Genomic DNA, 115,343 nt, shown 5'->3' on the forward strand with positions numbered 1-115,343 from the left:
CCCGTCCGCCGCTAACATCCGGGAGCAAGCTCCCTTCTGTTCGCTCGACTTGCATGTATTAGGCACGCCGCCAGCGTTCGTCCTGAGCCAGGATCAAACTCTCCGAAAAAGTACAAAACCGAAGTTTTGTTTTTCGCCAGTTTGACTGACTACCTATGATGTTTCATAGGATTTTTTTATAAAAACTCGAATTAACAGGTACGTTTTGTCTTGTTTAGTTTTCAAAGATCATGTTCGTTATCGCTCAGAGGCGACTTTCTTAATATAACATTTGAGCACCTTGTGCGTCAAGTGTTTTTTAGAATTTCTTTTTGTCAGCTTTTCTTTCAAAGCAACTCGGTTGCTCATTAGCGACGTTTAATAATATACCATCATAATATTCATGCGTCAATATCTTTTTTCACAAAATATCCTCGATGATAGATTTTTTGTCCCTTTGTCTCAATTGGCTCCACTTGAACAATTCCTTTTTCCACAAAGAAATCAATCATGACGCTAAGGTCAGGCGTGAAATGCTTAAGGTCAGGATGTGCAAGAAGCTCGCCAAAAAGCCAAATATCCTGCTGCTCCATGACATGACGTAAATGAGCGGCACCAATTTCTGCTTTTGAATGGATCAAAAAATCATTCGCTAAAAATAACAGTTCTAAACGTTTATGCAGACTTTCGTGGCTTTCAATCAGTTCTGAATAAAGTTTATACACTTCAGGCTCCATATGACGCACTTGGTTCCAAACCGTCACTTCTGGGTGGAAGCCTTTATCAATCACTTCAATACGTGCCAGATGATGCAGGGCATGCACAATGGAATTATATGCATCAAGGAATTGATTTGATTCAAAAAATGCTTTTCCTTCTATATATCTACGAATGAGCTTACCATATTCTAAACCGATTTTGAGCTTACGGTGTGAGAACGGGAATGTACTCAGTTCATCAATCAAGTTGAAAATATATTCATTACGATCAAATAGGACTTTTCCATTCAAAATCCAATCAATGATTCGGCGGTTAGTGCCGAGGGTAATCCATTCCTTCAACTGATCATCTGTGACAACATTTAAAGAAGCTGTTTGGTGATCGGATTCATAGTGTTTGATAAATAATGGCTCTTCCGCTTCTTTTACAATGACAAGAAGTGCTGCATCAAAGTTATCCGTCTCAGAAGATACTTTATGTCTTCTTTCTACTATAATCACAGCTAATGTATCTGGATGGCTTGCTCTCTCTTGATAAATAGGACGGAGAAGATTTTCCATAGTGATTCCTCCAATACTCGGGTGTAGGGTTCTTCTCTAATGCTATGTATTTCTCCTCATAGAATCAAAATTCCTTCAATACATGAAAAAAGATCATTGAATCATTATAAGCAATTTATTCACAAAACTCTATAACTAATTCAAACGGAAAGGTAAAATGTGCTATATTGGAGATAAGGGGGGCTAGGGATGGCGAAATACTCCAGTAAGATTAATAAAATCAGAACATTTGCACTTAGCTTGGTTTTTGTCGGCTTTCTGATCATGTATATCGGTGTGTTCTTTAAGGAATCGATCTGGCTGTCGACTTTTTTTATGCTGCTTGGCGTCTTATCGATCGGATTAAGTACAGCCGTTTACTTTTGGATTGGCATGCTTTCTACGAAGGCGGTACGAGTTGTTTGTCCAAGCTGTGAGAAGGAAACAAAGGTGCTCGGACGAGTGGATATGTGCATGCATTGCAGAGAGCCGCTTACTCTCGATCCAGCATTAGAGGGTAAAGAGTTTGATGAATCCTACAATCGAAAAAAGTCATAAAAATAAGCTGACCATTCAAATGGTCAGCTTTTTCATTAATGATTTTCTTTTTTCGCACATTCTTGACAAGTTCCATAGATCTCCAAGCGATGATGACTGACTTTAAAGCCCGTCACATGGGATGCAAGCTGTTCAACTTCATCAAGGCCAGGATAGTGAAAGTCAACGATTTTTCCGCAATTTTCACAAATCGCATGGTAATGGTCAGATGTCGCAAAATCAAATCGGCTTGAGGAATCACCATACGTTAATTCCTTTACTAATCCAGATTCCCTGAAGACTCGTAAATTGTTGTAAACCGTTGCTACACTCATATTTGGAAATTTCCCTTCAAGTGCTTTATATATATCGTCCGCGGTTGGGTGAGTCATAGAATTTACGAGAAACTCCAAGATGGCATGGCGCTGCGGAGTAATTCGAACACCGGTTTCTTTTAGAGCATCTAAAGCGTCTTTTAGTTCGTGAGCAGCCATTTCATCATGCACCTCTCTTCAAAAATATTCTTATATTATAATCTTTATAAATAGTGTACCCCCAGAGCCGAAACTTTGTCAATTACAATCCTCTTTTTTACCTATTCTTCTTTACAAAAAAGATCGGCATGTCTGCCGATCTCATCCTGTGATGTGATTAAGCGTGAGCTTTCAATTCCTCTAACGCTTCTTCTACGTGGTCTTTCACCTTTACTTTTCGCCATTCTTTCACAAGCGTTCCTTCTTTATTAATAAGAAACGTTGATCGTTCGATTCCCATGTATTCTTTGCCAAAGTTCTTTTTCAACTTCCATACCCCGAAGGCTTCAGACAATTTCTGTTCATTGTCTACAAGAAGCAGGAAAGGTAAATCATGTTTTTCTTTAAACTTTTGATGCTTGTCCTGACTGTCTGGGCTTACGCCAATTATGACGGCATCTAATTCTGCAAAGCTTTGATGACGGTCGCGGAAATCGCATGCTTCTGTTGTACAGCCTGGTGTCATATCTTTTGGATAGAAATAAAGGACAATGTGTTTTCCTTTAAAATCAGAAAGCTTTATTTTCTCCCCATTGTCACCGGTTAATTCAATATCAGGTACTTGCTGCCCCACTTCGATTGTCATGACACAATCCCTCCTACCTATTTTTTAATTAGCCTATCCAATTTCGATAAGATATTCAACTAAGGACGCTTGCATCGGCATGTTAAAATAATGATAGACGACGTGATACGTTGAGATAGGAGGCTATTTATGAAATTCACAGAATCAGAAAAATTACATCAAGAGGCGCTGGAACATATTGTAGGAGGGGTTAACAGCCCATCTCGTTCATATAAGGCAGTAGGCGGCGGATCACCCGTTGCAATGGAAAGAGGAGAAGGCGCATATTTTTGGGATGTTGACGGAAATCGATATATCGACTATCTGGCAGCATACGGACCAATTATTACAGGCCATGCTCATCCTCATATTACAAAAGCCATCACGAAAGCGGCTGAAAGTGGTGTCCTTTATGGAACCCCAACGAAGCATGAAGTCACATTTGCGAAAATGCTGAAGGAAGCTATGCCTGCTTTGGATAAAGTTCGTTTTGTCAATTCAGGTACGGAAGCTGTGATGACCACGATTCGTGTAGCTCGCGCTTATACAGGCAGAACAAAGATCATTAAATTTGCCGGGTGCTACCACGGTCACTCTGATCTTGTGCTAGTGGCAGCTGGCTCTGGTCCTTCCACTTTAGGAACGCCTGATTCAGCGGGCGTACCAAAGAGCATCGCCAACGAAGTCATTACCGTTCCATTTAATGATATTGACAGCTACAAAGAAGCATTAGATCGCTGGGGCGATGAAGTAGCGGCTGTCCTTGTTGAGCCAATTGTCGGTAACTTTGGGATTGTGGAGCCTAAGGATGGTTTCTTGCAGCAGGTCAATGACCTCACTCATGAAAAAGGCGCACTGGTGATCTATGATGAAGTGATTACAGCTTTCCGCTTTATGTATGGCGGTGCACAGGACTTGCTTCAAGTAAAACCTGACCTCACTGCCTTAGGTAAAATTATTGGCGGCGGCCTTCCCATCGGCGCTTACGGCGGAAAAAAAGAAATTATGGAGCAAGTCGCCCCTCTTGGACCAGCCTATCAAGCTGGCACGATGGCAGGAAATCCTGCGTCCATTCTTTCTGGTATTGCATGCTTGGAATTGTTAAAAGAAGACGGAGTCTACGAGCGTCTTGATCAGCTTGGCGCTATGTTAGAAGAAGGAATTTTAGCCCATGCCAAAAAACATCAAGTAGATATTACAGTGAATCGTTTAAAGGGTGCGCTCACGATTTATTTTACAAAAGAAACAATTGTGAACTACGAGCAGGCTGAAAATACGGATGGCGAGATGTTCGCGCGCTTCTTCAAATTGATGCTCACGCAAGGTATTAACCTTGCCCCTTCTAAATATGAAGCTTGGTTCTTAACCATCTCACATACTGAAAAAGATATTTCTGAGACATTACAAGCGGTAGATCATGCGTTTGAACAGCTGAAAAAATCATAATCGAGTCAAAAACAGACGTAAATCCATGCGTCTGTTTTTTTATTGATCAGCTCTTGATTGTCAAAAGCGAGTGAATCTGTTACATTTTTTCTCAATACCTTCTTTTGATGTTTTCATGAACTTTCAAAAATCACTTGAATATTTCGGAAGACCGCTGTATATTACTTAGTTGTTTCATCAAAATATTTATAATAAATGACAAGTGATCATCTATTATCAAAAAGAAAGGAATGCAGGGACAAAACCAATGAAACTTGGAGCCCGTATTTTAAAAACCGGTATTGCCATTGTACTCGCGCTTTACCTGGCAACATGGCTTGGGTTGCCAACGCCCGTCTTCGCGGGAATTGCAGCTGTATTTGCTATCCAGCCATCTATTTATCGATCATTTTTAACGATTGTTGATCAAGTGCAAGCGAATATTATTGGAGCAGCACTTGCCATTACGTTCGGTCTGCTTTTCGGCACAGGACCCGTCATTATCGGTTTAACCGCCGTCATGGTCATCGCCATTAATTTAAAGCTGAAGATTGAACACACGATTCCGATTGCACTTGTAACCGTCATCGCGATTTTAGAAAGTGCGGGGGATCATTTCCTTTCCTTTGCCTTAATTCGAACAGCTACTGTGGTGCTAGGGGTTCTTTCTTCATTTTTAGTGAATTTAATCTTCCTGCCGCCAAAGTATGAAACAAAGTTGGTTCATCACATTATGGAGAATACGGAGGAGATTTTAAAATGGATCCGTCTGAGCTCCAGACAGTCTACTGATCATTCCACTTTAAAGGATGACATCGATCAAATAAAAGAACGTATGATCAAATTAGATCACATTTACTTGTTATACAAAGAGGAACGAAGCTATTTAAAGAAAACCACGTATGTAAAATCAAGAAAGCTGGTTTTGTTCAGACAGGCGATTATGACGTCGAATCGAGCTCTGTACTTACTGAAAAAGCTTCATAAATTAGAAAATGAAATTCATTTGATGCCAGAGCATTTCAGGGAAAGCTTAACTGATGAAATTGATTATTTACTCTATTGGCACGAGCGCACCTTGATGAAGTTTGTCGGAAAAATGAAGCCGCAGGACGATGACTTTCAAAATGAATGCTCGCTTCGCCTTGAAACATTAACGAAATCATTTATTCAGCATCAGCAAAACCAAGAAAACGACTTGCTCGATTACAATATGCTGAATGTGATGTCCAGCATCATCGAATACCGTGATGAATTGCAGCATTTAGATACATTGATTACAAGCTTCCAGACGTATCACCCAAAAGACAGTGAAATCGAGACAGAAGAAAAAGAAGCATAAATAGAAACGACCGATTCCTAGAATCGGTCTTAGATTGTTGACAAAGGGCTAAAATGATCTTGATTTTAGCCCTTTGTCTTCTTTTCAGCGTGATAGAAAACCTTTGCAGTCTAGGAAGGGCGAGTACCGGCGCGGAGCGAATTTGACATTCGTGAGCACCGGAGCAGAGACCTGACAACGAATGCGAGGGTTTGTCCGCGCGCTGAGACCGATTCCCTAGAATCGGTCTTATTTTATTTTCTTCATTTTAGGATCGAGTGTGTCTCTTAATCCATCTCCCATCAGATTAAAGCCAAGAACCGTCAGCATGATGGCGATCCCTGGGAAGAATAAAGTCCATGGGGCTTGAACGAGATAAGGCCTTGCATCGGCGAGCATTTTCCCCCACTCGGGACTTGGCGCCTGTGCACCCAATCCTAAAAAGCCTAAAGCTGCCGCTTCGATAATCGCCGTTCCGATCGCAAGCGTCGCCTGTACGATGACCGGCACCATACTATTTGGCAGGATGTGACGCAGCACGATGCGGCGTTGGGACATCCCAACTGCCTTGGCTGCTAGCACATATTCTTCTTGTTTAATGCTTAGCACCTTTGAACGAACCAGCCGCCCAAAAGTCGGGACGTTAATAATCGCTATGGCAATAAGGGCATTTTGTAAGGAAGGGCCTAAGATGGAGACGATAGCAATGGCTAATAGAATGCTAGGAAAGGCGAGTAAAATATCAAATAGTCTCGAGATTACAGCATCCAGCACTCTTCCCCCATAACCTGCCATCAATCCAAGCAATGTGCCTAAAATGACTGATCCGAGCACCGAGAAGAAACCAACCCATAATGAAATCCGTGCTCCATGCACAACTCTTGAAAATATATCTCTGCCGAAATCATCCGTACCAAACCAGTGCGCGGCTGAAGGTGCACTAAATCGCTCACCGAGTGATTGTTCGTTGATTCCATAAGGAGCAATGAGCGGTGCGAAGATCGCTAGGATGAGAAATAAAAAGACAATCACACTGCCAATGACCGCCAGTTTGTGCTGAAAGAACTGCTTCGTCGATTCAAGAATCAGTGATTGAGAGCGTTCTTTTTTTAGCTGAGGTGCATGAAACTCTTTTTGCGCTTCCATGTTGTCACTCTCCCTTCTCTAGTATTTAATTCTTGGATCAATGACCGCATACAATATGTCCACAATGAAATTGATGAGCACAAATATGAGCGCAACAACAAGAATGCCAGTTTGAATGACAGGGTAATCACGATAGCTGATCGCATCGTATATATACCGCCCAATTCCCGGCCAAGCAAAAATGGTTTCGGTTAAAATCGCTCCGCCAAGCAAAAGACCTGTCTGAAGACCAATAATCGTCAAAATTGGAATGAGCGCATTTTTCAGCCCATGCTGATAAATGATGAAAAACGAACGGACACCTTTTGCTTTTGCCGTTCGAATAAAATCGGAATGAAGCACTTCCAGCATACTTGCCCTCGTAATCCTAGCAATTATCGCAGCAGGAATGGTTGCAAGAGCTGTACTTGGTAAAATCAAATGTTTGATGCTGTCAATGAATTGATCAAACCGGCCTTGCAAAAGCGTATCTAGCGTATGAATATACGTAATCGACTCCACTGGATTCCTGACGTTTTCTCGGCCTGTTGTCGGCAAAATACCTAATTCGATCGAGAACAGCCACTGCCCCATTAAACCTAACCAGAAGATAGGCATGGACACCCCAATGAGAGCAATAAACATCGCGACATAATCAAAGAAAGAATGTTTAAACCAAGCACTAATGATTCCAGCATTCACTCCCACGAAAATCGCCAGCACCATTGCAAAAAATGTCAGTTCTAACGTCGCAAATAAGTAAGGTTTCATTTCCTGGGCAATAGCCGCTCCTGTTCGAATGGAAGTCCCTAAATCACCTTTTAAAAGGCCCAGCATGTAATGGCCGTATTGAACGTACCACGGCTGATTCAAACCAAGCTGGATCGTTAATTGCTCTACTGCTTCTTTTGTTGCCCGCTGCCCTAAGATGACCTGCGCTGGATTCCCCGGTATAAACCGAATAATCGAAAACACGACCAATGTCATTCCGATCAGTACTGGGATGAGCATCCCTGCTCGTTTCATACAATAAGCAAACAAACAGCTTTCACCGCCTTTTGATTTGTTTGAATAAGGGGGATAAAATTCTCCCCCTTATTTGCTTATTCGAAATACACGTCAGTCAAAGCTTCTGAACCAGTTGGGTGCGGCTGGTATCCTTTTAAATCACTAGTTGCTGCGAGCATTGGAATTGAATGCACCAATGGAATCCAAGGCGCTTCGTCATGAATGATCTCTTGAGCTTTTTTATACAGTTCATTTCGTTTCTTTTGATCTGTGTCTGTTTGCGCTTCAATTAAAATGTCATGCATTTTATCATTTTGAAAGAATGTATAGTTGTTGCCGCCGATGCTGTCTTCGTCCAGTAGTGTGTAGATGAAGTTATCAGGATCGCCATTGTCTCCTGTCCAGCCTAACAAGAACACATCCGCTTCCCCTTTACTTGCTTTATCTAAATAAGTCGCCCAGTCATATGTCACAATTTCTGCTTTGACGCCAACCTTTTCAAAGTTTGACTGAATGACTTCTGCTACCTTCATCCCGTCAGGCATATATGGACGCGGCACAGGCATTGCCCAAAGCTTGATGCGAAAGCCGTCAGGGAAGCCTGCTTCTTTCAATAGCTCTTTCGCTTTTTCTGGATCATATGGATATGGCTCTATGTCGTCATTGTAGCCTTCTAAAGAGGGCGGAAGCGGATTTTTCGCTGATTCAGCAAGTCCGCCATAAAATGACTCAATGATGGATTCTTTATCGACCGCATAATTGAGCGCCTGACGAACCAGCTTGTTATCAAGCGGCTTTCTCGTCACTGTCAGTCCGATATAGCCTACGTTCATCGATGGTCTTTCAATGAGCTGGAGCGCTTTGTCGGTTTTAATGCCATCTAAATCTGACGGATTCACGCCATCCATTAAATCGATTTCTCCTGTTTTCAGCGCATTTAAACGGGCTGAGTTTTCAGGAATGGAGCGGAAGATGATTTGATTAAGTTTTGGTTTATCCTTTTGCCAGTAATTTTCGTTCTTTTCTAAGACAATGCGGTCGTTTTGCTTCCACTCTTTAAACTTGAATGGTCCTGTACCAACTGGATTTTCTCTAAATGAATCGCCACTTTTTTCAACAGCCGCAGGACTTGCGATCCCGAATGGAGACATGGCAATGTTTTTCAGAAACGTTGCCTGCGGGCGCTTTAGTTGAAATTCAATCTCATGCTCACCTTTGACGATGATGTCTTTAATGACATGTCCCTTATCTTTTTTATAGCCGCCAAACATGCCGTAGTAAGGAAATTTCTCTGCATCGCCATTCATCCAGCGGTCAAAGTTGAATTTGACTGCTTCTGCGTTAAAGTTTGTGCCATCGTGAAATTTCACACCTTCTCTTAAGTAGAACGTGTACGATTTTCCGTCCTTTGCAACATCCCATTCTGTAGCTAGGCCAGGATGGATGGTCGTGTCTTTCTCACCGTAATTCAGCAGCTTTTCAAACATATTCTCGGTGACCTTGAAAGTTTCACCTTCTGTCGTTGTAATCGGATCAAGTGAAGTGGAGTCTCCTCCTCTACCAAATACGAGGGTGTCTTTTGTTGCCTTTTCTTCTGATGTTGGTGCGGACGAACATCCTCCTAAAAATAACGCAAGTGCCAGCACAAAAATGAAACTACTGAATAACCTTGTCTTCTTCATTGTGTTCCTCCTTTTGATATAAATAGCAGGCAGCTGCGTGTCCAGTTTCCTCCTCATACAAAGAAGGAACAGCTTGCAGGCATTGCGCCCATCTTTTCGGACACCTTTTGTAGAAAGGACAGCCACCTTCTACCGCCATAGTGGACTCTTCAGCTGCCACATCTTGCGACTCTAGCACGTGATCCATATGTGGAATGGATTTCAGAAGCAGCGAGGTATAGGGATGGAGCGGCTTGTGAAATACGGCTTCCGCAGGACCCATCTCTACAATTCGGCCGGCATACATCACGGCAATCCGGTCACTCATATACCTGACAACGCCAAGATCATGGGAAATAAACAAATACGTCAGAGAAAGCGTCTTTTGCAATTCGAGCATCAAATTCAAAATTTGCGCTTGAACGGATACATCTAAAGCCGAGACTGGTTCATCGGCAATCACAAGGCTTGGATGAGTGATGAGTGCTCTGGCAATACCGATACGCTGCCTCTGGCCGCCGCTGAATTGGTGCGCATAACGGTCTCCATAGGATGGATCAAACCCAACAATGTGCAGCATCTCTTTTACCCGCTTCTGCCTTTCTGCTTTCGTCCCGTGTTTATGAACAAGAAGCGGTTCCTCTAAAATATCTTTGATTTTCATACGTGGATTTAAGGAAGCGTATGGATCTTGAAAGATCATTTGAATGTCTTTTCTTAAGGAACGCATGTCTCGTTCTTTCAGAAGTGTCACTTCTTGCCCTTTCAGTTGAATAGAGCCTGAAGTCGGTTCAGTCAATCTCATTAAGCTTTTGCCAAGCGTTGATTTTCCGCAGCCAGATTCGCCAACAATGCCAAGCGTTTCCCCTTCCTTCAAATGAAAGGACACTTGATTTAACGCCAAGGTCGTGTGTTTATTTTTAGAAAAAAAAGCTGATGTCTCATAACGTTTTGTCAGCTGATTCACTTGCAAGAGTGGGTGACTCAGTGTCTTCTCCTCCTTCCATTAGAAAACATGCCACGCGATGATTCTGTTCAATGGATTGTAAGGCTGGGGTTTTTTCTAGACATTGCGGCATTTGATATGGACAGCGTGGTGCAAATTGACAGCCGGACTGGATGGCCCCGGGCTTAGGTACGTGACCCGCTATAGAAATGAGCTTTTCTTTTTTCTCTTTAAATGATGGAACAGAGGCGAAAAGGCCTTTTGTGTAGGGATGCAGAGGTTTTTGAAAAATACGGTCAACGGTTCCTTCTTCTACGATTCGACCGGCATACATAATCATGACACGCTGGCATATTTGTCGCACGACACCTAGATCGTGGGTAATAAATAAAATAGCGGTGTCCATCTCTTCGTTTAACTTTTTGAGCAAACGAAGAATTTGTGCTTGGATGGTGACATCAAGTGCAGTCGTCGGTTCATCTGCAATCATGAGCTTTGGGTGACAAAGCATGGCCATCGCAATCATCACACGCTGGCGCATGCCGCCTGATAATTCATGTGGATATTTTTTGAGTAACGATTCTGCTTGTTTCAATCCAACCGTCTGAAGTAGATTGACCGCCTTGACTTTTGCTTCTTTTTGGCCGATTGCTTGATGCGTGAAAAGAGCTTCGGTCATTTGCTTGCCAATGGTCATTAATGGATTCAAAGAGGTCATTGGCTCCTGGAAAATCATCGAAATGTCATTTCCCCTCACCTCTCGCCACTGTTTCTCCGAAAGTGACAGCAGGTTTTGACCTTCGAATTGAATCTCACCCGTTGTTTCTGTTTGCTGATTCAATCCCATTAATGACATCGACGTGATACTTTTCCCGCAACCAGATTCGCCAACAATGCCTAAGGTTTCTCCTTTTTGAATCGAGAACGATATGTGATGGACGATCGGGACTCTCTGCTTTTTTTGCTGAAACGCAATGGATAGCTGTTTGACATCTAGCAATACGTCTTGTTCTTTCACATATTCACCACCCCGTCATACTTTTTAAAATTGTATTGAGACAAGCTGGGAAATATGTCATGTTTTTGACAAGCATAAAAAAGCCTATCCGCTAGAATCGGATAGGCTTCTACTAATTTAATGTTTGAATGGTAAATAGATGGCGATAGTGACTGTCTCGGTTCATTAATTCTTCGTGTGTTCCTTTTTCCACAATTTCACCTTGTTCCATGACGACAATTTGGTCGGCATGGGTAATGGTCGTTAAGCGGTGCGCGACAATAAAGGTTGTACGGTCCTTAGCTAGCTTTTGCATCGCTTCTTGAATATAATGCTCACTTTCTAAATCAAGTGCAGACGTCGCTTCGTCTAAAATGAGGAGCGGCGGATTTTTGAGAAAAACCCTTGCAATCGAAATCCTTTGTTTTTGACCGCCTGACAGCTTCACGCCCCGTTCTCCTACCTTTGTGTCATACCCTTCAGGAAGAGACATGATAAATTCATGGGCATTTGCCGCTTTGGCAGCCGATACGATTTTTTCAAAAGACGCTTCCGGGTCTCCAACAGCAATATTTTCTTTAATCGTGTCGCTGAATAAGAATGTATCCTGCAGCACCATTCCGACTTGGTTTCGAAGGCTTCTCGCTCGGTACTCTTTTATATCAATGCCGTCAATTTCAAGTGACCCGTTTGTGACATCATAAAATCTTGGAATTAAGCTGACGAGCGTTGACTTCCCTCCACCGCTCATTCCTACAAGCGCAATCGTTTGTCCTTTTTCTACTTTTAAGGAGATATTATGTAAAATCTCTTCCTGTGTATGTTCATAGCGAAACGACACATTTTTAAATTCTACCTCTCCTTTTAAATCGTTGGCTTCTTTTGCATTTGGCCGATCTGTTACCTCATAAGGCTCATCGATAAACTCAAAAATACGATCCATTGACGCAACCGACTGGGTTAAAGTCGTCGATGAGTTAATGAGACGGCGAATTGGATTATACATCCGGTCAATGTAGCCGACAAAGGCAATCATTGTCCCAATCGAAAGCGATCCATTAATTACCGTATAACCTGCAAAAGCAATGATGAGCAGCGGTGCAATGTCTGTGATGGTATTGACGACTGCAAATGTTTTGGCATTCCAATTTGTGTGATTGATTGCTTTGTTTAAGAAATTCTTGTTTTCACCGTGAAAATTCTCTTGTTCATACTCTTCAATCGCAAAGCTGCGAATAACAGGCATTCCTTGTACTCGTTCATGGAGATGTCCTTGCACTTCAGCCAGTGCCTGTGACCGCTCTTTTGTCAGCTTGCGAAGCCGTCCATAAAAATACTTCACAGCTATCGCATAAAGCGGAAAAATAATGACAGATACGATGGTGAGCTTGATATCCAGTGTACACATAATGGCAATGACAATAAGGACTGTCATCAAATCAAGCCAAATGTTCATCAATCCTGTAATGACAAATTCCTTCGTCTGCTCAACATCGTTGATCACTCTTGAAATAATTTCGCCTGTTCTCGTGTTGGCATAATAACGAAGGCTTAGCTTTTGAATATGCGAGAACAGCTTTTCACGAATATCAAACAATACCTTACTGCCAGTCCACTGTGCATAATATTGTCTATAGTATTCGACAGGCGGCCTCATGACTAAAAATATAACGAGCATGATGCCCATAATGATGAGTAGAGATGATGTCTTTTCTTCAGGCGACCCCGAGCCTTGGATGACATCATCAATGACATACTTTAAAAGCAGAGGCAAGGTTAAGGGAATCGAGAACTTGATCATTCCGATGACCATTGTCAATGCAATCTGTTTTTTATACGGTGTAACAAAAGCCATGTAGCGTTTAATGACCCCCATGTAAATCTCCTTCCCAATCTATCAGCGCCTCTTATCCGTACGCAGTCAAAAACCTGTTAGCTTATGTAAAGCCAAACAGGTTTTTGCTGCTCTTGCTTATTTTGTATAATGTAAAAAACGTTCATACCACATATCCACAAATTCAGGAGCAAACGGACCTTTCCGCTGGTGAATCCAATGCAGTAATGTATTCAAATGCTCTCTTAAGATACTATCGATTTCTTTTGGATAATTCATTTGCCTCTTGTGGTCTGCATATTCATCCTCATCCAAAATATTGTACGTCATGTCTGGAAAGACTTTGACATCTAAATCGTAATCAATATACTTAATTGCCTCTTCGTCTGTCGCAAAAGGAGAGCTAATGTTGCAGTAATAATATACCCCATCATCTCTAAGCATCCCAATTACATTAAACCATTGTTTTGCATGAAAATAGCAAATAGCCGGTTCTCTCGTCATCCATGTCCGGCCATCGGATTCAGTCACCATTGTACGATCGTTTGCACCAATGATACACAATTCCGTTGCTTTCAGAATGGTGGTTTCATTCCAAATCCTGTGGATCAAGCCATTATGTTTATAGCTTTGAATTTGGATGGTTTCTCCTTCCTTGGGATAGCCCATATTTTCTCCCCTACTTTCTATAACAAACAAACCTAACAGTCCAAAGACCTAATTTCCCAACTAAACATGTCTCTATTATATTATACCGTTACATAGTAAAAAAATGAAATGAAAAAGCCATTCAACCCAATTGAACGGCACACTTCATTACATCAAGGTTGAACTCTGTTCCATCTGTTTATATGACTTAATCACCTGTTCTGTCTGTTTTGTAAATAATGTTTGGACTCTTTTCAGTTCTTCCCGTTTCTGTTTGATTTGATGATGAAGCCTATGCCACTCTTCCTTTTTTTCATCCTGCAGCAATCGTTTCTCTGTCTCTAAGCACATATCGAGCTCCCCTTGTACATCAAGCAGCTGATCCATGAGCTGCATTTGTTCTCTCACAAGCTGATCAAAATCAGACATCTAACTCCTCCCTTTCAATCGGATCCACTTTTTGTATCTATACCATTTCTTGAAAGAATGAAGAAGTCCTTTGACTGTTTATGTAGAGGTTTTACAGGTTTTGTCGGATGGTGGTGACAGGCAAAAAGAAAAGCACTTCATTCGTAGATGAAGTGCCTTCCTCTGTTTCAGTGATTAGCTGTTTTGTTGTTTGTTTTGCTCAGCTTTTTGGTTATATTTTTTTACTTGCTGTGCGTCAGTCTCGCTAGCAAATTCAGTACCATATTGACCTTGAGCAGTAGCTTGGTTTTGTTTTTTCACTTGTTGTGCGTTTGTTTTGTTTTGTTGTTTATCCATCATTATCACCTCCACGCACATTAATTTGTGCAGAAGGTGTACTTCCTATTCATGATTTTTTAAACAAGCAAAGAACGTCCGCCATCTACAATGATGGTTTGTCCTCTAATCATGTCTGCCTTGCCTGATACAAGGAATTCCACGCTGTCGACCATGTCTTTAATTTCTACCATTCGGCCAGCAGGAGTGTTTTTCTTCGCGTCTTCTAAAAGTTCTTCCCGGTTCGGGAAATGTTTGAGTGCATCTGTGTCGATCGCGCCGCCTGATACTGCGTTCACGACAATATTTTTTTGTGACAGCTCCACAGATAGATAACGCGTCAATGCTTCTAATGCTGCTTTTGATACGCCGACTACTGTGTAATTTTCAAGATAGCGAATGGAACCTAATGAGCTAATGCTGACGATATGCCCGCCGCCGTTTTTCTCCATTAATTTGGCTGCTTCTTGTCCGCAGAATAACAAGGCTTTCGCATTGATATTCATCGTCCAGTCCCAATGATTTTCTTCAAGGTCCATGATTGGACGCTGAACACCTGATGCCGCATTGTTGACAAATATATCTAAACGGCCAAAGGTTTCGTCGATTTGCTGAAACATATCTTTTATTTTCTCTGGCTGACCTACGTTGGCTTTGACAACCAATGTTTTAACACCCATCGCTTCAATTTCTTCCGCTGTTTCAAGTGCGGCTTTTTTGCTTCTCGCATAGTTAATGACAATGTCATATCCTTTTTCAGCTAGGCGAAGGGCTACTTCTTTCCCTACACCTCTGCTGCTACCTGTAATTAATGCACATTTACGTTGACTCATTAAGGTTCATCTCCTGATTTGAATAGTTTTCGTCCATTCGCTTCACACTAATAGGAAAGTTCCTATTAGGAGGTTACATTCATGTATGTCGGACGCGATTTAAGCCAGCTTGGCATGATGTCCAAGGATCAATGGAAAGATACTGAACTTGCTTACTTTCATCATGCTTTCCAACAAATTTTACCTTATTTAAACGAAGAAGGGCAATCTAAGTATCGAGAAATCATTTCTGAAATCGAAAACCGCGGGGGTCTGCACCGAAATGAAGCCGATTATACCCACGGTACAACGGTTAAATATGACTAGGCTGTTCAAGTGCCATCTTCCATATTTTTTGATGTGAGACTGGCAAAGCATATGCCTCAAATTCTTCTGTTGTGACTTTTTTCAGCATCGTGTCATCAGATACAGAGGTCACACGTCCAAAGAAAACAGAAATATTCCAGATGAGGTGGGTAAATACATGCTGAATGGTGCCTTCTAAATCACCAAGCTCGGCCTGTACACCCGCCTCCTCTTTTAAGAAATCCATTAGCTGCTCTTTTTCCGTTTTTCTTCCCTTCATCGTTTCCAAGTTAGGGAATTCCCATAAATTCGCAAGAAGGCCTGTACTTGGCCGCTTATGAATATAGAGGTTGCCTGCGTCATCAAATAACACCGCTGCTGCCATTGATTTTGCAGTCGGTTTTTTCTTTTTACTTTTCACTGGGAGCTCATGTTGAACGCCTTCTTCGAGTGCCGAGCAATGCATGTTTACAGGGCAAATGAGACATGCAGGGGATGTTGGGGTGCAAATGAGCGCACCTAACTCCATCAGCCCTTGATTAAATTCTGACGGCTTTTCCCGGGAAATGAGCTGATCGACCGCAAATTCGAAAATGTTTCTCGTTTTGGGTTTTGCAATGTCATCCCATATGGATAAGATCCGAGAAATGACCCTCATGACGTTACCGTCTACCGCAGGGTACGGCTTGTTATAGGCGATACTCAGTACTGCGCCGCTCGTATACGGTCCTACACCTTTGAGCTTTGAAAATTGTTCTTTCGTATCAGGGACAACGCCCCCATAGGATTCATAGACTTCTTTCACAGCTGCCTGTAAATTACGCACTCGTGAGTAGTAGCCAAGACCTTCCCATGCTTTCATGACCTTTTCTTCATCAGCTAAAGCAAGATCTTTCACCGTCGGGAATTGCTCCATAAACCGGTTGAAGTACGGAATCACCGTATCCACCCTCGTTTGCTGAAGCATCACTTCTGATACCCAGACGCGGTATGGATCTTGATTTTCACGCCACGGAAGTGTTCGTTGTTCTTTTTCATACCAATCAATTAAATCATGCTGAAAACCCGCAATATCTTTGCGGTCCAGCTTTTCTTGAATGTCTTTCATCTTTATACTCCTTCTCATTGAACCAAGGGCTAACGTTCTGAAAAGAACCTTATTTGTTGTATACTGTTTGTAGATACGTTAACATGTTACATTAAATCAAGACAAAGCAAAAGTGATTTTGCACATAGTCTTGAATGAAGACGTATACTTTGTATGATTGTTCCTAAGCATGACAACTAGGAGGTAATCAATTGGATACTGGTACTCATGTAGTAATGGGCATTTCACTTGGGGGACTTGCACTTTTAGATCCAGCCGTCAGCGCAGATCCACACATGGCACATGCCGTGATGATCGCGACCATTGCCGGCTCCCAGGCACCAGACATTGATACTGTGCTAAAACTAAAAAATAATGCGGTTTATATAAGAAATCACCGAGGATTTACTCATTCCATTCCGGCTGTACTGTTCTGGTCATTGCTGATTCCGGCTGTGCTTTTCCCGTTTGTACCGGGGGCGAATTTACTTCATCTTTGGTTATGGACACTGTTAGCCGTCGTGCTCCATGTATTTGTCGATATTTTCAATGCATACGGTACGCAGGCCATTCGTCCATTTTCAAAGAAGTGGGTAGCACTTGGGATCATTAACACGTTTGATCCATTCATCTTTTTTACACACCTTGTCGCCATTGTCGTATGGGCGATTGGCGGTCATCCCGGCTATACGTTCATTACGCTATATGCCGTGATTTTCTGTTACTATATCGTCAGGGTCATCATGCAGCTTCAGATTAAACGTCAGCTGCGTGCACGATTCGATGAGATTGAAGAGATTATTATTTCACCTACAATGAAGTTCAGACAATGGCGCATTGCCGTGAAATGTAAATCCTCTTTCCATGTTGGGCGCAGCATGAATGGAGAGGTCGTCATTTTAGACACCTTTAACCGTGTGCCGGTCCCAGATACTGAAATTATGAAAATTGCCAAGCAAGATGAAAACATTTCAGCCTTTCTCTCGTTCTCCCCTGTCTACCGGTGGGAAGTAGATAAATACAAGGATCATTATGAGGTGCGGTTCATTGATTTGCGCTACCGCAGCAAAGGTCACTATCCTTTTGTCGCGATCTGCCATATCGACATGGACCACCAAATCAAAAATTCCTATACCGGCTGGATTTTCAGTGAAGAAAAACTGCAAAAAAAATTAAGACTCGGCTCTGTGTGAGCGAGTCTTTTTTTGCGCTTAAACACTCATAGTGAAATGCACGGCGGCTTCATACCCATTATTCGCACCTCCAATCTCTCCTTACAACTTCGTCATATATTCCACAATAAACTCCCAAAAGCCAGGTCCCTCTTGGTAAATCAGCCAGTCTACTTTTTCGATGAGTTTGATATAGAGTTCTTGTTCGAGGTCTTCTCTTTCTTGATATGCCGTGTTTTGTAGTTTCTTTTTGATCATGGGTGTGAAGGTTTCAATGAGTTCTTCCATTTCTCCATTGGTCATTTTTTCTTCGTTCACGGACATCTCCCCCTGTTTCTTCTTTTAGTTTGTTAAGTGCTTTTTTGTGAATGTTTGAGATGTTTTGTCTCGTTTCGCCTAGCCGGTCGGCTATTTCCTTCATTGTTTGTCCTTCGACATAGATTTGGGTTAAGACCATTTTTTGTTTGTCTGTGAGCTGCTGGTAGGCCTTGTACAACGCTTGATCTTGCAGGTGCTCCCCTAAGTCTTGCTGGTTGAAGAGCATGGCTTCATACGTATCTGTTTGAACAGGGTCTTTCACTTCTTGCGTATCAGGATGATCGAGTATGAGCGGAAAACGCTGCTGCTTCTTTTTCACTCGTTTGTCAAAGTCGACTGAAAAGATGCGGATCATTGTGGAAATATACTTGATGATGCGGATTTTTTGATAGAACTGTTTGAACTCAGAATCTAGTTTTTTCGCATTTTCTTCGTTTGGCTCTTCCATGACTTGCCGAAGCAGCTGCTGGTTTTTAGGATTGCTTAAAAATTGCTGAATGAGCGGGTGATCAATGATTTCCTTCCATTTTGCTTTCAATAACAGCCGATAATCCATGTGCATCCTCCCCTTTGTTCTCTCTACTTGCATTAAGTGGACAAAAGTTAAAAAAAGTAAACTTTGTGAAACGGGTCTAATGGTTCATTTTCTCTCCCTTTGATTTCCTATTTCTTCTTTCATACCACTTATAAAGAAGACGAGCATCCGCTGGGAGGTGAGACACATGGAGAGCTTTTTTTCAGAGGAATGGCTGAAGCAGCTTGGTCAGGCGGGCTTCCCTGCCATTTTAACGGTTTACTTGCTGACACGCTTTGAACGAAAGTTTGATGAATTAAGCAAGCTCATCCAACGATTAGTCGCTGCTCAAAAAAATGATGAATCAGATTGACATCTGCTTGATTCGTTTCACCTTATGAAAACGAGGGCGAAATGAAAGGCCTTTTGTCACCTCACACAATACGATGTTGAAAGGGGATTTTATCATGAGTGAAAAGCAAAATGGGGTACCACAGCCGATCCGAGGAGAAAAAGGAGCAACAGTCAAAATTCCACGTAATCTCGAGCGAGACAGACAAAACCCAGATATGCTCACGCCGCCGGAAACCGATCATGGAACGGTCTCCAACATGAAATATTCTTTTTCTGATACGCACAACCGTTTAGAAAAAGGCGGCTATGCCCGTGAAGTAACGGTTCGCGAATTGCCGATCTCTAAAAGTCTTGCCTCTGTGAACATGCGGCTAAAGCCTGGTGCGATTCGCGAGTTGCACTGGCATAAGGAAGCGGAATGGGCGTACATGATTTACGGGGAGGCCCGGATTACATCAGTTGATGCAGAGGGACGTAATTTTACAGAGGATGTGACCGAGGGGGATTTGTGGTACTTCCCTTCAGGCTTGCCGCATTCTATTCAAGCACTTGAACCGGGAGCTGAATTCTTGCTTGTGTTTGATGATGGGTCTTTCTCTGAAAATAGTACGTTCCAAGTGACCGATTGGCTTGCCCATACGCCAGAGGAAGTTGTGCTCCAAAACTTTGGAATGACAAAGGAGCAATTTAACAAGCTGCTAGAGAAAGAGAAGTATATTTTCCAAAAAGGAATTCCTGGTTCCCTTGAATGTGACAAGGTGAAAACAGAGCAAGGAGAAGTCCCGAATTCCTTTAAATACGAACTGTTAAAACAAGAGCCGATTACATCAAGCGGCGGACAAGTGTGGATTGCGGATTCTACCAATTTCAAAGCGTCTAAAACGATTGCCTCTGCTCTTGTGAAAGTCGATCCAGGCGCCATTCGTGAGCTACACTGGCATCCAAATACAGATGAATGGCAATATTTCATTTCTGGAAAAGCTCGAATGACGGTCTTTGCTTCTGATGGACATGCGAGAACCTTCAACTATCAGGCGGGAGACGTTGGCTATGTGCCATTTGCGATGGGACATTATGTAGAGAATACAGGCGACGAACCGCTTTATTTTTTAGAAATCTTTAAGAGCGATCATTATGCTGATATCTCACTCAATCAGTGGCTTGCGGTCACACCTAAACAGCTTGTTCTTGATCATTTAGATCAAGGTGAAGAATTCTTGAAATTGCTTGATACTGAAAAACACCCTGTCATCGCTGCACCTAAAAAAGAGGATTAATTCCAACCTTCCTGCAAAAAGGCTATCCTTTTTGCAGGTATCTTCATGTAAAGGAGTGTTGTTTACTTATGCAGCAATCTGTTCACATTTTATGGAAAGGGCTGAAATGGCTGATGGCGGCGTCGGCTGTCTGTTACATATTTTTGTTGTTTTGTGTGCTGTTCTTTCATTTGACGGGTGCTTTTTATCAATCGCTTTTATCGCTGCTACTGTTTATGGGCATCTACGTTGTACTCGGGATCTCTTTTGAACATCTGGAACACGTGCTCATGCGGTTTGTTCGCAAGTGCCGATCCAAAAAACGATCCATCGTTTTCTATGCCGTTTTATTTCACCTTTTGTTTATTTGGGGTGCTGTCTATGTATCAGACGAATTGGTTGACGGCATTTTGCTGACTACTTCTGAAGAAATTCTTTTTGCGATAAGTCTTTGGCTATTTCATTTTTTGTTTGATTATGCGACGTTTCCATTCGAGAAAGAAGCTTCGTGACACTCTATCGTCTTTCTGTAGAGAGCGCTTGTTTGACCTGCTTCATATGATGAAGATCATGCTTAATCAAACCTTGAAAATAACTTGATAACGTCAGCTCAGTTTGACCGATCAGAAAGGGTGTAGTCCAGCGAGATGCTTCGATTTTCTTCATTTCTCTAAGCAATTCTGTTCTGACAGCAATAAATCGCCCGATCGTCTCGCTTCTCTCTTCGTGTTTTGCCCTTTCGGCTGACTGTCGATTCATTTCATGCACTTCAGGTGCCTTACATAACGCCTGATCGTTCCAAAATTCCTTTAGGCGATCGTGTAAAATAAATTCATCCCACGGAACAAAATGTGCGATGATCTCAGCAATGCTCCACTTTCCATCAGCGATGGCGCTACGCCATTCTTCTTCTGTTACTTCCGCTAGTGACTGTACCCATTCAAGGGTGTGTTCATAATGATCAATCACCGTTTCTTTGTTTAACGTCAAATGGTTTCCCCCATTCTCATGCTTTTATGTTGATTGTATCAATTTTGAGAAAGATAAAAAAACACCACTTATGATGAAAAGTGGTGTTTCTTGTGTTTTCTCCGTGCGTATAGGATCGCACCAATCAAACTGATGAGTGAAATCAATGCGAGAATTCTGATATAAGGCGGATAGTAGGTTAGCACAATCTCGTTTTTGCCTTTTTCTATTGGAAAACCAATAAAAGTGTAGTTGGCTTGTTCAATATCTGTTTGCTGTCCGTTCACCGTGAGCTCCCAGCCTTTTTCATATGGAACAGGCAGAATCATGTAATCATCGCCGCGCTTGTTATCATATGAAATCGTAAAGCGGTTATTTTTAAGCTTTACTTGCTGGCTGCCATCATCCTGTTTTTCTTTTTCATATGCTTTCTCTAGAACGCGGTAAGGTTCATGATACAGCTTCAGTTGATTGAGCTCATATGTCCCTTTTGGTACTCGAATGGAGAGGATCTTTTCCGCAGGGACCCGAATCGTCACTTCATTTACGCCAGTTTTGTAGATCGATGTATTGCTTTTTCGTGAGGTGACGTAGTCGTCAACGGACAACTGAAACCCTTCGTTACGGTCTGTCCGCTTCACATAAAAGCTCACATACACATCGCCGGCACGGGCCATATCATCTGGAAGGGTGATATTCAGCCCACCCGTTTCTCCATATACATCAAGCACGCTATTTTCGTATACTGCTTGTTCGGTATGAATATTTGTATCCTTTACTCGATCTGGCGAGTGCTCGATTTCAGCGTTTCCTTTTTTGTCTAAAATCACGCCTTGCAGCATCGCATGCTCTCTATCAAGTGCTGACGCATGCTCTAGGGACGCTTCTGAATAGACGGTACTCGTTGTTCTTGCAAATGGGAGCGGACGTGTATTTTCATACACCGCATAATGCTCACTTTCCAATATTGGCTTGAAATAGGCTGGCGGTGAGTAAGACATCAATTTGTCTCTCATATAATACTTTCCGTAGGTCAGGCTGTATAAATTCGCCCTGTCCCCCATTGTCGCATAACGGCTGACACTTTCTCGTCCCATATCGATTTGCAGGTCATTCCAGTAAAAATTGAGTAAATGCTTATTTAATATACTTGAATATACACTCATGCCTTGGAAGCCTTCAAATAACGGGGTGTTGTTACGCACACCATTCATCCAATCAATACGAGCAAGGGGGTCTTCTTTTGAGCGGTTTTGAATCTGCTGAATGAGCTTCATTTGCTCATGTCCAGCATATGCCTCACTATTCAGATACGTATCTGATACGCTCTTAATATTGCTTCTTTCAGATAAGTATCCCTGCTGATACACGCCTGCTGTCAGTAGGCTAACGACAATGAGCACAGCTGAAAAGAGACGAAGGTGCTGGCGTTTTTCGGCATGCATCCATAGGAAGAACAAGCTGATCACAACCAGTCCTATGCCTGTAAACACAACGACATCCATATTTCCCTTTGCTCTTTCTGAAAGGACGATAGCGAGAAGGAACACGATCCAAGCGCCTAAGACCGCACGCTTTTTCCACTTCCACTCGATTTGTGAGAAATGCTTGATCGTGATGGCAACGACCGCTCCAACTGTAAAGGCAAGAATGTATTCAAACCTGTACTGCGGTGCTGAAAAACCATTAAACACACTCGCCATCTTTGGGCTAAAGTGAAAAACAATGAGCAGAATACTGATGGATGTGAACATGAAAAACCATCTGTTCCGATAAAGTGGAACGAGGAACAAACAAATGAGAAAGATCACCGGTAATAAATACACCCTGCTTGTAAACAGCAGATGATCATGCAATTCAAACCAAGGAATCGACTGTTCATAAGGCGGTCTTATATTATTGAGAAAGCCGTAAACAGATGGGATAAAAAAGGCGGCACTGATCCCAAAGGATAACAGCGTAGAGATCGCAAGCGTCCAAAACACCTTCCACCCGTGCTCCTCGCTTCGAAGCTTGATGATATATCTGAAAACAAGATACATCGCCAAAAAGATAAAATGAATATAAGCGAAGTAAAAGTTGTTGATCAGCATCAGGCTGCAACCCGCAATAAACCAAGCCGGCTTCCCTGTTTTGAATATCCGTTCAACCCCAAGCACAAGCAGCGGGAGCCACATCATGCTGTCGGTAAAAAACTCCCAAAACGTTTCGTGTCGAAAATACACAATAGACAGCCCATAGATCCCGGCACCAGTCAGTGCGCCAAGTCTATTTTGAACCAGCGAAAAAAGAACGCGATAGGCAATACAAAGAATCAACGTCAGCTTGATCACGCTAATCCAAATCACGGCATTTGCCCAGAAATGAATGTCTGTTGACTGTATGAGATGAAGCGCATTCAACAGCCAGACGACAGCGACTGTGACCATAAAGACAGTCGACGTTGTAAAATAATAACCTAATTGCGTATATGTACCGCCGCCTAGACCAAATTGGTAGGAATAAAAGAAGTTCCCTTTTACATATTCGTCGTAAAGCAGCTTTTTAAATGGGAGCATTTGTGAGATGCCGTCCCCATCTCCTGTCATGTACCGGCCTTGCGTATATTCATATAAGAAAAAGGAGTGTCCTAATAAAGCGAGAATGAGGCACATTCCTATGATTATCCATCTACGTTTCATCATCTAAATCCTTTCCACAAAAGATCCACTGTTCTTTGAAACAAAACAACCCAGCAAGCGATTCTTGCTTGCCGGTTATTTGACTCCACGTTATTTAAATAACTGCGTTAACACTCGGTTTTGTTCTTTTGAGCTTGTCTCTTGCTCCATGACATTTGATTCTTGGATCAAATAATGCGGCCTCTTTTTCGTTTCATAATAAATGCGGCCAATATATTCTCCAATCACACCTAGACTCAAAAGCTGGACACCTCCGAGGAATAGCACAGCCGATATTAAAGTGAAATAACCAGGTACCATCACGCCCGTTCTGACGATTTGAATAAAGGTGGCCACGATGTAAATCAAAGAGAGGAATAAGATCAGTATACCAGTATAAAAACAAATACGCAGTGGGCGGTTGTTAAAGGAAATGACACCATCAATGCCATAGTTAAATAATTTCTTCAGAGACCACTTTGTATCACCATGCTGTCTTTCTACATTTTCATAATAGATGACCTTTTCTTCAAACCCAATCCAGCAAAAAAGTCCTTTCGAAAAACGATTGCCCTCTTTCAGCTCTAGCAATGCGTCGATCGCTTGGCGTGAAATTAAACGGAAGTCTCCTACGCCATCACGCAAGTCCACTTCAACCACCTTATTCATGATTTTATAGTACATCGATGATAGGTAAGAGCGAAGTTTGCTGTCTCCCTTACGGTTCCGTTTGGCAATGACTTGATGATAGCCTTCTTCATACCCTCTGACAAAATCCTGAATCAAATGGGTCGGATGCTGCAGATCGGCGTCCATAATGATCGCAGCTGCTCCCTTTGCATGTTCAAGACCTGCCAAAATAGCGGCTTCCTTTCCGAAGTTACGCGAAAAGGAAATGTATTTGACCTTGGCACTTTTGTGAGAGAGCTCTCTCATGTATTGAAGCGTATTGTCTTTGCTTCCATCATTAATAAAGATGATTTCAAAGTCATAATGAAAATCGCGAAACTCTTCCTCGAGTGCCTCAAAGATTCGTCTGATGTTTTCACCTTCATTGTAAGAAGGAATTATAACAGAGAGCAATTCTCGTTCCATATCGCACCTTCTCTTCACTTTTTTCATATAGTCTGTTATGTTCATTATTCCTTTTTTGTTAGAAAACGAAACCCTTTTTTATTATCCATAAATTACATGCTTCTTTAATCGTTTCATTATATCAAAGTTTTATTTCCAGTGATTTTCAGCAAGATGAATTTAATGTAATTTTAAGTTTATCCATTGTAAAAAGCCTGTAATTTTGATCACAGACTGGGTATTGTTTCATAAAATTGTTTGAACACTTATATATTTTCCTATTTTTTCAAAAAGATGAATAAGAATGAAAAGGGCAATCCCTTTAGTGGAGCAGCCCTTTGTTGTTATTTTGCAGATGCTCGTTTGCCTTTGATTGTTTATTTTGAAATAAATGCAGCTGAGCGCCGTAGCTCTCAATCCATTCTTGGACAATCCGTTCGGTTGTTTCCTGTCCTTTATATTTGCGGCCAGCCTTTGCATAGGTCGTTTCAAAATCACTCCAAAGCAGCTCTACCCATGTACGTGCTTCTTCATAGGTCAGCATATTGTTTTTTTCCATGAGTTGTTCTGTTAATCGCTCAAAGTATTGTTCCATGTTCGTTCCTCCTTCATCTAGCAGAAAGTGCCTTTTTAAAAAAACCTCTTTTTTCATATACTACCCTTACGTCTTCAAAAGACGCAAATGATTTGTATTGTTTGGAGGGAATCGATATGCGCAATAAAGCAAAGGGCTTTCCAAATCAAGTGAATCACAAGTTTGAAGGCGAACCAGGCGCCACAGACGCTTATGCATCTAAAAGGCCAAATGGTGAGACGAATACACGTCCACAGGAACGTATGAGGGCATCAGGGAAACGCTAATTTTTCCAAAGGGAGTGCTTGAGATATGAGTTCAAATGGGAAATCGTATATGGATGATTTTGTTCAATTAAGGACAACCGCTTACCCTCAACCATGGGCGAATGCAAAGCATTCTGCCTCTCAGGTCAACGGAGAAACGCAGCAAACGCAGCACGACATCGTACTTCAGAACAACGTCCGTAAACAGCGTTCGAAGTAAAGAAAAGGACTGATCTCTAGGATCAGTCCTTTTGCGTAAGCATTGAAATCGGCAGGGCATCTTCTTTATTTGGAGCCGACACTCTGTACCCCCAAGCAAACACCCCATTTAAATATTCCACGTAAAATTGCTCATCTGTGTCTTTGATTTGATAGGTCGTCTTGGTCTGAATCAAAGCTGGATCTAATAAATAGGCTTTGGCCATATCAATTTTTCGCTCTAAGACGGCATATTCATTCACAATGCCTAGCTGCTCAGCCTTTCTAGCTTTTTCAGAAAGGGCGGCAATCTCCTGCTTTAATTCGTATTCTGTCATCTCACTATAGCGTTTTTCCATCTGTTATTCCCCTTTGTTTAAAACGTGATCAATTGTATCGAGATCAAAGCCTTTTCGGTATAGAAATTGCTTCACTTTCATCTTCTTTTCAAATGATCCGTCATATCCTACCTTGCGCTTTGCCTTCTCTAGCATATACAGGAGGGCTTCTTCTTCCTTTTCCTCTTCTTGTCCATCATAGGCTTCTTGAAGGGCTTTATCAATGATCGCAAATGAAAATCCCTTTCGCTGAAGCTGAAGCTTGATGCGCTGTTCGATCTCTTTTGCAGAACGATTCTTTTCTTTTCTCACCAGCTTGAGAACCTGATTGACGGCTTCCTCCAGCTGTAAGTCATCAGGATATTGCGATAGCGCTTGTTCAATGGTGTCATCGTCTATGCCTTTTAGCTTTAACTCTTTTTTCAGGACGGAAGGCCCTTTGCTGTTCGTTTTTCGGTGGGTGTTCACATATGCTTCTGCAAATTCAAGATCATTTACATACTTATAATGCTTTAATTTGTGTATAATTTCACTAATAGCAGGTGCTGGTATTTCTTTTTTCGTCAAATAATCGGTGACTTCTTTTACTGATCTCATGCGATAAGATAAATAATCGACAGCCTGCTGAAATCCCTTTTTGACGGAATCGCCGAATTGAATCTCAATGATCTCTGCTTCGTCCAGCTCTTTCCCTTTTTTCAAATCGTGCTGAACGAGCACATCTAGATCAACGCTAAAGGCGTACTTTTCATCAAGGAAGATGTTGACGCGCTCTGTATTGTTTTTCTGAGCAGAAATTTTTGTAATATAAGGCATCCTGTAATCACTCCTTTTCTAAAACAGTCAGGATGTTTCTTCTGATTCAAAATTGTGAAAGATATAGGTATGTATATGAGAGGAGAGATGTCAATTGAATATCGCCATTACCGGAGGAACCGGTTTTATCGGCCAGCATGTCACAAAAGTGCTCGCAGCTGAAGGACATCATCTATATATTTTAACAAGAAACCCAAAGGAATCCGAACAAAATCATTTACATTATGTGCAGTGGCTGACAGAAGGTGCCGCCCCTGAGCATGAATTGCCTGCTATCGATGTATGGATTAACCTAGCTGGAAAATCTATTTTCACACGCTGGACAGACAAGGCAAAAGAAGGCATCCTCTCTAGCCGTCTACAATCAACGCAAGAAGTGAGACGCATCATCGAAGCGCAGGAATCGAAACCGTCTGTGCTTATTCAAGCCAGTGCTGTCGGTATTTATGGCACTTCTAAGACCGAGGATTTTACGGAGGAAGCCCCTCCAGCCGATACAGATTTCTTAAGTCATACGTCAAAGCTTTGGGAAGCTGAAGGTCAAAAAATTGAGGCTCTCGGCATTCGAACTGTTTATACACGCTTTGGGGTTGTGTTAGGAGAAAAAGGAACACTTCCACTCATGACCTTGCCATACAAGCTGTTTGCCGGTGGAACCATTGGCCCCGGGTCACAATGGGTATCATGGGTTCATGTGGAGGATGTGGCACATCTCATTGCCTTTGCCATCCGTCATGACGCGGTATCGGGTCCACTTAATGTCACGTCTCCGAATCCTGTTCAAATGAAGCAGCTCGGACAAGCCATCGCCTCCGCCCTTCACCGCCCCCACTGGTTGAAGGTGCCAGCCTTTGTTATCAAAACGGCACTTGGCGAAATGTCATTACTTGTTTTAGAAGGCCAGCGTGCCCTACCGAAAAAGGCCCTGCTTTCTTCTTATGAATTTTTGCACCCTGAATTAAAAGAAGCAATTTTACATTCAAAGGAATAAAGTTTGTCAAAAACACCCATCCTATGTAGAAACGATATGAGGGGGCCATTTTGATGAAGAAAAAAGAACACCAGCCAACTTCAAAGCTGAAGAAAACCCAGGAAGTCCTGTATCAGCAGGAATTCAAAAAAGCGGAAAGAGCAGCAGAAAAAAGAAGCAAATAAGACGGATATTCCACTCCAACAAGCACATAACTAAAGTGATCTTGTAAAGGAGGAGAAGGCTTTGAATAAAGACCAACACAAGAAATCTGTCCAACAAATTGCGGCTCAAGAGACAGATGGCGAATATGTTGAATTTTCCAAAGAACTTGCAGATCCAAATGACGTAAAAGCAATGGCACGTATGAAAGCAGCCGATCAGCGCGCCAAAAAACAATAAGTAAAAAAGCAGACCCTTTTAAACGGTCTGCTTTCTTTTATTTAATTTCAGTAAGCAGGCTTGATGCCTTTTGACGTGATTTTTCCTCAGGTACCTCTTCTGGATATCCGATATGAAGGATGGCAGCAAAACGCTCGTTTTCCTTTAATCCCATGTCCTGTTGAAAGCCTTTGTCGTATAAAATGCGGCCGCTCTTCCATACCATACCGATCCCTTGATCCCAAGCGAGCAGCTGGAAATTTTGAATCAAAGCGCTCACCGCGGCAAAATCATCATTTCTCACCACTGGGTTCTCGTCTTCCTTTAATACGACAAATAAAAGCGCTGGAACTTTTGAAAAGTAGTCTCTGTATTGATTGATTTTCTCTTCTTTTGCATCTGGGTTGTTGCGTTTAAAGAAAGCAATGAATCGCTCAACAAATGTCGCTTTTGCTTCATCGGTCGTTGCATATAGAAAGCGCCATGGCTCAGTGATTTTATGATTCGGTGCATAGACCGCATCCTCTAATAATGGCTGAAGCTGCTCAATGGTCACTACCGTTTCTTTGAATTTTCGAATCGATCGTCTATATCTGACAGCGTCTCGAACCGTTAACGCTTCTGTTTGTTGTTTCATTTCTGGCATATATGTCATCCTTTCAATCAATTTTAATTGAAATTGATTCTCATTCACATTATAAACATCATTTCGTGTTGTTGCAAATAGAGTATCCCTCCCCATCTGCTAAAAAGTTGTTTGACTTTTTCAAGTAATGTTACAATCATATTACGTTTTAAACAAATTTTGAGAAATCAGCCAAGATGATGAAATGATATCAGGTATTCCCATTTCATCTGATTCGGCCATTTTTTAAAACAGCTTTCAACCCATGATTGGAAGGGAGGCTTCTGGATGGAATGAAAATCAATATTGGGCAAATCATTAAGCTCTATCGTTATAAACAAAATATGACCCAATCTGAATTGGCAGAAGGGATTTGTTCTGTCTCTCATTTAAGTAAAATTGAAAATGGCTCAAAGGAGGCCAATCAAGATACGATCAATCTGCTGCTTGAAAAGCTTGGCATCAGTCAAGAATCGCTGTCGCAAAAGGCGCGTCACCTGCTGTCATTGCTAGATGAATTTCAAATGAACATGTATTTCTATGCACTCGATCAGGCTGAACAAAATGCAGAAATGATCATTCATCACGAAGAGCAGTTCTTTTCGCTAGATTTAGGGATTCAGTATCATTTGTCCTTATTTCAATTTTATTTATTAACGAAAAAACAGCCGCTTGCCTTAAAAACACACCGCGTGCTCAAAAAGTTTGAAAAAACCTTTATTAAAAGGGAAAAAGAAATTTTCGAATATCTAGATGGCATTCATCAAATTAAAAATGGTCAGCTCGAAGAAGGACTGAAAAAGCTTGAAAGCTGCTTTTCTTATGCTTCTGTTGAACAGAGCGACCTGTATTATCACTATGCAAAAGCGCTTGGCAACATGGGACATCTTGGTGATGCGCTTGAAGCCACACATCAAGCAATGGATTTATATAGACAAAAGAACAATTTCAAGCGGATTATTCATTGTACACTCATTCATGGCGTGATCTCACTGGAACTAAAAGCCTTTCAAACCGCTAAAAAATATTTAAAAGAAGTGATTTTGCACACTTCTCTTCACCCTGATGCCTATATTAAAATGACGGCTTATTTTTATTATGGGGTGCTCTTAAAACGTGAAGGTGATTTCTCTTCTGCTGTGCCTTATTTACTAGATTCACTCAATTACTTTAATCAAGAACAGATAGAAGATCGTTACTGTGAAACGCTATATGAAATTGCAACATTATATGCTGAATATGACCGCAAAAAGGCCCTTCCCTACATACACGAGCTGTTAAAACAGCCTCGTATTCAGCCAAACTGTTTATATATGATCAAAATCTATAAATTGATGATTGAGGAGAATCCTCATGATTTGAAAACTTATTTAGTCGAAGCAGCCATTCCCTACTTTGAACAAAATCAGCTGCACAGTGAGTACTTGTTTGCTCTTAGAACCTTGCTTTCCTATGCAGCTTCTCAGCTTGACGAACGTGCGTATATGTCCTACACGGGGAAGCTGCTTGATCACCTAGCGTCATATATTCCCTATTACAAAAAAGCATGACCTTCTGCCGATCGAAGGTCATGCTTTTTCTTTTCATTAAATGGTTTTTTGTTGATCTGTATCTGGACGGGTGACTTGTTCGACAGAATGAATATACCGTTTTCTCGCAAAATAATCATACGCATGCTGTCCAAATCCTAGCCAAATGCTGAGCACAATGAATGGGACCGTTCCCCATAATGCTGGGATGTTATAAGCAATACGTAGCAAAGTATAGATCCCTGAATTTTTCTGATTTTTGGCTAAGGAAATAGACACGATTCGTTTTTCTGCCTTCTCTTCACTTATTTTATTGAGCCTAAGCAGCTGTGAATGTCTAAATGATTCAAAGTGAATACGGTTCTTCCAATCGAGTGATTTTAGCAGGTCAATCGCTTTTGCACATGTAGGACTTTGTCCATCATAAAACACAAGCAGCCTGAGTGATTTGATGGAACGCTGTTCTCTTTTTTTTGATTCAGCAAGCTTCTTCTTTTCTTGGTCGAGATAAATGATTTTTTTCATAGATTGATCGCCAGCCCTTTTCCGTCATTTGTTTTTTTAGTTCGTTCAAAGGAGATTACAATTAGATTACTATAGTTGCTGGGCCTCTTGTATTGGGAAAAAGCAAACCAACGTGCGTTATATGAGCCTTTAGATAAGGGCAAAATTGATGATTTTATGGCATATATGAGGTTATTCAACTAAAAGTGGTTGGGAAAATCGTGGTGCTTTGCGGTTTTCTGCGGTATTTGATAGAAATCTGCGGTTTTTCTACAACTTTATGCGGTGTTTTGTAGGTAAAACGCAAAAACAAGATAAAAAAAGACTACTTCCCATTGCGGCGAAGTAGTCTTTTGGTTTATATTTTTTCCAGAACTTCTACTATTTCTTTCTCAATATCTTTCCATAAGAAACGATCTGTCGTATAGTGATGTGCGGCTTCTTTCGCAAATACCTTAAAAGCTTCTTCAAAATCAGGTGCATCTTTGTCTGGTTTTTTCTCGTCGACAAAGCGCTGTGCTTCTGCTGAGCGAGGTCCCCATTTCCCCACTTCATTCCCGTCCTGATCAATGATGACGATAATCGGAATCGATCTTGCGGTCCCGTTCGTTAAATACTGATCCATCAGGTCTAGATGCTCGTCCCGAATGAAATAGCGCGCATCAATGAGTGCTTCACTCGCAATACGCATGAAAATCGGTACATTGACCATCGCATCCCCGCACCAATCCGCTGTGATGACAAGCGCTCGGAGCTTTTTCTTTTGCAGCCGTTGAAACAGCTCTTTTTCTTTTTGATGAATTGCGTACTGATTGTACACCGTAAGTAGATTTTCACGGTTTTTCTCCATGTTGTGTACATATGTACGTTCAGCTAATCCCTTTGTAAACCATTCATTCAATGTCATTTTAACATCCCCTTTACCCTTCAACTTTACCACTTTTTCTGTTCTTTTGTCTAAAAAAACCTTCACCTAGTGAAAGGTAAAGGCTTTATGACTTATTGACGCCGTTTCCGATTTGGATCCATTCCGATCAGCTTGGTGACAAGCACCATGGTAACAGCTAGTGACGTATTCTTTTTATACGCTAAATATTTTCCGTGCCATTCGGGTTTATATTTCTGTTTAAACGAACGTAATCCGCTGAAACTATACATATATCTGACGTTATTGAAGATGACACTCGCCAAACGTTCTGTGAGGAACGACTGATGGAACGTGCCTACATTTGATAAAGGTGCCATTCCCATGTTAAAGGATTTGTAGCCTTTTTCTTTCCCCCATTGAAAAAGGTGAATAAACAGCGCATCCATCATTCCGTTCGGAGCATCATGCATATGGCGCATCAAGTCGATGGATATCTCTCCTTTTTGGTACATCGGCATTAATGACACAAAGGAAATGATCTGCCCTTGTTCATCTTTTAAGAGCGCAATCGGTGCTTTTTGAAGGTAGTCTTCATGAAAGTAGCCGAGAGAAAATCCTTTTTCTTTTTTCTTTCCAAGCCAGCTGTCAGAGATCTGTTTTAAGGTAGAGATCAATTCATCTGAAAAGGGTGGTTCCACCATCTCAAAGGTATAGCCTTCTCGTTCAAACTTATTAGCGACAGCTCGTAAATTCGATTTTTTCTTACCTGATAGAGAAAACGTTTCTAAGTCGACCATGGCTTCTTCCCCAAGCTTAAAAAAGTGAAAGCCTAAGTCATGATAGAGAGCCATCCCTTCTCGTTCTACTTGGTAAAAAGCGACGCGATAGCCTGCTTTTTCGGTCTGCTGCAAAAACTCTTCAAGTACAAGCGGATAAGACGCTTTACGTCCAGAAGGATCTCCGAGCACAATGACGCAGCGGCCAATTCGGCCAAACTGTAGCATCGCCTCTCCATCACTTGAGAAAAACAGCTTTTTGTCTCCTAAAAAGCCAAGATGACTGAGGGCATTTCCTCCCTTTTCTTCTAAAAACGCTTTTAATTTTTCTTCATCTGCTTCTTCCCCAATTGGAAATGCTTTTTTATTAAAAATCAGTTTGCTAATGAAGAAGAAAAGCGGTACACCAATTAAAGCAATCATACTTGTCATCGTGATGTGCCGTTCATTATGCACCAAGTAGTCCTTACTCAGAAAATGCCCGATTTTCGTCCAAATAAAGTTGCCAATGACATTATAGTTAAACAAAACGAGTAAATATCCCGCGGCAGCCGCCACAAACTGATATAAGGAATACGGCGCCTGCTGCTTCACAAATTGATTTCGAAGAGAGAAAAACACCGCCATGATGACTGGCAAAATAAAGATTAGACTCAGGTTAAACCCTTTTAACAAAGTAAACACAAAACCGCCAGCTAAGGCAATCATCGTCAGCACGTAAGATCTTTTTGTTCTTTTATACACTTCAATGGACAAAATCATTAAAATGATTCCGAACATTAAAGAAAGACCATTAAACCCCGATAACAGAAAGCGTGGAATGCTGGTAATTACGCCTAAACGATCAACAGGAAGCACAACAGAAGCCATAATGAGCAGGCCACTTCCAAACGTTAAAATGGATATAGACCCGTACAATAAACGGATTAATAGGGCGCGGTGTAAGATAATTAAGACGTTCGTTGTTTCAATGGCAGGTGCCATCCTTGGGTTGCCTTCAAGACGTCTAAGCGTCGTTCCGGTTAAATCATATGCAGCAAGACATAGCCCAAGAATAAACGGGAAGATCGAGTATACGAAACGGTACAATACTAGCGCCGTCAGCACCATCTCTTTGTCAAAACCAATGTATTGCATGCTGAGTAAAAAGATCAAATCAAATGAACCAAACCCGCCTGGAACCATACTGATTAAACCGCCGATTGATGCAATGGCAAACACACCTAATACAATACGGACATCGACGTTCATCCCCATTGAGACGACAGCCATGTACATGACAAGACCTGCTGCCAGCCATTCTAAAAACGATGCGCCAATATAAGCGTAGATCGGGTGCTTCAGTCCATTTTCACCGCTCTCAATCGAACTTTTTCGAACCGAGGCCATGATGATGTAAATTGGTACAATACAGGCAAAGATAATGACAAATGCCCATAGCCACGGCTCCTGACTAATAATACTTTCAACAGGCAGAACCCTGACCAAGATCAAATCACTGAAAATAGATAGACCCAAAAGGACAGAGGATGTCAAAAGGGCAATGCCTTTCAGCAGTTTTTTCGTATCTGTTATGTACTCCTTGTATAGAAGTGTTCTGAGCCCTGCTCCCGATAAGCCGCCGAAACCAAGTACACTATTAAAGGAGTTCGCAATCCAAGAAATACGAATCGTTTTCCAGCCGCTGATTGGCATATTAAGGCTTTTTCTTAAAATAAAATCATATAAGGACATCGATAAAACCGCGACAAGTCCAAGAAAGACAAGAATAAACAAGTCCATTCGATTCAAGCTGTCAATAATATAAAAAGTCTTTTTAATGGAAAGGCCGCTGAGCTCCTGCTTGGCGACAAAAATTAAGACAAGGATAATCACGATCGGAAAAAGCATTTTCAAGACCGTCATACCCGTTTTTTTGTTCCACATGTTTTCCCAACTTTCTAGGTTGCTTCATTTATTTCAACTGATCATTATTATACAACAAATACCACTTGATTCATGCAGTTTAACATTCAAAAGCTTGATGATACTTTCAATTAGAAGTAAAAATCAGTAATATAAAGAAAAGAGCCGCTTAAAGGAAGTGAACAAGCGTGGAATATAATATTCATGACACCACCGTATTAAAAGAAGAAATTCTATCTCCAGAGGAAAAAAAGACATGGGTGCTTTATATGAAAGTGCTTACTGCTGCAGGTCTTGGAGATGTTTCTGAATGGATGAAGCTTGATATGAGTATGCCTCAAATGAAGGTACTCATGCTGCTCAATAACCATGGCTCTCTTAAGGTATCCGAAATTGCTGAAAAAATGGGGGCTTCTTTGTCCAATATGACAGGCTTGCTTGACCGTTTAGAACAGTCTAACTTTGTCGAGCGAAAGCACTCTGAGCGTGACCGGCGAATCATTGTCGTAGAACTGACAGAGGAAGCCAAAAATATTTTCAGAAGTATTTATCAAAAAGGACACGAAAAAATTAAAAATTCCCTGCAACGGCTCAATGATGAGGAAAAAGAAAAAGTCAATGAAGGGCTAGCCATCTTAGAAAAAGCACTGCGCCCTGAACGTGGCTAAAAATGAAAAGGGAAAAAGACGGTCACTTGAGGTCCGTCTTTTTTGTTTCTTCTTGTACTTGTCGATCTGGAGTGAAGAGAAATTTACGAATGACTTCCCTATCATCCCATAAGAGATAACCTACACCGATGATAAGAAAAATGATGCTGATCCACGTCCCGCCAGGCAGCAGATGTTCAAGTTCCTCAATCGTTCTTTCTGAGCCTAAGCTGTTACTATAGCGTATCTCAAACAGAACGTATTTCGCTATATAAAACAAGGCCGCCATACAGATAAACATGGCGCCGACAATTCTTCTACCAGACATGTGTCTACTCCTTTAATTCCACTGATTTCTTTTGATTAATTCCGTCACATGGGCAAGGTGGTGCTGTGAATGCCAGACATACTTGCCTGTTGCATCATATAAGGACACCGTTTGTTGATCGGCTGAGTGATAATATGCAGCGCTAAAGTCTTCCTCTGACATCCCGCGAAGCAAGGTGACCCACCTGCGATGCAGACTGTTGATCAAGGGCAGTGATAGACTGATGGGTGCCTCGCTATCTGGAAGGGAGGCAAATGCCTCCTGATCATATGGACGTATGTGTGGTGTATCTTCTGTGAGAGCGAGTTTGAATCGCAAGTAAGCATTCAGATGGCTGTCCGCTACGTGATGAATGAGCTGACGGACAGTCCACCCTCCCGGCCGATACGGTGTATCCAGCTGAGCATCTGTCAACTGTGCAGTCACTTCTTCATACCGTTGAGGGATCGCTGCCAACTGATCAATCCATGCCTCAAGCTGTTCTTTCGTTTGTGTTCCAACTGGTTTATATAAGCCAATCGGATATTGTAATGACGTCATATGCTTCCCCCCTAAAACCCTTCTAGCACAAATTTACCAATCATCTTCCCTTGCTCAAGCGTTTGATGTGCCTGCTTCAAATGGACAGCATTGATCGGGCTGAGAACCTTTGTTAAGGTATGTGTTAATTTCCCCTGTTCAAATAACTCACTCGCTTCAGTTAAAAGCTCGTGCTGCTTGATCATATCTGCTGTTTCGTACATAGGCCTTGTGAACATGAATTCCCATACAAATGCAGCACTTTTATTTTTGAGCAATTGAATGTCTAAATGATGTTGATTTTCAACAATCGTACAGATCGTACCTTGGGGTTTAATCGCTTCTGCCATTCCTTTAAAATGCCCATCTGTATCATTTAAGCATAAAATGAAATCCACTTCGCCAATCCCTTTTTCCTGAAGCTGCGTGAAGAGCGGCTGATGATGGTCAATGATATGATCGGCACCTAATGACAGACACCACTTCTTTGTTTCCGGTCTTGATGCGGTAGCGATCACAGTTGCCTTCGCTAATTTGGCCAGTTGAATGGCAATCGAACCCACCCCGCCTGCACCACCGATGATCAGCAGTGTCGAGCCTTCTGCATTCTGCTTCATATGCATCCGGTCAAATAACGCTTCATATGCCGTAATGGTCGTAAGAGGCATCGCAGCTGCTTCTGCAAAAGAAAGATTTGCAGGCTTTTTCGCGACAATTCTCTCATCCACAAGCTGGTATTCACTATTTGAGCCCTGACGCGTAATATCTCCTGCATAGTACACGTGGTCTCCAGGCTGAAACAACGTACAATCTTCGCCTACTTCAACAACCGTGCCGCTTGCATCGTAGCCAAGAATTTTCAATTCTTCTTCCTTCTGATCCTTCGGTGACCTCACCTTTGTATCCACTGGATTCACCGACACAGCCTCTACCTTCACCAGTATATCTCTGCCAGCTGCTTTAGGCTTTTTTACCTCCTGATCCATCAGGCTTTGCTCATTATCAATCGGCAAGTACTCAAATAGTCCAACTGCCTTCACTCGCTCGCACTCCCTTTCTCCATGCTTCTTTTCCACATTTTATCATAATTTTCTGATGTTTATAGGTGGATCAACGGAGCGATGGCACATTTATGACCGCTTCAAAGCCTTTCGCTCCCTCGCAATGTAAGAAGGACGAGCCTTTTTCAAAGAAGGAACATAAGTGAACCAGCTCTTTGATTTAAAGAATAGCTGAACGTAATAAAACTGAACGTGCTGCAGGAAAACGATGATCAATAGAAAAATAGTGAATGAGAGGGTAAAGTTATCTGCCCCTCCACGTATCCATTCGCTGATAAAGAAAATCACAAAAACGATCATGATGAGCTGTTCGAGCCTTTGCACAAGCTGAACAAAGACATACCCCCGTTTGGATATATCGCCGGACTGGCGCTTCCTGATCTTTCTCGATTTGTAAAACCAAATGATACTTTCTGCTAAGTTATGAGTCATAAAAAGAGCGATGATGGCTATCAATAAAGGAGATGGGGTGTAAAGGACTTGGATGACAAACGGAAACACTAAAAAATATAATGCGGTAAATGCGTGTCTAACAAATAAGAGAAATAGTTCTTTTTCTATGTATGCTTTCATGTGTTTCACCTCCCTAAGTACTACGTCTCATTTTTTTAAAAGTTCCCTCCGCCTATCAAAAAAGGATGCCCTGAAAAAGGCATCCTTCATGAATAAAACTTAAAATGCAGCACTTAGTACGACAGGACCTTGCGGAAGCTGGTTATCCTTTTTTGGTTCAAGGGTGACAGCCACGGTATCCCATGATTCGCTTGCTTCTTTTTCAGATAACGCATAGGTGACGGTGCCTTCCCCTTTGCTATCTGTTTTAAAGGCACCGGCTGGAATCGGCTGATCTCCTTTAATGAGCCATACTTGATAAACAGCAGATGAATCAAGCTGACCCTTTAACCCGTCTGCACTCACAACAAGCTCTTTTTTGCCGTTATGCTCGATCACTGAAAAAGCACCCGTTGTTTTTGGTGATGCGGCAGATGCCAGTGACTTTGTCGCAACAACTCTTACAGGTTCTTCCGCCTGTTCTTTTCCATTCGTCAGGAAATACACGTTTCCAGCTGCAGACATGAGAAACAGTGCCGCAACGAGTGGCAATAGCCACTGGTTTCGCTTCTTTTGTGGCGGTTTGATCTCGTTTCGTTCAGGTACGACCTTGAGCTCTTTTTTCTGGTCGGTCTTTGCTGTGACTGTCTCTGACGTCTCTTCTTCAAACACTTGGGATAAAATGCGATCTTTCATCCCCGCCGGAGGTGTTTGGTCACCTGCTAAAAACGGAATGTCAGACATGAGTGATGTCAATTCTTCAAGCTCTTCTTTGCAAGCCGAGCAGTGCTTGATGTGCTCTTCAAATTGCGCCTTTTCTTCTCCTTGTAAATGCCCGTTGAAATAATCAATCACTTGATGTTTACACTGAGTCATGCCTCTTCCTCCTTTCCTCCGCGAGACAGTCTCGTTCGTAAATGCTTCAATGACAATCGAACCCTTCCCTTCACCGTTCCAATGGGGATGCCTAGCTTTTCTGCAATGCTCTTTTGTGTCATTCCATTAAAATAGACATCTTCTATAATGTTTTGCTGTTCTTTTGACAATGTAGATACTGCTTCACGTATGATTTGTTTTTCCTCGTTCCATTCCACTTCTTTTGACACATCTTCTTGATGATCTGCCAAGTATTCAATATGCTCATCTTCTAGTGCTGTTTCGTTCCGGTGTTTTCTTAGGAGATCAATGGCTGTGTTGCGTGAGATCATGAATAACCACGAGGAGAATTTCCCTTTATCCGTATTGTATTCTCCTATGCCGCGCCAAAGCTTGATAAAGACTTCTTGAAGCACTTCCTCCGCGAGCTCACGGTTTCCAGTCATTTTATAAATAAACGAATATAACACACGTTCATAGCGATCGTACAACATTTCAAGCGAAGGCTTGTGACGATCATATTTGATCTTGTGATACAGCTCAAAATCCTTCAGTGTGTCCATGGTCATCTCCTTCCTTTTCATGAGAAAGAGCATGCTGCATTCATCATGAAATCCTTCACGTATTGCTTATATCACGAGGTTACAGTGATAAGCCTACTTTGTACTTTACTCTTTTTTTAAAGAGAAAAAAAGAGCGCTAAAAAAGGAAGTGTGCTCCTCATGAGAATGTACTTACTTTACGAATTGACAGACCGTTTGGATCACTTATGCCAAAAAAGTCAAGAATCCATGTGTTACCATTCACTGTTCAGTTGATTTTAGCAAACTCTCGAGAGTCTCTCAATTCAAATCGGGTGGAACGCATTCTTTCATGATGTCATAATAGAACGTAAATAGGAGAACTGGAGTGTCCGTCAATGATTGGAACGATTGTCCTTTTTTTATTAGCTGGTTTAGCTGAAATTGGCGGCGGCTATCTTGTCTGGCTTTGGCTGCGTGAAGCAAAACCCGTCAGCTACGGGATCGCCGGAAGCCTCATTTTGGTCGCTTATGGCGTCATCCCCACCTTCCAACAATTCCCAACCTTTGGACGGGTTTATGCTGCCTATGGTGGAGTTTTTGTCATTCTCGCTGTGTTTTGGGGATGGTGGGTGGATCGAAAAACACCTGATTTGTACGATTGGGTAGGCGCTCTTATTTGTTTAATAGGTGTGAGTATAATGCTCTTTGCCCCTAGAAACTAGGGCAAAAGATTGCGATACTTGTCATGAGAAAAAAGCCGGCGCACTTTTGCCGGCTTTCACATTTCTCCTAATGGACTTTTTATGCCCCGAATTGTGTTTCATAAAGGCGCTTATATAAGCCATTTTGCGTTAGTAATGTTTTGTGATTTCCTTGCTCTGCAATGCCACCTTTTGTCACAACCACAATTCGATCTGCATGTTGAATAGTTGCAAGGCGATGCGCAATGACTAGCGTCGTTCTACCTTCTGAAAGCTCTTCTAGTGATCGTTGGATCGAAGCCTCTGTTTCAGTATCTAGTGATGAGGTCGCTTCATCCAGTATTAAAATAGGTGGATTTTTCAGGAAAATACGTGCGATTGATACACGCTGCTTTTGTCCACCTGACAGCTTGACGCCTCTTTCACCAATCATTGTATCAAGACCTTCGGGCAGGGATTCGACGAGTTCTTTTAGCTCTGCTTTTGACACCGCCTGCCATATTTCATCCTCAGTTGCATCAAGCTTTCCATAAAGAATGTTCTCTCGAATGCTCCCATTAAATAAATAGACGTCTTGTTGGACTATTCCAATTTGTTGACGCAGTGAAGACAGCTTCATTTGTCTACTATCAATGCCGTCTATCGTAATGGTTCCAAATTGCCATTCATAAAACCTTGGTAATAAACTGCATAGCGTTGATTTACCAGCACCGGAAGGACCTACAATGGCAACCGTTTCCCCTTGTTTGATCTCCAGATTAATATGCTCAAGGATCAAACTGTCCTTCTCATAACCAAAGCTGACATCATGAAATGTAATTTCACCTTTTAGCCCGTCGACATGAATCGCATCAGGGACGTCCTTTTCGTCTGGGGCTTGATCTAAGAGCTTAACAAATCGCTTAAAGCTTGCGACTCCCTTTGGATACGTCTCAATGACTGAATTAATTTGTTGAATGGGTCCTAAAAAGATTCCAGATAGCAGGACGAATGAAATGAATTCGCCATAGGTCATATTCTTTTGCATCACAAACCATGTCCCGCATACAAGTCCAAAGATGGTGACGCCCTTCATAAGCAGGTGACTAATTGAAGCGTGTAATGCCATCATTTTGTATGTGGTTAATTTCGTTTGTTTAAACTGTTCATTGTGTTCAATAAAGCGATCAATCTCATGCGTTTCATTCCCAAATGCCTTCACTACTCGAATTCCGCTCACATTATTCTCAACCCTAGCATTGAATCGACCAATGCTTGAAAACATGTGATCAAAGGCAATCGACATTTTCTTCGTAAAATAAACCGATAGCCCTATTAAGAATGGGACAATGAGAAACGTGAGGACGGCAAGCTGCCAATTAATTGATAGCATCAGGGCAAATGCACCTGTAAGAGTCATCATTGCAATAAATAAATCTTCAGGCCCGTGGTGAGCGATTTCACCAATATCCATTAAATCGTTTGTCATGCGTGAAACAAGCTTTCCTGTTTTCTTTTGATCAAAGAATCGAAAAGACATTTTTTGTACGTGGGTGAATAGCTGACTTCTCATATCTGTTTCAATATTGATACCTAGCTTATGTCCAAAATATGTCACCACATAATTCATTGCTGAGCTGACAACATAGACTGCCAGTAAAATTCCACTCCAGATGAGAATCATTTCCCAGTTTCTATTTGGGAGAAGATCGTCTACAACCATACTGATCGCGAGTGGAAATGATAATTCAAGAAGTGCCGCTATGACGGCACAGGAAAAATCTAATATAAACAGCCCCATATATGGCTTATAATAGGAGAAAAATCGTTTTAACAAAAAGCAGCCCCCTTACTTCTGAGATAATTCTGTCAATATCTCAACGTATTTTTCTGCTTGATTGGCGATAGCTATTGGATCGAATGGCCAGAAATACGTAATATCCAAGTCATGTACTTGATTCTTTTTCACTGCTTTTAAGCTTTTCCATATTGAATTGTTCTTATCGAACGTACCTCCGTTGGCTTCATCAACAAATATATAATCACCTGCATACTTTGGTAGCACTTCATATGAAATATGTTCAAATCCTGACTTTCCATTTAGAATAGTGTCTGCAACCTCTTTTGGCGGCTGAAGCTGCAATTGTTCGTAAAGTGCTTGTCCACCTCGATAGATACCATTCCCATACACATAGACATCATTTCTAAATGCACCCAAGATTGACACTGTTTCGCCTTCTTTGATGACTGTTTTCACTTTCTTTCTAGCAGCTTCCATACGTTGATTAAATTTTTTCAAAAACGCTTTTCCTTCTTCTTCTTTATTCAAGATGCCGGCTAATGTAGTGATCTCTTCTTGTGAATCTTTAAATACACCGAACGGATAAACAATCGTTGGGGCAACCTTTCTGTAGACGTCAAGTACCTTTTCATCGTCTACAGCTGAAATGATGAGGTCTGGTTTTAAGCTTGCCACCTTTTCGGCAGAGCGTTCATCACTAATGTCTGCCACACCATCCACTTTGCCTTTGAGATGTATGTTTTTTAAATCTTGTGTTGTGGCGCCAACCGGTTTTACCCCTAGTGCAACAGCACTACCCAAATAGCCATCTACGAGAATACGCTTTGGATTTGCTGGAATCTCGACCTTGCCTTTCACTGTGTCAACCGTTTTTGTTTTTTCTTCGGCTTTTTTACTTTCTTCCTTTTGACCGCAGGCTGCTAGTGCAAATAACAACACTAAAGCCATTAAACTAAGAAATATGACTTGTTTTTTCATAACTGCTTTTCTCCTCCATATCATGATGAATAACTGAGAACCATTATCATTTATTTGTCTCTCGTATTCTATCAACCGCTTTTCTATCGGTCTATGGATAATCGTCATAACTTATTTATGGACAATTGTTAGATACTCTTATTCTTTTATTAAAAATTGAGAGAATCGTTTCATGATTTCTATCGCCCGTTCCCCTTCACCAAATCTAAATTCTTCTAGTTTTAACAGGTAGAATGTATCATTTTGCACTGCGGGTAAATTACGCAGGACATCACTTTCCTTCATACGTTTGTCCATATGTCTGTACCATCCATGCCGAACAGCCACAATAAAAAACATATGATCTGCTGCATAATCTGCTAAACGCTCAAGCGGAATCACAACATGTTTATCAGGTTTCAGCACCTCCTCTTGAATGGCTTCAGGGGGCATCACCCCCAACGTTTTATATAGGTTGATTGCCCCTCTCGCATGAAAAGACCACATATACACCTTGTCATGTCCCCTTATCTCATATAAAGCAACCGTTTCCTTTTCTTTTAAAAATGGCGTCAAGCGAGCTCTTTCTTTCTGTGCTTGCTTCTCATAACGCTCCACCCATTGCTTTGCTTCTTCGTTCCTTCCGATGAGGCTACCTAAACAAAGTACCTCCTCTACAGGACTCAGACGACTATATGGAAAAACAAGCACAGGAGCGATTTTCTCCATGCGTTTCATCCATTCTATATTTGTATAGAAATAATCAGGCATTAAAATGAGGTCTAAGTTCATGTCCTTCAAAACGTCGTCAGGTGTATGCTCATGAATGACGATAACATCACTGAGTTGCCCTTGAAGCACATCTGAATAAAGAGCAATATCTTCTTCCATGCAAATTGGTTTCACTCCAAGCGCAAGCAAAGAGCCTACAAATTGAAAAGCGGCAATTCGTTTTGGTTCGCGGCTCAGTCGATACTGACTAGGCGATCTGCCCGTTTTTTGACGAAATTTTCTGCTGAAATAGAGGCTATCAGTATAGCCTACTCTTTGTGCAATCGCCTGAACCTGTTCATCGGTTTTGAACAATAGCTTTTTTGCTTCATCCATTCGAATTTGTGCAATATAATCTGTGACACTCATCCCAACGCTTTTCTTAAAAAAAGTTGAGAAATAGCTTTCATTAAAGCCCATTTTATGTGCTAAGTCCTTACGGGTCAGTTCTTGTTGGTAATGTTCTGCAATGTATTGAAGGATCATTTGAATTGAATAATGATCTGCATCCGTTGTTTTTTCATTTTGTTGCTGGAATATTTGCAATACTAGTTTTAGTAGCTTCACTTGGCTACTTTCTGAATAAGAGGGGTCACTTAAACGTTTAATATGATGAAATAATACCGGTGAGCCCATCACCACTTGCCCGTTATCAGGCAGGGTATCATAATTGATTTTATAAATTAATTCATCATCAGCATCATTTGTGAGCATGTAATGTTCAAATGAAACAGCAAAGACTGTGACTTGCTGATGAGATAAAGAACGGATGACAACGGGGATGTGAGATCGTATAAACAGGCTATCCCCACCGTCAAGCTCGTACTCCATTCCTTCTAGCTGAATGACAACGGTACCATCAGCTGTTAAAACGCTTGGAGATTTTGTCTGCCATCTGTTCGTTTGTTTTGCTTTCAGACACATCTGAATTTTCTTTTTCACATGTAGCATCGTTTCCATTTGTGCGTTCATCTTCAGATACCTCCTTTCAGCCATAAAAAAGGTGATGCCGTTGCGGCACCACCCTTCTTGTTTTGTTTTTTTAGCGATCTGCACCGGCTGCCAGCAATTCTTTGTTTTTTTCCTTAAAACGTTCATTATGAGAAGATACATACGCCACTTTCTCCGCATCTGGTTCGATATATAACTTCGCACTATTTAGTGCGTTCACACCATCTACAAAAGTTCCTGCAATCAAGCGGACCTTGCTTTTATGTGTACATAAATCACCTACTGCATACACACCTGGTAAATTGGTCTCCATCTGCTCATTCACTTCAATGAGTCCCCATTCACCTTGCTTTAATCCCCATTCTGCAAGAACACTTAAATCGCCTTTCATGCCGTGGTTGACAATGACTGCGTCTGTTTCAATACGTTCTTTTTCACCTGTTTCTAAATGCTGAACAGTGACAGCTTCGATTTCTTTTCCGTTACCATGTAGGTCCGTTAATTCATGTGGGGTTAAAATACGTGCACTTGACGCTTTCATATTCGCCACGTTTTTTTCATGTCCACCAAACATATCTCTGCGGTGTATAACAGTGACACTTTTCGCAATTGGCACAAGGGCATTTGCCCAATCCACCGCAGAATCGCCGCCCCCAGAGATGACGACTCTTTTTCCAGCGAAGGTTTTGAGCTCCTGAACCGTATAATAAAGGTTTGTTACTTCATAGCGATCTGCATTTTCAACCTCCAGCTTTCTTTGAACTGGAATACCATGCCCCATTGCCAAAATCAAGGTTTTGGTTAAATGGCGATCACCATTTTCGGACGCAATCAATATATTTCCATCTTCTAAGCGATGAAAGTCTGTTATTTTTTGATTTAATGCAATGACAGGTTCAAATGTTTTGGCTTGCTGTTCAAGCTGTTTAATTAATTGCTCTCCTCTTGTCGGCACTAATCCGCCTACATCCCAAATGACTTTTTCCGGGTAAAGGAGCACTTTTCCTCCAAGGGTTTCATTGTATTCAAGGACCTTCGTTTTTAAATCACGCATTCCGCTATAAAAGGCGGTATACATGCCAGCAGGCCCACCACCGATAATTGTCACGTCAAACAATTCAAGTTGCTCTGTCATTCGTGTCCCTCCTGTTTTGTAGCTATCTATGCTAAATAAGTGATATTGATTCTCATTATCATACATATTCATTGTAGTCTACAGGAGTAAGTGGTGGCAATAACTTTCTACAAAATAAAAAGACGAGTCCTAAAACTCGTCCTAGACGTAGCTTAAACAAATGACAATCCAAGATCTTTTAGTTCAAGTGAAACGAGTCTTGCGATGGCATCTGCACCTGTTTTTGTAAAATGTGTACGATCATCAATACCGGTTGAAAGCATAAAATATGATGCTGTCTTTTCATGACCTGATGCCTGATAAAAGTCAAGACTTGCTGTCATTAAATCAACGATCAGCACTTGTTCTTCATCAGCCAGCTCCTTCATCGCCTCACAATATGCAGGAAAATCATTGACATATACCCCATTCTCTTCATGAAAGCGGCCGACAGGTGTCAGGAGTAAAGGGTTTGCCCCTTTTTCTCTAGCCCCTTGAATGTATTGTGATAAGTAGGCCTTATACGTAGTAAAAGGGTCAGTATGTCGCTCCGGTTTTTTGGTGGACGCATCGTTATGCCCCATTTGGATAAAAAGCCAGTCGCCTGGTTGAATCTTGGCTAATATGTCGTCGAGCCGCCCTTCTTCAATAAACGTCTTTGAGCTTCTGCCTCCAATTGCCTTATTGATCACCGACACATCATTTGCAGTATAGAGGTGGAGAAATTCCCCCCAACCTCCTTGAACAGGACGATCTGGGTAAGAACAAACGGTCGAGTCACCAGCTAAATAGATGGTTGTCATGAGTACTGCCCCCTTTTAATATAGGATCCATTTTCATTCATTCGTCGATAGAAAAGGTGAGCTGATCTTTTTAGTATTGCTTACAAATAATTCGCTTTTCATTCTTTAAAACCCTGCATAGAGAGACATTAAGGAATCATTTTTCCTTCAATCATGTGCTGTTAGTTCTGTGCCTGATTCTGTTGCTTCTATTAGTGCTTTTAACATATATCCAATTCCTTTATATGGTGCAAGTGGGTAATTCGCATGCTGATGGTCTAGCAGAAGTGGATCAATGACTTTTCTAAATTTTTTCCCGCCAAGCACCACCAACTCATCAAAGGCTGTTAGCTGTTTTTCATAAAATTGCCGTCGGAGCTGTTCTTCTGTAATGAGCTCTATATGATTTGTACCGAACGTCACATCATAATTTGCAGGAATAATGTCGTCTTCATGCAAGAATCCGTACTTTCCTGATAGAATCACCCAATCATCAAAAAACGTTTGTGCATAGGTTTTTGTTCGTTGATGTAGTGGGCTTAAATACACAAGATGTGCTGGCTGGCTACCGGCCTCTTTTGACACATCCCATATTTTCTTTGCTCCACACGGAATGATACAAATTCGCTTCACCTTAACACCCCCTTTTTGCTTCGATATAAGATGTAGAACATGCAACCAATCGCTGTACCAAGCGTGTTTAAGATCAAATCATCAACATCACTACTTCTTGTAATGATGCCATATGTAGAAAACAACCATTGCAACATTTCAATACTTGTTGATAACAGAAAACCTGTCAAGACCGCTTTCTGCCATGTCATTTTTTTAAAACCGCAAAAAAGCAAAAAGCCAATCGGTACAAATAGCAAAATGTTCCCTATGATATTTAAGTAAACGAGTGCAGGGTAACCATGATGCAGTGCATGAAAATTTTGATAGATCGAATGAAGTGGAATGAAATTGACACTCACTTGATCCTTTGCTGCGGAAAATTGATTGGGTAATACCGTTAAATATAGCAATGTGCTCGTATAAAAAAACAGAAATGCAAGGGCAGTTTCTGTGAACAAATACATGGATTGATTGCGCTTCTTTGCATACCTGAATCGCATGTAAACAAACAATATAACAAGTAGCAATAAGGAGCCGATTGGAAGTGATGATAATAATTTCATAGATGTGTAGCTCCTTTCTATTTGTTTATTAGATTGCTTGGACATATTACAGCCTATTCATACAGTCCATCATCTATTCATAGGTTATCCCTGATTGTACTACAGTCTATATGAGGTTAGCACTTCAAAAGGGCTATTGACAAATCGTCAGTTTTCCGCTAAACTGACTGACATTCAGTCATTTAAGGTCGGTGATGATATGTCAAAACGAGAAAAGATTATGCTTGCTGCCATTGACGCGTTTAAAGAAAAAGGAATTGAAAAGACGACCATTTCGGATATTGTGAAAGCAGCAGGGGTAGCGCAAGGAACGTATTATTTATATTTTCCTTCAAAGCTGTCTGTCATGCCTGCTATCGCAGAGCATATGATCTCGGAGATGGTGCCTGCAATTGAAAAGGAATTAACTCAGCATGCAGATGTCCTCGATCAAGCAGATGCGCTTGTTGAATTCATATTCTCTTTTACAAGAAAATACCGTGATGTCCTTGCCCTGACCTATTCAGGTTTAGCTGCCACCGAGCATTTAAAGGAATGGGAAGATATTTATGAGCCGATTTACAAATGGATCGCCACTTTTCTAGAAAAAGCAAAGCAGGACAAAAGAGTCCGCGCGAACTTGAATTGTCATTACGCCGCGAAATTCATTATCGGTTTACTTGAATCCTCAGCTGAGCAAATGTATTTATTTACAGAAACAGATACAGAAGAAGTCCTTATTCAAAAACGAGAGGTCAAGCAATTTCTCGTTTACGCACTTGGCATAGAGACACCTTAAAAAGTACAGCACATGCTGTACGTTCTTTTTTGGCTTCAAAATGACGAATCGTCAGTTTTAGGAGGAATAACATGAGGAAAAGCTGGATGTATGTCGCACTCACTTGTTTATTTGAGTTACTTTGGGTGTTTGGTTTAAATAAAGCAGATGCTGTGTGGGAGTGGGCGATCATTATCTGCCTCATCCCGATTGATTTTTATTTTTTAATGAAAGCTTGTGAGAAGCTGCCGACAGGAACGGTATACGCCGTATTTGCCGGAGTTGGAACAATCGGTACGTCTATGATGGATTATGCGCTGTTCGGTGGTTCGTTTTCATTCGAAAAGCTCTTATTTATGGGGATATTGGTCCTCGGCATTATTGGATTAAAAGTGTCTGATGGAGATGCACATGAGCAGAAAGGAGAAGCGGTATAATATGGGCTGGTTTTTTGTGTTGTTAGCCTCTGTCTGTGAAATCGGCGGAACCATTGGCTTGAGTATGTTTAGTAAGAAAAAGCAAATCACTACAGGCCTACTATTTGTCGGCGGTTTTGCTTTATCCTTTTTGTTTTTATACGCTTCGTTCTCTTCCGTTCAAGTATCCGTCGCTTATACGGTCTGGATTGGACTTGGAACTGCGGGCTCTGTCTTGTTCAATATGATTCTCTTTAAAGAACCGAAAAACATGATTCGGATGCTCAGCCTGCTACTGATTGTCATTGGTGTGGTTGGACTGAAGTTATTTGCGTGATTCAATCATGACAAAAAAGGAAGGGCGTAAAAACCCCTTCCTTTTTTAAATTCGTTTAATGTGCGCAGTTCTGCTCAAAAAAGAGATCCATTGCGTAAAACGACTCGCCTTTCTCATCCAATAAAAAGTACACAATCAAAGGGTCTCCAAAAGATGCTGTCTGTTGCGTGAACAAAACACAGGTAAATTTCTCAACACCAATCGGAAGCTTTCTTTTTAATAAAGGATGAAGAATGGGTGAAGCTCGAATGGTATCCACATCAACATCCCAATGTTCGTCTTTTAATGTGGGATAATGCTCCGATAACAATTGGTGCAACATGTCTATCGTCAACGTCTTCTTTACTTCTTTTCCACCGTACTCAGCATCTATTATTTTGTTCTTATGCATCCGAAATACGCTCACCCTTTTGATCATTTGTACGTATACCTTTTAAGACAAAGCGTTTCTTGCCATCAAGTGTGCAAGTGATCAATGTCAGTTCATTTTTTTCACGATCTTTTAATACATCAACATCCGTCGGCTCAATCGTAGCAGAGCTGACAATTTGATATTCGTATGTTTCCCCTTGATGATGTAAGATGACTTTTTCTCCTTTAGGCACCTCTGGCAGCTGTCGAAAAAGCCGATCACCTCTATAGCCTCTATGGCCTGCAATTGTAAAGTTCCCTTCACCTGGTAATTGGTGAGGCTTGATTTGAGTCAGTGCAATGCCTAAATTTTCTTCTGAGGTGACAGGAAGCACTTTTTCGTTTAAATCAATTGACGGAATCTCTAGTTCCATGACATCACGCAGGTCTTCTTCTGACACAGTTAAATGTGGAATGGAAGAAAGGTTGTCACTGTCATTCTCTTTAATCATCTTTAATGCCCGTTCCATTGCCGCAGCCTCTTGAGATGTTCGCCATTCATATATAAGAGGTACGGAGATGAGCATCAGACCAATGAACACCAAAAAGCAGCCTAGTAAGGTTCTTGTTTTCGTCAATAGACTCGTTCCTTCCTTTTACTGGGTGGCTCTTCTTCTGACAACAAGAAGAACAGTTCCTGAAGCGACTAATAAAATACCTACATACATCAAATAGCGCAGCCATTCTTCTCCAGTCTTTGGAAGCTCATCGTTTGTATGATGAGGCGGGTTTTGATCACCTTTATGAGAGCTTGGAGGATTGGAATGATCCTGTTCATTCTTCACTGGTGAATTTTTCACAATCATTGTCTTGATCTTCACTTGACCCATTTCAATTGTAAACTCGATTGGCTTCTTTAAAGGAACGTAACCATTTGGTGCTCTCGTCTCTGTGAGTATATAATCACCAGGTTTAAGCCCTTTTACTATGGCTTCTCCGTCTTTTCCGGTTGTCACAGATTGTATGGTTTTTCCGGCTTTTTCACGAATGTCAAAGGCTGCTCCTTTTAAGGTTCTATCTGTTTGCTGGTCTACCTTTATGATACGCAGACTTCCTAAGATCAATTGATTCTTCGCTGTTAATTGAAGTGGCTGCTGCTGATTTTTCTCAATGGTAAATAGGATCGGTTTGTCATCTAATTGATAGCCATGCGGCGCTTTCGTTTCAATGAATTGATAATCCCCTGGTTTTAGGTCATTGATGTTGATTTTCCCCGCTTGATCAGTTACAAGTGATTTCTTCAACGTTTTTCCTTCTCCATTAAGAAGAGCAAACTCTGCATTTTCTAGCTTATGTCCTTTATCATCGACTTTGGTCAATTCTACTGCTCCCGGTGTAAGCTGATTGATCATTTCTACTTTTGCCGGTTTGTCTTGACCTAGACGAATCGTAAATGGGATAGGTGTCTGATCCAATTCATAGCCAGCAATGCTTGCTGTTTCGACAAAGCGATAGGTTCCTGGCTTCAGTTGATCAACAGTCAATTGACCATTTTGGTCTGTTTTCAATCCTTTCTTGATTCGCTTATCATGCTCATCGATTAGATCGAAGGTCGCTCCAGTGAGTAACTGACCATCCTCTCCTTTTTTCTGAAGCTTCACAGCGCTTGTCATCCGGATATTTTCTTTTGTGACTTTGACCATTTTATTTGGGTTGAAATCGATCTTAAAATCTACTGGCTCTGAATCCAGTTCATGTCCGAATGGTGCCTTCGTTTCAACCAATTGGTAGGCACCTGGTCTTAAATCGTTCACAGTGATGATGCCTTTCTCGTTGGTTTTCAACCCCGACATCAATTCTTTTCCATCGTCATTTAAGAGTGTAAATTCTGCGCCTTTGAGTCTTTCTTTTTCTTCCCCTATTTTTGTCAGTTCAACTGAACCTTTCTTCAACTGATTGATTGCCTCAACATGAATCAGCTCTTTTTGGCCTAGTTTCACCTCAAATACAAGTGGTGTTTCGCTCAATTCATAGCCTTCGATACTCTTTCTTTCAACAAATTGGTAGGTTCCTGGTTTTAGACCTGAGAACACGATCTTTCCATCTTGATTGGTAGCGATCCCTTCTCCTCCTGCCACTATTTTTCCGTTGGCATCAGATAGATCAAAGACAACACCTTCTAATGATTTCCCATCTTCCCCTTTTTTGTGTAACAAGACCCCGCCTGTTGTTCGGCTATTTTCTTTTGTGACGCTTACCATCTTCTGAGGGTTAAATGGAATAGCGAAGGTGACAGGTGTTTCATCAAGTTCATGACCAAATGGGGCTTTCGTTTCAACAAACTGATAGGTTCCTGGTTTAAGATCGTTGATTGTGATCTTCCCATCCCGATCTGTGACGAGGCCAGCTTCAATCTCTTTTCCATTTGCATCTAAGAGCTTGAATTCTGCTCCTTCAAGCACATCATTCTTTTCGCCGAGCTTCGTGAGCTGGACAGCTCCCGTTTTTAAATCATTGATTACTTTCATCTCTGTCGGTGTTTTTTGTGCAACTTCGATGGTAAAAGGATAAGGTGTACTCTTCTTTTGATAGCCCTCGACACTCTCTGTCTCCACTAGCTGATATTTACCTGGTTTGAGGTTGTTGATGAATAGCTTTCCATCCTGATCTGTTTTCAAATCTTTACGAACGACTTCGCCATTCTGATCAATCACTTCAAAACGAACACCTTGAAGCTTCTTGCCATCTTCCCCTTCTTTCATCACTTCTAATGCACTTGTTTGATAAAGATTCTTTTTCGAAATGATGACCGGCTCTTTTGGATCAAGCGGAACTTCAAATTTGAGCGGCGTATCATCTAACTCATAACCTTCAGGTGCTTTTGTTTCGATCAACTGATACGCACCTGGTCTTAGTTCGTTCATTGTGATCTTGCCGTCTTTTCCTGTCACAAGCGTTCCATCCAATTCATGCCCATCTTTATCTAAAAGCTTGAATTGTGCGCCTGCTAGTCTTTCCCCGCCTTCACCCATTTTGCTCAGTTCTGCAGAGCCTTTGACAATGTCATTCACTGCGGTTACTGTGGTTGTTTCTGTTTGATTCTCTTTGATTGTGAACGGCCATTTCTGAGTATTTAGTTGATAGCCTTTCGGTGCTTTTGTCTCAACAAAATAATAGGAGCCTGGCTCAAGGTCTTTGAAAAGGATTTCTCCATTTTCATCTGTTTTCAAATTGGTTTGAATTGTATCTCCGGCTTCATTCTTGAGTTCAAATTCCGCATTCTCTAATGCCGCACCTGTATCTTTGTCTTTTTTCGTCAATTTGACATGCTGCTTAATTTCTTGGTTCTGCACGGTCATGACGTTTCCTGTTTTCGCTTGATCTCCTGATTCGTAAGGCTGATCAATTGATACATGGATCGGTTCATTGCTCTTGATATAACCATCAGGTGCTTTCACTTCTGTTACTGTATAGTCACCATACAATAGACGATCAAATATGAGAGATCCTTCTTCATCTGTCGTCTTTGTTCCAATGACGATTCCACTCGCAGTATCTAACAAGGAGAAGCTCGCTCCTTTTAGCGCTTTTCCACTACTCGCATCTACCTTTTTAATGGTTAAAGCACCAACAGCTCCCGTTCCATCTCCCATACCAGCGGTGCGTTTTACAACAATTGAGGCTTCAGATTCTTTTTTTATTTCTTGAACATTTTCACCTCTAAACGTCACTTCGTTTTGAAGTGTACTTCCCACCTTATCTAAAATAAGAGATTGGTATTCTAGGATATACGGTCTGGTGATTTCTTCTTTAAATTGGATTTGAAAAGAATCTGGATTGAGTTCGAGGTTTAACTCAAAATCCTTTCCTTTTTCCAGTTCATCCTTTTTTGTCACTTGCCCCTTTTCATCTATTGTCGTCGTATAGAGATGAAAAGAATTTTCTATTAATGCTTGGTTAGCACTTGGATGATCTATGATCGTTGCATCTTGCACTGTTGATTGACCAAAGTTGATATTCAGTCTCCAATCAATCACTTTCCCTTGTTGATTTCCGGATTTGCTCGTGTATTTCCCGCCATTTGGAATAGAAACCGTGGCATTCACATCAGATTCTTTTGTGTTTCCTTCATAAAGAGTCGCTGTATTCTCATACGTTTTCTCTACTAAATTCATCCCTTCAAGACTCGTCTTATACGTGATCTTGTATGGTGAATCGATTGCTTTTTTGAAGATAACTTCGAATCCTGTTTCTCCTTTTGCATTTTCAAGGAATTTGATTTCATAATCTTCTTTAGCTAAAACCTCTTTTTCTTCAGTGCCATTTTCTCCACCTTGTAGATCAAGCGAATAAATTGTAATTGAATCTTTTATCAAGCGCTGATTCCCTTGGATGAAATCTTCAATTCTCGCCTCATCTAAATGTTTCAGGTTATAGTTCACACCAATATTCCATGTGATCTCTTTCGTTTTCGCATTGTAGGACCCATTTTTAAAGCCATTTGATTGTGTATATGTGTCAGGCGTGAAAACAGAATCGTTTTCCTTCGTCAGGTCCTTCCCATCTTCATTGGTCCATTCAAGCTTCACATGATTACGCAGATTTTTTTGATCTTTATCCGCTCTTTTTTCATAATCAAATGAAGTTGTATACGTGATGGTATGCTCAGTCTTAATTTCTTTTGCAAATTGAATATCAAACCCATTTTCATGCTCGACGATTTGATAATCAGTGCCCTCTTCAAGCACTGTATTCCCTGTCATGACCTTCAAACTATCCTTTTGCAGCGTCAACCCTTCATTTGTGAAAGTATCTTTTATTGTCAGATTGTTCATGGTTTGTTGATCTTTGTTGAAGGTGATACTCCAAGGAATCGTTTTGTTCTTGTAGTTCGGTGTTCCATGATGTTTCGTCAAGATCTGTTGATCAATTCTTTGATTGGCTTGTTTGCTCTGATCGCCAGTCGTCACGGTATTTACAATTTGTTCAGCCTCGAAAATGCGCTCAGTGGCTTTTGTTTGATACGTGATGAGATAGGCTGATTGAATATCATGATTGAATTGAAAAGCAAATCCGTTTTGATCTCCCTTTTTTTGATCTTGAATGGTGTAATCTTCATAATCCTTTGTTCCTGATTCAGCGCCATTCTGATCAATTGTTACTTCCTTCACTTGAAATGAACCGGAAATGAGCTCCTGTGTGCCATTAAAAAAGTCCTCTAAAAAAGCATCCTTTTTGGCAATCGTCTTTTCGTTATAGTTATAACGAATTTCCCATGTAATGGTCTGGGTCACTGGATCGTAGTGAGCGGCCCTTTTTTCTAAAGGACTGCCTCTTGTTACATTTACTGTTCCTTCTGCAGCACTAATTACCTTATCAGCGGAGACTAGTGATGCTTTATTACGAAACGTAGACTGATCCTGATCTGTGATGTCAGTCTCATATACTAAACGATAAGCAAGGTGCACTTCATCTTTAAATTCAATCGTGAAATCTTGACCATCTGCTGTTTGACCTATTGTGTAGTGGCTTTCATCAACCAGTTGGCCAATCGATGTTTCACCATTTAGCTTTGTATCAACGCGATAAAGCTTCATTGAATCTTTTTTCAAAGATTGACCGTTTTGAATCGGATCCACTAGCTTGGCTTGCTTGATATCATCTAAGTCCATGTTAAAATCTACTGTCCATTGAATGGTTTCAGCATTGTACGATCGATTTGGCTCTCCCTTTTTTGAAACGTTTGGACCACTTGGAAGGTAATTGATGGGAATAGAGACGGTATCCTTGCCTTCAATCGGGGTAATAATGATTTCTTTGTCTTCAGTGATGACTGTTTGTTGATCTAATTTCGTCCAAATTTGGAGCGTTCCATGGATGTTTGAATATTGCTTAATAAAATCAGTGAACTCTATGGAGGCATTTCCACTTTCATCTACAGAAAAATAACCAATGGTCGCCTGATTAAATTTCATCTCAAGACGATTGATTTTTTCGTAAATGACTAATTCATCAGGAACCTTGAAATGGAATTCATCCCCACCATTGTAGCTATGCCCATTCGGAAGTGCCCACTCATAGTTCATCGAAATAAGCGAGTTAATATCAGGCCTATCGACTGGGTTCCCTTGCTGATCTTCATACATTAAATGAGCATCAGTGAGAATATTTTCTTTAATAAGCGTTTGCTGAGTAGCACTTTGTAATCCTAAACTTTTAGATACTTCGACTTTATTTTTTAGCAACTCATCCTCATTGCTTTGTTTTTGTTTCGGTTGAGTGTCTTCTTTCACCTTGCTTGTATTTTCTTGCTCCGCTTTTATTGAGTCATCTGTAGCAAGGTTTTCTTTAGACTGATTTTGCTTTGTTTCTTCTTTTTGTTCCGCTGTACTGGTTATATCAAATACGAATGATCCTTCTAAATTGGGATCAAGCTCAACATCTTCTTTCAATACTACCGTCACTTCATTTTGTTTAGAAACGGTATAATCGCCAACATGTATTTGATTGACAATGATCGAATCTTTTTGTTCCTTCTCTACCTGAACTGTTGAAGGAAGAGAGAGAACATACGGATATCCTTTTTTTATATCGATTCCTTTGATTGACCAATGCACAATGGCTTTACTGATTTTCCGGTCTTCATTGTCTGATAAAATATTCCCTTCGTTGTCAGCGAATTCAATGTTGCGATAAATGTCTTTTTGTTGAAATTCCTTAGCTTGTGCATTTGCCAAAGGCAAGATTCCTAATATGCTAGACTGTATGACTAATACAATGATGAGAGTCAGTGACAAAATTCTTTTCAATCCATTCACCCTTTTCTTAAATCAATTTCAAATCAAGTTAAATCACCCATAATTGTGCTGTAAAAACTCACCCCGCTTATTCATGAAATATTTCCCAATAAAATCACACCTTAAGACCCTATGCATTCAAAGAGAAAAATAATACTTCGTATAAAAGATGCTCATGTGAATGAATCATGTGGTGGAATAGTGGTCGTGGAAAAGTGGGGAATGTTGAGAGGAATCATTGATTGAACAAGTGTTACGTATCTATTTATGCTTGAATGATCAATATACTATTTAATACATGCGTATATAAGCATGTACTCACATATGGTCCGATCATATGAACACAAGCTTGTATGTATGGTATGGTGGTGAGACAGTGCAGCATCGTGTAGACAGCATTCCTCTTTGTTCCCCTACATATGTTAATCAAAAATCCTCTGCTTTTTATTCTTACATTTACCGTTTTAGCAGCAAAAAAATAAACAAAATTTCTAAAACGATCCATTTTTATGATATTTATGACTTGCTCATATCTTTTTATAAGAAAAAAATGGTAAATGAGCTAATAAATTTCGATTTCGTCTAATTTTTTTCTCTTTTATAATCAAAAGAGAAGACAAAACAATATATCCTAAACATTACAATCATTTCATGCCTATTCTGGTCATTACATATTCTTTATTGGGACGCAAACAAGAGAAAGGAGTATTTGTTTAATGGAACTCATTGATAATAAATCAAAGAGATGGATCAATATTTTAAAACTGCTTGTATCCAAAAATAAATGGTGGACTCTTCAAGAAATATCAGATGAGAAGATCGGCTCTGTTCGTGCGATACAAAGCGATTTAGAACAGATGAAATCATTTCAAACAGAGGAAGGGGAACCATTAATCCGTATAAAACCAAGACAGGGCATTTCCATTTGTTTTACGCAGACCTTACGAGTGGACTACTATACCAAGGAAATTCTAAAAGATAATATCGAAATACGTTTGATCGATGGGATTTTTTTCGAACAAAACATGTCTTTCTATGAATGGATGGACATTCTCAATATCAGCAGATCAACAATGTATAACACAATCAATAAAATCAATTCCGTGCTTACATCCTATGACATTGAGTTACGTCCAGATAGTATGCAGTTCTATGGAAATGAGAAGGAAATACGTCATTTCTTTGTCGAGTTTTTATTTGAAGTGTACGGAAGCAGACTTTGGCCGTTTGATGAGATTCAAAAACAAGATGCAGCTGATCTATTACAAGACCTATTTCAGGTGATTGAAGTCAATGTACCAGATGCCGCCATTGATAAATACTGCCTGTGGCTCGGCGTTTCCATTCACCGAATCAGAAAAAATTTCACAATAAAACGCAACTATACGTACTCAATGAACGAAGAAAATCAGTCTTCTACAGCTAAGAGTATCTATTATCAAATCAAAGCATGGGAGGAGCAGATTTGTCGAAGGATGAAAGACAAATTTGATATAATGCTAGACCATCATGAGTTTGTCTTTTTACTATTGATCGAACCAGCTATCGGTCACTTTAAATCAATTGAGTCTGTCGAAGAAAAATTAACATTCTTTCAGTCACATACGCCGCGTCTATATGAAGCCATCCATTCATTTATCGATCAATTGGAATTAATTTACCATACAGAAATCGCGAATCGAAAGGTACTGACATTACTTCTTCTCCAACATTATGTGTATTCTAATGAAATTACCGGAAGAGATGGATTTCTCTTCAAAAAGAAATCGCGCTATATATCAGAGGTGAAAAAGCAGCTTCCATACTTTTATTCAAGAATCTCTCATATCATTCAAGAGTCAAAAACAGATGATATACTAGCTTCTTTTGTCAAGAACGAGCGAGAATTGATTCGAATCATTACGTCTAATTGGAGAGGACTTGTTCAATTGGAAATGGAGCGAAGAAACATGTTGAACATTTTTGTTATTTCAACACTAGGCTATAATCACAGTTTGTTTATTGCAGATTTAATTAAATTGAGAGTACCTCCTCTTATTCACATTTTCACAAGTCCTGAAAATACTTTAAATGAATCGACAATGGCTCAACTTCAAATTGATATCATTGTGACGGATACTGAGCTTCCTATTCAATTTGGACGATCTACTCTGTTAATCAGCTCTTTTCCAACCAAGAAAGAATTACACAACTTGCACCGAAGAATAGTTGATATGACCGACTGATTGATGTAGAAACTTCATCATAAAAAAGCTGCTGAGAACCTCTCAACAGCTTTTTCCAATTTCAGCTTCCATCTTTTTCATTCATTAATGAAGCGCTATTTGTTCATTCATCAAATCAATGGCGTAAAGTGATTGCTCATATTCATCTAATAGAAGGTATACTTTGAGCGGGGCAGCTGTTTGATCTGTCTGCTGCGTGAATAGCACACAAGTGAATTTTTCGATCCCCTCTGGCAGCTTGCTTTTCAGAAAAGGATGAAGAATAGGAGAGATTCGAAGGGTATCAACATCTTTCAGCCAAAGCTCATCTTGTAACGCAGGATAATGGTCAACCAAAAACTGACGAAACACTTCCAATGTACTCAAGGTAGATATCCTCACTTTCTTCTATCATGACTTCAAGCTCACCTAAAAACAAACGTTATCAACTCATCATATGATCTCAGCCCACGTATTTTCGTATACGACTAGAGACACAATTTCTCTTTTCTAGAGATCAATTGTACTGTCCCGACTGTTTAGTTTGTATGACGTTTATTATATCTTCTCATTGACTCAACCACGAATCCAAACGATGGACCTATGATCATATTCTTATCTGTTTCTTTCGTGATGAAATGACAACTTCCTGCTACAAAATTCCATTTTTCTTCAAAAAATAGGTTAAATAGACAGAAAAAAGAACAGCTCCTCACTGTTCTTTAAAAAGTCGTAAAGCGTTTGGCTTTATTACTTCAAATGTCCTGTAATGGAACCACTTTGCCACTGGCTGCATCCACGCCATAATGGCAATCAAGCTTCCCGCATAAAACATATTGTTTTTGCGCATCGTCATAGACATAGATGGGTGTAAGCTCCAAGTACTCTCTCAATTTTTCAAAGGCTTCTTCCTTTGATAGAGTGATTTCACTGGGTGCTTGAAAAGGGTCGAGTATCCCGCACACCTGAAACATCTCTTTCTTATCTATGTAATTGACCGCTTCAAAAGAGCTGGCATCAATGAAGACCTTGATTTTATCCAAAAAACCACTTCCTTCTTGCTGTCTCGTTTTTAAGATCGCATGGATGTAACCATGATCACGATGCAGTGTTGTGAGGACCCACTTTCCTGTATCCTTTGAATATTTCTGTCGCAAAAAGGTTCGTACCGCTTTTATACACTCATCCTGCTCCTCTTTTGATATCGGGATTGTATCTGGCGAAGGTTCCAATGAGAAGGCTTGTTCAGCTGAAATGTCTTCATGTATATTCATTTCTTTTTTTTCAAAGGATTTGTTTAACGGTTCATTCCACTCCATGACCTGATTCAAGTGTATGCAATGAGTTTCTTCACGCCCAATTTCAAACGGAATATTTCCTGTTCCATCGTTCTTGACATAGATCTCTTCTAACGCATAAACAGAACGGATTCGATTCTGCTCGAAGGAAGGCCATTCAAACCGCTGGACCTGTTGCTTAGCTAAGCTCTCGATCATATCAATAGAAAGCGTATATTCTTCCGCTCTCAGCACTTTTTTCGCTATAAATGGGCCATGATGAATAAAGGACGTGAGTTGTCCATTTTCATCCCAGGTTACTTCAATCGTTCCAGAAGGCGAAACTGGAACACTATCGATGCTTTCATGAAAATGGAGTTCTCCCTTTTCTTCTTTTTGCAAATGAAAATGCTCCCCATAGATCAACCCTGTTTCTTGTTCCACCCATTGGTAGATGTCATCGGGATGCTGACTGTCAAATGTCACACCATTCTTAGCGTAAGTCTTGTCCATAACAAAAATAACCGTTTCAAATTGACCTGTGTTCAAATTCACCTCAATGACTGCTGTTCCTTCAGGGTTTGAATCATCGTCTTCAGGTTCAGTGTGACGAGGAGGGAACCACTCCATATTCAATTTATAAATTGTTTCATTGATGACATTGACGTAACGGCTAAAACCGTATCTTTTTAAAAGGTAATGATCTAAGCCAAATTTCATCCTTGTCTGATCTATCAATTGTTGTATGTTTGCATTCATTTGTTTCACCTCAACATGTTAAGTGATTTTTTATGGAAGGACAAAGACGATGATAAAGAAAAATATAATGATAACTGTCAAGAGCCCTAAAACCATTGCCATCATATTTGATTCCTTTGTATACCCTTTTAATTCATGCTCTTCAGTAGAACGGTCAATTTTTCTAAAGCGAAAAAGCATGCTTACATTGATAAGGGCTAGAGCAATAACCAATAAAAAAATTAGAAATATAGGTTCTATATCAAAGAATGGATTCGTGACATTTTGGAAGCTAAATGATTGAAAGAACATAATGCCACTCAATACCACTTTCCAAATATTCTCCATCCTCTGTTCTTTCTCCCACTCTTTCCCCAGTTTCTCTTTTTCATATATAGCTACCTGCTCGAAAATGGGAATGAAAGACTTCGTTGATCCTTTTTTGATAAAACCTAAAATACCTTGAAGGAGCATGAAAATTCCTAAACAAAAAAAGAAATGTGCAAATCGAATTTCAAAAATTTGAATCAAGATAAAAAAAGCGACGATCATGATGCCGGCTATTAAATTAGAGGCGACTATTTGTTTTGTTCTCATTTTTTTTAGCATTGCTTGTTCCATGTAATGCTCCTCTCCGTTTCAAATGTTTCTGATGAGCGCTCTATCTATATTACGATTTTATTGAGTAAATGTTTCAATATTTTCCCTTTGCATCGCATATTCGGTTTTTTCACAAATGAAAAGACGCCCATCATTCAATGAACGTCCAATCCTTCGTATCTTACATGCTGACACGCATCACATCATTTCTTGAGCAACCGTTCTATCTTTTATTTGTTGAGCTACCAACCGTTTAAAGTCCTCCATAGACAGCTGCTCTGAAGCCTTTTCTCCATGCTGCCTGATATTAAGCGTTTTTTCTTTCATTTCTGTATCGCCAATCACAGCGATATAAGGGATTTTTTGCATTTGTGCTTCTCTTATTTTATAGCCGAGTTTTTCATCCCGTTCATCGATTGTGACTCTTATCCCTATACTTCTTAATTGCTGTTGAACTTCCAAGCAGTGATCAAGGTGAACGCTTGAGACAGGTATGATTTGTACTTGTACTGGTGCTAGCCATAACGGGAAGGCACCTGCAAAATGCTCGATCAGAATACCGATGAGACACATGTTTCTAGACTTTTTACTGAAAAAGAAAAAAAAGAAAAGCCCCACGAAATGGAGCAATCGGCGAACAAAAAATATTCAGCTCTCACTAGCAAGAGATTTTCTTTTGTGAATGATTTATTGATAGATAACTCCTCAATAAAGAAATTCAGTTCATGTCGTTGTTCACAAATTCCCCTTCACAATCGTTCTCTTGGCTTTCTTAACAATTCTGCTAGTCGCTTTTGTATCAGAATCCTTTGACCACTTATCGCACAGGTTTTGTACCCAATTCGGCTGTGTTTTACTAGCGTCATTAAGCCAGTTTCCTACAGAATCTTGAACATATGTCGATGGATCAGATTTGAGGTAATCTAGAATAGGCAGTGCCCTCTCTGGCTCTTGTTTTAATAACTCAATATGCTTTGTCCATACACCTCTCGGACGGATCGCCTCTACAGCGAATCGACGAATATGTTCATCCTCGCTTTTTGCCCATTCTGTTAAATGTTCTATACTTTGGTCGAGCTGATGACTTAGACTTTCTCTCACTGACATCCAAGCAATTTCTCGAACACCAAAATGGTGATCAGCTGCAAATGGCTGAATGTACGCTAGTTTCTCTTCCAAAGATGATGAACGCTGTTTGTTCATATAAGCAGCCCAACAGCGAACACTATCAGATACGTGGTGAGTAAATGCCTGTAGCACTTCCGCTTGTTTTTCCCCATTCTCTTTCTGTAGCACTTCATCTAACAATTGACCGATGAGACGAATTGCTTTCATTCCAGACTCAGCCTTTTGTTGAGTGACCTCAGATGATACATCGTCTAAATGATGGTCTAAACCAATGGATGGCAAAACATGCTGTATTAACGTCATATGATTGACAGCCAGCCATTCAGTTAAATTCACACTCTCTATTTTTCCCTGATTCAAAAGGATCAAGACGTCATGAGGGATATCAATCCCCTTTCGAGCACCTTTTCGATTGATGATCTCCTCACTTATTGGCATGATGTATTCTCTCCTGTCTAGTAGTACTTTTGTTTGACATTCATTATTTTCGGACCCCTAAAAGCTAATATAAAATTGATGCCTTTAATCTTTGGATATTCACTCCTATTGTAGCAAATAAACAACTCAGCTGGTGCATTATTCAAATCGCAAAAAAAAACTACCCGAAATGAGTAGTTCCTCAATACAAAACTGAATTTGTGTGATCACTAGTGAATCTATCATGTTACCTTCCTTGCTCCATCACCTTCAAACTCTTATGCTGAGAGATTCGGTCAAACGCCACCATCAGGATGGTCATAAGTAAAGCGAGAAGAACCGTTCCAGCACTGATCCAGCTCAGGTTCAATACAGATGTCCTGCTTATCACAAGCCCCCCTAAACCCGATCCTAAAGCAAAGCCGAATTGAATAAATGATGTATTGACACTTAATGCGATATCAGGAGATTTTGGTACAAGTGTCACAAGATATAGCTGCTGAGCTGGCGATGTACTCCATGTAGCGATCATCCACATCATGATAACAGCTACCATGACCACAAGGTTTCCTGTCACAAATGCTAGTAACATGAGCATAATGATTTGCAAGATGATGCCAGAGAAAATCGTGAATGTTGGGCCTTTTTTATCTGCTGCAATCCCTCCAAGGCTGGAGCCTAAAAAGCTGCATATTCCCGCCAGTAACAAAATACCACTGATTTCTGTGATACTAAGGTTTGCTGATTCTTGCAGGAAGGGTGTTAAATAGGTAAATAAAGTGGAATATCCACCTACATAAAAGAGTGTCACTGCTACCGCAAGCAAAATTCTCTTATCTTTTAATATTGATAATTGCATTCCTAGCGTCACCGGTTCTTGTTCTTTCATAGAAGGGATGCGCCTATGCACAACAATCAGCGGAATGATAGTGATCAATCCAATAGCTGCGAACAATGCTTTCCATCCGATCATGCTGCTTAGAAATGTCCCGATTGGCACACCTAAAACCAAGGAACTGCTTAATCCCATTAAAATGATGCCAATCGCCGTTCCTCTTTTTTCACGTTCCACAAGACGAGTTGCAACAGCCATCGCCACCACAATCGCAGTTCCTCCACTTACCCCTTGTAAAATTCTTGTCATCAGAACCATCTCAAAAGAATGGCTAAAACTTGTGACGATATTACTCAATATAAAAATGATGAGCATCCATGATAATATTTTTCTGCGGTCTATATTGATGGTCAGTGCAATGACAATAGGTGCGCCGATTGCTGCTGAAAGCGCTAAGGCAGTGACCAATAAACCAGCAGTAGACGTCGTTACATGTAAATCATCTGCGACCATTTGGATAATTCCTGTGATGATATATTCTATCGTTCCGATTAAAAAGGCTGCTAAAGCAAGCAAATAGACAACGGCTTTATTTTTCATAGTCGCTTTTCTCCTTTGGGCAACATATACGATTTGAGGTCTTGATGATTTATTCTTGAATGGGAATTTGAATTTCAATGAGTCTACCTTCTTGATCTTCAGACAATGGGTAATAAATCTCTCGCCCCGGCTGATCTTCTTTCATGCGATATCCGTTACTTTCAATCCATGTGGCCAAGTCGATACAAGCAGTTTGAGCAAATGGAGAATGTGAATGAAATAATAGCGTAGCCATCGTTTCTTCGGCTGGTAATGAACGTATCTTAATTCCCTTAGGAAGAGAACCCCTTAACGCTTTGACAGAATACCCAACTTCAAATTCGAACTCACTTTCTTTTGCAAGTGATTCCCTCCATAACACCATTTGTGGCCCCGTAATCGATTCTTGCTGATTTTTATGTAACAAATGATGAAACGTTTGAAAGAATGAAGGGATCTCGTCAACAGACCCGTTGGATTGAAAAGACATAATGCGTTTACTTTCAACGGATTTGATGATGACCTCCTGCTCTTTCTCCACACACCCCTCTCGCCTAATGAGGTGCATCCGTTCCTTAATACGCGCTAATTTCTGTTGTTCCCTCCCGATCAATTGCTGAATCTCACTCTCTTTCAGCAGAAACATGCCCTGAATCTGCTCCACAGAAATATCTTCACGAAGAAGCTGAGCCATTTGCTTTAATGTAAAACCTAATTCCTTGTAGAGAAAAATTCGATTCACCTCAAGCAGCTGCTCCGCTGAGTAATATCGGTAGCCCGAATCTTGATCGATCTGTTTAGGCTTTAATAAATCAATTTGGTCATAATATCTTAACGTTTTGACAGGGACTTTACTTAACATAGAAAAATCACCGATTTTGAACATCCTGCATCTCCTCCGTTTTGTTGATCTGATCACAGTATAAACCTTTCAGTTAAGGGGAAAGTCAACAGGAGATTTTAATATTCATTCGTATTATCATTAGACTAAGTTGAAGAATGTAGACTCCGACTTCGCATTCATCATCTATCAAGCATTCAGTCACCATGAAATAACTGCTGTTACGCAAAAAAAACCTAGATGTCTTAAAATCTAGGTTTTGCTAATTTTTTGATTCTAATTATATGTAAACAATTTGAGTTACTTTGTAAATTTACAACTATTATCGATTAAAATTTTTCTAACAATCCCATCTGCTCAACAATCTTTATATCATCCATAAATCGTTGCAAACTTACTTTATGCTCTTTCTTTTGTAAATCTGTTGAATAACCTAAGCATAGATTAAAAATACAATCTAACCTTTCTCCGACACCACTATAAAAATAATTCGTCAATATTACATTATTTTCACTTGCAAGAACCACAACTGTAGCCATCTCTAATACATATTCTATATCTTCTATAGAAATCGTTCGATCCTTTTTCTTAGCAGTCATGAATTCATGACTATGAATAGAACGAATCCTACCTTCAAGTAAATTGAGTATAGACTTCTTATAAATGACATACACACTGTGAATATGATGTTTATCAGGACAATAGGGATCTTGTAAAATGAATTTTATACGTTCATCTTCTTTTTCAATTTTTATTGCATCAAGATCATATAATAAAATATGATCAATTTTTTTTATTTTCATAGGAGGAAAAGCCTCAGTTAAATTTGTTTTACTTTTCATTTGATCACCTCATTTTTCACCAAACTTTACCACTCCCGTAAAATGCATGAGATTTTAATTCATAAGGATGATAATGTGTGAATGTACGTTTTCCTTTAGAAGCTTTATGTGCCTTATTATATCTATATCTCCCTGTGGGAGAGGCCCCTTTTGCAATAAGTCGTGCATTTACTGATCCGATACTCCAAGTATCTAAATGGCGTTTCAAACGAGAAATTGCCTTCTTCTTAGATCTACCAGGTCCCACCCATAAACCTATTGAATTTGATGTTCTCATGGCTTCATAATGAACATATCTTTTATTTTTTGTATTGTTATTAGCTACCTTTCCAGCTACCCATAAAGCTCCAGATTTAAGTGATAATAAACCTTGAGCAGCAAAATATATCAGTGTAGCAAGTCCGACACTTATAGCTAAAGCTTCAAGCATACTTACAGTTACTACTGCTCCTAAAGCAGGAATCCAAAAAACAGATGTTTTAAATTCCTCATCATTTAATTCAACATCTACTTTTTCATTTGTTTTTAGGTTTTTCATAGTTGCACTAAATGAATCCTCTAACAGAGTATCTAATTTAATTTCATACTCTGTTAACTTACCATTATTAGTTTCTGAAGAAATATTTATTACATTGTCCCCAATTTCGAACCCAAAGCCTAAAACAAATTCTTCATTAGATTCATTTTTCCCTTTTATTTGAACTATGACGTCACTGCTATCAATAAGACTATCTTTTTTATCTTCATGCTCAAAATCCAATTGTTCTTTCATTTCTTCAATAATTTTCAGATCTTCTTCTTCTTCTTCACTAAATATTAATTTTTCTAACTCTTCAAAGTCTTCTTCTGAAATTTTAGATATTTCTTTTTCTTTTTTCTTTAAATACTCCTTTTCTGTATTACATGTTTTTAAAGCTCTCTCAATCTGCAAACTCTCATTTTTTCCTAATTCAAAACTTAGCCTCTCTTACTCTAAACAATCCAATCTTTCAAGACACTTCAACATGTTTCCAATTTTAAAGAAATCGAGTATGACACCCTCGCAAAATCGCTCAGCTCTCACAACCCCCATGATGAGAGCCAGTACACACTGCGCATTTAAATTTGAGATGTCCACATTCTCCATATCGTTCGTTCCACCCTCAATGCCATTTTCTTTGAGGATCTCACTGTAGCGGGTAAGCTCCATTTCTTGATGTTGTTCTGCAAAGGTATAGACATCCTCGATAAAACGACAGACCGTTTCGGAATAATTCACATAGGGCATCTGAATGGGGTGTTCCGCTGTTCCATCATTTTCTTTATCTATTACCCATTCTCCTATATGATCCTCCTGAAGCATTGGTATGTATTTAGTCAACATCTCGAATTGGCTCATTCTTATTCTCCTCTATTTCATTTATTTAATCGACACCTATGGATCAGTATATAAAAAAATCCGTAATCATCCTACAAGCTAGAAGCCAGTATTCAAATCACGGACATTCTTTATTCATTTCACATTTTACACTCTTACCATTGATACAACGGTCTCCACATGCGCCGTATGAGGAAACATATCCACTGGCTGCATGTATTCGATTTTGTAGTCTTTTGACATGTATTCGAGGTCTTTTGCTAGTGTAGAAGGGTTGCAAGAGACGTAGACAAAGCGTTTTGGTTTGACTTGTTTGACGGTGTCTAAGAAGGTGCTTTCGCAGCCTGTTCTTGGCGGGTCCACGACGATGACGTCAGGACGGAAGCCTTCTTTGACCCATTTTGGCAGCCAGTGTTCCGCTGTTCCTGTCACATAGGTTGTGTTTTTCATGCCGTGTTTTTTGGCATTTTTCTTGGCATCATCAATTGATTCTTTGATGACATCCATTCCTCTTACTTCTTTGGCGCCATCTGAAAGCCACATACCAATGGTCCCAACACCGCAATACGCATCGACGAGCTTTTCTTTTCCTGTCAGCTTGGCTGCTTTTTTTGCTTCGTCGTAAAGCTTTAATGTCTGTTTCGGATTCAATTGGAAGAATGCACGTGCACTTAGTTCAAATGAAACGTCTCCTAAAAATTCTTGGATGACCATGTTGCCTGCTAAGTGTGATGTCTTATGTCCAAAAATGACAGACGTTTTTTCGCCATTGATATTGTGCATAATGGATGTCACTTCTGGCAGACGTTTTTGAATGGCTTCGGCAATTTCTTTTTTCTTTGGAAATTCAGGTTTTGATGTGACAAGAACGACTTGTACTTCACCTGTTTCAAAGCCAACTCGCACGACAATCGATCGCACGTCACCTTTTCTTGTCCGTTCATTGTAAACCGATACGCCGAATTTCTCTAAAATTTTGCGGACAACGCCCGTTGTTTTGTTCGTTTTCGGATGCTGGACGATACATTCCTTGATTGGCACAAGCTTATGAGAATTCAGTCCATAAAGCCCAGCGATGATGTCACCGCTATGAGATCGCCCTACTTGGAACTGACTTTTGTTCCGGTAGTGCCACGGATCTTCCATGCCGATCGTTGGTCGAATGTCTAGCGTTTCGACCGATAGCTTTGTGTGTCGTTCCATTGATTGAATGACAATATCACGTTTTTCCTTTAGCTGCTGCTCGTACGCCAAATGCTGAAGCTGACAGCCGCCACACTGCTCGTATACTGGACATGGCGGTTTCACTCGATGCTCCGAGCGTTTTCGCACTTTCCTAACCGTACCTTCTGCATATTTCGCCTGTACATTTGTTGCTTCAACGACCACTTCCTCACCTGGAAGCGCACCCGGGACAAAGACCACTTGCTTTTTAAAATAACCGACCCCTTCACCATTAATGCCAAGGCGTTTGATGGTAAGCGGGAACTGCTGTCCCTTTTGCAAAAGGGCACCTTGCTGTTTTTCGTTCACTTCATTCTCTCCGTTCTATCTGAACCTTTATAGGTTGTCCTCATTTTATTCCATCTCATTAGTATATCATGACTTGGACAAAGAGAGAAAATGCGTTTCATTTATTTGTCTGTCTCGATGCTTCTCCATAAATATAAAGAAGCGTAGCTTAAATAAGGGGTCCACTCCTTGCTTAATGCTGCCATCTCTTCTTTTGTCGGCTTTTCAGGCAGGTCAAAGTGCCGCTTGATCGCATTTTGAATACCGATATCTGCCATCGGAAAGAGATTGGGTCTTCCAAGCCCATTCATGAGAACATTTTGAACTGTCCAAGGTCCAATCCCTCTAATCGGAAGCAGACGTTCTTCAATTTCATTATCCGTTAAGTCGTGTAATTCCTCCAAATCCAGAGAGCCGCTCACAATTCGCTTAGATACATCAATGACGTATTCCGCCTTCCGCTGACTGAATTGGAGCTTTCTCAGATCGTCTGTTTCAAGTGATGCGATGGTTTCCGGTAAAGGATCAAACCAAACGCCTTCTATTTGCTCACCGTACGAATGAACAAACCGTTTCGTGAGCTCATAAGCAAACGCAAGATTGAGCTGCTGATGAATGATGCATTTCATCAAACAATGATATAAATGGAAGTCCAGCATGAGCGGTGTTCCGATATGACGTTCGAAAATCGACGCAAGATTTGTTTGAGAAAAATGGTTATGAACAACGTGTAATTGATGCTCCATGCCAAAAATCCGCTTCACCTCAGAAATGATGGGTTCCTCAGGGCCGTTTGCTTGCACCCGGAATGTAGGCGCTTCTTTTGTTCCTGTGGCTTGAACGACCACCACGTACGGCTTTTGATTCAGCCTCATCGGTACTTTGATTTCTCTTCTATTCAAATTGACTGCCTTTAATGGATCACTTGATAAGCGTCTTAGCACTTGATCGAAGTGATAGGGCGGTTCAACCAATAGGTGTTTTTCCCACATGTTTTTCCTCTTCCTTTCTGCCAGCACACGCAGATGTGATTGTTTCACTTTGCATGAATGATTCTCTATATTGAATACTTTTAAATATAAAGAGTACAAGAATTTATCAGTTATATCTTCCTTATTTATGGTCATTCTCCTTTTGGATTGATGAACATTTTTAGTCGAATTTAGCTAAAATTCGACAGCAATCTTAAACATTTTAGGATCATTTTCCTTAAATTAGAAATAGAACCTATGGGTGATATCTTCTATTTCAAAAATATTTGTATAATTATGACATATCAAGGAGGTGAACAAAGAAATAAGCGGATTAGGCAATCATTTGTTTCATCTTGCAGGAACATATTTACCTCATTGATTACCGGCTTCACCTAGTTTCACGTTTTACGAAAAAGAAGACCCAAAATTCAAAAACAAAGGAGATCCGACCAATGAAAAAAACAATTCTTTCTGTTGCCCTTGCCACTGCTGTTTCTTCAACACTACCAGTATTCGCTGATGCTGCTGAGCAAAAAACTGCTCCAGTTTCAACAACTGTTCAGCAAACTGTTTTAAACAAAGCTGCTGAAGGTAAAGCATCTACAAATGCAACAAACGTAAACATTAACTTTGACGTTCTTGGAATTGCAAATGCACTGATCAATGCTGCAAATGCAAACACAAACCGTGAAGGCTTTGTCAAAGGTTTAATGGAGTCTGCTTTCTATGCTGCTGGCGCTAAATACAATGTCATGGTATTTAACTTAAGCCAAGGCTACGAGACTCGTTTCAGCGGTGTCAAAACGTTCGCTACTGTGAAATACGGAAGCATTACTTACGGAGTTTGGGTATTTGAAAATGGATCTTTCACAAATAAAGGTGACGGCGGCTACATCAACTGGGCATTTAGAGGCTGGTTTGACCGTAACGGTGGTTTCGTTAACTTCCGTCGTCCTTAATTCTCGCTTTTATTCATCAATCATACACGCTCATGGACCGATCTCGATTATGAGATCGGCTTTTTTGTGGATAAGATGAATAAGTTTGTGCACGCTGCTTCATGATATAATGCAAGTCTGGAGGGGTGTATATGCTGAAAAAACTTGCAGTGACAAAAAACGGAGACTTGATTGAACATGCAACATTGCAGCAGCTTTCAAGCCCCGATATCGCCTGGTATTGGATTGACTTTCATGCGCCAACGGAAAAAGAAGCAGCGCTACTGAAGGAATTCTTTCAGTTTCATCCGCTTTCAATTGAAGATTGCTTCCATTATTTGCAGCGGCCTAAGCTTGATTTTTATGAAGAGTATTTATTTTTTGTTCTTCATGCTCTCAATCAAAAAACACTTCGTTCAGAGGAAGTAGACTTGTTTGTTGGTGAAAGTTTTATTGTCACCTTTCACTTAAAGGAAGCACCTTACATTGATCGTGTGATTCGAAAGCTAAAAACATCTGATCACGCGCGAAATAGTGGACCTGAGCATCTTGCCTACATGCTGATTGATGATCTGGTTGATGATTATTTCCCGATTATTTATCAAATTGAAGACAGGCTGAATGAGATTGAAGATGAAGAAGGTCATAAAACGTATGGTACTTTAATGAACGAAGTATTCGGGATTCGCTCAGACTTGTTAAAGCTAAGAAGGACCATTATTCCGATGAGAGACCTTTTGTACCGTATCGTGAACATTAATATGATGAAAAACGACAAAAACCGGCAAGCCTATTTCAATGATATCTATGATCACCTTCTGAAATTGACAGAGATTGTCGAGTCGAACAGAGACATGACAGCAGATTTAAGAGACAGCTATCAGACGCTGAATTCCAATCGGATGAATGCGATTATGATGACACTGACGATTGTGTCGACTATTTTTATTCCACTGACCTTTATCGTTGGGGTTTACGGGATGAACTTTGATAACATGCCTGAATTGCACTGGAAATACGGCTATTTTGGCGTGCTTATTTTCATGGGTCTGCTCGTCTCGGGTATGCTTTTATGGTTTAAGCATAAAGGGTGGTTTCGGATTTTTAAATAACTAAAAAGCCTGCAGTTTCTCTGCAAGCTTTTTTCTATAATTGAGGCAGATGCCATACTTTTTCAAGCATGAGATCGTCTAGACTTTTAAAGGAATACCCCTGTTTTTTGAGAGATGTGATCGCATCATCCAGTGCCTCGGCATTGTCTCTTGAGACGGTATGGAGTAAGTAAATCGCACCTGGATGTGCCTGTTTCATCATTTGATCGTAGGCATACTGTTTTCCTTTTTGATGATGGATATGCCAATCCACAAAGGCAACTGACCAGAAAACGGTTTGGTAGCCAAGCCTCTTTGTTTCCTTTAATACTCTTTCGCTAAATACCCCGCGCGGTGGACGTAAATAGAGGTTATCTTGTTTTCCCGTAATTTTGTACACGGCTTCATTTACACTGCCTAGCTCTTCTTTGATTTCTTTCGCACTTTTTTTCGTTAAGTCAGGATGGTGATAGGAGTGGTTCCCGATGATATGTCCTTCCTCTGCCATACGTTTCACAAGCTGCGGCTGATCCTTCACGAAGTGCCCTGTCACAAAAAAGGTGCCTGGTACTTGGTGTTTTTTCAGCACATCTAAAATTTTGGGTGTGTACCCATTTTCATAACCATTATCGAATGTAAAGTAAATCTCTTTCTTTTTCGTGTTTCCTAAATAGAAAGCATCATACTTTTTTAAAAGTGTCGTCAGTTCCTTCCCAGCATCTGCTGGCTTGTGCTCTTTACTTTTAGCAAATCCCCAATGGATGGGCTTATTAGACTCAGCTGCTGCTTCTGACAGAGGCATTGAAACAAAAAGCACACATAAACAGATCAGCATATATTTTTTCATCTACGTCACTTCCCGGTTTTTCTTTTATTGTGCAGAATATGACCGAGACTCATACGTCCATTCGCCTGCCAATTTAAAGAAAAAAGCCCGCACAAGTGCGAGCTATTCTTCCTTCCAATCTTTTTTAAACCGTTCATATTTCGCTTCTAGATCGTCAATCATCTGGATCAATCTGTCTATATCTTCAACGTCTGTTGATTCGGGATCTAATGAATCAATCACATTCATAAACATATCTAATCGGTTCTTTAAATAATCAACCTGCTGCTCTTTACTATCAGCTGCCTTGCCCATAGATACACTCCCTTTAGCATTTGTTTATAGCTTATCTTTCTTTCCCTTATAAATCAATTGTCTCCCCCCTTGCGTATAACGGTCATGGGGCTTAAAATTAACTGTTGGCGGGTCTACGTTTACCCGAATGAAAAGGAGATAGATACCATGAACCAAAAAACAGCACTTCGTCCGATCACACCTGCATACGACCCTTGGGAAGCCTATCTCGATGTGCAGGATTACGGAGAAATGAAGCTGACAAATATTGAATTTACGACGACGACTTTATGTAACATGAGATGTGAGCACTGTGCGGTTGGCTATACTTTGCAGCCAAAGGACCCACATGCACTGCCACTTGATTTGCTGCTTCGCCGTTTAGATGAAGTCCCACTTTTGCGCTCACTAAGTATTACAGGCGGAGAGCCAATGCTTTCTCTCAAGTCTGTGCGGGAATATGTCGTCCCTTTATTAAAGTATGCCCATGAACGCGGCGTCCGTACACAAATCAATTCAAACTTAACACTAGATTTGGCTCGATATGAAGAGATTATTCCGTACTTAGATGTTCTTCACATTTCACATAACTGGGGCACTGTCGAAGAGTTTGCAACGGTCGGCTTTGCGATGATGGATAGAAAACCAACCTTTCAGCAGCGTGAAAAATTATTTAATCGAATGATCGAAAATAGTCAGGCGCTTGTGAAAGCTGGTGTCACAGTATCTGCTGAAACCATGCTCAATAAGCGCACGCTTCCTTATATTGAACACATCCATCGTCAAATCGTGGAGGAGATGAAATGTCAGCGCCACGAAGTTCACCCGATGTACCCAAGCGATTTCGCTAGTGCACTTGAGTCATTAACGCTTCCGCAAATGCGTGATGCAATTCATCAGCTGCTTGATATTCGTGATGAGAACACATGGATGCTGTTTGGCACCTTACCATTTTATTCATGCAGCACAAATGAAGAAGACCAGCGCCTCCTGAAGCGATTGCGCCAGGAGAAAAATGTTACTGTACGAAATGATCCTGACGGCCGCTCAAGGTTGAATGTAAATATTTTTGATGGGAATATTATTGTGACAGACTTTGGCGATACGCCGCCGCTTGGAAACATTGAAACCGATACATTGCAATCTGCATATACACGCTGGATGGACACAAAATTAGCGAAAGAGCTGAATTGTCATTGTCCAAATGTGCAATGCCTTGGTCCGAATGTTCTTGTGAAAAACAGCTATTATCAAGATGTTGATTTTACTTCTCGTACAGCCAGGGGGTAACCGATAAATGGACGATACATTTCTGACAGTGGTCAAGAACAAATACATTGAAATTCTAATTGTTGGACTTGTTCTTTGGCTTGCCGTCTTTATCATCAACAAAGCCCTTCAGATTTTCTTTAAACGAACGGAGTTTATTGAAGATAAGAAGAAGAAAACGATCGAGAGCTTGGTCAAATCTGTGACGAAGTACACAGCTTCGATTTGCTTTGTGTTCTATGTCATTTCTCTTTTCTTTCATGACTTTGGAAAAATTCTTGCTGGTGCTGGTGTTGCCGGGATCGTCATCGGTTTTGGCGCCCAGACGCTGATTCGTGATATTTTAGCAGGCATCTTCCTGATCTATGAACGTCAGATTCATAAAGGTGACTATGTGACGGTGAATAATCTTTTTAATGGAACCATTGAAGAAATTGGTCTCCGTTCTCTGCAAATTAGAGAATGGAGCGGCAAGCTGTTAACCATTTCTAACGGAGACATCCGGCAAATTCAAAATTACAACATACATTACATGCGTATCACAGAGTCGGTGTTAATTAGTGCAAATCAGAACCCAGACATCGCCTTTCAAGCGCTCGAATCAGCTTGTGACCAGTTGAATCAAATGCATCATGATTTTCTCAAAAAAGATGAATTCCAAAACGCCATTGAACCCTTTCAGGTTCATGGAATTATGGGCCTCAATAAGCTCAATCGCGGGATAGAAATCACTGTGAAAGGGATGGTCGAAGATGAAAAATACTTCGAAGCCGCCCTCGCTGTACGTAAAGAAATCATCAAGCAGCTTCATGAGCACGATGTCAAATTGCTTGAAGATCTCGTGTATCCTCAGCCTGCAAAATAACCTCATTCTTGTGAGGTTATTTTTTGTTTATGAATGAAGTGTGACGAGCTGACTAGACCTCATGAGACGCTTGAACAGCTTGGACACATCCGGTAAGGAATTCTCTTCATTTCAGCCCTCTTACTTCTATCCACTTGACTAATTCATGTATAATAGAGAGCAGAATGATTTCATGCAGCATGGGGACCCTCATACTGTGTATTTACTAAGTGAAAGAGAGTGAATAAGATGGGTCGTAAGTGGAACAACATTAAAGAAAAAAAAGCATCAAAGGATGCCAATACAAGTCGTATTTACGCAAAATTCGGGCGTGAAATCTATGTGGCTGCCAAACAAGGTGAGCCAAACCCAGAATCAAACCAAGCACTTCGCTTTGTCCTAGAACGTGCAAAAACATATAGTGTCCCAAAACACATTGTAGACCGTGCCATTGAAAAAGCCAAAGGCGGTGCGGAAGAGAATTTTGATGAGCTGCGCTACGAAGGATTTGGTCCAAACGGATCAATGGTGATCGTTGATGCCCTCACCAATAACGTGAACCGTACAGCGTCAGATGTTCGTGCGGCATTTGGGAAAAACGGTGGAAACATGGGCGTAAGCGGCTCTGTTGCCTACATGTTTGACCAAACAGCTGTCATCGGTGTCGAAGGAAAAAGTGAAGAAGAAACGCTTGAGCTTTTAATGGAAGCAGACGTTGATGTACGTGACATCATGGAAGAAGATCAAACGGTCATCGTCTACGCTGAGCCAGATCAATTCCATCACGTACAAGAAGCATTCAAACAAGCCGGTGTCGAAGAATTCACTGTCGCCGAAATCACAATGCTTCCACAAAACGAAGTAACATTAGATGAGGAATCTAAAGCACAATTTGAAAAACTCATCGATGTATTAGAAGAGCTTGAAGACGTGCAGCAGGTTTATCATAATGTGGATTTAGGGGAATAATCAGCTAAGCCATCGTAGTTGTTGGATTCATTCAACTTCTGCGTTGGCTTTTTTATTGTCTAGGTAAGGTTTACGTTCTACTCAAGACCATGTAATATGAAAATAGAGTCGCTTCCACAAATAACCAAGGGGTTGAGTTTCATTTTTAAAACATGGTGGTTTTCGTATTCTGGCTTTATGATCCTCCCTTATATTGGCCTATGCTTTATTTTCAACAATTTGACGATATTCACTAAAGTCATTCTCTTTTTTTTCATTGTATGGTATTTATATAACGCCTTTGATTTTTACATTCATGAAATGAAAAAGAAAAAAGATAGGACATCTTAATCAAAAAAAACAGTCATCTCCCCCTTGGTAAGAGGAGATGACTGTTTTTAATTCATCCCTTGAAACCCAAACGTCAGGTGATCCTGAACAGGAATCCAAGCGCCGATTCCTTGTGAAGTCACATTTTTCACGACAAGTTTGCGTTTATTCCCTTTTAGCACAAGGTACACTTCCCCGTATGTGACCTTCCCTTTTTCGTTAATGGCTGGGGCGTAGGCATGCAAGGATGCTGCTTTTTTCGGAGAAACATGGTAGGACTGATCTCGTTTTGTTCCTGCGCCAATCATCGTGTCGAAGGCGAGCGGTAGCTTTGTTTTTTGCATGGCTTTTTGCATCATCAATGTTTTCACATCTTCTGGGTTTGGTACCTTTGCTGTGAGCCCGCCGCTCACTTTGACTTGCTGCTTTTGAACGTATTTGCCAATGGCTGTTTTGTTGCCGCCTCTGTTATCAATGTGATTCGTATTCACTTTTTTGTATTCCCAGTTGGCCACCGTTTCGTTTGAATCGTAGCTCAGTGCCCATCTTCCAAGAAAGATGGTCGCCCGGTATCCAACAGCTAAAGGTGTTCCTGAGATGCTGGATTCATTCAGCATTTTGATCAAATGGGTATTCTCAATCGGTACATTCGTTGTTTTGAACAATTCGGCTGTCAGCTCGCTCGGCTGAAGCAGCGGCTGATCCTGTGACGCATTCGGATACGTATTCTCCTTTGAAATACTGGCGACAGAGGATGGAACCTTAAACGGCTTAGCCGCCTCTGCTGGAAAGCTGTATAGAAAACTTAAGGATAAGAGAACAACAAACATGATGCGGGGCATCTTTTTCATATCATCACTCTTTCTCATTCATTTTTCCATAGTATTTTCCGCAAAGACGTCCCTTATCCACAAAAGATTATAAAAGGAAAAATCCAATCGCCATAATGAAATAGGCAGCAAGTAATGTGGCCCCTTCAAACCAGTTCGTATCACCATCATTTGATAGAATGACCGTCAGTAAGACAGAGGATGCCATGGCAATGAGCTCCGGTAAGGAAAAAATCAGCGGCATCTGCTTTTCGAAAAAAAGAGAGCTGATGACAAGGATCGGCGCCACCATCATGGCGACCTGAAGCGTTGAGCCGAAGGCAATTTCCACTGCCACATCCATTTTGTTTTTATACGCCATGATGACAGCAGAGGCGTGTTCTGCTGCATTGCCGACGATGGCGACAATAATGACCCCGATAAACAGCTCACTCCAGCCAAATTGTGCTCCCACCGTGTCAAATGTATGAACGAGCCGCTCTGAAATATACGCAACTGCCACCGTCGCAAGCAGTAAAATCACAGTGGCAAACTTCCCGGACCATTCAGGTGTCTCTTCTTCCGTCTCTGATTTACCGTTCATGCTCTCCTGCTTGGCGACATAGACCCCGCGGTGGCTGACCAGTTTGAAATAAAGCGCTGCGACATAAAGCAAAATCATCACAATGCTAATGCCAATACTTAAAACGAATTGTCTATCCTCTGCCATCTCCATAGAAAACACTTCTGGAATGACAAACGCCACAATGATGGCAAACATGAGCAAGCCAGAGTTGTGCCTTGCATCGTGGACATTGAATTCTTGACGCTTATATTTTAACCCCCCAACGAAAAAAGACAGCCCTGCCACGAGCAGTAAATTCCCGATGACCGATCCAGTTAATGAAGCAAGTACAATGGCAGTCAGCCCTTGCTTTAAAGCAAAAAACGAAATGATTAACTCCACTGCATTTCCAAATGTGGCGTTTAATAGTCCACCAATTCTTGGTCCCGCAATGATGGCAAGACTTTCTGTGGCTCTTCCCATAAAACTAGCAAGACCAATAATGGCGATACAATAAACGGCGAACATGACAACCTGCGGGAATTGAAGAAAACTGCCAATGACAGATAGCGGAACACCGATTGCGACAATTACCAGAAACAAACGATTCATACAGCCATTCTCCTTTACATATGTCTGACTGTTATTCTTTCGTGAGGACCGGCATCGTATACATTTAGATTCGCTCGTGTGACATGGTGATGTCGATACTTCCTTTAACGGATTGCACCATGGAACAATGCTTCATCGCAAGCTTCATCACTTTTTTTATTTGTTCATCAGAGGTACTGATGCGTTCAAAGATTATATGTAAGTGGATGCGGGAGATTTTGTTGGCCGCTCCTTCTCTTGTCGTTTCAGGTGTGATGGTCAGCCCTTCATAGGATATTCGTTTTTTCCCGCATACATGAGTAAGCATTTCTCCAAAACAACCTGCAATGGCTGAGGTGAACAACTGATATGGCCGGTATCCAGCTTCTTCTTTTCGTGAAATATGTAGTTGTCCATCATCAGTATTTGCCACCCACCGATCATTTTCGTATGTCAGCTTCATTCCTTTTCCACCTTTCTATTGAAACCCCTATGGTTCCATTGTACGATGAAAGCATGAACTTGTAAGGAGCATCTTATGCCGAGAATTCACTTTATGATTTTAATTTTACTTGTATCCGTATCTGGCTTTTCACAGGGAGCGTTACTTCCTGTCATATCCATTATTTTTGAACATGCTGGCACTTCTCCTACGTTAAACGGACTACATGCCACAGGCTTATATCTCGGCGTGTTGCTTGCCTCTCCTTTTATGGAAGCGCCGCTTCGCCGTTTTGGTTTTAAGCCGTTAATCGTAATTGGAGGCGCTGCTGTCTTTTTAAGCTTGTTCAGCTTTGTCTTTTTTGAATCTTATGTCGTTTGGTTCTTCCTGCGGCTTATGATTGGCATTGGTGACCATATGCTGCATTTCTCCACACAGACGTGGGTGACCTACGCTTCGTCATCTAAAAATCGCGGACGGAATATTTCATTGTACGGGTTATCCTTTGGACTCGGCTTTGCCGCTGGGCCTTTTTTAACGCCACTCATTGAGATCAATCCATCATTGCCTTTTATCGTGTCTGGTGCTGTTAGCTTATGTATTTGGTTGCTTGTGTTTGTTTTAAAAAATACATATCCAGATACAGGCGAAATGCAGACGTCAGAGCAAACAAACAGTTTGAAGCGCTTCAAAAAAGCCTTTCAATTTGGCTGGGTGGCCTTTATGATGCCTTTTTGCTACGGCTTTTTAGAAACGACGCTCAATAGTAACTTCCCTGTGTATGCACTAAGAAGCGGGGTGACTGTAGATGCTGTTGCGTTTATTTTACCTGCTTTTGCCATTGGAAGCATTGTATTTCAGCTTCCTCTCGGGATGCTCAGCGACCGGTTTGGCAGACGCCGAATCATTTTATGTGTCACACTCGCTGGATCCTTCTTTTTCCTTTTGGCAGGAATTTTCATTCAATCCGTTTTGGCTGTTGCGATCTGTTTCTTTATTGCCGGAATGGCTGTAGGCTCTACATTCTCACTCGGCATCAGTTATATGACCGACTTATTGCCAAAGCATCTGCTTCCTGCCGGTAATTTAATGTGCGGGATGGCGTTTAGTGCAGGCAGTATTCTTGGACCGGTTCTAGGAGGAATCTTTGTTCAAACGTTTGAGGGGATGAATTTACTTTACCTTGTCAGCATCGTGATTCTATTCGTGTTTTGTTGCGTTCGATTTGGGAGAACAACGGCAGTGCTTGAAACTCCCAATGAATCCATTACTAATTAAAAAACTCCCCTGCGCCTATGCAGAGGAGTTTTTTTCATTTAATGATATCCATTTTGCCCGTTCGCACTACCGCTTGTTTTGTGCTTTGGCTGATGGCCTTTGTTTTGTTTTGTGTTGCTTCCGCCTTTTTTCGATTGTTTGGACATTCGGTATTCCCCCATCCATAAGATTGAACAAGTTCGTTCTTCTTTAGGATGCCCGGTTTTCTTTAGAGCTTGCCTGGTACGATTTTACGCTTATGTAAAAGCGCATTGAGCTCGCCTCCGAGGATAATCATGATGCCGGTTAAATAAAACCAGATCATCAAAATGATGATCCCCCCGATGCTACCGTACATTGCACTGTAGTTGGCAAACTCGCCTACGTAAAATGAGAACAGCATGCTAACCAGAATCCAACCGACCGACGCAAAAATGGCGCCTGGCAGAACAAATTTCAATTTCAGCCTGATGTTTGGGGCAAAATAATATAAGGATGTAAAAACAATCATTAAAATCAGCGGACTAATGATCCATCTCATGGCTGTCCACATGGTGAGGAAGGCATCTGACTGCCCGACTAATTTGGCAACAAATAAACCAAGCTCTTTGCCAAAGACAGGCAGCATCAAGGCAAAAATAATCGTAAGAACCATCGCAATGGTTAAGATGATCGATGTTAAACGTACGAGAATGAAGGAACGATTTTCCTCAACTTCGTAAGCGTGGTTAAACGCTCTGACGACCGCATTAATGCCGTTAGATGCAGACCAAAGGGCGGCAATAATCCCGAATGACAATAATCCGCCGTTCCGGCTATTCAGCGTCTCTTCGGCAATGGATTCAATCATCGAAAGCGCCCCCTCTGGCGCATAACCAGAGATGACGCTTAGGACATCCTTCGACGTCAGCGGCAAATATCCAACGAGCGTCAGCACGAAGATGAGAAACGGAAATAATGAAAGTAAAAAGAAGTACGCAAGCTCAGCAGATTTTGCCGGTCCTTCATGCAGCAAAAAGCGTCCAATTAACGCTTTAACAAAACCCATACGCCTCATCTCCAATGATCAATCTTTCTATTTCGATCGAAAGTGATCTTTTGTTTCTTCAATAATCTCTAATACTTTTGGGGTTGTTTCCTTTAACTGATTCACTTGTTCATTTAAAAATGATAAATCATCTGAGACCGTTCGCATTAACTGCTTCGTTTCTTCCATTTTTTCTTTCATGCAAGCAGACACTCTGCCCGGCTCCTGGCGGTATTCATCCAGCTTTTGCTGGCAGTCATTCCATTTGTCTTTTAGTGCAATTCTTGTTGGCCGATGAAATAATGTCAGCAATACGCCGCAGGCTGCGCCTATGACAGCCCCTCGAAGCACGATTTGATTTTTCTCTTCCATCTCATCTGATCTCCTTTCAGTTAAAGGTGTTTCTCTTTCTTTACATACGTCAAAAAACGGTCAATTCCTGTTTCAATTAAATCATGTACTTCCTCAAAGTTCCCTGTGTAATAAGGATCTGGCACATCATCTCGATCGTCGTCTTCTACAAAGTCGAGAAGACGGCCAATAAAGTGATGTTTCCCATAGCCGGCTATACTGCGGAGTGCCCCTACATTTTCAGCATCCATCGCAATGATATAGTCGTATGAGGTGATATCCTCATCTATGATTTGTCTTGCGGTCATTCCTTCATAGCTGATGCCTTTTTCATCAAGCAGCTTTCTTGTTCCTTCATGCGGAGGACTGCCTTGATGCCAGCCGCCAATGCCTGCTGAATCAATGACAAAGTGATCGCTAAGCCCTTCATCTTCTACTCGTTTTCGAAACATGGCCTCTGCCATCGGCGACCTGCAAATATTGCCAAGACACACAAATAATACATGAATCATTCTTCATTCTCCTCCTATCTTTTCCCTAAGAGTTTCTTTCGAAAACCTTTTCCCTATCATATCAAGACCATTTTCTTTTGAAAACTTTGCAAGAAAAACTCTCATCGGCATTGACACATTATACAAAAAAAGGTGACACTTTAGGAGAATTGTACAAACAAAGGGGGATACACATGGGATGGATTGAACAGTTGGTCAGCAATATCAATGATGTATTATGGGGACCGCCGCTTTTGCTTTTAATTGTGGGGACAGGGATTTACCTTACTTTTCGCGTGCTCTTCATTCAAATCAGGCTGCTTCCATATTCGCTCAAGCTTGCATTTTCAAAGCAAGATAAGACATCAGAAGGTGATATTTCTCACTTCCAAGCATTAATGACAGCTCTTGCTGCAACTGTTGGAACGGGAAATATAGTAGGGGTTGCCTCTGCTGTCATTGCCGGCGGACCAGGCGCCGTGTTTTGGATGTGGTTTGCAGCGTTCTTTGGAATGGCGACAAAATATGCTGAAGCCGTTCTCGCAGTCAAATATCGCATTAAAAATGAAAAAGGCGAAATGTCTGGTGGTCCTATGTACTATTTGGAGCATGGCTTAAAACAAAAATGGCTTGGGGTGCTGTTTGCTGTTTTTGGCGCCAGTGCTGCCTTTGGGATTGGGAATCTCGTTCAATCAAATTCAATTTCTGGGGTCATGAATTCAACTTTTCATATTCCAACTTGGGTGACAGGCATCATCATTACTGCCTTTACGGCCCTCGTGATTTTAGGCGGCATTAAAAGTATTGGCCGTGTGACGTCTATTTTTGTACCGGTCATGGCTTTATTCTACGTCATTTGTGGACTGATCATTCTTGTGATGAATGCGGATCTTGTCCCAGGTGCAGTTGGGCTTATTTTCTCTGATGCTTTTACAGGTCAAGCCGTCGCAGGCGGCGCTATCGGTACTGTGATCCGCTGGGGTGTGGCGAGAGGGGTATTTTCCAACGAAGCAGGACTTGGGTCTGCACCAATTGCTGCGGCTGCAGCAAAAACTGATATGCCAGCTCGTCAGGCGCTTGTGTCGATGACCCAAGTGTTTATTGATACAATGATTGTCTGTTCGATTACGGGGATTACCATTGTCATGGCCGATATGTATGTCACGGAAAAAAGTGATGCCCTGACCTCTTTATCCTTTGCTCATTTCCTAGGTCCAATTGGTTCAACCATTGTGGCAATCGGGTTACTTTTGTTTGCTTATTCAACGATCATTGGCTGGTCATATTATGGAGAAAAATGCTTTACATACTTGGCCAAAGATTCGTATGTCATGTATTATCGCGTTGTGTTTGTTATCGCTGTCTTTTTCGGAGCCGTGTTTAAGAATGACTTCGTATGGGGTGTGGCAGATATGCTAAATGGGCTTATGGCCATTCCAAACTTAATTGGGCTCATCGGTTTATCAGGGGTTGTGGTGTTTGAATCTAAACGAATCATTGATAAGATCAAGCAGGAAAAAAAGGAGAAAAACATCTCAGTATCGTCTTAATAGCCCTTTTATTCTTTTGCATTTCTGTTAAAATAGACATATTATTCGACACACATGTAGGAAAGGACGTGCCGCCCTTGTCAGAGCAAAAAGCGGCTGAAGTCAATCAGCTGATTGAAGACATTTCGCAAAAGTTAAATATGCTGAACATTGGAGTCATCAAAGCCGAGGACTTCAGTCCAGACAAGTACGAAGATATCGAATTTCTTCACCAAATGGTGATGAAAAAATCTTCATTCAGCCCAAGTGAAATGCAAGCCATCGCAAGCGAGCTGAAAAGCTTAAGAAAATAATTGTGTAAAAGGAACTGCTCTGTAGTCTTCGAGCAGTTTTTCTCGTGTTGACACAGAATGCGAGGGTTTGTCTACACGCTGAAGCCAGCACTTTATAAGTGCTGGCTTATTTATGCTCTAACTACTTCTGCTTATTTCGCAAGCAGTTTTAATGATTCACGGTTAAATGCTGGAATGTCGTCTGGTGTACGGCTTGTCACAAGCTGATCCTGACAAACGACGACTTCTTCATCTTTGAATTTAGCGCCTGCGTTTTCCATATCCACTTGAATGGATGTATACCCCGTCGCCCCTCTGCCTTCTAGCGTCTTCGCTGTAATAAGCAATTGCGGTCCGTGACAGATCGCGAATACTGGTTTTTTCTCGTCCATAAATGCTTTTGTAAATTGGACGTAGCGATCATCTGCGCGCAGAATATCTGGTGAGAAACCGCCAGGAATGAGAAGTGCATCGAAGTCTTCTGGCTTCACGTTATCAATGGACGCATCCACTCTCACTTCAGCTTCTCCTTGCTTCCCTTTAACTGTTTTTCCTTTTTCGTTTTCAATCACTGTGATGTCATGACCTGCGTCTTTAAAGGCTTTTGCAGGCTCGGTGAATTCAACATCCTCAAAGTAATCTGTTAATACAACTGCAATTTTCTTACCCATGTAGAAACCCTCCTGCTTGATTATCGTTTACACTACACACTATACCCGGGCACGATGAAATCAAACATCCTATCCCTATCAGAAAACCCCTTATGATAAAAATAAGTATTTAGACTCATTCCCTTTCCCTTAACAAGGTAATTCGTATGATTTATGTTATCTTTACAATAATCTGCAAAAAATAACTACAAAAGTTAACGAAACATTTCTACAATAGGTATTGTGGTCAAAAAAATTAGAAAGGCGGAGATCAGGTGAAGAAGCAAGCACATAGGTCTAAACGAAGGAAAAACCTGTCTATTCTGCTCACTTCCATTATGATGATTAGTCTCATTCTCCCAGCAGTACCTACTCATGCAGAAACAGAAAACGGCAAAGCCGTAAAAGTCAGCATCTTAGCCACAACCGATGTTCATGCGAACATGATGAATTACGATTACTACAGCGACAAAGAAACAAATGAATTCGGTTTGGCAAAAACAGCCGAGCTCATTGAAAAGCACCGTTCACAAAATCCTAATACACTCCTTGTTGATAACGGAGACCTGATTCAAGGAACCCCTCTTGGAGAATACGTTTACAAAAATGAGAAAGACAGCATCATCAATCAATCAAATGTTCATCCCATTATTCATACACTCAACAAACTAAAATACGACGCAGGAACTCTTGGCAATCATGAATTTAACTACGGCTTATCTTTCCTTGACGGTACCATTGCCGGTGCTAACTTCCCGATTGTTAATGCGAACGTCAAAAAGTTAAATGGAGAACATCGATTTACGCCTTATGTGATCCAAGATAAAACCTTTAAAGATGCAAACGGAGCATCTCAAACTGTGAAAGTTGGCTACATAGGATTCGTCCCACCACAAATTATGACGTGGGATCAGAAACATTTAGATGGACAAGTTCAAGTGCAGGATATCGTCGAATCTGCCAATGAAACCATCCCTGAAATGAAGGCGAAAGGCGCAGATGTCATCGTCGCTCTTGCCCATACTGGAATTGAAAAAACCGCTTCGCCTAAAGGGTCAGAAAATATGATCTTTGACCTTGCCACGAAAACAAAAGGCATCGATGCTATTGTATCAGGCCACCAGCATGGCACATTCCCAAGCGCTGAATATAACGGCGTCGACAAATTCAATGTCTCAAAAGGAACCATCAACGGCATCCCAGTCGTCATGTCAAAAAACTGGGGCAGCTACCTAGGGGTCATTGATTTAACACTAGAGCCTGACGGCAGCAACTGGAAGGTCACAGACGGAACAGGCAAGATCGAATCTGTTGCCGGAGTATCATCTCAAAACAGTACCGTAAAAGACGCCATTCAAACAACGCATCAAAACACACTTGATTACGTGAGAAAGCCTGTTGGCAAAACAGAAGCAGACATTAATAGCTTTTTCGCTCAAGTGATGGATGACCCTTCGATTCAAATTGTGACAGATGCCCAAAAATGGTATGCACAAGAAAAAATGAAGGACACATCGTATAAAAATTTACCGATTTTATCTGCAGGTGCTCCGTTTAAAGCCGGCGGCCGAAACGGTGTAAACTATTATACAAATATCGCAAAAGGAGATTTAGCGATTAAGAATATCGGCGATCTCTACCTTTACGATAACACTGTGCAGATTGTGAAACTGAAAGGCAGTGAAGTGAAAGACTGGTTAGAAATGTCTGCCGGTCAGTTTAATCAGATCAAACCGAACGATGCAAAAGAACAGCCGATTTTAAACGAGGAATACCGCTCGTATAACTTTGATGTAATTGATGGCGTGACATACCAAGTCGATGTGACGCAGCCTGCTAAATACAGCACAACAGGCACACTTCTCAACGCCAATGCCAACCGCATCAAAAACCTGTCTTACAACGGGAAAACCGTCTCTGATAATCAAGAATTTTTAGTCGTAACAAATAACTATCGTGCTTCTGGCGGCGGAGGCTTCCCTCACCTGACGCAAGATAAAGTAGTGCTTGCCTCAGCAGATGAGAACCGTCAAGTACTGATGGATTATATTATCGAACAAAAAACGATCAACCCAAGTGCAGATCAAAACTGGTCTATTGCACCGATCAAAGGCGCAACAGTCACTTTTGAATCTTCTCTTTTAGCCAAACCGTTTGCTAAAGAATCAAGCAGCGTAAACTTTATTCGTAACGCAAGTACAGATGGTCTTGGTGTGTACAAGCTAGCCTTTACAGACGATGGCACAACAGAACCGCCTACATCAGACAACTGGAATTTAACAGTGATGCATACGAACGATACACACGCACACCTTGATGATGCGGCAAGACGCGCAACAAAGATCAAAGAAGTCCGTGCTGAAAACAAGAACAATATTCTATTAGACGCTGGAGATGTCTTCTCTGGTGACCTGTACTTCACAAAGTGGCAAGGACTTGCCGATCTGAAATTGATGAACTTAATGAAATACGATGCCATGACGTTTGGTAATCATGAATTTGACAAAGGTCCTTCTGTACTCCGTCAATTCCTGACAGGTGATGCATCAGATGTCGATCCGAAAAACCGTCATCAATTTGAAAAGCCTCGATTCCCGGTCGTGTCATCAAACGTGGATGTCTCGAAGGAAAAACAATTGAGTGACTTAATGAAAAAACCAGCCTTATTTAAAGCTGGTGAGAAAAAAGAAGCTGGGATTTACCCTTACATCCTGCTCGATGTAAACGGTGAAAAGGTGGCCGTATTCGGTTTAACGACTGAAGACACAGCCATTACATCCAGCAGCGGTCCTAACATTCAATTTAAAGATGCGTACAAGAAAGCAAAAGAAACAGTCAACACCATTCAAACAGAAGAAAAAATCAATAAAATCATAGCGTTAACACACATTGGCTACAACCGTGATCTTGAGCTGGCTCAAAAAGTAGACGGCATTGATCTCATCATTGGCGGTCACACGCATACCCTTGTTGAAAAATTAAAGGTCGTCAATAAAAAAGAACCAACAATTGTTGCGCAAGTAAAAGACTATGGACAATTTTTAGGTAAAGTAGATGTCGCCTTTGATCAAAAAGGAGTCGTACAGCCAAAAGAATCTTCTTTTGACCTCATCACAATCGATGACTCTGTAAAAGAAGATGCAGATGCAAAGGCGATTCTTGATCAGTACAAGGCAGATATCCAAGATTTAAAAACCGAAAAAGTCGGGACGACCGACGTCCTTTTAGATGGACAGCGTGAGCACGTCCGTGCAAAGGAAACGAATCTTGGAAACTTTATTGCAGATGGCATGCTGAAGAAAGCGCAAGAATCTGCTGGAGCTGACCTTGCCATTACAAACGGCGGTGGTATTCGAGGCAGCATTGAAAAAGGAGATATCACATTAGGTGATATTTTAACGGTGATGCCATTCGGAAATACACTTTATGTCGCAGATTTAAAAGGCAGTCAAATTAAAAAAGCGCTTGAACAAGGTTTGTCAGGCATTGAAGAAGGTGGAGGCGCATTCCCTCATGTAGCTGGCATTGAATACACGTTTACACTCAGTAAACCAGCTGGCAGCAGACTAATTGATGTCAAATTGAAAGATCAAAATGGCAAACTGACTGACATTGATGATAAAAAAACATACCGCGTGGCAACAAACGCATTTGTTGGCACAGGCGGTGACGGCTACAGCGTCTTTACTGAAGCCTCTCATGGAGAAGACTTAGGCTATGTTGACTATGAAATTTTCAAAGAGCAAATTGAAAAGGCAGACGGCCATATTTCTCCGATCATCGACCATCGAGTGAAAGAAGTGTTCCTTCCTCGTGTGAAAGGAAAAGGCGCCTATGACATTCAAGATGATGAGAAATTCCAAACGTATGTGCAGCATACAAATAAAGCATGGCTCTATTTAGACAAAGCGAGCGAGGCGAAAAACGTTCAATTGTCTCTATCAAAAGCGCAAGTAGCCGAGCTAAAGAAAAGAGAGCAAGATCCAAACGTCACCATCTATCATGACAAAGTGGGACTAGAATTACCGCTTTCCAATTTGTCAGAGAAAAGTGCAGATATACGGATGGCAAAAACAGATAAGGTGAAAAACGCATTAACCGACACATATGACTTCCAAATCAAACAAGATCAGAAAAATGTGTCTACCTTTAAAGATCCCGTCACACTGTTCTTTACATTAGACGCGCCTGAAAAAGCGAAGAAACCAGGTGTTTATTATGTGGATCGTGAGAAAAATCGTTACGCTAAAACAAGTAACGGATCGTTCGAAAACGGGGTCGTATCAGGTGAAACCAAACACTTTAGCGAATACACCGTGCTCAATCAAAGTGAAGCCGCTGGAACGGCCCCAGATCAAACCGGTGAAGACGACGGGACTTCGGCACCAGGCGGAACGGATCCAAGCCAAGATGGAACCGGGCTACCAGGCGGCACACTGCCGAATACGGCAACGATGATGTATACGGCTGTATTGATTGGCTTGCTCATGCTCGCCTCAGGCGGTATCCTTTATTACTACCAGCGCAAGCGCACACGAAACAAAGTATCATCTTAATAGAAAAGGACAGAGCCTAGGCTCTGTCCTTTTTTGATGCAATGATTTTGTCTTCCTTTAACTAATTACGACTGAATAGTTTGTTCCATTTGAATAATGATTGGCTCGGAAAATAAAGATACCTTTAGCCCTTTCTCATTTTGTGCAAATGCCTTAACTTTGTATTCCCCATGATTTGTTGTCTTTAAATCATAAAATTTGTCTAGTGAATAGTTTTTTGCATCTATCTTTTTATTGTTTTGATAGACATACCAAGCAACTTTATTATCAGTCTCTGTTTTTGCAATAAATTTATAACTACCATCAACACTGTTTCTTTGAATCTCAATATCCAGACTTGGGTATCCTATATATTCCCTTATTTTCCCCTTTAATATTGGTGGAAAAGCCTTTGCTACATCACTATGTTTATCATAATCTCCTAGGTCGAGATTATATTGTAATCCAGCATCATCTAGATCTTTCGTTAAAGGCAGTACATGTTTTTGATAATGCATTTCGCCTTTACCTAAATGTATCAAAATATTTGGCTTGTTGTGAGTTTTGATTATCATATTTTTCATTATCGTGTTTAAAAAAATATGATCTCCCTCTAAGTCATTCCCGGCCATAAATTTTACAACTTCGTTCGTTCTCGTTTGTTCTAGTAAATAGTCACCTAGTAAATATTGCGGAGAAGCAGAAATTATATAATCGAATCCGTATTTTATTCCATAATACATTGCAGCGTATCCACCTTTGCTAGATCCAGCAGATATGACTGTCTTTATGTCATTTTCTTCGATGATTTTCTTGATCAATTTTATTACCGAGCGTTCAATCGAAAAGTCCCTATTTTCACACAAATAATAAGAAGCCCTTGCCCCGAAATCATCTAATATGAACAATTTATTGCAATCAAACTCTTCTATCGTTCGAACATAGTTATAGCTAGGTGGTGAACCAATTTTTTGGAATGCAGAAAAGACAATGACAAGCGCATCTGTTTCTTTGAAAGATTTTCTAAATACATACTTTACACTCTTTTCACTATCGAAAGTTTTTTCATCCTTAAACATTCATTCACTCTCCACAAAATTTTTCATTATGTTATTTTCTTTTATATTTAGGAGGGACACTACTTCCTCGTTCTTACTTTCAATTTCTTGATCTTCTTTTAATGCACTTTTTTATAAAATAGAATACACCTATTCGATTTTCAAATTTTTCTTCTATTAGTACATCCTCCCTAAATCCTATATATATATTATCATTTCATTACAAAATAATATACAGAATTTGAGACCCAGCAACCTTTTTTTCTACTAATTTAATAGCAGAAACTCTTTTGCATACTGTCTTCATGTTCTAGAATAATTCATTTTCTGGAATAAGTATCAGACTGGGTAAAATGGTTTCCAAATCGGTGACTTCCGCTGATAACCACATTATCTTTTGATATCATTGGATTTTTACGTATCTTGAATGACTTTCAATACACGAATCAAGATGTCTTCTTAAAAGAAAAGGACAGAGCTTAGGCTCTGTCCTTTTTGCATCTCACTATCAATCTTGGGATAAATAAATCCAATTACGGTCATCAAATTCTTTCACATCATCTGACCCTATATGACGCAGCATTCTATTAAAGAACGTGATATCATCTTCATCATCAACGGCATATAAATCCTCTTGAACATATTCTCTTGTAATGAAATTCGTTAAGTTCGTGTTATTCACAAATTCAGCAAAGTACGATTTCACAAGGGTTAAATCTACTTCATTTAATGTTTCATCACTGATAATTGAAATATGAAACACATTCAAAATCGCTTGAATGTCTTCTTCATCCATATAACATAACGGCTCTAATTTTCTATCTTCTTCCGTAAACGGTTTTCGCGTGTCTTCAATGATGACATAACATAAAATCCTGTGATCTTTCATCACGCTAAAAATTTCTAAATCTCTTAATTTTAATGGTCTATTCAGTCTAATCATTTGTCCTCCTAGATTGTTGCTCTAATTGTTCCCCTTGTTTCCCTAAAACCTGAAATAGACAGAGCCTCGGCCCTGTCTACTTTTCTACTTTTCTCTTCTTGCAAACTCGACGAATCTGAAGCGGTCTAATCGGTGACGGCTTTCTGTGTATTGGAATAGACTCGTATCCTCCAAGAACACATAATTCTTCACCACTACTACATGGTCAAACCCATTCAAATCAAGATACTTGGCATCCTCTTCTGTACATGGCTCCACCACAAATTCCTTTTGGGCATAGCTAATCGATACACCGAGTTCTCCTTCAATATACTCGTAGATCGATCCTTCACATATGTCCTTAGACAGTGTCTGCACATGCTTTTGCAAAAAGTAATCCTTGTCTAAAATGACTTCTTCCCCGCTAATATTGCGAGAACGAATAACTTCCCAGACGTCTTCCTGCCCACCTATTTTCAGCTGAGACTGAATATACTGATCCGGTTTGATTAAACCAAAATCATGAACTGTTGTGACCGTCTTCCGGCCAAGCGTTTGCGAAAGCTCTTTAAAGCTGACAAGACCTGAGACAGGGAACTGCATTTTCTCCCGATTCAGCAATACAGAGCCCTTCCCGCGGATTTTTTGGATATAGCCATTTTGTACAAGAATGTTTAATGCCTTTCTCACCGTCTCCCGGGACGTATCGTACATCAAGGACAGCTCATGCTCTGATGGGAGGATGCCTTTATCCTGCCATTCACCTTGTTCAATTCGTCTAGCGAGCTGATCATAAATCACTCGAAATTTATTCTCTTTCATTTTCCCTCCGCCCCATTTACTAGCGTTTGGTTAAATGATAAACGATTGACTCATATGGGCGCAACGTAAATCCCTTGATATCTGCCGGCACATCCTCATAATTGGACAGCAGGACTTGCCCTTCCATTTCATTGACATCCTTTGCAAGCTCATCTGGAAGTGTAAAGTCCGTCTCGCCTGCATAAAAATGGTTGATCACGAGAATCTTCTCATCTTTGCCTTCTCGCACATACGCAAACACCTTTGGATCATCTGAAAGCAGTAAAGTAAAGCTCCCATAGGTGATCACATCAAGTTCTTTTCGAAGTCTGCAAAGGGCTTGATAATGATAAAAAACCGACGTCTCGTCTTTTAATGCAGCTTCTACTGAAATATTGTTTTGAGCTGGTTCAATCCAAGGTGTACCTTTTGAGAACCCCACATTTTTTTCCGAAGTCCATTGCATAGGTGTCCTTGCGTTATCTCTTGATTTGACCTGTAAAATCGCCAAAGCTTCTTCCTTTGTTTTCCCTTTTTCAAGCATAGCTTCATACATATTCAGTGATTCGATATCGCGGTATGACGAAATGTCCTCAAAACGAGGATTCTTCATCCCAATTTCTTCACCTTGATAAATATACGGAGTGCCTTGCATCAAATGGATGGTGGTCGCCAGCATCTTCGCTGATTGCTGATGATACGTGCCATCATCACCGTATCTGGAGACGATACGCGGCTGATCATGATTGCACCAGAAGAGTGCGTTCCAGCCGCCGCCCTCATGCATTTTCATCTGCCATTCTGACAGAATTGATTTCAACTCTAGAAAATCAAATGGCGCAATGGCCCATTTTTCACCGCTTGGATAGTCTACTTTTAAATGATGAAAGTTAAACGTCATATCCAGCTCCTGCCGATCCGGTCTTGTATACCGAATGCAGTCTGCGATATTCGTTGAAGACATTTCACCAACGGTCATGCTATCGTATTTCGAAAAAACCTCCTCGTTCATTTCATGCAGGAACTCGTGAATTCTCGGACCATCTGTATAGTACATCCGCCCGTCCCCCTGCACAGATTGCCCGGCATCATCTAGGAACCGTTGATCCTTTGAAATATTATTGATGACATCCAGCCTGAATCCATCAATTCCTTTTTCAAACCAAAAGTGCATGATGTCATATACTTGCCTGCGCACTTCATCATGTTCCCAATTGAGATCCGCTTGGGTAACATCGTATAAATGAAGATAATAATCACCTGTCGCTTCATCTAGCTCCCACGCTGGCCCGCCAAATTTTGACTGCCAGTCATTCGGAGGGGAGCCATCCGCTTTCGGCTCCTTCCAAATATAATAGTCTCGATACGGGTTATCCTTCGACTCTCGGGAGGCTTGAAACCACTCATGGAAAATCGACGTATGGTTCACGGCTAGATCCATGATGACTCGTATTCCCCGTTCATGCGCTTCCTTCAGCATGTGTTCAAAATCAGCCATTGTGCCATACATGACATGGATTTTTGTATAATCACTAATATCATAGCCATTGTCATGCTGTGGTGAGTCATACATAGGGGTTAGCCAAATACAATCCGCCCCTAGCTCTTTGATATAGTCGAGCTTTTTCGTCACGCCATTGATATCACCTGTACCAGAGCCTGTTGTGTCTAAAAAGCTCTTCGGATAAATTTGATAGACCACCGCTTTTTTCCACCACGGTTCGTTTGTTTGTTGATTCAATTTCCTTCACCACCACTAGTTAAGTTCTTGTGAAAAATCCTTTTTCTTTTTTAGTTTTGCATATAATAGGGTACCAATGAATGGAACGATGAGAACAATGACCATTCCTATTGCAAAAGCGCCCCAATATTTTGGAATGATTGAGAAGATTCCTGGAATGCCTCCAACTCCGACCGAGCTTGCCAGCACACCTTGAGAGGCGATAAACATACCAGCTAACCCTGAGCTAATCAGTGCAAAAATAAACGGGAATCGATAACGCAGGTTGACCCCAAACATCGCCGGCTCGGTAATCCCTAAGTAAGCGGAAATACTTGAAGTCAGAGAGAGTCCTTTTTGCTTTTCATCTTTTAAGACAAACATCATCGCAAGCGCAGCTGATCCTTGTGCGATATTGGACAGTGCAAGCATCGGCCATAGGAACGTGCCATGCAATTTTGAGTTAATCAATTGAATATCGACAGCTAGGAATGTATGGTGCATACCTGTAATGACTAATGCTGCATACAACCCGCCGTATAAAAGACCGCCAAGTGCTGCGAATTGCTGGAATACAGTCACAAGTCCAGATGTTAAAACGTTTCCGATCGCAAATGTAATGGGTCCAATGACGATAAACGATAAAAACCCAATGAGTAATAACGTAATCGGTGCAACGACTAACAGCTGAATACTTTCAGGTGTCCGCTTAGTCATAAATAATTCGAGCTTTGCAAGTAAATAGGAGGCGACAAGTATCGGAAGAACCTGTCCTTGGTATCCTACCTTCTGCACTTCAAGTCCAAACAAATTCCATACAGGAATGTCACCAGACTTTTCAGCCGCTCCATAGCCCCACGCATTTAACAGGTCAGGATGTACGAGCATCAGTCCAAGGACCATCCCTAAAAGCGGATTTCCCCCAAATCGCTTCACAGCCGACCAGCCAATTAATGCCGGCAAGAAGGTAAAGGCAGTGCCCGCAATCAGGTTGATCATATTCGCTAAATCAGCCCAAGCCGGATACACATCCACAATTGATTTTTGATCGAAGAAAATATCTGGAGCCGTTAAAATATTATTAATCCCCATTAATAAACCGGCTGTGACGATAGCAGGAAGGATCGGAATAAAGATATCCGCAAGCGTTTTCACAGCACGCTGTAATGGATTTAATTTCTGATCAGAGGCACGCTTGACGTCCTCTTTTGTTGCTTCCCCAATCCCTGTCTGTTTGACCATTTCAGCATATACCCGATTGACAACCCCTTGGCCAATGACGACTTGGTATTGTCCATTCGCTGAGAAAGATCCCTTCACTTCTTCAATTTGTTCAAGTGCTTTCTCATCAACCTTTCCTTCATCTTTCAGCACAAAGCGCAGTCTTGTCACACAATGTGTCGCTTGATCAATGTTTTCTTTGCCGCCGATGGCTTTTACAATCTGATCTGCTGCTGCCTGATAATCAGCCATGCTATCCCCTCCGAGACCGTTTTTTTATAAGAAAAAAGAATCAATAAACTTGTATATACATGTTTATTTCATATTTTATATTTGTATATACATGTAGTCAACAACTAAATGTAGCGCTTTCATAAAAAAAGCTCCCTCAATGTGCTAAGAGAGGCAGCGTGTGATCATCTTTTTTTATGCTCTGTTAATTTTTCATAGACCTTATTTTTATAAAAGGAGGAGGCTGGACGGGCAAACGTTTGGCGCTTTGATGTGAGTTCATCCAGACGTTTTTGTTTTTCTTCACATATGAGAGAAAGTTTTTCTCTTTCCTCTCCATCTATACTGGTTTTGAGTAATTCTTTGACGGTCATGAGTTCTTTTTTAAGTGCCGTTTCTTCCCCAGCAAAGCCGGCATTTTTCATGATACGGTAGCCCATTCTCAGCTCTTCAGGTACATGAGCAGCGTCATCCTTTGGCAGAGGTTTCCCAAAGCCAGCTAAACCTTCAAAAGCTCCATTGTCCATTGCTTTTTTAATCCGTTCTTCTGATATTCTCTGCGTAAAATCCATGGCGCTTCTCCTTTCGGCCGCATGTATTTGATTAAGCATAGCAAAAAAGCTGACTCTCTCACAAGAGCCAGCTTTCTCGTTATTTATTGTCGATTTTAAAAGTGGATACCATCTGTGCCAAGTCCTCTGACATATCAGAGAGCTGTTCAATCGCACTTGAAATTTGCTGCATGCCAGCACTTTGCTGTTCTGTTGCTGCCGCTACTTCTTGTGAGCTCGCAGCATGTTCTTCTGACACAACCGAAATTTGTTCAATCGATGTAGAAATCGTTTGATATGCTCGTTCTACCTGCTTGATGGATTGAAGCAAATTGTTCGTTCTGTTTGCAAATTGAGACACTCCATCGTAAATACCAGCGAAGTTCTGTGACGTGCCTTTCATTTGCTCACGTCCTTCTTCCACTGCCTTACTGCTTTCCTCTACGCTTTCAAGAACACGCTGACTGTTTTCCTGTGTGCCAGTAACGAGGTCTGACACAGTTTTAGCTGCATCAGCTGATTGCTCTGCTAACTTACGCACCTCATCTGCCACAACAGCAAATCCTTTTCCTTCTTCTCCAACACGTGCCGCTTCAATTGAAGCATTCAGTGCAAGCAGATTCGTTTGCGCTGAAATGTCGGTAATAATGGAGATGACACTTTCAATCTCTGTTGAATGTGATTGTAATTCTTCTGCTGCCTGCTTTGAGCTTGTCATCATGTCGTGGAGCATGTTGAGATGTTCAAGGACATGCTGCACCAGTTTTTGACCAGATTCTGACTGCTCTTGTACTTCTGATGACACAGATTTCATTTCATCTACTTCTTTCGTTACGCCTTCGATTTGAGTATCGATTTCCGCAACAGAGGTCGTACAGTCTGTAATGTTTGCTACAGAATCATTGATTCCTTCACTCATATTCGTCATCGCTTCTGACACTTGCTGCGCACTTTGGCTTGATTCATTCGTCACGGTGCGTAGCTGTGAAGACATTTTCGACACTTCGCTTGATGAGTTGGAAATCTTCCCAATGAGCTCTTTGATCCGTCCCTGCATTTTCTGGAAGGAAGCAGCTAATTGACCGATCTCGTCTTTACTTTCAACCTCTATCTTTCCAGTTAAATCACCATCTGCAATACGGTTCGCTGATTCCATCAATGAACGTGCTGGTTTCGCAATTCTTCTTCCCATGATGAATGAGAAGAGTAATCCGCCGATGAGCACAATGGCAGATGCAACCGTGATATAGATCGTCAGCTTCTTCGTTGTTTCAGGTACAACAGACGCATCTAAATCAATTCCTAGAATCCCCGTCAGCTCACCGCCTGAATCTTTGATTGGTAAAAAGACTGATTTATGTGTTCCAAATGAATCTTTGTAAATATCACTTTTGACTATTTTATCTTCAGAAAGAGCTTGTTTCATCTCATCTGAAAATACATAATCTTGATCAAAATCATTGTCTTCCCCGGTTAATACAACGATTCTTTCTTTACCACCCTTATTTGATAACACGTATAAGTTCTCAAGCGTATGATCTTCTTGAAGCTCTGTGAATTTCTTTTTGATCTCCACATAAATCGGATCATCCTTCCCGCTAATGCTCAGGACGTTTCCATCAATATGATCGATTTCTTTTTTTGCTGTATCAATATCTGTTGTTAATCGATAATCAAATTGCTTTAATAACTGGGATGATAAATCCTGGCTGACTAGATAAAATGTTAGAACGAATAGTGCAACGGTTGCGAGTAATGTTCCGACAACGACTGACATGATTTTGGAGGATATCGTGAGTCCTCCAAATTTCCTTTGTTTCGCCATTTTTTTCTACATCTCCACTCTCAGATTGATTTAAGCATGTACACTTTCAAATTGTCCACAAACAGATGCAATTACATCTTTTAAATAAGATACGATATGAGGGATATGCTCCGGTAACGTATAAGGTGAGATCACAAAAAACTTACTTACACTTAGATAGAATTCTTGACCTTCTTTCGCGTTCACAAGTAAAAACTTCGTTGTATCGCCAAAGAACATTTCGTCTCTTTTCTCTCCAAGCTTTTCAAACAGCATTTTGTTTAATTGATTGTTCCGCTCAATTTCCATTGAAGTCGCCTCGCCGGAAATTTCTTCTTTAAAGCGCGGAGAGCCGTCTAGGTAAATTCTAAACAATGTAGCCATTCCGACGTTGTCATCATTTACGACTTCTGCTTGCGGAATTTCCTGACTGAGTGCTTCTCTGAATGCAAGGTTCACCTCTAAAAATTGCCCGAGCAAGCGCTGATAGCCTTCAATCCCAAACGTTAACAGTACACTCAGCATGCTGATAGAGCTTCCCATTCTTGTGCATTCTAGTGTATAGCCCGTATGGTATTCCCCGTAGCCTCTATGTCCAACATATGGTGTTTCTTTTTCTTCCAGGTCTAAACGCTTTAAATCAGCAGCGTTTTTCACTAAGAATAAACTAGATGTGTAAGGTGTTTGACCGAGCTTTTGAAAATCAAAGCACATCGAATCTGCAAGAGAAAGGTGCTGGAATTTCGCTTTGATTTCTTTTAGCATACGAAGAACACCTTCTGAGAATTGCAGCGGGTTTTCAGATACATCATACTCATTAAAGAAAGCAAAGAATCCGCCGAGCGCTGAATCCGCATGAATATGCGGCACCTTTAGACCATACTTCTCAGCCATAGCTTCTGCTGTTTCACGTACCCCTTTTACATCATCAATTGCAATGGCATCTGTTGTTCCGGTTGTTGCTACAATATAAACGGGAATTCCGCCATTTTGTGCAACACGTTCCATTTGACAACGCAAATCTTCCATATCCATTGAATGATCTTTATTCGTCTTAATTCTGATCAAGTTGTCAGTGCCAAGTCCTGTTGCTTCCATTGACTTAAATAAGCTGTAATGTGCAGCATCAGAACAAAACGCATAAAGATTTTGCGGGACACCTTTTCGCAGTGACTCCGGCGCAACTTTTGAAATCGCTAAACGAAGTCCTGAAAAAATGGCTCCCTGTCCTCCCCATGTTGTGTATCCCCCGCTCACACTTGGATCATATCCGATGAGCTTAGACATCATTGAGACCACTTTGACCTCAGCTTCCGCACCTGCTGGTCCATAAACATCCCATAGGTTGTTTCCATTTACCAGCATCGCTGTCAGCATGCCTAGAATTCCTGGTGTGCTTGCCATTGGCAAAATGTTCGTAAAGAAATACTTTGTGTGGTATGGATGGTTATGTAAAAGCTCAAGTAATTCTTCATTCACAAGTTCCGCTTTTTGTCCGTTCACCGGAATTTGACTTGTTTCAGTGAGCTTTTGATAAAAATCCTCTCCACGATTCTTTTCACCCTTTAGGTGAGCACGGTTCGGATCTTTCAGGTGATCGACCCCTGAAATGATCTGTTCCATTAATTTGATAAATTCTTTACGCTCTTCTGCATTTCCGTCCTCACTCGGAAACCAGTTCTGAACGAGGTTCTCTGCTCGTACAGTCATATACTATCAATCCTTTCAATGGAAGATTTCCTGTCAATCTCTATATCGACTTCAATTGAAAAGTTTATAGTCTCAAAATGTTCACTTAAGTATATTCGGATAATTTGTTCACTCATCAAAATAAATAAAACCCTTACAAAACACATCAAAACCATTTTGTTTGTGAAACAATAAAATATATCGATATATTATTTATCAGGAATTTTTATCCACCTGAATTCACTGTTCATTTATTCATTTTTTTTACTTAACCTGCATAAACATTAATAAACACTGGAAATTCTCTCAAAAGCACCATTGTAGAAATCAAATTAATTCTTTAGACTTGTGTCTTTTTACCTGTTTTATTGATATAACAACAGGAAAATTACTGAATTTTCTGTTAATATTAGGATAAATTTCATAAAAAGTTTTTCGAAGATCGAATATTTTCGATTTCTCTCCTTTTATTGCTCGGACAGGCTGCTGTCGCTCTTCACCGGTTATGACTTTTCTATTTGTGGATTTCGTGGTATATTCTAATGGTTCGTTTTCTTTCGTTCCGCCTCTTCCGTTTAACGGAGAAAAGGAGTGTTTATATGAAAACATTTATTCAAAAAAGAGGCCTCGGCTTCTTTGTGATTGCAGCCATCTTACTCTGGCTCAAAACGTATACAGCTTATTTAATCGAATTCAAACTTGGTATATCAAATATGCTTCAGCATATTTTGCTTTTCGTGAATCCTATTAGCTCCAGCTTGTTCTTTCTTGGCTTTGCTTTATTGTTCAAGAAAAAATGGCAGCCTGCCGCTATCATTGTGATTCACTTTTTCATGTCTTTTTTACTATACGCAAACATCGTGTACTATCGATTCTTCAATGACTTTATCACGCTGCCTGTTGTGATGCAGGCAGGAACGAATGGCGGACAATTAGGTGATAGTGCATTTTCACTCATGCGTTGGACTGATGTGTTTTACTTTATCGATACAATCATCTTGATCGTACTCGCAGTCCGCATGAAAAGGCAGCAGCAAACAAGTACAGCAACTGTACCTGTTCAAAAGTCAAAATCGTTTAGACTCGTTCTTGCGTCCTCTGTTGTGATCTTTGTTGTCAACTTAGTCGCTGCAGAGATTGATCGTCCAGAACTCTTATCAAGATCGTTCGACCGCAATTATTTAGTCAAATATTTGGGTGCTTATAACTTTACCGTGTTTGATGCCATTCAAAATGTGAAATCAAACAGCCAGCGTGCACTGGCAAATTCAAATGATGTGACAGATGTAGAGAATTATTTAAAAGCGAACAGCGCTGATCCAAACCCGGCTTATTACGGGAAAGCGAAGGGCATGAACGTGATTACGATTTCTCTTGAATCTCTGCAAAACTTTGTCATTGATTACAAAGTGAACGGAAAAGAAGTCACTCCATTCCTTAATTCATTGGCACATGACAACAAAACGTTTTACTTTGATAACTTCTTCCATCAAACAGGACAAGGAAAGACGTCTGATGCCGAATTTATGATGGATACTGGGCTATTCCCATTATCACAAGGCTCTGTTTTTATTAACAAAGCGCAAAACACGTATCAGGCACTTCCTGGTATTTTGAAGAAGGATCAATACATGTCAGCAGAATTCCACGGGAATACGAAAACCTTCTGGAACCGTAATGAAATGTTTAAGTCCTTTGGATATGACAGATTTTACGATTCTGAGTACTACGATATGAACGAGCAAGATACGAAGAACTATGGTTTGAAAGACAAACCGTTCTTCAAAGAATCAATGCCAATGCTTGAAAATCTAAAGCAGCCGTTTTATTCGAAATTCATTACGTTATCGAACCACTTCCCATTTGGCATGGATGAAGGTGATACCGATTTCGAACCTGGTGATTTCGGAGACTCTGTCGTCGATAACTACTTCCAATCTGCTCATTATTTAGATGAAGCCATTGAACAGTTCTTCAAAGACTTAAAAAAATCTGGTCTATATGACAATACAGTGGTCATTATGTATGGCGACCATTACGGTATTTCAGAAAACCATAATGAAGCCATGGAAAAAGTGACTGGACAAAAAATTGGAGATTATGAAAATGCCCAGCTCATGCGTGTGCCGCTCTTTATTCATGTGCCAGGCGTGAAAGGCGGACAGATTCATAAATACTCTGGTGAAGTCGATATCGCTCCAACCCTTCTGCACCTGCTCGGCGATGATACGAAGAACTATTTAATGTCTGGTTCTGATATCTTATCGAAGAACTTTAAAGAGCTTGTGCCATTTAGAAATGGAGACTTCGTGTCAAAGGACTACACGAAAGTAGGCAATAGCTATTACAGCAACAAAACAGGCGAGAAAATCGAGCCAACTGAAAAAGCATCACAAGAAAATGAAACGGTGAAAAAGATGCTAGAGACATCTGATAAGATCGTCACTGAAGATTTACTCCGTTTCTACAAGCCTAAAGGCTTTACACCGATTGATCGCAATAAGTATGACTATACAAAGAAAGTACAGGATGAAGAAGATTCCTCTTCCGCCAAAGATGAATCCAGCTCTTCTTCAAAATAACTTTCTTCATCAAAGAACCAGCCGATCCTTGATCAGCTGGTTCTTTTGACGTTTGATCCTTATTGCACCGGGTATAGGAGATCAAGGAGGGATTTTTCATGAAAAAAACAGCATCTTTTGTCGTATCCGCCTCACTTGCTTCTTCCGCCCTATTCGGTTTCAGCCCAGCGATCTCAGCACACGCCATGACCAAAACGGCGGCAGAACAATCCATTCCCCAAGGTCCTCAAGCCGCGCTAAACAGCATTTATGAGCTGGCGCATAAAGGACAAATGCCCTACTATGCAGAAGGGCTCAAAATAGGCGTTCAAACAAAAAAAGACGTTCATCATAAACTAGGACAGCCTTATCCAGAAACAGGTCAAAGCAGCTTTGATTTGTATCATGCTGAAATGGGGAATCCAGGATTTGCTTTTCACTATGACAAAAAAGGCAAAATTGACGAAATTCGTTATTTCGGTACAAATGTAGAAAAAGAAACGAATATCGGCGGAATGACACCTTCCCTATTAAAAAAACAGCTTGGACCGGCCGATTCAGTGAGCACCATCCCACAAACAAAAGAGAAGAAATACGTTTACCACACCGGTGATTATGAGCTCGAATTTATCGTCGGACATGATCCAGATATCAGCCAGCACGAGCTGACTGTGGTGCATATTAACCTCATCAAAGCCGGTTCCTAAATAAAAAGCATCCTGAGTTCTCGCTCAGGATGCTTTCCTTTATTAAGATGCCACTTCTAGATGCGGCTTTCTTTGCAGTTTTCGCTTAAGGACTGGGCCTGCTACATAATCAAGGCCAAGTTTTCCGGCATTCCCTTTCGCTGCCATGATGAAGACGGCGATCAGAAGAAGAAGCGGGTTAACAGAGACGGTTCCAGCTAGTAAGAAAGAGACATTCATCAAGCTTCCAAAAAAGGCTGCCGTTGTTGTGAACAATCCAACAATTAATCCTAGACCAACTAAGATTTCTCCCCACATGACCATGGCACTGAATAGTCCGGCATTTGGCAAAGCGACATTTTCTAAAAACCATACATAGAACGGATAAACAAGATGGCCATCTTTGACAACGGGTTCAGATATCGCAAATTGCAAATATCCTGATGCATCGAATCCGCCTGTTAGTTTTCCAATACCAGATGTCAGCCAAGTCCATCCGATATAAAGTCTTGCTGCCAAAAGGATAACGGCTGCCCATACATTCGTTTGTAAGAATTTTGTAAACATGATGATGCCTCCTTTTAATTTATGTGAAATATTTCACATTTTCTTTATGATCTTATTATACTACGTAATATTTAATTTGTGATCTTTTTCACATATATATTCACAAATTGTTCATGAATATCTAATCGAGGTAAACTTTTCCCTTCCTTTAACCGTCTAAATCATTTCAGACAGATAAAAGGGGTTTGAACATGTATGAAAACATTATTCCGCTTCGCCTATTTACAGGCCATCTCGTGTCTATTCCCCGTCATGATCTTTGCAGCACTTGCACTATCGAAGACGGTGTCTATTCCTTTTCTTCATCGCTATGATTTCATTCTTCTGCTTTGTCTCATGGCACAGATCCTCATGCTGACGCTTCGGCTAGAGACGTTGACTGAGCTGAAGGTCATTTGTTTATTTCATCTCATTGGAATAGGTTTAGAAATTTATAAAGTACATATGGGTTCTTGGTCCTATCCTGAGGATGCTTATACGAAAATCTTTGGGGTTCCTCTCTATAGCGGCTTTATGTATGCGAGCGTGGCAAGCTATATTTATCAGGCACTTTCACGACTTCGTGTAGAGGTGACCGCTTGGCCTCATCCATTTCTTTCAATTGGAATCAGTTTATGTATTTATCTAAATTTCTTTACTCATCACTGGATCTATGATTTTCGCTGGTGGCTGACATTGCTCCTTGTTGTGGTGTTTCGAAAAACGGTGGTTTCCTTTCAGGTTGGTTCATCTGCCTTTCGAATGCCGCTTGTTGTTTCATTTCTCTTGATTGGTTTTTTCATTTGGGTTGCTGAAAATGTCACCACCTTTTTAGGGGCATGGCAATACCCAAATCAACAGCACGCTTGGTCTCTCGTACATCTAGGGAAAATCAGTTCATGGTTTTTACTTGTTGTCATCAGTATTGTTCTAGTCATCGAACAGCGAAAACAAAAAAACGTTCAGCCCATTTGACCTGGCTGAACGCTTTTTTTAATCTCGATCGACTTCCTTGCGGAGATCATCTGCGACAAATTCCACATTCGTTCCAATGATAATTTGTACGGATGTTTTCCCTGAAGTTAGTACCCCTTTGGCACCTGCTTTTTTCAATGTGCCTTCGTTCAATAAATTCGTATCCTCTACTGTTAAGCGAAGGCGGGTAGCACAATGATCAATGAGGGTAATATTGTTTTTGCCGCCAAGTCCCTCTACGAGCATACTCGCTCCGGTAGTATTTGTATCATCTGCTGGGATATCTTCAATGTCATCATCTTCTCTGCCTGGTGTTTTCAGCTTTAACAATTTAATGAGGAAATAGAAGACGACAAAGTAAATAACGCCATAAATCACCCCAACCACAAGCAGCATGATCGGTTTTTGAGCAATGCCAAAGCTTAAGACGTAATCAATCGCACCTGCTGAAAAGGCGAAGCCGCTATGAATTCCGAGGGTGTTCACGATAAAGAGCGACAGACCAGTTAATATAGCATGGACACCATATAAAAGTGGAGATAAAAACATAAATGAAAATTCAATTGGTTCTGTGATCCCTGTAATAAATGACGTTAGCGCCATTCCAATCATCAGACCAGCTGTTGCTTTTCGCTTTTCTGGCTTTGCTGTTACAATCATGGCTAAACATGCCGCTGGCAGACCAAACATCATCACTGGGAAGAAGCCGGTCATAAAGACACCTGCACTTGGGTCTCCTTTAAAGAATCGCGCTAAGTCCCCTGTTGCCCCGTTAAAGTCCCCAAATTGAAACCAGAATAAGTTATTAAGCACATGATGAAGTCCTAGTGGAATCAGCAATCGGTTAAAGAAACCAAACAGCCCCGCACCCGTTGCACCAAGACTTAAAATCCATTCCCCTAAATCATTGATCACACTTTGAATCGGAGGCCATACATATCCGAAAACGGCTGCTAATAAAATGGTGAAAAGTGCTGTCATAATTGGCACAAGTCGTCTTCCGCTAAAGAAGCCTAAGTATTCCGGCAGTTTTGTATCCTTAAATTTATTGTAAACGTAACCTGCCAAAAGCCCGCATAAAATACCACCCAATACCCCCATATTGTTGGTTGAGTTAATCGACGTTGTACCGGCTGACAAAATAAAGTAAGAGATGGCACCTGATAACGCCGCTGCCCCGTTACCATCCTTTGAAATGCCGATCGCCACACCCATTGCAAAAATTAAAGCCAAGTTCGCAAAAATTGCATTACCTGCCGCATGAATAAACGGGATATTGAATACATCCTCCCGCCCAATGGCCAAAATAATGCCTGCTGCCGGAAGCACAGCGATTGGAAGCATAAATGATTTTCCTAACTTTTGAAAAAACTGAAACACCATCTGATGTCTCCCCCCTTCGTCATCATCATGAGCAAATTTCTCATGATGTTCATAAAAAATATATCATATGCACATCTAGTTATCTATACCAATTTGTCCATATCTAATTGAAGTCCCGCCCTTTACTCTTTTTGCGTAAAATGTGGTAAGCTATTGAATAGAATGAAGTTATAGAAAGCGGGAATGAGCAGTGATTGTCAAACATGATCATGAGTTAGAAGCCTTAAAAAAAGTTGGCCGAATTGTTGCTTTGGCAAGAGAAGAAATGAAAAGCCAAGCAAAACCAGGCATGTCTACAAAGGAATTAGATTTGATTGGAAAAAAAATATTAGAAGAGCATGGAGCCAATTCAGCGCCTGAAAAGGAATATGACTTCCCTGGTACCACATGTATTAGTTTGAACGATGAAGTCGCACATGGTATTCCAAGTGAAAAAACCATTTTACAAGAGGGCGACCTCATTAATATTGATATCTCAGCAGAGCTTGACGGATATTATTCCGATACTGGAATTTCATTCGTACTAGGTACAGGTGATGCTCGGCTTGAAGCATTATGCCAGTGTGCGGAGGATGCATTCCTAGAAGGGTTAAAGCATGCAAAAGCCGGTAAAAGACAAAACCAAATTGGCCGTGCGGTTTACAATACCGCCAAAGAACAAGGGTTTACAGTGATTAAAAACCTAACAGGACACGGCATTGGGAAAAATCTGCACGAAGCACCAAACCATATTTTGAATTATTATGATCCTTTCGATAATGCTTTGTTTAAGAATGGCACCGTTATTGCCTTTGAACCTTTTATTTCAACAAATGCTGAATCCGTTTATCAGGCCGATGATGGCTGGACATTTAAAACGCCAGATAAAAGCCTGGTGGCACAGATTGAACATACGATTGTGATCACAAAAGACGAACCGATTATTTTAACGAAGCTGTAAGTCCATCCATCCTCTCCTTTCACTGGAGGGGATTTTTTTCGTGTCCCTTTCACGAATCTGTCATGACTAAACAAAAATGCCTGTGGTAAAATAGGCAAAGATATGTGAAAGGGGTCTTATTTGATATGTGGTTCATCATCATCGGTGTCATCTTTTTCATCGAAAGTATTATCTTAACGGTTGTGGGTCTCAAGAAAAAACAATCTATGATGACGTATCTTGGTGTTGTCATCATGATTATGACGATCGGCATGATCATTGTCACCCTCAATCCACCAAATTCATAATTCATCATTTCCAGCATATACATGGATCATAGGTAGATAGAATCAGTTTTCATTTCTGAACACCTGCACAGTTTTCACGTCCTTTTTTGAGATGTTACAATGCAGGCAGTTTCCATTGAAAGGAGTTTTCTATCATGCATTATGGTAGCAAAGGCTGGTATGTCGAAGAATTAAGGAAGCTTGGTGTGACCAAGCATGAAGGAAGAAAGCTTCAAAGCTTTAAAACCTATTTCCTTGCAAATCTTCTTGAGCAAAAGAAACCAAGCTCTTAAATGCTGGAAAGCCGTACATCTTGTGCTGATGTACGGCTTTTTTTAAATATGACGGATTCTTTTTTCTAATGACTTCCTCACTACATCTGCCAAGGCATCTACTTCTAGAACAGCTTTCAGCCTATGTGGATCAGCTTGATGGTATTTGACTTCGTTGACTTCATGGACCGTAATCTGATGGGACGCTTTCTCTACTAACACAAGAGGTTCATCAGGCGACACCATTCCTTCTTTTAACACACGCAAATAAAAGCCTGTATACCCTGTTTGCTGCACTTCCTTCACAAGCTTCATGTTGCGGTGCTTAAGAGATAGCTTCACACAAGGCTGTCTTGGCTGACTAACCTCAACAAGCGCTTCTCCAAGCTGAAACACATCTCCAATACACACCTTTGTCTCCACAAGCTGATGCACTGTCAAATTCTCACCGAAGGCCGCCTCCTGTAACGGTACCCCTAAAAATTGCTCAAAGTAATCATAATGATCATATGGAAAGACGCATATCGCTTTATCATAGCCTCCGTGATGAACCAAATCACCCTGACCATCTCCCTCAAAATTGAGCTTGCTCAAATAGACAGGCTCGTAAATGCGTCTTTTGTTGATGGCTGTTTTGATTTCTTTTCCATTTGCATTAGTGGTGATCGGTTGTCCTACTTGAATTCCTTCTATGTCGTACCTTTTCTGTCCCACTATGGCCATCTCCTTCGGTTGTCTGATTGCTTTTATTTTACATCGTTTGACAGCCAAATCATAGTCGATGCGTGAAGGTAAGATGAAAGCTATGATACGATGAGAAAAAAGGAGAGTTGACATTGATTCATTATCACGCCATTGTAAAAGGACGGGTGCAGGGAGTCGGATTTCGTTATTTTGTTCAGGGGGAAGCCGTCAATCGCGGGATGAAAGGCTGGGTGCGCAACACAGATGAAGGTCATGTCGAGTTAAAAGTAGAAGGTGAGCAGCAAGCAGTTCATGACTTCTTAGAGACAGTCCGGAAAGGAAGTCCTTTTTCAAAAGTGACAGATATACAGATGGAGCCGCTCACCGAATTAGCCTATTATAAGAACTTCCGGATAAAAGGATAATGTATAACGATGCGTACTTTTTATTTCACAACAGTAAATGGGTTTGCAACATAGTAACCGATTAGCGTTGTACGTGAAGTGTCTTTGTACAGGCTCACATGAACATCATAATTTGCTGATCCACTGCTAGGAAGAAACAAACGAGTAGGTGCTGTGAAAGCTGCTTGTCTAGAGATAGACCCTTGGTGTGTGAAGGCAGGTGTCACTGGGAACGTAAGCTTTCGTATACTTGCTGTATAATAGAGCGTTTCATTTGTCGTTGTCGCCATGTTGACATTGATTTGAGGATGAAGCGAAGAGTAAGTTGAACGGTCGGTTGTGACCTTCAAATCGACAGAGTTTTGAACCACTGAACCTACATCAATTGCATTTGCTCTTTCAGCACATAACGGTAAAAATCCTGTCATACTTAATACAGCCGCTAACATCATCAATGTGACTTTTTTCATCATCATTCCCCCTTTTTCAATTCCTTTTTATTAAACCATAAATTCCCAACAGAGGCATCATTCAAAGGATTCATTTTACAGAAAAAACCTAGCTCTCGCTAGGCTTTTTCTGTCCCATGATAGGGCTTTTCCTGATAAAAATAATTCGGTTTCAGAGTGGTATTGTCATAATGCCGGTGGAAGATGTGGGTAGCAGCTGGTGATACCGGCGGAATCAGCCATGTCCAATCTCCAGTCAGCTTGCGATCGGCCTTCTCTTCCTGCTTTTCAAACTGTTTGAATTGATGAGCAGCTGTATGGTGATCGACAATGGTCACCCCTGCTTCGCGGTAAGAATGAAGAACCGCCACATTCAATTCCACAATGGCTTTGTCCTTCCAAAGTGACGCATTCTTTGTCGTGTCCAGCCCTAAAATAGAAGCGACTTTTTTCAACATGTTGTAGCGATTTTCATCCGCTAGGTTACGTGCGCCAATTTCTGTTCCCATATACCAGCCATTAAACGGTGCAGCGTTGTAATGGATGCCGCCAATCTCTAACTTCATATCAGCAATGATCGGAACAGCGTACCATTTCAATCCTAAATCACGAAATCCTTCATATTCAGGATGGGTAATCTCGACTTCTTGAATGATCTCTTTCGGAAGATCATACAGAACGGGCGGCTGACCTTTTAGCTGAAACATGAGAGGCAGAATATCAAAATGCGTACCCTCACCTTTCCAGCCATGGGCTTCACATAACTTTGTTAATTCAAGCGATGCCTCGTCTCCGATGATGCCATATTCCGTTTCATAGCCTGCATAACGAACAAGCTGATGATTATAAATGACAACTTCCTTCTGTCCCTCGTGCTCTGGCGGAAAGATCGTAATGGACGGTTTGATTTTGCCGCCATTTGTCGCATACTCAATATGATGAAAGAGCGCATCTTTCACCTCATCTTCTGTCCTCACATGCCGGCAATCATGAACATGCAGCGTCGACCAAAACAAACGGCCAATGCAGCGGTTACTATTCCGCCACGCCATTTTAGCCCCGTGAGCTAACTCCTCCGGCGTATGAGTATAGATGCCTTCAGATTCAATGTCTTTTTTTATTTCATGCAGACGTGCTGCTTTCTCTTCATTTGATTTGTCTAATTCTTCATAGCATAAAGAAATAAAAGCTTCTGCTTCATTCCACAACGCTTCTTGGTTACTCAAACATACTCGCCTCACTTTAATACGAATATATCCATTGTAGCGGTTTCTATTAAGAAATTCACTTGTTTCAAACCATTTTTTATCATATCATCCGACCATTGTCCTTAGACAATAGATGAATCCATGAGCTCAAGGGTCTTTTGGAGCCAACGGACATACCCTTTTTCTCTTTCAATTGCTCTTGTGAGCACTAAGTAATGCCCGAATTGCGCTGAATGAAGCAATTCAGCGGAAGTATCTTCCTCCGTTAAAGCATTCAGCTTCTGTTCAAGCATGTCTACTTTCTTGGTCCGCTCTAGTAGTTGATGTGTAAACAGATCCACCGCTTCCTTTTTGTCCATGGAGGAGATAAAGAATGTTTTTAGCATAAATTCATCCTTTGTTGTTTCTGGAATCGGGTCTTTTGTCCTTAGCCACTGATGCAGCTCCGTTTTTCCTGCTTCTGTGATTTGGTAAACCTTTTTCTCCAGCTTCTTTCCTTGTATGTGAATATCAAATTCAATAAACCCTTCTTCCGTTAGACGCTTCAGCTCGGGGTAGATTTGGCTGTGCTTGGCACTCCAAAACTGTCCAAGGGAATCCTTAAAGTGTTTCGTGATATCATATCCCGTCAGCTCACGCTGATCTAGTAAGCCAAGAATGGCATATTTCAGTACTCTCATGACGGACCTCCAACGCATATTCTTTGACAATAGTATACCATACACACTAAAATAAACATGTAAATCATGACATGTTTGAAACAACATCATTCTAATGAAAGAAGGAATAAACATGGATCAATTCGTTGGACTTCATATGATTTATACGTATGAAAATGGCTGGGAATATGAGATTTACATTAAAAATGATCACACCATTGATTATCGTATTCATAGTGGAATGGTTGGAGGCCGCTGGGTTCGTGATCAAGAAGTGAATATTGTGAAGCTGACAAAAGGCGTCTACAAAGTCTCTTGGACAGAACCAACGGGGACAGACGTTTCTCTGAACTTTATGCCTGAAGAAAAACGCATGCATGGCGTGATCTTCTTCCCAAAATGGGTGCATGAACGTCCAGATATCACGGTTTGCTATCAAAATGACTACATCGACCTCATGAAAGAATCTCGTGAAAAATATGAAACATATCCGAAATATGTTGTTCCAGAATTCGCAGACATTACGTATATGAATCATGCAGGTGTAAATGACGAAACGATTATCGCAGAAGCACCGTATGAAGGCATGACAGATGAGATAAGAGCTGGACGAAAATAAAAAAAGCGGCACGCACTGTGCCGCTTCTAGATGGTTGACAAAGGGCTAAAATAATTTTAGTCCTTTTTTATTGAATGCCTAACGTCTTTTGAGGAAGCAAGAAACGGTAAACTGGCAGTTCATCCCCTGCTTTTGAAGCGATAAACCCTGATGACATATAGCTATCTTTTGATTCTGGTTCAAGGGCAAGTGACAGCAAATTGGTTTGTGGCTGTGCCGTGACAAATACCTTCGTTCCTTTTGGCAGCTGACGTTTCTTGTCAACGAGCGTTGTTTCAAGCTGAATATCTGTTTTGCTCTTTTCCTCTCGTTTTGTCACCTGATAGGCTTGTACTGGCACTTTCACGCCAACAGGCAATGTGACACTTTTTAATCCTAATGTTCTGAGCTTCTTTTCTACCCCTTCATGTCCCGGAAGGATGAGATAAGCTGTCGGTCGTTCTCTAGTCAATACGGGAACTGCATCGCTCGCACTATGAAAACGCACAGGGACATCAATGGTTTGTCCTTTCTCAATATCCACCATTTCCAGTGAATCGTTCACAGGCGCTTTGAAACTATCTTGAATGACCACTTGATCGTCATCGTTTGTTTGAAGACCTTTTTTCACCAGCTTCAGCCGCTCGGTTACCATTTGCTGCTTCACTTGTTTGGCATGCTTCACCGTTGTCTCAATGATTTTTTCATGAGTGGTGACTTGTGCTGCGACGCGGCGGGTAAAGTCTTCTCTTCCAATTCCAATCCCCCTGCTTTCTACAAGAAACGATAGAGCTGGCGAGAGTGCAAAGGCATTGCGGCCAATTCGTGCATCCGTTCCGCCTTCATAGAGGTCGATCTTTCCATCCTTCCCTCTCATGTTTGTATAATATAGGTCGTTAGAAAATCCTTTGTTCGTCAGCGTTTCCCGAACTCCGTTCACATACAACTCATTTGATGTCAGACGAATGCTTTCCGGAATGTTCAAATTCTTCCCTGATAATATGAGCAAATCGTGATATTTGAGGGCGCCTGATGAGCCAACATTTTCAAACTGCTTTTGGCCTACATCGTATTCATGGGCATCAATGACCACCTCTGGCGCATAACGATTAAATTCTTCATGCAAGGCTATCAGTTCTGGAGATTCTAATGTCATATGATCACGGTTCCCGTCCATTCCGTTTGCAAGCCTGCGGTCAAATGCATAAGAACCATCAGGATTGATTCTTGGGACAATGATGATATTGACATGGCTCAGTATACGCTCTCCTTCATCACCTGCTAGTCGTTTCGCGATAACAAGAGCAGATTCACCGGAGGCTGGTTCATTTCCATGTATTTGTGCTTGTAGCCAGATCGTTGGCTTTTTTGAAAGTGGAGAGATATGACGATCCTTTGTAAAGTAGAGGGCTGGAATGGATCGACCCTCAATGGATGTTCCAATCTTTTTTTGCGTGGCGTAAGGACTTTTGCGGACAATATCACGTAAGAAGTGTTGAAGCTCTTCTTGTGTCGTAAATGCGTCTCCTTTTTTCTGAAAGGCAGGGGTGTCGAACGTCTCATCAGGCTCAGGGTATAGCTTTTTGACTGAGGCTGGCTGTTCATAACTTTTTCCATAATAAGGGGTGTCTGCATTAGCTGAAGCTGGGGTCACCATCGACAAACTGCCTGATATGAGGCATACAGCAGCAAAAAGAATCGTGCCTTTTCGTTTGGACATGCTATCCTCTCCCTTCGTTGATTTGCATTATAAAGAAAAAAACAGCAAAAGTGTCAGCATTTTTCAAAAATAAATCTTTAGGAGGAACAGGCATTTCTTTCTATAGGGCAAATGAAAGAAGCTTGCTCGGCAATATGACCTAAAAAAGAGTGCCTGCTCGGACAGCAGAACACTCTTCTATTTACCAGATGGAGATGGCTCCAATCAGAATCGCCATAACGGTCATGGCGACGACTGCAAGCACAGCCCATTTCATCCCAAATTTCTGATGCTGATCCAGTGATACCCCAACAAGTCCAACAAGCAAATGAGTCGATGGAACAAGTGGACTTAACATATGAATCGGCTGACCAATAATAGAAGCTCTGGCAATTTCAATTTTATCGACACCATATGCTGCCGCTGTTTCTGATAGGATCGGCAGTACCCCATAAAAGTATGCATCATTCGGCATAAAGAAAGTAAATATCCCGCTTGTTAACGCGACAATGACTGGAATAAATCCGCCAAGCTGCTCTGGAATCGCAGATACAATGGAGATCGCCATTTCATCTACCATTTTCGTCCCGGTTAAAATGCCTGTAAAAACACCTGCTGCGAAAATCATCGAAGCAATCGCTAAGACGTTTGTTGAATGAGCCGCAATTCGCTCACGCTGCTGATCTAAGTTCGGATAGTTCACGATAATCGCCACACAGAAAGCAAGAACAAATAGAACGGTTAGGCTGACTTTTCCTGATACAAGCAAAAGTACCAATAACAAAGTAAGTGTTAGGTTAAACCACCAAAGTTTCGGTCGTTTGATGTCATCTTGCAGTGCCGCTGCCATTTCATTTGCATGGATCGGCTGGTCAAGCTCAATGACACCAAGGCGTTTTCTTTCGGCTTTTCCAAGAAAGTATGCCACAACAATCATACTCAAAACCCCTGCGCCAATGACTGGAATCATCGGGCCAAATAAAAGTGAAGGGTCGACACCAAGTGCACTCGCCGCTCTAGGTGTGGCACCGCCCCATGGAATCGTATTCATAATTCCCATGCCAACTCCGGCAATTCCTGCTAAAATAATCGGCCGTATGCCAAGCAGTGTAAATAACGGAAGCATCGCTGTTGTTGTAATCATGTACGTCGTTGTCCCATCACCATCAAGTGCGACAAGCATGGTCAAGACAGCTGTTCCGACAACAATTTTTAATGGGTCGCCTTTGACGATTTTTAAGATTTTCGCCACCATCGGATCAAATAAACCCGCATCTATCATAATGCCAAAGTACAAAATCGCAAACATGATCATGACCGCTGTCGGAGCGACTTGCTGCACACCTTTGACAATCATGTCTGAAATTTCAGTAAAATGAAAACCTGCAATAAGAGCAAATGCAATCGGTGTTAACACCAATGCCGTTAAAACAGACATACGTTTCGTCATAATCAAAACCATAAATACAATCATCATAAGAAATCCTAAAATTGCTAACACTTTGTTCACCCCTTATGTTGTATACGCTTTCATTAATTGTTGGTATCCCATTTCCAACCCTTTCTGTCATGATATCTGACGCCTGAATTGAAGTAAATATTATGAATTTTAATTCTTTTTTGGTCGATAAATGCTTTTTGTTCATTTTGTGCATTCGTTGTTGTTCCTCGATTCCATGAAAAAAAGCGGTCTCATTTGACCGCTTGTTCTCCTTGTATAAATTGCTCATAACGCCTTAATTGATCTTCCATGAAGACCTTCGCCTCTTTACTGTTCATATAGCGACCTGTCCAGCCCTTTTGCTTTAATTGCTTTTTCCAGGACGTAGTCTGTGTCATTTTTTGAAGAAGCTGATCCCATTCACGAATCTCGTGCTGATTCATTTGCTTGGGTCCCATGACACCACGCCAATGAGAAAAGATGAGTGGGATTCCTTGCTCTTTCCAAGTAGGCACATCTTCAAATCCCTCTAAACGCTGATTGGTTGTGGTCGCTATGAGTTTTAGCCTCTTCTTTTCATAATCATGACGAACCTCTGTAATCGTTGTTGTTGCTGCATCCACCTCATGGTCAATAAGCGCCTTAAATAAATCATCTGCACTGTCAAATTTCAAAAATTGAATGCGGTATGGATCAATCCCTGCCATTTCGGCAGCCCGGGCGAACGAGATTTGATCATCATTTCCGAAGTCCGGGGCAAAACCAATTTTTAAGGAATCCGGTTTCTTCTTTAGTGTGTTTAAAAGCTCCTTCCCATTTGCAAAAGGAGAATCCACTGGGACTGCGACGACCTGCCACTCTTCCGCAAGAATCGCAAGTGGCGTGACATCATTCATTGTCACGTTACTGCTTCCAAGCAAATTACGGCTCAATAATAAGCTTGAATTCAAACTAATATAATTGGCATCTCGCTCCATCATATAAGTCCATCCCTTATCCACCGTCCCGCCTCTTTGATAAAGGATGTTCACAGGCCGTTTCACCAGCTTCTCTTGTTCAAGCACTGATTTCATTACCTGGGCCGTTTGGTCAAATCCACCGTCAGGTACACCAGACACTACAATATATAATGGGCTATGCTGCAAGAAAGAATCTTCTGCTGTTTTTTCATTAAAGGTGAGCGTCATAGAAAGAAAGATGATGATGACTAGGAGCATTCCTTTTTTCATCTTTTAAGACTCCGCTTGCTTTTTGGCAGGATAATATTTTCGTTCTGGTCTGCCAATGATCCCGTATGCAAGCTCTGCCCGGCATTCTCCCGTTGTCACGAGATATTCTACGTAACGTCTCGCTGTTGTGCGTGATGCACCCATTTTTTCTCCGAGTTCTTCCGCTGTAATTCCGTTATTCTCCGATGCCATCAGTGTTTTCACTTTTTCCAAGGTGAGTGAATTGATGCCTGTTGGCAGGTCCCGGTCATCCTTTTGTTTTGGTTCTTCCTGCATTTGCCCAAAAAACAGATCGATCATCGTTTGATTGACTTCATCCTTTGAATTGATTAAGTCTTTCTTTTCTTTATATTCGGTTAAGACTTGCGTAAATTTTTGGGCTGTCACCGGTTTGATTAAATAATGAACCACTCCATAATGAAGGGCATCTCTTAAAAGCATCGTTTCTGTTGCAGCGGTGATAATGATCACATCTACTTCAGGATAGCGTTCTCTTAAAAGCGGCAACAGGTTTGTGCCGAGCTCATCAGGCATATACACATCAAGCAAGATGAGATCTACCTGTTCTTTTTGAAGCGCCTCCCACATATCTTTTGCACTTTTTGCCTTTCCGGCGACTTGAAAGCCCTGTATCTTTTGTATATAGGATTCATGAATGGCAGCGATTCGAAAATCATCCTCCGCAATGAGTACCTTCATCACAATTTAT

Annotated in this window: 117 protein-coding genes, 1 rRNA gene and 2 pseudogenes (1 of these 120 running past the window's edge); 37 read left to right on the top strand and 83 right to left on the bottom strand. The window is 41.0% G+C overall.

The genetic code is table 11. From position 1 onward, the window contains the following. A 16S ribosomal RNA gene (locus tag C6W18_RS16050) occupies positions 1-109 on the bottom strand; the annotation flags it as partial. 271 nt (positions 110-380) lie between these two features. Beyond that, a complete protein-coding gene (locus tag C6W18_RS16055; RefSeq protein WP_034323005.1) occupies positions 381-1,259 on the bottom strand; it encodes a nucleotidyltransferase-like protein in 879 nt (292 codons plus the stop codon). Positions 1,260-1,448: 189 nt separating this feature from the next. On the opposite strand from C6W18_RS16055, the gene C6W18_RS16060 reads away from it, so the two are divergent. Then, on the top strand, positions 1,449-1,796 hold the full coding sequence (locus C6W18_RS16060) for a YgzB family protein (protein WP_034323008.1): 348 nt from the start codon (positions 1,449-1,451) through the stop codon (positions 1,794-1,796). A gap of 35 nt (positions 1,797-1,831) precedes the next feature. Here C6W18_RS16060 and perR read toward each other — a convergent pair whose 3' ends face one another. Both perR and bcp read right to left on the bottom strand, forming a co-directional pair. Continuing rightward, on the bottom strand, positions 1,832-2,269 hold the full coding sequence (perR, locus tag C6W18_RS16065) for a peroxide-responsive transcriptional repressor PerR (protein WP_012009347.1): 438 nt from the start codon (positions 2,267-2,269) through the stop codon (positions 1,832-1,834). 157 nt (positions 2,270-2,426) lie between these two features. Beyond that, the gene (gene bcp, locus C6W18_RS16070) at positions 2,427-2,894 is read right to left on the bottom strand and encodes a thioredoxin-dependent thiol peroxidase (protein WP_034323010.1); all 468 of its coding nucleotides are present in this window, start codon (positions 2,892-2,894) and stop codon (positions 2,427-2,429) included. Positions 2,895-3,023: 129 nt separating this feature from the next. Here bcp and C6W18_RS16075 point away from each other — a divergent pair, with 129 nt between their 5' ends. Further along, the gene (locus C6W18_RS16075; protein ID WP_034323013.1) at positions 3,024-4,319 is read left to right on the top strand and encodes a glutamate-1-semialdehyde 2,1-aminomutase; all 1,296 of its coding nucleotides are present in this window, start codon (positions 3,024-3,026) and stop codon (positions 4,317-4,319) included. A 247-nt stretch (positions 4,320-4,566) separates the two neighbouring features. Continuing rightward, entirely contained in the window at positions 4,567-5,640 is a 1,074-nt protein-coding gene (locus C6W18_RS16080; RefSeq protein WP_034323015.1) for an FUSC family protein, read from the top strand. A gap of 228 nt (positions 5,641-5,868) precedes the next feature. Here C6W18_RS16080 and C6W18_RS16085 read toward each other — a convergent pair whose 3' ends face one another. The 10 genes and pseudogenes from C6W18_RS16085 to fabL all read right to left on the bottom strand — a co-directional run bounded on the left by C6W18_RS16085 (position 5,869) and on the right by fabL (position 15,415). Then, on the bottom strand, positions 5,869-6,765 hold the full coding sequence (locus C6W18_RS16085) for an ABC transporter permease (RefSeq protein WP_105928224.1): 897 nt from the start codon (positions 6,763-6,765) through the stop codon (positions 5,869-5,871). An 18-nt stretch (positions 6,766-6,783) separates the two neighbouring features. After that, on the bottom strand, positions 6,784-7,785 hold the full coding sequence (locus C6W18_RS16090) for an ABC transporter permease (protein WP_105928225.1): 1,002 nt from the start codon (positions 7,783-7,785) through the stop codon (positions 6,784-6,786). A gap of 62 nt (positions 7,786-7,847) precedes the next feature. Continuing rightward, positions 7,848-9,434, bottom strand: a complete 1,587-nt coding sequence (locus C6W18_RS16095) for an ABC transporter substrate-binding protein (RefSeq protein ID WP_105928226.1) — start codon at positions 9,432-9,434, stop codon at positions 7,848-7,850. Further along, positions 9,409-10,386 (bottom strand): ABC transporter ATP-binding protein, encoded by a 978-nt coding sequence (locus C6W18_RS16100; protein WP_105928227.1) that lies wholly within the window; start codon positions 10,384-10,386, stop codon positions 9,409-9,411. Before C6W18_RS16100 ends, C6W18_RS16095 begins: the two co-directional genes overlap by 26 nt. Continuing rightward, positions 10,355-11,377, bottom strand: coding sequence for an ABC transporter ATP-binding protein (locus C6W18_RS16105; protein WP_105928228.1), 1,023 nt, complete (start codon positions 11,375-11,377; stop codon positions 10,355-10,357). Before C6W18_RS16105 ends, C6W18_RS16100 begins: the two co-directional genes overlap by 32 nt. A 112-nt stretch (positions 11,378-11,489) precedes the next feature. After that, on the bottom strand, positions 11,490-13,232 hold the full coding sequence (locus C6W18_RS16110) for an ABC transporter ATP-binding protein (RefSeq protein ID WP_105928229.1): 1,743 nt from the start codon (positions 13,230-13,232) through the stop codon (positions 11,490-11,492). Between the two features lie 96 nt (positions 13,233-13,328). Further along, a complete protein-coding gene (gene ntdP / locus C6W18_RS16115; protein ID WP_012009337.1) occupies positions 13,329-13,859 on the bottom strand; it encodes a nucleoside tri-diphosphate phosphatase in 531 nt (176 codons plus the stop codon). 147 nt (positions 13,860-14,006) lie between these two features. Next, the gene (locus C6W18_RS16120; protein WP_105928230.1) at positions 14,007-14,267 is read right to left on the bottom strand and encodes a YgaB family protein; all 261 of its coding nucleotides are present in this window, start codon (positions 14,265-14,267) and stop codon (positions 14,007-14,009) included. Between the two features lie 174 nt (positions 14,268-14,441). Continuing rightward, positions 14,442-14,588, bottom strand: a pseudogene (locus C6W18_RS16125) (gamma-type small acid-soluble spore protein); the annotation flags it as partial. 74 nt (positions 14,589-14,662) lie between these two features. Further along, positions 14,663-15,415 carry an enoyl-[acyl-carrier-protein] reductase FabL gene (gene fabL, locus C6W18_RS16130; RefSeq protein ID WP_003217873.1) on the bottom strand — a complete coding sequence of 251 codons (753 nt, stop codon included), beginning with the start codon at positions 15,413-15,415 and terminating at the stop codon, positions 14,663-14,665. 81 nt (positions 15,416-15,496) lie between these two features. On the opposite strand from fabL, the gene C6W18_RS16135 reads away from it, so the two are divergent. Next, positions 15,497-15,721: a hypothetical protein gene (locus tag C6W18_RS16135; protein ID WP_044139672.1), complete on the top strand. Its 225-nt coding sequence runs from the start codon at positions 15,497-15,499 to the stop codon at positions 15,719-15,721. Here the strand turns inward: C6W18_RS16135 and mutY are convergent. Continuing rightward, entirely contained in the window at positions 15,708-16,808 is a 1,101-nt protein-coding gene (mutY, locus tag C6W18_RS16140) for an A/G-specific adenine glycosylase (protein WP_105928231.1), read from the bottom strand. The two genes, C6W18_RS16135 and mutY, sit on opposite strands and share 14 nt — an antisense overlap. Before the next feature lie 191 nt (positions 16,809-16,999). Between mutY and C6W18_RS16145 the strand changes: the two genes are divergently transcribed. Further along, positions 17,000-17,980, top strand: a complete 981-nt coding sequence (locus tag C6W18_RS16145; RefSeq protein ID WP_105928232.1) for a metal-dependent hydrolase — start codon at positions 17,000-17,002, stop codon at positions 17,978-17,980. An 81-nt stretch (positions 17,981-18,061) separates the two neighbouring features. Here C6W18_RS16145 and rsoA read toward each other — a convergent pair whose 3' ends face one another. Together rsoA and C6W18_RS16155 are read right to left on the bottom strand one after the other, a co-directional pair. After that, positions 18,062-18,283 (bottom strand): sigma-O factor regulator RsoA, encoded by a 222-nt coding sequence (gene rsoA, locus C6W18_RS16150; protein ID WP_034620885.1) that lies wholly within the window; start codon positions 18,281-18,283, stop codon positions 18,062-18,064. Then, positions 18,231-18,833 carry a sigma-70 family RNA polymerase sigma factor gene (locus C6W18_RS16155; protein WP_105928233.1) on the bottom strand — a complete coding sequence of 201 codons (603 nt, stop codon included), beginning with the start codon at positions 18,831-18,833 and terminating at the stop codon, positions 18,231-18,233. Before C6W18_RS16155 ends, rsoA begins: the two co-directional genes overlap by 53 nt. 166 nt (positions 18,834-18,999) lie before the next feature. Here C6W18_RS16155 and C6W18_RS16160 point away from each other — a divergent pair, with 166 nt between their 5' ends. From C6W18_RS16160 to C6W18_RS16170, 3 genes are all read left to right on the top strand, one after another. After that, positions 19,000-19,164 (top strand): YvrJ family protein, encoded by a 165-nt coding sequence (locus C6W18_RS16160; RefSeq protein WP_078061724.1) that lies wholly within the window; start codon positions 19,000-19,002, stop codon positions 19,162-19,164. Positions 19,165-19,258: 94 nt separating this feature from the next. Then, the gene (locus C6W18_RS16165; RefSeq protein WP_105928234.1) at positions 19,259-20,422 is read left to right on the top strand and encodes an oxalate decarboxylase family bicupin; all 1,164 of its coding nucleotides are present in this window, start codon (positions 19,259-19,261) and stop codon (positions 20,420-20,422) included. A 68-nt stretch (positions 20,423-20,490) separates the two neighbouring features. After that, the gene (locus C6W18_RS16170) at positions 20,491-20,913 is read left to right on the top strand and encodes a regulatory YrvL family protein (protein WP_105928235.1); all 423 of its coding nucleotides are present in this window, start codon (positions 20,491-20,493) and stop codon (positions 20,911-20,913) included. Between the two features lie 4 nt (positions 20,914-20,917). On the opposite strand, the gene C6W18_RS16175 is transcribed toward C6W18_RS16170, so the two are convergent. The 4 genes from C6W18_RS16175 to C6W18_RS16190 form a co-directional block, all read right to left on the bottom strand. Beyond that, positions 20,918-21,391: a DinB family protein gene (locus C6W18_RS16175; RefSeq protein ID WP_105928236.1), complete on the bottom strand. Its 474-nt coding sequence runs from the start codon at positions 21,389-21,391 to the stop codon at positions 20,918-20,920. A 68-nt stretch (positions 21,392-21,459) separates the two neighbouring features. After that, entirely contained in the window at positions 21,460-24,054 is a 2,595-nt protein-coding gene (locus tag C6W18_RS16180; RefSeq protein WP_105928237.1) for a YfhO family protein, read from the bottom strand. 87 nt (positions 24,055-24,141) lie between these two features. Continuing rightward, a complete protein-coding gene (locus tag C6W18_RS16185) occupies positions 24,142-25,125 on the bottom strand; it encodes a glycosyltransferase family 2 protein (RefSeq protein ID WP_105928238.1) in 984 nt (327 codons plus the stop codon). Positions 25,126-25,426: 301 nt separating this feature from the next. Beyond that, entirely contained in the window at positions 25,427-25,699 is a 273-nt protein-coding gene (locus tag C6W18_RS16190) for a YfhJ family protein (RefSeq protein ID WP_034323063.1), read from the bottom strand. Positions 25,700-25,815: 116 nt separating this feature from the next. On the opposite strand from C6W18_RS16190, the gene C6W18_RS16195 reads away from it, so the two are divergent. Both C6W18_RS16195 and C6W18_RS16200 read left to right on the top strand, forming a co-directional pair. Beyond that, entirely contained in the window at positions 25,816-25,965 is a 150-nt protein-coding gene (locus tag C6W18_RS16195; protein ID WP_003217849.1) for a small, acid-soluble spore protein K, read from the top strand. Between the two features lie 25 nt (positions 25,966-25,990). Beyond that, positions 25,991-26,164 (top strand): YpzG family protein, encoded by a 174-nt coding sequence (locus C6W18_RS16200; RefSeq protein WP_078061726.1) that lies wholly within the window; start codon positions 25,991-25,993, stop codon positions 26,162-26,164. Between the two features lie 22 nt (positions 26,165-26,186). Here C6W18_RS16200 and C6W18_RS16205 read toward each other — a convergent pair whose 3' ends face one another. Together C6W18_RS16205 and recX are read right to left on the bottom strand one after the other, a co-directional pair. Then, positions 26,187-26,501 (bottom strand): YfhH family protein, encoded by a 315-nt coding sequence (locus tag C6W18_RS16205; RefSeq protein ID WP_105928239.1) that lies wholly within the window; start codon positions 26,499-26,501, stop codon positions 26,187-26,189. A 3-nt stretch (positions 26,502-26,504) separates the two neighbouring features. Further along, positions 26,505-27,296, bottom strand: a complete 792-nt coding sequence (gene recX / locus C6W18_RS16210) for a recombination regulator RecX (protein ID WP_105928240.1) — start codon at positions 27,294-27,296, stop codon at positions 26,505-26,507. A gap of 94 nt (positions 27,297-27,390) precedes the next feature. On the opposite strand from recX, the gene C6W18_RS16215 reads away from it, so the two are divergent. From C6W18_RS16215 to C6W18_RS16225, 3 genes are all read left to right on the top strand, one after another. Further along, on the top strand, positions 27,391-28,287 hold the full coding sequence (locus C6W18_RS16215; protein ID WP_105928241.1) for a TIGR01777 family oxidoreductase: 897 nt from the start codon (positions 27,391-27,393) through the stop codon (positions 28,285-28,287). Positions 28,288-28,340: 53 nt separating this feature from the next. Beyond that, on the top strand, positions 28,341-28,451 hold the full coding sequence (locus C6W18_RS16220; protein ID WP_078061727.1) for a YfhE family protein: 111 nt from the start codon (positions 28,341-28,343) through the stop codon (positions 28,449-28,451). Between the two features lie 61 nt (positions 28,452-28,512). Beyond that, entirely contained in the window at positions 28,513-28,668 is a 156-nt protein-coding gene (locus C6W18_RS16225) for a YfhD family protein (RefSeq protein WP_105928242.1), read from the top strand. 37 nt (positions 28,669-28,705) lie between these two features. Here the strand turns inward: C6W18_RS16225 and C6W18_RS16230 are convergent, their stop codons facing one another. Beyond that, on the bottom strand, positions 28,706-29,293 hold the full coding sequence (locus C6W18_RS16230; RefSeq protein WP_189318111.1) for a nitroreductase family protein: 588 nt from the start codon (positions 29,291-29,293) through the stop codon (positions 28,706-28,708). A 272-nt stretch (positions 29,294-29,565) separates the two neighbouring features. On the opposite strand from C6W18_RS16230, the gene C6W18_RS16235 reads away from it, so the two are divergent. After that, positions 29,566-30,822, top strand: a complete 1,257-nt coding sequence (locus tag C6W18_RS16235) for a transcriptional regulator (RefSeq protein WP_034323081.1) — start codon at positions 29,566-29,568, stop codon at positions 30,820-30,822. A gap of 36 nt (positions 30,823-30,858) precedes the next feature. Here the strand turns inward: C6W18_RS16235 and C6W18_RS16240 are convergent, their stop codons facing one another. The 3 genes from C6W18_RS16240 to mprF all read right to left on the bottom strand — a co-directional run bounded on the left by C6W18_RS16240 (position 30,859) and on the right by mprF (position 34,875). Beyond that, positions 30,859-31,326 (bottom strand): thiol-disulfide oxidoreductase DCC family protein, encoded by a 468-nt coding sequence (locus tag C6W18_RS16240; protein WP_034323084.1) that lies wholly within the window; start codon positions 31,324-31,326, stop codon positions 30,859-30,861. Positions 31,327-31,663: 337 nt separating this feature from the next. After that, on the bottom strand, positions 31,664-32,212 hold the full coding sequence (locus C6W18_RS16245; protein WP_034323086.1) for a thioredoxin family protein: 549 nt from the start codon (positions 32,210-32,212) through the stop codon (positions 31,664-31,666). Between the two features lie 92 nt (positions 32,213-32,304). Further along, positions 32,305-34,875, bottom strand: a complete 2,571-nt coding sequence (mprF, locus tag C6W18_RS16250; RefSeq protein WP_034323089.1) for a bifunctional lysylphosphatidylglycerol flippase/synthetase MprF — start codon at positions 34,873-34,875, stop codon at positions 32,305-32,307. A 167-nt stretch (positions 34,876-35,042) separates the two neighbouring features. Between mprF and C6W18_RS16255 the strand changes: the two genes are divergently transcribed. Next, positions 35,043-35,522 carry a MarR family transcriptional regulator gene (locus C6W18_RS16255; protein WP_008341672.1) on the top strand — a complete coding sequence of 160 codons (480 nt, stop codon included), beginning with the start codon at positions 35,043-35,045 and terminating at the stop codon, positions 35,520-35,522. 22 nt (positions 35,523-35,544) lie between these two features. Here the strand turns inward: C6W18_RS16255 and C6W18_RS16260 are convergent, their stop codons facing one another. From C6W18_RS16260 to C6W18_RS16285, 6 genes are all read right to left on the bottom strand, one after another. Further along, entirely contained in the window at positions 35,545-35,829 is a 285-nt protein-coding gene (locus tag C6W18_RS16260; RefSeq protein ID WP_105928244.1) for a hypothetical protein, read from the bottom strand. 12 nt (positions 35,830-35,841) lie between these two features. Next, on the bottom strand, positions 35,842-36,369 hold the full coding sequence (locus tag C6W18_RS16265; protein WP_105928245.1) for a YfiT family bacillithiol transferase: 528 nt from the start codon (positions 36,367-36,369) through the stop codon (positions 35,842-35,844). Positions 36,370-36,380: 11 nt separating this feature from the next. Next, positions 36,381-37,388 carry a zinc-binding alcohol dehydrogenase family protein gene (locus C6W18_RS16270; RefSeq protein WP_105928246.1) on the bottom strand — a complete coding sequence of 336 codons (1,008 nt, stop codon included), beginning with the start codon at positions 37,386-37,388 and terminating at the stop codon, positions 36,381-36,383. A gap of 90 nt (positions 37,389-37,478) precedes the next feature. Further along, positions 37,479-37,982 carry a hypothetical protein gene (locus C6W18_RS16275; protein ID WP_105928247.1) on the bottom strand — a complete coding sequence of 168 codons (504 nt, stop codon included), beginning with the start codon at positions 37,980-37,982 and terminating at the stop codon, positions 37,479-37,481. A 99-nt stretch (positions 37,983-38,081) separates the two neighbouring features. Beyond that, on the bottom strand, positions 38,082-38,837 hold the full coding sequence (locus tag C6W18_RS16280; RefSeq protein WP_105928248.1) for an anti-sigma factor: 756 nt from the start codon (positions 38,835-38,837) through the stop codon (positions 38,082-38,084). Further along, positions 38,834-39,400 (bottom strand): RNA polymerase sigma factor, encoded by a 567-nt coding sequence (locus C6W18_RS16285; RefSeq protein WP_105928249.1) that lies wholly within the window; start codon positions 39,398-39,400, stop codon positions 38,834-38,836. Before C6W18_RS16285 ends, C6W18_RS16280 begins: the two co-directional genes overlap by 4 nt. A 356-nt stretch (positions 39,401-39,756) precedes the next feature. On the opposite strand from C6W18_RS16285, the gene C6W18_RS16290 reads away from it, so the two are divergent. Beyond that, positions 39,757-40,083, top strand: a complete 327-nt coding sequence (locus tag C6W18_RS16290; protein ID WP_034323106.1) for a YnfA family protein — start codon at positions 39,757-39,759, stop codon at positions 40,081-40,083. Positions 40,084-40,162: 79 nt separating this feature from the next. Here the strand turns inward: C6W18_RS16290 and C6W18_RS16295 are convergent, their stop codons facing one another. The 7 genes from C6W18_RS16295 to C6W18_RS16325 all read right to left on the bottom strand — a co-directional run bounded on the left by C6W18_RS16295 (position 40,163) and on the right by C6W18_RS16325 (position 47,595). Further along, complete coding sequence (locus tag C6W18_RS16295; protein ID WP_105928250.1) at positions 40,163-41,878, bottom strand: ABC transporter ATP-binding protein; 1,716 nt, start codon at positions 41,876-41,878, stop codon at positions 40,163-40,165. A gap of 12 nt (positions 41,879-41,890) precedes the next feature. Then, a complete protein-coding gene (locus tag C6W18_RS16300; protein WP_105928251.1) occupies positions 41,891-42,820 on the bottom strand; it encodes an ABC transporter substrate-binding protein in 930 nt (309 codons plus the stop codon). A gap of 138 nt (positions 42,821-42,958) precedes the next feature. Next, positions 42,959-44,542 (bottom strand): helix-turn-helix domain-containing protein, encoded by a 1,584-nt coding sequence (locus C6W18_RS16305; protein ID WP_105928252.1) that lies wholly within the window; start codon positions 44,540-44,542, stop codon positions 42,959-42,961. A 70-nt stretch (positions 44,543-44,612) separates the two neighbouring features. Beyond that, positions 44,613-45,656 (bottom strand): NAD(P)/FAD-dependent oxidoreductase, encoded by a 1,044-nt coding sequence (locus tag C6W18_RS16310; protein ID WP_105928253.1) that lies wholly within the window; start codon positions 45,654-45,656, stop codon positions 44,613-44,615. Positions 45,657-45,808: 152 nt separating this feature from the next. Beyond that, positions 45,809-46,438, bottom strand: coding sequence for a rhamnogalacturonan acetylesterase (locus C6W18_RS16315; RefSeq protein ID WP_105928254.1), 630 nt, complete (start codon positions 46,436-46,438; stop codon positions 45,809-45,811). A 147-nt stretch (positions 46,439-46,585) separates the two neighbouring features. Continuing rightward, on the bottom strand, positions 46,586-47,050 hold the full coding sequence (locus C6W18_RS16320) for a DUF6884 domain-containing protein (protein WP_105928255.1): 465 nt from the start codon (positions 47,048-47,050) through the stop codon (positions 46,586-46,588). After that, positions 47,047-47,595 carry a VanZ family protein gene (locus tag C6W18_RS16325; RefSeq protein ID WP_105928256.1) on the bottom strand — a complete coding sequence of 183 codons (549 nt, stop codon included), beginning with the start codon at positions 47,593-47,595 and terminating at the stop codon, positions 47,047-47,049. The genes C6W18_RS16320 and C6W18_RS16325 overlap by 4 nt, the downstream gene beginning before the upstream one ends. Positions 47,596-47,794: 199 nt before the next feature. On the opposite strand from C6W18_RS16325, the gene C6W18_RS16330 reads away from it, so the two are divergent. From C6W18_RS16330 to C6W18_RS16340, 3 genes are all read left to right on the top strand, one after another. Continuing rightward, a complete protein-coding gene (locus tag C6W18_RS16330) occupies positions 47,795-48,373 on the top strand; it encodes a TetR/AcrR family transcriptional regulator (protein WP_105928303.1) in 579 nt (192 codons plus the stop codon). Between the two features lie 71 nt (positions 48,374-48,444). Beyond that, positions 48,445-48,789 carry a DMT family transporter gene (locus tag C6W18_RS16335; RefSeq protein ID WP_105928257.1) on the top strand — a complete coding sequence of 115 codons (345 nt, stop codon included), beginning with the start codon at positions 48,445-48,447 and terminating at the stop codon, positions 48,787-48,789. A 1-nt stretch (position 48,790) separates the two neighbouring features. Next, positions 48,791-49,105, top strand: coding sequence for a DMT family transporter (locus tag C6W18_RS16340; RefSeq protein ID WP_034323125.1), 315 nt, complete (start codon positions 48,791-48,793; stop codon positions 49,103-49,105). A 55-nt stretch (positions 49,106-49,160) separates the two neighbouring features. On the opposite strand, the gene C6W18_RS16345 is transcribed toward C6W18_RS16340, so the two are convergent. The 3 genes from C6W18_RS16345 to C6W18_RS16355 all read right to left on the bottom strand — a co-directional run bounded on the left by C6W18_RS16345 (position 49,161) and on the right by C6W18_RS16355 (position 56,265). Next, positions 49,161-49,496 carry a hypothetical protein gene (locus C6W18_RS16345; RefSeq protein WP_105928258.1) on the bottom strand — a complete coding sequence of 112 codons (336 nt, stop codon included), beginning with the start codon at positions 49,494-49,496 and terminating at the stop codon, positions 49,161-49,163. Further along, positions 49,489-50,043 (bottom strand): class D sortase, encoded by a 555-nt coding sequence (locus tag C6W18_RS16350; protein WP_105928304.1) that lies wholly within the window; start codon positions 50,041-50,043, stop codon positions 49,489-49,491. The genes C6W18_RS16345 and C6W18_RS16350 overlap by 8 nt, the downstream gene beginning before the upstream one ends. 69 nt (positions 50,044-50,112) lie before the next feature. Beyond that, a complete protein-coding gene (locus C6W18_RS16355) occupies positions 50,113-56,265 on the bottom strand; it encodes a SpaA isopeptide-forming pilin-related protein (protein ID WP_105928259.1) in 6,153 nt (2,050 codons plus the stop codon). A 704-nt stretch (positions 56,266-56,969) separates the two neighbouring features. Here C6W18_RS16355 and C6W18_RS16360 point away from each other — a divergent pair. Beyond that, a complete protein-coding gene (locus C6W18_RS16360; protein WP_105928260.1) occupies positions 56,970-58,478 on the top strand; it encodes an AcpB/EbpR/MafR family transcriptional regulator in 1,509 nt (502 codons plus the stop codon). An 84-nt stretch (positions 58,479-58,562) separates the two neighbouring features. Here the strand turns inward: C6W18_RS16360 and C6W18_RS16365 are convergent, their stop codons facing one another. The 12 genes and pseudogenes from C6W18_RS16365 to C6W18_RS16420 form a co-directional block, all read right to left on the bottom strand. Further along, on the bottom strand, positions 58,563-58,844 hold the full coding sequence (locus tag C6W18_RS16365; protein ID WP_024425245.1) for a hypothetical protein: 282 nt from the start codon (positions 58,842-58,844) through the stop codon (positions 58,563-58,565). Between the two features lie 368 nt (positions 58,845-59,212). Then, entirely contained in the window at positions 59,213-60,493 is a 1,281-nt protein-coding gene (locus C6W18_RS16370; RefSeq protein WP_105928261.1) for a hypothetical protein, read from the bottom strand. A gap of 30 nt (positions 60,494-60,523) precedes the next feature. Further along, positions 60,524-61,093, bottom strand: coding sequence for a hypothetical protein (locus tag C6W18_RS16375; protein WP_105928262.1), 570 nt, complete (start codon positions 61,091-61,093; stop codon positions 60,524-60,526). A 177-nt stretch (positions 61,094-61,270) separates the two neighbouring features. After that, positions 61,271-61,633, bottom strand: a pseudogene (locus C6W18_RS16380) (His/Gly/Thr/Pro-type tRNA ligase C-terminal domain-containing protein); the annotation flags it as partial. A gap of 174 nt (positions 61,634-61,807) precedes the next feature. Next, positions 61,808-62,638 (bottom strand): DNA alkylation repair protein, encoded by an 831-nt coding sequence (locus tag C6W18_RS16385; protein ID WP_105928263.1) that lies wholly within the window; start codon positions 62,636-62,638, stop codon positions 61,808-61,810. 226 nt (positions 62,639-62,864) lie between these two features. After that, positions 62,865-64,052, bottom strand: coding sequence for an MFS transporter (locus C6W18_RS16390; RefSeq protein WP_105928264.1), 1,188 nt, complete (start codon positions 64,050-64,052; stop codon positions 62,865-62,867). A 49-nt stretch (positions 64,053-64,101) separates the two neighbouring features. After that, on the bottom strand, positions 64,102-64,917 hold the full coding sequence (locus tag C6W18_RS16395; RefSeq protein WP_105928265.1) for a MerR family transcriptional regulator: 816 nt from the start codon (positions 64,915-64,917) through the stop codon (positions 64,102-64,104). Positions 64,918-65,201: 284 nt separating this feature from the next. Further along, on the bottom strand, positions 65,202-65,714 hold the full coding sequence (locus C6W18_RS16400) for a hypothetical protein (RefSeq protein WP_044139722.1): 513 nt from the start codon (positions 65,712-65,714) through the stop codon (positions 65,202-65,204). Between the two features lie 16 nt (positions 65,715-65,730). Further along, entirely contained in the window at positions 65,731-66,645 is a 915-nt protein-coding gene (locus C6W18_RS16405; RefSeq protein ID WP_105928266.1) for a hypothetical protein, read from the bottom strand. A 36-nt stretch (positions 66,646-66,681) separates the two neighbouring features. After that, positions 66,682-67,092, bottom strand: coding sequence for a DUF6508 domain-containing protein (locus C6W18_RS16410; RefSeq protein ID WP_105928267.1), 411 nt, complete (start codon positions 67,090-67,092; stop codon positions 66,682-66,684). Between the two features lie 126 nt (positions 67,093-67,218). Then, on the bottom strand, positions 67,219-68,604 hold the full coding sequence (gene rlmD / locus C6W18_RS16415; RefSeq protein ID WP_105928268.1) for a 23S rRNA (uracil(1939)-C(5))-methyltransferase RlmD: 1,386 nt from the start codon (positions 68,602-68,604) through the stop codon (positions 67,219-67,221). Between the two features lie 101 nt (positions 68,605-68,705). Next, a complete protein-coding gene (locus C6W18_RS16420) occupies positions 68,706-69,575 on the bottom strand; it encodes a DNA-3-methyladenine glycosylase family protein (RefSeq protein ID WP_105928269.1) in 870 nt (289 codons plus the stop codon). A 434-nt stretch (positions 69,576-70,009) separates the two neighbouring features. On the opposite strand from C6W18_RS16420, the gene C6W18_RS16425 reads away from it, so the two are divergent. After that, entirely contained in the window at positions 70,010-70,516 is a 507-nt protein-coding gene (locus C6W18_RS16425) for a hypothetical protein (protein WP_034323456.1), read from the top strand. Between the two features lie 131 nt (positions 70,517-70,647). Further along, positions 70,648-71,607, top strand: coding sequence for a magnesium/cobalt transporter CorA (corA, locus tag C6W18_RS16430; protein ID WP_105928270.1), 960 nt, complete (start codon positions 70,648-70,650; stop codon positions 71,605-71,607). A gap of 34 nt (positions 71,608-71,641) precedes the next feature. Here the strand turns inward: corA and pdaA are convergent, their stop codons facing one another. Together pdaA and C6W18_RS16440 are read right to left on the bottom strand one after the other, a co-directional pair. Further along, positions 71,642-72,421, bottom strand: coding sequence for a delta-lactam-biosynthetic de-N-acetylase (gene pdaA, locus C6W18_RS16435; protein WP_411266078.1), 780 nt, complete (start codon positions 72,419-72,421; stop codon positions 71,642-71,644). Between the two features lie 114 nt (positions 72,422-72,535). Beyond that, positions 72,536-72,727 carry an SE1561 family protein gene (locus C6W18_RS16440; RefSeq protein WP_034323464.1) on the bottom strand — a complete coding sequence of 64 codons (192 nt, stop codon included), beginning with the start codon at positions 72,725-72,727 and terminating at the stop codon, positions 72,536-72,538. Positions 72,728-72,874: 147 nt separating this feature from the next. On the opposite strand from C6W18_RS16440, the gene yfkAB reads away from it, so the two are divergent. The 3 genes from yfkAB to C6W18_RS16455 all read left to right on the top strand — a co-directional run bounded on the left by yfkAB (position 72,875) and on the right by C6W18_RS16455 (position 75,788). After that, positions 72,875-73,996, top strand: a complete 1,122-nt coding sequence (gene yfkAB, locus C6W18_RS16445; protein ID WP_034323466.1) for a radical SAM/CxCxxxxC motif protein YfkAB — start codon at positions 72,875-72,877, stop codon at positions 73,994-73,996. Positions 73,997-74,003: 7 nt separating this feature from the next. Continuing rightward, positions 74,004-74,840 (top strand): mechanosensitive ion channel family protein, encoded by an 837-nt coding sequence (locus C6W18_RS16450; RefSeq protein ID WP_034323469.1) that lies wholly within the window; start codon positions 74,004-74,006, stop codon positions 74,838-74,840. Between the two features lie 228 nt (positions 74,841-75,068). Next, positions 75,069-75,788, top strand: coding sequence for a YebC/PmpR family DNA-binding transcriptional regulator (locus tag C6W18_RS16455; protein ID WP_034323471.1), 720 nt, complete (start codon positions 75,069-75,071; stop codon positions 75,786-75,788). Between the two features lie 377 nt (positions 75,789-76,165). Here C6W18_RS16455 and C6W18_RS16460 read toward each other — a convergent pair whose 3' ends face one another. From C6W18_RS16460 to C6W18_RS16470, 3 genes are all read right to left on the bottom strand, one after another. Then, a complete protein-coding gene (locus tag C6W18_RS16460; protein WP_105928271.1) occupies positions 76,166-76,948 on the bottom strand; it encodes a YfkD famly protein in 783 nt (260 codons plus the stop codon). Positions 76,949-77,015: 67 nt separating this feature from the next. Next, entirely contained in the window at positions 77,016-78,083 is a 1,068-nt protein-coding gene (cax, locus tag C6W18_RS16465) for a calcium/proton exchanger (RefSeq protein ID WP_105928272.1), read from the bottom strand. A gap of 64 nt (positions 78,084-78,147) precedes the next feature. After that, positions 78,148-78,525 carry an OsmC family protein gene (locus C6W18_RS16470; RefSeq protein ID WP_105928273.1) on the bottom strand — a complete coding sequence of 126 codons (378 nt, stop codon included), beginning with the start codon at positions 78,523-78,525 and terminating at the stop codon, positions 78,148-78,150. Between the two features lie 75 nt (positions 78,526-78,600). Here C6W18_RS16470 and C6W18_RS16475 point away from each other — a divergent pair, with 75 nt between their 5' ends. Beyond that, the gene (locus C6W18_RS16475) at positions 78,601-79,782 is read left to right on the top strand and encodes an MFS transporter (protein ID WP_105928274.1); all 1,182 of its coding nucleotides are present in this window, start codon (positions 78,601-78,603) and stop codon (positions 79,780-79,782) included. Positions 79,783-79,990: 208 nt separating this feature from the next. Here the strand turns inward: C6W18_RS16475 and C6W18_RS16480 are convergent, their stop codons facing one another. From C6W18_RS16480 to C6W18_RS16490, 3 genes are read right to left on the bottom strand one after another with little or no spacing between them, the layout of a single operon-like run. Next, positions 79,991-80,809: a YihY/virulence factor BrkB family protein gene (locus C6W18_RS16480; protein WP_105928275.1), complete on the bottom strand. Its 819-nt coding sequence runs from the start codon at positions 80,807-80,809 to the stop codon at positions 79,991-79,993. A gap of 27 nt (positions 80,810-80,836) precedes the next feature. Further along, positions 80,837-81,160: a hypothetical protein gene (locus tag C6W18_RS16485; RefSeq protein WP_105928276.1), complete on the bottom strand. Its 324-nt coding sequence runs from the start codon at positions 81,158-81,160 to the stop codon at positions 80,837-80,839. A 20-nt stretch (positions 81,161-81,180) separates the two neighbouring features. Then, positions 81,181-81,651 carry a low molecular weight protein-tyrosine-phosphatase gene (locus C6W18_RS16490; RefSeq protein WP_105928277.1) on the bottom strand — a complete coding sequence of 157 codons (471 nt, stop codon included), beginning with the start codon at positions 81,649-81,651 and terminating at the stop codon, positions 81,181-81,183. A 173-nt stretch (positions 81,652-81,824) separates the two neighbouring features. Here C6W18_RS16490 and C6W18_RS16495 point away from each other — a divergent pair, with 173 nt between their 5' ends. Next, complete coding sequence (locus tag C6W18_RS16495) at positions 81,825-83,180, top strand: alanine/glycine:cation symporter family protein (RefSeq protein WP_105928278.1); 1,356 nt, start codon at positions 81,825-81,827, stop codon at positions 83,178-83,180. Positions 83,181-83,257: 77 nt separating this feature from the next. Further along, complete coding sequence (locus C6W18_RS16500) at positions 83,258-83,473, top strand: DUF1128 domain-containing protein (RefSeq protein ID WP_034323493.1); 216 nt, start codon at positions 83,258-83,260, stop codon at positions 83,471-83,473. Between the two features lie 131 nt (positions 83,474-83,604). On the opposite strand, the gene C6W18_RS16505 is transcribed toward C6W18_RS16500, so the two are convergent. Beyond that, positions 83,605-84,123: a type 1 glutamine amidotransferase domain-containing protein gene (locus C6W18_RS16505; protein WP_034323495.1), complete on the bottom strand. Its 519-nt coding sequence runs from the start codon at positions 84,121-84,123 to the stop codon at positions 83,605-83,607. Between the two features lie 254 nt (positions 84,124-84,377). Between C6W18_RS16505 and C6W18_RS16510 the strand changes: the two genes are divergently transcribed. After that, complete coding sequence (locus C6W18_RS16510) at positions 84,378-88,658, top strand: multifunctional 2',3'-cyclic-nucleotide 2'-phosphodiesterase/3'-nucleotidase/5'-nucleotidase (protein ID WP_105928279.1); 4,281 nt, start codon at positions 84,378-84,380, stop codon at positions 88,656-88,658. A gap of 65 nt (positions 88,659-88,723) precedes the next feature. Here the strand turns inward: C6W18_RS16510 and C6W18_RS16515 are convergent, their stop codons facing one another. The 8 genes from C6W18_RS16515 to C6W18_RS16550 form a co-directional block, all read right to left on the bottom strand. Then, the gene (locus C6W18_RS16515) at positions 88,724-89,716 is read right to left on the bottom strand and encodes a Two component regulator three Y domain-containing protein (RefSeq protein ID WP_105928280.1); all 993 of its coding nucleotides are present in this window, start codon (positions 89,714-89,716) and stop codon (positions 88,724-88,726) included. Positions 89,717-90,203: 487 nt separating this feature from the next. Next, positions 90,204-90,638, bottom strand: coding sequence for a terpene synthase (locus tag C6W18_RS16520; protein WP_105928281.1), 435 nt, complete (start codon positions 90,636-90,638; stop codon positions 90,204-90,206). Between the two features lie 84 nt (positions 90,639-90,722). Then, positions 90,723-91,439 (bottom strand): trehalose operon repressor, encoded by a 717-nt coding sequence (treR, locus tag C6W18_RS16525; RefSeq protein WP_034323502.1) that lies wholly within the window; start codon positions 91,437-91,439, stop codon positions 90,723-90,725. A 19-nt stretch (positions 91,440-91,458) separates the two neighbouring features. Next, positions 91,459-93,159 (bottom strand): alpha,alpha-phosphotrehalase, encoded by a 1,701-nt coding sequence (gene treC / locus C6W18_RS16530; RefSeq protein ID WP_105928282.1) that lies wholly within the window; start codon positions 93,157-93,159, stop codon positions 91,459-91,461. 15 nt (positions 93,160-93,174) lie between these two features. Then, on the bottom strand, positions 93,175-94,611 hold the full coding sequence (gene treP / locus C6W18_RS16535; RefSeq protein WP_105928283.1) for a PTS system trehalose-specific EIIBC component: 1,437 nt from the start codon (positions 94,609-94,611) through the stop codon (positions 93,175-93,177). Between the two features lie 164 nt (positions 94,612-94,775). After that, positions 94,776-95,162 (bottom strand): DnaJ family domain-containing protein, encoded by a 387-nt coding sequence (locus C6W18_RS16540; protein WP_105928284.1) that lies wholly within the window; start codon positions 95,160-95,162, stop codon positions 94,776-94,778. A 79-nt stretch (positions 95,163-95,241) separates the two neighbouring features. Further along, positions 95,242-96,966 (bottom strand): methyl-accepting chemotaxis protein, encoded by a 1,725-nt coding sequence (locus C6W18_RS16545; protein WP_105928285.1) that lies wholly within the window; start codon positions 96,964-96,966, stop codon positions 95,242-95,244. A gap of 30 nt (positions 96,967-96,996) precedes the next feature. Next, complete coding sequence (locus tag C6W18_RS16550; protein ID WP_105928286.1) at positions 96,997-98,655, bottom strand: pyridoxal phosphate-dependent decarboxylase family protein; 1,659 nt, start codon at positions 98,653-98,655, stop codon at positions 96,997-96,999. A 578-nt stretch (positions 98,656-99,233) separates the two neighbouring features. Here C6W18_RS16550 and ltaS point away from each other — a divergent pair. Next, positions 99,234-101,216, top strand: a complete 1,983-nt coding sequence (gene ltaS / locus C6W18_RS16555) for a lipoteichoic acid synthase (RefSeq protein ID WP_105928287.1) — start codon at positions 99,234-99,236, stop codon at positions 101,214-101,216. A gap of 98 nt (positions 101,217-101,314) precedes the next feature. Beyond that, positions 101,315-101,902 (top strand): YjgB family protein, encoded by a 588-nt coding sequence (locus tag C6W18_RS16560; RefSeq protein ID WP_105928288.1) that lies wholly within the window; start codon positions 101,315-101,317, stop codon positions 101,900-101,902. Positions 101,903-101,944: 42 nt separating this feature from the next. On the opposite strand, the gene C6W18_RS16565 is transcribed toward C6W18_RS16560, so the two are convergent. Further along, entirely contained in the window at positions 101,945-102,448 is a 504-nt protein-coding gene (locus tag C6W18_RS16565) for a DoxX family protein (RefSeq protein ID WP_105928289.1), read from the bottom strand. Between the two features lie 195 nt (positions 102,449-102,643). Between C6W18_RS16565 and C6W18_RS16570 the strand changes: the two genes are divergently transcribed. After that, positions 102,644-103,402: a DUF817 domain-containing protein gene (locus C6W18_RS16570; protein ID WP_105928290.1), complete on the top strand. Its 759-nt coding sequence runs from the start codon at positions 102,644-102,646 to the stop codon at positions 103,400-103,402. A gap of 18 nt (positions 103,403-103,420) precedes the next feature. Here the strand turns inward: C6W18_RS16570 and nagE are convergent, their stop codons facing one another. Continuing rightward, the gene (nagE, locus tag C6W18_RS16575; protein ID WP_105928291.1) at positions 103,421-104,785 is read right to left on the bottom strand and encodes an N-acetylglucosamine-specific PTS transporter subunit IIBC; all 1,365 of its coding nucleotides are present in this window, start codon (positions 104,783-104,785) and stop codon (positions 103,421-103,423) included. 190 nt (positions 104,786-104,975) lie between these two features. Between nagE and map the strand changes: the two genes are divergently transcribed. The 3 genes from map to C6W18_RS16585 all read left to right on the top strand — a co-directional run bounded on the left by map (position 104,976) and on the right by C6W18_RS16585 (position 106,284). Continuing rightward, positions 104,976-105,725 carry a type I methionyl aminopeptidase gene (gene map, locus C6W18_RS16580; RefSeq protein WP_105928292.1) on the top strand — a complete coding sequence of 250 codons (750 nt, stop codon included), beginning with the start codon at positions 104,976-104,978 and terminating at the stop codon, positions 105,723-105,725. A 125-nt stretch (positions 105,726-105,850) separates the two neighbouring features. After that, positions 105,851-106,012 (top strand): hypothetical protein, encoded by a 162-nt coding sequence (locus C6W18_RS20120; RefSeq protein WP_099727680.1) that lies wholly within the window; start codon positions 105,851-105,853, stop codon positions 106,010-106,012. Positions 106,013-106,146: 134 nt separating this feature from the next. Continuing rightward, on the top strand, positions 106,147-106,284 hold the full coding sequence (locus C6W18_RS16585; protein WP_105928293.1) for a YflJ family protein: 138 nt from the start codon (positions 106,147-106,149) through the stop codon (positions 106,282-106,284). A 42-nt stretch (positions 106,285-106,326) separates the two neighbouring features. Here the strand turns inward: C6W18_RS16585 and C6W18_RS16590 are convergent, their stop codons facing one another. Further along, positions 106,327-106,977, bottom strand: a complete 651-nt coding sequence (locus C6W18_RS16590) for an MOSC domain-containing protein (protein WP_105928294.1) — start codon at positions 106,975-106,977, stop codon at positions 106,327-106,329. Positions 106,978-107,099: 122 nt separating this feature from the next. Here C6W18_RS16590 and C6W18_RS16595 point away from each other — a divergent pair, with 122 nt between their 5' ends. Then, positions 107,100-107,372 (top strand): acylphosphatase, encoded by a 273-nt coding sequence (locus tag C6W18_RS16595; protein WP_105928295.1) that lies wholly within the window; start codon positions 107,100-107,102, stop codon positions 107,370-107,372. 20 nt (positions 107,373-107,392) lie between these two features. On the opposite strand, the gene C6W18_RS16600 is transcribed toward C6W18_RS16595, so the two are convergent. From C6W18_RS16600 to C6W18_RS16610, 3 genes are all read right to left on the bottom strand, one after another. Further along, positions 107,393-107,821, bottom strand: coding sequence for a hypothetical protein (locus tag C6W18_RS16600; RefSeq protein ID WP_105928296.1), 429 nt, complete (start codon positions 107,819-107,821; stop codon positions 107,393-107,395). 98 nt (positions 107,822-107,919) lie between these two features. Further along, positions 107,920-109,026, bottom strand: a complete 1,107-nt coding sequence (locus tag C6W18_RS16605; RefSeq protein WP_105928297.1) for a nitric oxide synthase oxygenase — start codon at positions 109,024-109,026, stop codon at positions 107,920-107,922. Between the two features lie 104 nt (positions 109,027-109,130). Then, entirely contained in the window at positions 109,131-109,688 is a 558-nt protein-coding gene (locus C6W18_RS16610; protein WP_105928298.1) for a PadR family transcriptional regulator, read from the bottom strand. Between the two features lie 112 nt (positions 109,689-109,800). On the opposite strand from C6W18_RS16610, the gene C6W18_RS16615 reads away from it, so the two are divergent. Further along, positions 109,801-110,286: a phenolic acid decarboxylase gene (locus C6W18_RS16615; RefSeq protein WP_044139752.1), complete on the top strand. Its 486-nt coding sequence runs from the start codon at positions 109,801-109,803 to the stop codon at positions 110,284-110,286. 67 nt (positions 110,287-110,353) lie between these two features. Here C6W18_RS16615 and C6W18_RS16620 read toward each other — a convergent pair whose 3' ends face one another. The 5 genes from C6W18_RS16620 to C6W18_RS16640 all read right to left on the bottom strand — a co-directional run. Continuing rightward, positions 110,354-111,985 (bottom strand): M14 family metallopeptidase, encoded by a 1,632-nt coding sequence (locus C6W18_RS16620; protein WP_105928299.1) that lies wholly within the window; start codon positions 111,983-111,985, stop codon positions 110,354-110,356. Between the two features lie 181 nt (positions 111,986-112,166). Then, positions 112,167-113,465: an Mg(2+)/citrate complex secondary transporter CitM gene (citM, locus tag C6W18_RS16625; protein ID WP_105928300.1), complete on the bottom strand. Its 1,299-nt coding sequence runs from the start codon at positions 113,463-113,465 to the stop codon at positions 112,167-112,169. A 191-nt stretch (positions 113,466-113,656) separates the two neighbouring features. Further along, entirely contained in the window at positions 113,657-114,634 is a 978-nt protein-coding gene (locus tag C6W18_RS16630; protein ID WP_105928301.1) for a tripartite tricarboxylate transporter substrate-binding protein, read from the bottom strand. A gap of 3 nt (positions 114,635-114,637) precedes the next feature. After that, complete coding sequence (locus tag C6W18_RS16635) at positions 114,638-115,336, bottom strand: response regulator (protein WP_105928302.1); 699 nt, start codon at positions 115,334-115,336, stop codon at positions 114,638-114,640. A gap of 3 nt (positions 115,337-115,339) precedes the next feature. Next, on the bottom strand, positions 115,340-115,343 hold the 3' end of the coding sequence (locus C6W18_RS16640) for a sensor histidine kinase (protein WP_105928305.1). The gene runs 1,592 nt beyond the window's last position; the window shows 4 of its 1,596 coding nt (coding positions 1,593-1,596); its start codon lies off the right edge, out of view; its stop codon occupies positions 115,340-115,342.

Source organism: Bacillus sp. LLTC93 (assembly GCF_002993125.1).
Taxonomy (GTDB): Bacteria; Bacillota; Bacilli; order Bacillales; family Bacillaceae; genus Bacillus; species Bacillus zhangzhouensis.

Bases quoted from the DNA above. Each gene is read 5' to 3' on its own strand.
- C6W18_RS16080 (WP_034323015.1), top strand. From the start codon at position 4,567: ATGAAACTTGGAGCCCGTATTTTAAAAACCGGTATTGCCATTGTACTC.
- C6W18_RS16335 (WP_105928257.1), top strand. From the start codon at position 48,445: ATGAGGAAAAGCTGGATGTATGTCGCACTCACTTGTTTATTTGAGTTA.
- C6W18_RS16615 (WP_044139752.1), top strand. From the start codon at position 109,801: ATGGATCAATTCGTTGGACTTCATATGATTTATACGTATGAAAATGGC.
- C6W18_RS16545 (WP_105928285.1), bottom strand. From the start codon at position 96,966: ATGGCGAAACAAAGGAAATTTGGAGGACTCACGATATCCTCCAAAATC.
- C6W18_RS16460 (WP_105928271.1), bottom strand. From the start codon at position 76,948: ATGAAAAAGATGCCCCGCATCATGTTTGTTGTTCTCTTATCCTTAAGT.
- cax (WP_105928272.1), bottom strand. From the start codon at position 78,083: ATGAATCGTTTGTTTCTGGTAATTGTCGCAATCGGTGTTCCGCTATCT.
- yfkAB (WP_034323466.1), top strand. From the start codon at position 72,875: ATGAACCAAAAAACAGCACTTCGTCCGATCACACCTGCATACGACCCT.
- C6W18_RS16375 (WP_105928262.1), bottom strand. From the start codon at position 61,093: ATGGAACAAGCAATGCTAAAAAAAATGAGAACAAAACAAATAGTCGCC.
- C6W18_RS16540 (WP_105928284.1), bottom strand. From the start codon at position 95,162: ATGGATTTTACGCAGAGAATATCAGAAGAACGGATTAAAAAAGCAATG.
- C6W18_RS16185 (WP_105928238.1), bottom strand. From the start codon at position 25,125: ATGGAACGAGAATTGCTCTCTGTTATAATTCCTTCTTACAATGAAGGT.
- C6W18_RS16440 (WP_034323464.1), bottom strand. From the start codon at position 72,727: ATGGGCAAGGCAGCTGATAGTAAAGAGCAGCAGGTTGATTATTTAAAG.
- C6W18_RS16325 (WP_105928256.1), bottom strand. From the start codon at position 47,595: ATGAAATTATTATCATCACTTCCAATCGGCTCCTTATTGCTACTTGTT.
- C6W18_RS16620 (WP_105928299.1), bottom strand. From the start codon at position 111,985: ATGTCCAAACGAAAAGGCACGATTCTTTTTGCTGCTGTATGCCTCATA.
- C6W18_RS16450 (WP_034323469.1), top strand. From the start codon at position 74,004: ATGGACGATACATTTCTGACAGTGGTCAAGAACAAATACATTGAAATT.
- C6W18_RS16265 (WP_105928245.1), bottom strand. From the start codon at position 36,369: ATGACGTCATTACAATATCCGATTGGCTTATATAAACCAGTTGGAACA.
- C6W18_RS16275 (WP_105928247.1), bottom strand. From the start codon at position 37,982: ATGAAAGCATACATAGAAAAAGAACTATTTCTCTTATTTGTTAGACAC.
- C6W18_RS16240 (WP_034323084.1), bottom strand. From the start codon at position 31,326: ATGAAAAAAATCATTTATCTCGACCAAGAAAAGAAGAAGCTTGCTGAA.
- nagE (WP_105928291.1), bottom strand. From the start codon at position 104,785: ATGGTGTTTCAGTTTTTTCAAAAGTTAGGAAAATCATTTATGCTTCCA.
- treP (WP_105928283.1), bottom strand. From the start codon at position 94,611: ATGGCTGATTATCAGGCAGCAGCAGATCAGATTGTAAAAGCCATCGGC.
- C6W18_RS16515 (WP_105928280.1), bottom strand. From the start codon at position 89,716: ATGTTTAAGGATGAAAAAACTTTCGATAGTGAAAAGAGTGTAAAGTAT.
- C6W18_RS16075 (WP_034323013.1), top strand. From the start codon at position 3,024: ATGAAATTCACAGAATCAGAAAAATTACATCAAGAGGCGCTGGAACAT.
- C6W18_RS16230 (WP_189318111.1), bottom strand. From the start codon at position 29,293: ATGCCAGAAATGAAACAACAAACAGAAGCGTTAACGGTTCGAGACGCT.
- recX (WP_105928240.1), bottom strand. From the start codon at position 27,296: ATGCCTTATATTACAAAAATTTCTGCTCAGAAAAACAATACAGAGCGC.
- C6W18_RS16560 (WP_105928288.1), top strand. From the start codon at position 101,315: ATGAAAAAAACAGCATCTTTTGTCGTATCCGCCTCACTTGCTTCTTCC.
- C6W18_RS16055 (WP_034323005.1), bottom strand. From the start codon at position 1,259: ATGGAAAATCTTCTCCGTCCTATTTATCAAGAGAGAGCAAGCCATCCA.
- treR (WP_034323502.1), bottom strand. From the start codon at position 91,439: ATGAAAGAGAATAAATTTCGAGTGATTTATGATCAGCTCGCTAGACGA.
- C6W18_RS16300 (WP_105928251.1), bottom strand. From the start codon at position 42,820: ATGAAAAAACAAGTCATATTTCTTAGTTTAATGGCTTTAGTGTTGTTA.
- C6W18_RS16285 (WP_105928249.1), bottom strand. From the start codon at position 39,400: ATGGACACACTGAAGGATTTTGAGCTGTATCACAAGATCAAATATGAT.
- C6W18_RS16395 (WP_105928265.1), bottom strand. From the start codon at position 64,917: ATGTTCAAAATCGGTGATTTTTCTATGTTAAGTAAAGTCCCTGTCAAA.
- C6W18_RS16245 (WP_034323086.1), bottom strand. From the start codon at position 32,212: ATGACATTGAATGAATGGTTTACAAAGGGATTAGCTGAACGTACATAT.
- C6W18_RS16345 (WP_105928258.1), bottom strand. From the start codon at position 49,496: ATGCATAAGAACAAAATAATAGATGCTGAGTACGGTGGAAAAGAAGTA.
- corA (WP_105928270.1), top strand. From the start codon at position 70,648: ATGCTGAAAAAACTTGCAGTGACAAAAAACGGAGACTTGATTGAACAT.
- C6W18_RS16155 (WP_105928233.1), bottom strand. From the start codon at position 18,833: ATGGATTATCGGCTGTTATTGAAAGCAAAATGGAAGGAAATCATTGAT.
- C6W18_RS16630 (WP_105928301.1), bottom strand. From the start codon at position 114,634: ATGAAAAAAGGAATGCTCCTAGTCATCATCATCTTTCTTTCTATGACG.
- C6W18_RS16160 (WP_078061724.1), top strand. From the start codon at position 19,000: ATGGAGAGCTTTTTTTCAGAGGAATGGCTGAAGCAGCTTGGTCAGGCG.
- C6W18_RS16410 (WP_105928267.1), bottom strand. From the start codon at position 67,092: ATGAGCCAATTCGAGATGTTGACTAAATACATACCAATGCTTCAGGAG.
- fabL (WP_003217873.1), bottom strand. From the start codon at position 15,415: ATGAGTCAACGTAAATGTGCATTAATTACAGGTAGCAGCAGAGGTGTA.
- C6W18_RS16120 (WP_105928230.1), bottom strand. From the start codon at position 14,267: ATGTCTGATTTTGATCAGCTTGTGAGAGAACAAATGCAGCTCATGGAT.
- C6W18_RS16170 (WP_105928235.1), top strand. From the start codon at position 20,491: ATGCAGCAATCTGTTCACATTTTATGGAAAGGGCTGAAATGGCTGATG.
- C6W18_RS16370 (WP_105928261.1), bottom strand. From the start codon at position 60,493: ATGAATGCAAACATACAACAATTGATAGATCAGACAAGGATGAAATTT.
- ltaS (WP_105928287.1), top strand. From the start codon at position 99,234: ATGAAAACATTTATTCAAAAAAGAGGCCTCGGCTTCTTTGTGATTGCA.
- bcp (WP_034323010.1), bottom strand. From the start codon at position 2,894: ATGACAATCGAAGTGGGGCAGCAAGTACCTGATATTGAATTAACCGGT.
- C6W18_RS16520 (WP_105928281.1), bottom strand. From the start codon at position 90,638: ATGATTAGACTGAATAGACCATTAAAATTAAGAGATTTAGAAATTTTT.
- rsoA (WP_034620885.1), bottom strand. From the start codon at position 18,283: ATGTCCGTGAACGAAGAAAAAATGACCAATGGAGAAATGGAAGAACTC.
- C6W18_RS16470 (WP_105928273.1), bottom strand. From the start codon at position 78,525: ATGAAGCTGACATACGAAAATGATCGGTGGGTGGCAAATACTGATGAT.
- C6W18_RS16420 (WP_105928269.1), bottom strand. From the start codon at position 69,575: ATGTGGGAAAAACACCTATTGGTTGAACCGCCCTATCACTTCGATCAA.
- C6W18_RS16475 (WP_105928274.1), top strand. From the start codon at position 78,601: ATGCCGAGAATTCACTTTATGATTTTAATTTTACTTGTATCCGTATCT.
- C6W18_RS16425 (WP_034323456.1), top strand. From the start codon at position 70,010: ATGAAAAAAACAATTCTTTCTGTTGCCCTTGCCACTGCTGTTTCTTCA.
- C6W18_RS16235 (WP_034323081.1), top strand. From the start codon at position 29,566: ATGAAAATCAATATTGGGCAAATCATTAAGCTCTATCGTTATAAACAA.
- C6W18_RS16480 (WP_105928275.1), bottom strand. From the start codon at position 80,809: ATGGGTTTTGTTAAAGCGTTAATTGGACGCTTTTTGCTGCATGAAGGA.
- C6W18_RS16550 (WP_105928286.1), bottom strand. From the start codon at position 98,655: ATGACTGTACGAGCAGAGAACCTCGTTCAGAACTGGTTTCCGAGTGAG.
- mutY (WP_105928231.1), bottom strand. From the start codon at position 16,808: ATGAAAGACATTCAAGAAAAGCTGGACCGCAAAGATATTGCGGGTTTT.
- C6W18_RS16485 (WP_105928276.1), bottom strand. From the start codon at position 81,160: ATGGAAGAGAAAAATCAAATCGTGCTTCGAGGGGCTGTCATAGGCGCA.
- C6W18_RS16610 (WP_105928298.1), bottom strand. From the start codon at position 109,688: ATGAGAGTACTGAAATATGCCATTCTTGGCTTACTAGATCAGCGTGAG.
- C6W18_RS16095 (WP_105928226.1), bottom strand. From the start codon at position 9,434: ATGAAGAAGACAAGGTTATTCAGTAGTTTCATTTTTGTGCTGGCACTT.
- C6W18_RS16110 (WP_105928229.1), bottom strand. From the start codon at position 13,232: ATGGGGGTCATTAAACGCTACATGGCTTTTGTTACACCGTATAAAAAA.
- C6W18_RS16085 (WP_105928224.1), bottom strand. From the start codon at position 6,765: ATGGAAGCGCAAAAAGAGTTTCATGCACCTCAGCTAAAAAAAGAACGC.
- C6W18_RS16060 (WP_034323008.1), top strand. From the start codon at position 1,449: ATGGCGAAATACTCCAGTAAGATTAATAAAATCAGAACATTTGCACTT.
- C6W18_RS16200 (WP_078061726.1), top strand. From the start codon at position 25,991: ATGAGTTCAAATGGGAAATCGTATATGGATGATTTTGTTCAATTAAGG.
- C6W18_RS16190 (WP_034323063.1), bottom strand. From the start codon at position 25,699: ATGGAACAATACTTTGAGCGATTAACAGAACAACTCATGGAAAAAAAC.
- C6W18_RS16585 (WP_105928293.1), top strand. From the start codon at position 106,147: ATGCATTATGGTAGCAAAGGCTGGTATGTCGAAGAATTAAGGAAGCTT.
- C6W18_RS16600 (WP_105928296.1), bottom strand. From the start codon at position 107,821: ATGAAAAAAGTCACATTGATGATGTTAGCGGCTGTATTAAGTATGACA.
- C6W18_RS16340 (WP_034323125.1), top strand. From the start codon at position 48,791: ATGGGCTGGTTTTTTGTGTTGTTAGCCTCTGTCTGTGAAATCGGCGGA.
- C6W18_RS16305 (WP_105928252.1), bottom strand. From the start codon at position 44,542: ATGAACGCACAAATGGAAACGATGCTACATGTGAAAAAGAAAATTCAG.
- C6W18_RS16565 (WP_105928289.1), bottom strand. From the start codon at position 102,448: ATGTTTACAAAATTCTTACAAACGAATGTATGGGCAGCCGTTATCCTT.
- C6W18_RS16505 (WP_034323495.1), bottom strand. From the start codon at position 84,123: ATGGGTAAGAAAATTGCAGTTGTATTAACAGATTACTTTGAGGATGTT.
- C6W18_RS16350 (WP_105928304.1), bottom strand. From the start codon at position 50,043: ATGCTCATCTCCGTACCTCTTATATATGAATGGCGAACATCTCAAGAG.
- C6W18_RS16280 (WP_105928248.1), bottom strand. From the start codon at position 38,837: ATGACTCAGTGTAAACATCAAGTGATTGATTATTTCAACGGGCATTTA.
- C6W18_RS16220 (WP_078061727.1), top strand. From the start codon at position 28,341: ATGAAGAAAAAAGAACACCAGCCAACTTCAAAGCTGAAGAAAACCCAG.
- C6W18_RS16360 (WP_105928260.1), top strand. From the start codon at position 56,970: ATGGAACTCATTGATAATAAATCAAAGAGATGGATCAATATTTTAAAA.
- ntdP (WP_012009337.1), bottom strand. From the start codon at position 13,859: ATGGGCTATCCCAAGGAAGGAGAAACCATCCAAATTCAAAGCTATAAA.
- C6W18_RS16195 (WP_003217849.1), top strand. From the start codon at position 25,816: ATGCGCAATAAAGCAAAGGGCTTTCCAAATCAAGTGAATCACAAGTTT.
- C6W18_RS16400 (WP_044139722.1), bottom strand. From the start codon at position 65,714: ATGAAAAGTAAAACAAATTTAACTGAGGCTTTTCCTCCTATGAAAATA.
- C6W18_RS20120 (WP_099727680.1), top strand. From the start codon at position 105,851: ATGTGGTTCATCATCATCGGTGTCATCTTTTTCATCGAAAGTATTATC.
- C6W18_RS16315 (WP_105928254.1), bottom strand. From the start codon at position 46,438: ATGACAACCATCTATTTAGCTGGTGACTCGACCGTTTGTTCTTACCCA.
- pdaA (WP_411266078.1), bottom strand. From the start codon at position 72,421: ATGCTGATCTGTTTATGTGTGCTTTTTGTTTCAATGCCTCTGTCAGAA.
- C6W18_RS16260 (WP_105928244.1), bottom strand. From the start codon at position 35,829: ATGTCTGGTAGAAGAATTGTCGGCGCCATGTTTATCTGTATGGCGGCC.
- mprF (WP_034323089.1), bottom strand. From the start codon at position 34,875: ATGTGGAACAAAAAAACGGGTATGACGGTCTTGAAAATGCTTTTTCCG.
- C6W18_RS16310 (WP_105928253.1), bottom strand. From the start codon at position 45,656: ATGACAGAGCAACTTGAATTGTTTGACGTGACAATTATCGGTGGTGGG.
- C6W18_RS16165 (WP_105928234.1), top strand. From the start codon at position 19,259: ATGAGTGAAAAGCAAAATGGGGTACCACAGCCGATCCGAGGAGAAAAA.
- C6W18_RS16180 (WP_105928237.1), bottom strand. From the start codon at position 24,054: ATGATGAAACGTAGATGGATAATCATAGGAATGTGCCTCATTCTCGCT.
- C6W18_RS16495 (WP_105928278.1), top strand. From the start codon at position 81,825: ATGGGATGGATTGAACAGTTGGTCAGCAATATCAATGATGTATTATGG.
- C6W18_RS16205 (WP_105928239.1), bottom strand. From the start codon at position 26,501: ATGGAAAAACGCTATAGTGAGATGACAGAATACGAATTAAAGCAGGAG.
- C6W18_RS16385 (WP_105928263.1), bottom strand. From the start codon at position 62,638: ATGCCAATAAGTGAGGAGATCATCAATCGAAAAGGTGCTCGAAAGGGG.
- C6W18_RS16290 (WP_034323106.1), top strand. From the start codon at position 39,757: ATGATTGGAACGATTGTCCTTTTTTTATTAGCTGGTTTAGCTGAAATT.
- C6W18_RS16455 (WP_034323471.1), top strand. From the start codon at position 75,069: ATGGGTCGTAAGTGGAACAACATTAAAGAAAAAAAAGCATCAAAGGAT.
- C6W18_RS16135 (WP_044139672.1), top strand. From the start codon at position 15,497: ATGTATGTCGGACGCGATTTAAGCCAGCTTGGCATGATGTCCAAGGAT.
- C6W18_RS16570 (WP_105928290.1), top strand. From the start codon at position 102,644: ATGAAAACATTATTCCGCTTCGCCTATTTACAGGCCATCTCGTGTCTA.
- C6W18_RS16490 (WP_105928277.1), bottom strand. From the start codon at position 81,651: ATGATTCATGTATTATTTGTGTGTCTTGGCAATATTTGCAGGTCGCCG.
- perR (WP_012009347.1), bottom strand. From the start codon at position 2,269: ATGGCTGCTCACGAACTAAAAGACGCTTTAGATGCTCTAAAAGAAACC.
- C6W18_RS16330 (WP_105928303.1), top strand. From the start codon at position 47,795: ATGTCAAAACGAGAAAAGATTATGCTTGCTGCCATTGACGCGTTTAAA.
- C6W18_RS16390 (WP_105928264.1), bottom strand. From the start codon at position 64,052: ATGAAAAATAAAGCCGTTGTCTATTTGCTTGCTTTAGCAGCCTTTTTA.